This window comes from Agrobacterium sp. CG160-95 (genome assembly GCF_053521725.1).
This window is the reverse complement of record NZ_JBNWDU010000003.1, coordinates 1-115,343: the sequence shown is the minus strand read 5'-3', so window position 1 is coordinate 115,343 and position 115,343 is coordinate 1. Positions and strand designations below refer to the sequence as shown.

104 protein-coding genes and 4 pseudogenes (1 of these 108 running past the window's edge) are annotated in these 115,343 nt (G+C 58.1%); 50 read left to right on the top strand and 58 right to left on the bottom strand.

Annotated elements, in window-relative coordinates:
* The 3 genes in view from ACQZ63_RS11985 to ACQZ63_RS11975 are tightly spaced (each overlapping or abutting the next) and all read left to right on the top strand, a layout consistent with a single transcriptional unit that may run on beyond the window.
* A protein-coding gene (locus ACQZ63_RS11985; RefSeq protein WP_448799188.1) for an amidohydrolase family protein crosses the window boundary here: on the top strand, positions 1-753 show its 3' portion. The gene continues 741 nt to the left of window position 1, outside the view; the window shows 753 of its 1,494 coding nt (coding positions 742-1,494); the start codon falls outside the window, past its left edge; the stop codon is at positions 751-753.
* Positions 746-1,729 (top strand): ABC transporter ATP-binding protein, encoded by a 984-nt coding sequence (locus ACQZ63_RS11980; protein ID WP_448799187.1) that lies wholly within the window; start codon positions 746-748, stop codon positions 1,727-1,729. The genes ACQZ63_RS11985 and ACQZ63_RS11980 overlap by 8 nt, the downstream gene beginning before the upstream one ends.
* Positions 1,726-2,736 (top strand): ABC transporter ATP-binding protein, encoded by a 1,011-nt coding sequence (locus ACQZ63_RS11975; protein WP_448799186.1) that lies wholly within the window; start codon positions 1,726-1,728, stop codon positions 2,734-2,736. Before ACQZ63_RS11980 ends, ACQZ63_RS11975 begins: the two co-directional genes overlap by 4 nt.
* An 8-nt stretch (positions 2,737-2,744) precedes the next feature.
* Here ACQZ63_RS11975 and ACQZ63_RS11970 read toward each other — a convergent pair whose 3' ends face one another.
* Entirely contained in the window at positions 2,745-3,422 is a 678-nt protein-coding gene (locus tag ACQZ63_RS11970) for a GntR family transcriptional regulator (protein ID WP_004431355.1), read from the bottom strand.
* 129 nt (positions 3,423-3,551) lie between these two features.
* On the opposite strand from ACQZ63_RS11970, the gene ACQZ63_RS11965 reads away from it, so the two are divergent.
* The 8 genes from ACQZ63_RS11965 (at position 3,552) to ACQZ63_RS11930 (ending at position 13,197) form a co-directional block, all read left to right on the top strand.
* Positions 3,552-4,181 carry a flavin reductase family protein gene (locus ACQZ63_RS11965; protein ID WP_004431356.1) on the top strand — a complete coding sequence of 210 codons (630 nt, stop codon included), beginning with the start codon at positions 3,552-3,554 and terminating at the stop codon, positions 4,179-4,181.
* 22 nt (positions 4,182-4,203) lie between these two features.
* Positions 4,204-4,920 carry an aspartate/glutamate racemase family protein gene (locus ACQZ63_RS11960; protein WP_448799185.1) on the top strand — a complete coding sequence of 239 codons (717 nt, stop codon included), beginning with the start codon at positions 4,204-4,206 and terminating at the stop codon, positions 4,918-4,920.
* A gap of 115 nt (positions 4,921-5,035) precedes the next feature.
* Positions 5,036-5,971 carry a LysR family transcriptional regulator gene (locus ACQZ63_RS11955; RefSeq protein ID WP_004431358.1) on the top strand — a complete coding sequence of 312 codons (936 nt, stop codon included), beginning with the start codon at positions 5,036-5,038 and terminating at the stop codon, positions 5,969-5,971.
* A gap of 112 nt (positions 5,972-6,083) precedes the next feature.
* Positions 6,084-6,563, top strand: a complete 480-nt coding sequence (locus ACQZ63_RS11950) for a formate dehydrogenase subunit gamma (RefSeq protein WP_004431359.1) — start codon at positions 6,084-6,086, stop codon at positions 6,561-6,563.
* The gene (locus tag ACQZ63_RS11945; RefSeq protein WP_111801908.1) at positions 6,560-8,116 is read left to right on the top strand and encodes a formate dehydrogenase beta subunit; all 1,557 of its coding nucleotides are present in this window, start codon (positions 6,560-6,562) and stop codon (positions 8,114-8,116) included. The genes ACQZ63_RS11950 and ACQZ63_RS11945 overlap by 4 nt, the downstream gene beginning before the upstream one ends.
* Positions 8,117-8,120: 4 nt before the next feature.
* Positions 8,121-11,003, top strand: coding sequence for a formate dehydrogenase subunit alpha (gene fdhF, locus ACQZ63_RS11940; protein WP_448799184.1), 2,883 nt, complete (start codon positions 8,121-8,123; stop codon positions 11,001-11,003).
* Positions 11,004-11,073: 70 nt separating this feature from the next.
* Positions 11,074-11,412, top strand: coding sequence for a formate dehydrogenase subunit delta (locus tag ACQZ63_RS11935; protein ID WP_448799183.1), 339 nt, complete (start codon positions 11,074-11,076; stop codon positions 11,410-11,412).
* A 132-nt stretch (positions 11,413-11,544) separates the two neighbouring features.
* A complete protein-coding gene (locus ACQZ63_RS11930) occupies positions 11,545-13,197 on the top strand; it encodes an OFA family MFS transporter (protein ID WP_004431363.1) in 1,653 nt (550 codons plus the stop codon).
* A 53-nt stretch (positions 13,198-13,250) separates the two neighbouring features.
* Here the strand turns inward: ACQZ63_RS11930 and ACQZ63_RS11925 are convergent, their stop codons facing one another.
* From ACQZ63_RS11925 to ACQZ63_RS11915, 3 genes are all read right to left on the bottom strand, one after another.
* Entirely contained in the window at positions 13,251-13,703 is a 453-nt protein-coding gene (locus tag ACQZ63_RS11925) for a GNAT family N-acetyltransferase (protein WP_065661923.1), read from the bottom strand.
* Between the two features lie 170 nt (positions 13,704-13,873).
* Positions 13,874-15,232, bottom strand: a complete 1,359-nt coding sequence (locus ACQZ63_RS11920; protein ID WP_448799182.1) for a sensor histidine kinase — start codon at positions 15,230-15,232, stop codon at positions 13,874-13,876.
* Positions 15,229-15,891 (bottom strand): response regulator transcription factor, encoded by a 663-nt coding sequence (locus ACQZ63_RS11915; protein WP_065688589.1) that lies wholly within the window; start codon positions 15,889-15,891, stop codon positions 15,229-15,231. Before ACQZ63_RS11915 ends, ACQZ63_RS11920 begins: the two co-directional genes overlap by 4 nt.
* 135 nt (positions 15,892-16,026) lie before the next feature.
* Between ACQZ63_RS11915 and ACQZ63_RS11910 the strand changes: the two genes are divergently transcribed.
* Positions 16,027-16,575 (top strand): hypothetical protein, encoded by a 549-nt coding sequence (locus tag ACQZ63_RS11910; protein ID WP_035200427.1) that lies wholly within the window; start codon positions 16,027-16,029, stop codon positions 16,573-16,575.
* Positions 16,576-16,657: 82 nt separating this feature from the next.
* On the opposite strand, the gene ACQZ63_RS11905 is transcribed toward ACQZ63_RS11910, so the two are convergent.
* From ACQZ63_RS11905 to ACQZ63_RS11890, 4 genes are all read right to left on the bottom strand, one after another.
* Positions 16,658-17,164, bottom strand: coding sequence for a DUF992 domain-containing protein (locus ACQZ63_RS11905; RefSeq protein WP_013761056.1), 507 nt, complete (start codon positions 17,162-17,164; stop codon positions 16,658-16,660).
* A complete protein-coding gene (locus ACQZ63_RS11900; protein WP_019566731.1) occupies positions 17,161-17,508 on the bottom strand; it encodes a BON domain-containing protein in 348 nt (115 codons plus the stop codon). Before ACQZ63_RS11900 ends, ACQZ63_RS11905 begins: the two co-directional genes overlap by 4 nt.
* A gap of 7 nt (positions 17,509-17,515) precedes the next feature.
* Complete coding sequence (locus ACQZ63_RS11895; protein ID WP_004431371.1) at positions 17,516-17,695, bottom strand: CsbD family protein; 180 nt, start codon at positions 17,693-17,695, stop codon at positions 17,516-17,518.
* Between the two features lie 140 nt (positions 17,696-17,835).
* Positions 17,836-19,314 (bottom strand): PAS domain S-box protein, encoded by a 1,479-nt coding sequence (locus ACQZ63_RS11890; protein ID WP_448799181.1) that lies wholly within the window; start codon positions 19,312-19,314, stop codon positions 17,836-17,838.
* Between the two features lie 176 nt (positions 19,315-19,490).
* On the opposite strand from ACQZ63_RS11890, the gene ACQZ63_RS11885 reads away from it, so the two are divergent.
* The 5 genes from ACQZ63_RS11885 (at position 19,491) to ACQZ63_RS11865 (ending at position 25,915) form a co-directional block, all read left to right on the top strand.
* On the top strand, positions 19,491-20,480 hold the full coding sequence (locus ACQZ63_RS11885) for a Bug family tripartite tricarboxylate transporter substrate binding protein (RefSeq protein ID WP_025594897.1): 990 nt from the start codon (positions 19,491-19,493) through the stop codon (positions 20,478-20,480).
* Between the two features lie 447 nt (positions 20,481-20,927).
* Positions 20,928-22,718 carry an ABC transporter ATP-binding protein gene (locus ACQZ63_RS11880; RefSeq protein WP_448799180.1) on the top strand — a complete coding sequence of 597 codons (1,791 nt, stop codon included), beginning with the start codon at positions 20,928-20,930 and terminating at the stop codon, positions 22,716-22,718.
* Positions 22,719-22,849: 131 nt separating this feature from the next.
* Positions 22,850-23,191, top strand: coding sequence for an ArsR/SmtB family transcription factor (locus tag ACQZ63_RS11875; RefSeq protein WP_065705679.1), 342 nt, complete (start codon positions 22,850-22,852; stop codon positions 23,189-23,191).
* Positions 23,188-24,111 carry an SRPBCC family protein gene (locus ACQZ63_RS11870; protein ID WP_448799179.1) on the top strand — a complete coding sequence of 308 codons (924 nt, stop codon included), beginning with the start codon at positions 23,188-23,190 and terminating at the stop codon, positions 24,109-24,111. The genes ACQZ63_RS11875 and ACQZ63_RS11870 overlap by 4 nt, the downstream gene beginning before the upstream one ends.
* A gap of 208 nt (positions 24,112-24,319) precedes the next feature.
* The gene (locus tag ACQZ63_RS11865) at positions 24,320-25,915 is read left to right on the top strand and encodes an EAL domain-containing protein (protein WP_448799178.1); all 1,596 of its coding nucleotides are present in this window, start codon (positions 24,320-24,322) and stop codon (positions 25,913-25,915) included.
* Between the two features lie 37 nt (positions 25,916-25,952).
* Here ACQZ63_RS11865 and ACQZ63_RS11860 read toward each other — a convergent pair whose 3' ends face one another.
* The 3 genes and pseudogenes from ACQZ63_RS11860 to ACQZ63_RS11850 all read right to left on the bottom strand — a co-directional run.
* Positions 25,953-26,762: a transglutaminase-like domain-containing protein gene (locus tag ACQZ63_RS11860; RefSeq protein WP_448799177.1), complete on the bottom strand. Its 810-nt coding sequence runs from the start codon at positions 26,760-26,762 to the stop codon at positions 25,953-25,955.
* 117 nt (positions 26,763-26,879) lie between these two features.
* The gene (gene katE, locus ACQZ63_RS11855) at positions 26,880-29,024 is read right to left on the bottom strand and encodes a catalase (RefSeq protein WP_448799176.1); all 2,145 of its coding nucleotides are present in this window, start codon (positions 29,022-29,024) and stop codon (positions 26,880-26,882) included.
* An 84-nt stretch (positions 29,025-29,108) separates the two neighbouring features.
* Positions 29,109-29,210, bottom strand: a pseudogene (locus ACQZ63_RS11850) (DUF892 family protein); the annotation flags it as partial.
* Between the two features lie 288 nt (positions 29,211-29,498).
* On the opposite strand from ACQZ63_RS11850, the gene ACQZ63_RS11845 reads away from it, so the two are divergent.
* From ACQZ63_RS11845 to ACQZ63_RS11835, 3 genes are all read left to right on the top strand, one after another.
* Complete coding sequence (locus ACQZ63_RS11845) at positions 29,499-29,816, top strand: PepSY domain-containing protein (RefSeq protein WP_448799175.1); 318 nt, start codon at positions 29,499-29,501, stop codon at positions 29,814-29,816.
* 21 nt (positions 29,817-29,837) lie between these two features.
* The gene (locus ACQZ63_RS11840; protein ID WP_019566741.1) at positions 29,838-30,431 is read left to right on the top strand and encodes a general stress protein; all 594 of its coding nucleotides are present in this window, start codon (positions 29,838-29,840) and stop codon (positions 30,429-30,431) included.
* A gap of 65 nt (positions 30,432-30,496) precedes the next feature.
* The gene (locus ACQZ63_RS11835; RefSeq protein ID WP_174041326.1) at positions 30,497-31,213 is read left to right on the top strand and encodes a DUF72 domain-containing protein; all 717 of its coding nucleotides are present in this window, start codon (positions 30,497-30,499) and stop codon (positions 31,211-31,213) included.
* A 45-nt stretch (positions 31,214-31,258) separates the two neighbouring features.
* On the opposite strand, the gene ACQZ63_RS11830 is transcribed toward ACQZ63_RS11835, so the two are convergent.
* From ACQZ63_RS11830 to ACQZ63_RS11800, 7 genes are all read right to left on the bottom strand, one after another.
* Positions 31,259-31,972 carry an anti-sigma factor gene (locus ACQZ63_RS11830; protein ID WP_004431391.1) on the bottom strand — a complete coding sequence of 238 codons (714 nt, stop codon included), beginning with the start codon at positions 31,970-31,972 and terminating at the stop codon, positions 31,259-31,261.
* A complete protein-coding gene (locus ACQZ63_RS11825) occupies positions 31,969-32,511 on the bottom strand; it encodes a sigma-70 family RNA polymerase sigma factor (protein WP_004431393.1) in 543 nt (180 codons plus the stop codon). Before ACQZ63_RS11825 ends, ACQZ63_RS11830 begins: the two co-directional genes overlap by 4 nt.
* A gap of 131 nt (positions 32,512-32,642) precedes the next feature.
* On the bottom strand, positions 32,643-33,074 hold the full coding sequence (locus tag ACQZ63_RS11820) for a DUF2177 family protein (protein WP_004431395.1): 432 nt from the start codon (positions 33,072-33,074) through the stop codon (positions 32,643-32,645).
* A 20-nt stretch (positions 33,075-33,094) separates the two neighbouring features.
* Complete coding sequence (locus ACQZ63_RS11815; protein WP_019566744.1) at positions 33,095-33,472, bottom strand: DUF2147 domain-containing protein; 378 nt, start codon at positions 33,470-33,472, stop codon at positions 33,095-33,097.
* Between the two features lie 30 nt (positions 33,473-33,502).
* A complete protein-coding gene (locus ACQZ63_RS11810) occupies positions 33,503-34,735 on the bottom strand; it encodes an SAM-dependent methyltransferase (protein ID WP_004431399.1) in 1,233 nt (410 codons plus the stop codon).
* The gene (locus tag ACQZ63_RS11805) at positions 34,722-35,540 is read right to left on the bottom strand and encodes a DUF1365 domain-containing protein (RefSeq protein WP_448799174.1); all 819 of its coding nucleotides are present in this window, start codon (positions 35,538-35,540) and stop codon (positions 34,722-34,724) included. Before ACQZ63_RS11805 ends, ACQZ63_RS11810 begins: the two co-directional genes overlap by 14 nt.
* Positions 35,537-36,910, bottom strand: coding sequence for an NAD(P)/FAD-dependent oxidoreductase (locus ACQZ63_RS11800; RefSeq protein WP_448799173.1), 1,374 nt, complete (start codon positions 36,908-36,910; stop codon positions 35,537-35,539). The genes ACQZ63_RS11805 and ACQZ63_RS11800 overlap by 4 nt, the downstream gene beginning before the upstream one ends.
* A gap of 192 nt (positions 36,911-37,102) precedes the next feature.
* Between ACQZ63_RS11800 and ACQZ63_RS11795 the strand changes: the two genes are divergently transcribed.
* The 4 genes from ACQZ63_RS11795 to ACQZ63_RS11780 all read left to right on the top strand — a co-directional run bounded on the left by ACQZ63_RS11795 (position 37,103) and on the right by ACQZ63_RS11780 (position 41,672).
* Positions 37,103-37,891: a DUF1295 domain-containing protein gene (locus tag ACQZ63_RS11795; RefSeq protein ID WP_448799172.1), complete on the top strand. Its 789-nt coding sequence runs from the start codon at positions 37,103-37,105 to the stop codon at positions 37,889-37,891.
* Positions 37,888-38,913: an SAM-dependent methyltransferase gene (locus tag ACQZ63_RS11790; RefSeq protein WP_112291654.1), complete on the top strand. Its 1,026-nt coding sequence runs from the start codon at positions 37,888-37,890 to the stop codon at positions 38,911-38,913. The genes ACQZ63_RS11795 and ACQZ63_RS11790 overlap by 4 nt, the downstream gene beginning before the upstream one ends.
* Positions 38,914-39,422: 509 nt before the next feature.
* Positions 39,423-40,526, top strand: a complete 1,104-nt coding sequence (locus ACQZ63_RS11785) for a putative bifunctional diguanylate cyclase/phosphodiesterase (protein ID WP_236772244.1) — start codon at positions 39,423-39,425, stop codon at positions 40,524-40,526.
* A gap of 150 nt (positions 40,527-40,676) precedes the next feature.
* Positions 40,677-41,672, top strand: coding sequence for a hypothetical protein (locus ACQZ63_RS11780; protein WP_448799297.1), 996 nt, complete (start codon positions 40,677-40,679; stop codon positions 41,670-41,672).
* 12 nt (positions 41,673-41,684) lie between these two features.
* Here ACQZ63_RS11780 and ACQZ63_RS11775 read toward each other — a convergent pair.
* The 4 genes and pseudogenes from ACQZ63_RS11775 to ACQZ63_RS11760 all read right to left on the bottom strand — a co-directional run.
* Positions 41,685-42,457, bottom strand: a pseudogene (locus ACQZ63_RS11775) (IS3-like element IS426 family transposase); the annotation flags it as partial.
* Positions 42,458-42,952: 495 nt separating this feature from the next.
* The gene (locus ACQZ63_RS11770) at positions 42,953-43,174 is read right to left on the bottom strand and encodes a hypothetical protein (RefSeq protein WP_111789990.1); all 222 of its coding nucleotides are present in this window, start codon (positions 43,172-43,174) and stop codon (positions 42,953-42,955) included.
* Positions 43,167-43,853, bottom strand: coding sequence for an acyl-homoserine-lactone synthase (locus tag ACQZ63_RS11765; RefSeq protein WP_111789991.1), 687 nt, complete (start codon positions 43,851-43,853; stop codon positions 43,167-43,169). Before ACQZ63_RS11765 ends, ACQZ63_RS11770 begins: the two co-directional genes overlap by 8 nt.
* A gap of 75 nt (positions 43,854-43,928) precedes the next feature.
* The gene (locus ACQZ63_RS11760; RefSeq protein ID WP_448799171.1) at positions 43,929-44,468 is read right to left on the bottom strand and encodes a LuxR C-terminal-related transcriptional regulator; all 540 of its coding nucleotides are present in this window, start codon (positions 44,466-44,468) and stop codon (positions 43,929-43,931) included.
* A gap of 245 nt (positions 44,469-44,713) precedes the next feature.
* Here ACQZ63_RS11760 and ACQZ63_RS11755 point away from each other — a divergent pair, with 245 nt between their 5' ends.
* The 3 genes from ACQZ63_RS11755 to ACQZ63_RS11745 are packed head-to-tail and all read left to right on the top strand — an operon-like array spanning position 44,714 to position 46,560.
* Positions 44,714-45,277, top strand: a complete 564-nt coding sequence (locus ACQZ63_RS11755) for a hypothetical protein (protein WP_076845953.1) — start codon at positions 44,714-44,716, stop codon at positions 45,275-45,277.
* Between the two features lie 31 nt (positions 45,278-45,308).
* Positions 45,309-45,839 carry a lipocalin family protein gene (locus tag ACQZ63_RS11750; RefSeq protein ID WP_448799170.1) on the top strand — a complete coding sequence of 177 codons (531 nt, stop codon included), beginning with the start codon at positions 45,309-45,311 and terminating at the stop codon, positions 45,837-45,839.
* Positions 45,840-45,858: 19 nt separating this feature from the next.
* Entirely contained in the window at positions 45,859-46,560 is a 702-nt protein-coding gene (locus ACQZ63_RS11745) for an SDR family oxidoreductase (RefSeq protein ID WP_162690595.1), read from the top strand.
* A gap of 56 nt (positions 46,561-46,616) precedes the next feature.
* Here ACQZ63_RS11745 and ACQZ63_RS11740 read toward each other — a convergent pair whose 3' ends face one another.
* Both ACQZ63_RS11740 and ACQZ63_RS11735 read right to left on the bottom strand, forming a co-directional pair.
* The gene (locus tag ACQZ63_RS11740) at positions 46,617-51,104 is read right to left on the bottom strand and encodes a putative Ig domain-containing protein (RefSeq protein ID WP_448799169.1); all 4,488 of its coding nucleotides are present in this window, start codon (positions 51,102-51,104) and stop codon (positions 46,617-46,619) included.
* A 433-nt stretch (positions 51,105-51,537) separates the two neighbouring features.
* Positions 51,538-52,326 (bottom strand): DUF4394 domain-containing protein, encoded by a 789-nt coding sequence (locus tag ACQZ63_RS11735; RefSeq protein ID WP_065688601.1) that lies wholly within the window; start codon positions 52,324-52,326, stop codon positions 51,538-51,540.
* A 204-nt stretch (positions 52,327-52,530) separates the two neighbouring features.
* Here ACQZ63_RS11735 and ACQZ63_RS11730 point away from each other — a divergent pair, with 204 nt between their 5' ends.
* Complete coding sequence (locus ACQZ63_RS11730; RefSeq protein ID WP_025594844.1) at positions 52,531-53,076, top strand: sigma-70 family RNA polymerase sigma factor; 546 nt, start codon at positions 52,531-52,533, stop codon at positions 53,074-53,076.
* A complete protein-coding gene (locus ACQZ63_RS11725) occupies positions 53,073-53,777 on the top strand; it encodes an anti-sigma factor (protein WP_025594842.1) in 705 nt (234 codons plus the stop codon). Before ACQZ63_RS11730 ends, ACQZ63_RS11725 begins: the two co-directional genes overlap by 4 nt.
* A 127-nt stretch (positions 53,778-53,904) precedes the next feature.
* On the opposite strand, the gene bdcA is transcribed toward ACQZ63_RS11725, so the two are convergent.
* On the bottom strand, positions 53,905-54,612 hold the full coding sequence (gene bdcA, locus ACQZ63_RS11720) for an SDR family oxidoreductase (RefSeq protein WP_448799168.1): 708 nt from the start codon (positions 54,610-54,612) through the stop codon (positions 53,905-53,907).
* 81 nt (positions 54,613-54,693) lie between these two features.
* Here bdcA and ACQZ63_RS11715 point away from each other — a divergent pair, with 81 nt between their 5' ends.
* Positions 54,694-55,290, top strand: coding sequence for a TetR/AcrR family transcriptional regulator (locus ACQZ63_RS11715; RefSeq protein WP_112401799.1), 597 nt, complete (start codon positions 54,694-54,696; stop codon positions 55,288-55,290).
* Positions 55,291-55,359: 69 nt separating this feature from the next.
* Here ACQZ63_RS11715 and ACQZ63_RS11710 read toward each other — a convergent pair whose 3' ends face one another.
* The 14 genes from ACQZ63_RS11710 to ACQZ63_RS11645 all read right to left on the bottom strand — a co-directional run bounded on the left by ACQZ63_RS11710 (position 55,360) and on the right by ACQZ63_RS11645 (position 68,861).
* Positions 55,360-55,845, bottom strand: coding sequence for a cupin (locus ACQZ63_RS11710; protein ID WP_113049259.1), 486 nt, complete (start codon positions 55,843-55,845; stop codon positions 55,360-55,362).
* 389 nt (positions 55,846-56,234) lie between these two features.
* On the bottom strand, positions 56,235-56,606 hold the full coding sequence (locus ACQZ63_RS11705; RefSeq protein ID WP_448799167.1) for an HVO_A0114 family putative DNA-binding protein: 372 nt from the start codon (positions 56,604-56,606) through the stop codon (positions 56,235-56,237).
* Positions 56,603-56,737, bottom strand: a complete 135-nt coding sequence (locus tag ACQZ63_RS11700) for a toxin-antitoxin system TumE family protein (RefSeq protein ID WP_448799166.1) — start codon at positions 56,735-56,737, stop codon at positions 56,603-56,605. The genes ACQZ63_RS11705 and ACQZ63_RS11700 overlap by 4 nt, the downstream gene beginning before the upstream one ends.
* 210 nt (positions 56,738-56,947) lie before the next feature.
* Positions 56,948-57,727: an ectoine/hydroxyectoine ABC transporter ATP-binding protein EhuA gene (ehuA, locus tag ACQZ63_RS11695; protein WP_448799165.1), complete on the bottom strand. Its 780-nt coding sequence runs from the start codon at positions 57,725-57,727 to the stop codon at positions 56,948-56,950.
* On the bottom strand, positions 57,724-58,416 hold the full coding sequence (gene ehuD / locus ACQZ63_RS11690; protein ID WP_448799164.1) for an ectoine/hydroxyectoine ABC transporter permease subunit EhuD: 693 nt from the start codon (positions 58,414-58,416) through the stop codon (positions 57,724-57,726). Before ehuD ends, ehuA begins: the two co-directional genes overlap by 4 nt.
* A gap of 12 nt (positions 58,417-58,428) precedes the next feature.
* On the bottom strand, positions 58,429-59,094 hold the full coding sequence (gene ehuC, locus ACQZ63_RS11685) for an ectoine/hydroxyectoine ABC transporter permease subunit EhuC (protein ID WP_019566767.1): 666 nt from the start codon (positions 59,092-59,094) through the stop codon (positions 58,429-58,431).
* A 60-nt stretch (positions 59,095-59,154) separates the two neighbouring features.
* Positions 59,155-60,006, bottom strand: coding sequence for an ectoine/hydroxyectoine ABC transporter substrate-binding protein EhuB (gene ehuB, locus ACQZ63_RS11680; protein WP_004431450.1), 852 nt, complete (start codon positions 60,004-60,006; stop codon positions 59,155-59,157).
* A gap of 60 nt (positions 60,007-60,066) precedes the next feature.
* Positions 60,067-61,080: a N(2)-acetyl-L-2,4-diaminobutanoate deacetylase DoeB gene (gene doeB, locus ACQZ63_RS11675; protein ID WP_013761011.1), complete on the bottom strand. Its 1,014-nt coding sequence runs from the start codon at positions 61,078-61,080 to the stop codon at positions 60,067-60,069.
* 3 nt (positions 61,081-61,083) lie between these two features.
* On the bottom strand, positions 61,084-62,262 hold the full coding sequence (gene doeA / locus ACQZ63_RS11670; RefSeq protein WP_013761010.1) for an ectoine hydrolase DoeA: 1,179 nt from the start codon (positions 62,260-62,262) through the stop codon (positions 61,084-61,086).
* On the bottom strand, positions 62,259-63,272 hold the full coding sequence (gene eutC, locus ACQZ63_RS11665) for an ectoine utilization protein EutC (protein ID WP_013761009.1): 1,014 nt from the start codon (positions 63,270-63,272) through the stop codon (positions 62,259-62,261). The genes doeA and eutC overlap by 4 nt, the downstream gene beginning before the upstream one ends.
* On the bottom strand, positions 63,269-64,288 hold the full coding sequence (eutB, locus tag ACQZ63_RS11660; RefSeq protein ID WP_060642586.1) for a hydroxyectoine utilization dehydratase EutB: 1,020 nt from the start codon (positions 64,286-64,288) through the stop codon (positions 63,269-63,271). Before eutB ends, eutC begins: the two co-directional genes overlap by 4 nt.
* 68 nt (positions 64,289-64,356) lie before the next feature.
* Positions 64,357-65,805 carry a MocR-like ectoine utilization transcription factor EhuR gene (gene ehuR / locus ACQZ63_RS11655; RefSeq protein WP_060642585.1) on the bottom strand — a complete coding sequence of 483 codons (1,449 nt, stop codon included), beginning with the start codon at positions 65,803-65,805 and terminating at the stop codon, positions 64,357-64,359.
* Between the two features lie 159 nt (positions 65,806-65,964).
* Positions 65,965-67,368: an aspartate aminotransferase family protein gene (locus ACQZ63_RS11650; protein WP_013761006.1), complete on the bottom strand. Its 1,404-nt coding sequence runs from the start codon at positions 67,366-67,368 to the stop codon at positions 65,965-65,967.
* A gap of 14 nt (positions 67,369-67,382) precedes the next feature.
* Complete coding sequence (locus ACQZ63_RS11645; protein ID WP_448799163.1) at positions 67,383-68,861, bottom strand: NAD-dependent succinate-semialdehyde dehydrogenase; 1,479 nt, start codon at positions 68,859-68,861, stop codon at positions 67,383-67,385.
* A 120-nt stretch (positions 68,862-68,981) separates the two neighbouring features.
* On the opposite strand from ACQZ63_RS11645, the gene ACQZ63_RS11640 reads away from it, so the two are divergent.
* From ACQZ63_RS11640 to ACQZ63_RS11630, 3 genes and pseudogenes are all read left to right on the top strand, one after another.
* Positions 68,982-69,449 carry an Lrp/AsnC family transcriptional regulator gene (locus ACQZ63_RS11640; RefSeq protein WP_019566776.1) on the top strand — a complete coding sequence of 156 codons (468 nt, stop codon included), beginning with the start codon at positions 68,982-68,984 and terminating at the stop codon, positions 69,447-69,449.
* Positions 69,450-69,754: 305 nt separating this feature from the next.
* Positions 69,755-70,328, top strand: a pseudogene (locus ACQZ63_RS11635) (SRPBCC domain-containing protein); the annotation flags it as partial.
* A gap of 572 nt (positions 70,329-70,900) precedes the next feature.
* Entirely contained in the window at positions 70,901-72,037 is a 1,137-nt protein-coding gene (locus ACQZ63_RS11630) for a polysaccharide biosynthesis/export family protein (protein ID WP_013761001.1), read from the top strand.
* Between the two features lie 11 nt (positions 72,038-72,048).
* Here ACQZ63_RS11630 and ACQZ63_RS11625 read toward each other — a convergent pair whose 3' ends face one another.
* The 14 genes from ACQZ63_RS11625 to tssA form a co-directional block, all read right to left on the bottom strand.
* The gene (locus ACQZ63_RS11625; protein WP_174026766.1) at positions 72,049-72,936 is read right to left on the bottom strand and encodes a protein kinase domain-containing protein; all 888 of its coding nucleotides are present in this window, start codon (positions 72,934-72,936) and stop codon (positions 72,049-72,051) included.
* Positions 72,926-74,338, bottom strand: coding sequence for a type VI secretion system-associated protein TagF (gene tagF, locus ACQZ63_RS11620; RefSeq protein WP_448799162.1), 1,413 nt, complete (start codon positions 74,336-74,338; stop codon positions 72,926-72,928). Before tagF ends, ACQZ63_RS11625 begins: the two co-directional genes overlap by 11 nt.
* A gap of 81 nt (positions 74,339-74,419) precedes the next feature.
* Positions 74,420-77,899, bottom strand: coding sequence for a type VI secretion system membrane subunit TssM (tssM, locus tag ACQZ63_RS11615; protein ID WP_448799161.1), 3,480 nt, complete (start codon positions 77,897-77,899; stop codon positions 74,420-74,422).
* Complete coding sequence (tssL, locus tag ACQZ63_RS11610) at positions 77,896-79,407, bottom strand: type VI secretion system protein TssL, long form (protein WP_013760997.1); 1,512 nt, start codon at positions 79,405-79,407, stop codon at positions 77,896-77,898. Before tssL ends, tssM begins: the two co-directional genes overlap by 4 nt.
* Positions 79,404-80,744: a type VI secretion system baseplate subunit TssK gene (gene tssK / locus ACQZ63_RS11605; RefSeq protein WP_111796504.1), complete on the bottom strand. Its 1,341-nt coding sequence runs from the start codon at positions 80,742-80,744 to the stop codon at positions 79,404-79,406. The genes tssL and tssK overlap by 4 nt, the downstream gene beginning before the upstream one ends.
* The gene (locus tag ACQZ63_RS11600) at positions 80,734-81,939 is read right to left on the bottom strand and encodes a type VI secretion system-associated FHA domain protein (RefSeq protein ID WP_162694925.1); all 1,206 of its coding nucleotides are present in this window, start codon (positions 81,937-81,939) and stop codon (positions 80,734-80,736) included. Before ACQZ63_RS11600 ends, tssK begins: the two co-directional genes overlap by 11 nt.
* Positions 81,940-81,943: 4 nt before the next feature.
* Positions 81,944-82,948, bottom strand: coding sequence for a type VI secretion system baseplate subunit TssG (gene tssG, locus ACQZ63_RS11595; protein WP_448799160.1), 1,005 nt, complete (start codon positions 82,946-82,948; stop codon positions 81,944-81,946).
* 9 nt (positions 82,949-82,957) lie between these two features.
* Complete coding sequence (gene tssF / locus ACQZ63_RS11590; RefSeq protein WP_112524540.1) at positions 82,958-84,739, bottom strand: type VI secretion system baseplate subunit TssF; 1,782 nt, start codon at positions 84,737-84,739, stop codon at positions 82,958-82,960.
* Positions 84,732-85,241 carry a type VI secretion system baseplate subunit TssE gene (gene tssE, locus ACQZ63_RS11585; RefSeq protein WP_013760992.1) on the bottom strand — a complete coding sequence of 170 codons (510 nt, stop codon included), beginning with the start codon at positions 85,239-85,241 and terminating at the stop codon, positions 84,732-84,734. Before tssE ends, tssF begins: the two co-directional genes overlap by 8 nt.
* Positions 85,234-86,055, bottom strand: coding sequence for a type VI secretion system accessory protein TagJ (locus ACQZ63_RS11580; protein ID WP_111796484.1), 822 nt, complete (start codon positions 86,053-86,055; stop codon positions 85,234-85,236). The genes tssE and ACQZ63_RS11580 overlap by 8 nt, the downstream gene beginning before the upstream one ends.
* A complete protein-coding gene (tssC, locus tag ACQZ63_RS11575) occupies positions 86,052-87,446 on the bottom strand; it encodes a type VI secretion system contractile sheath large subunit (RefSeq protein ID WP_448799159.1) in 1,395 nt (464 codons plus the stop codon). The genes ACQZ63_RS11580 and tssC (ACQZ63_RS11575) overlap by 4 nt, the downstream gene beginning before the upstream one ends.
* Before the next feature lie 55 nt (positions 87,447-87,501).
* The gene (gene tssC, locus ACQZ63_RS11570) at positions 87,502-88,983 is read right to left on the bottom strand and encodes a type VI secretion system contractile sheath large subunit (protein WP_004431481.1); all 1,482 of its coding nucleotides are present in this window, start codon (positions 88,981-88,983) and stop codon (positions 87,502-87,504) included.
* A gap of 96 nt (positions 88,984-89,079) precedes the next feature.
* On the bottom strand, positions 89,080-89,589 hold the full coding sequence (tssB, locus tag ACQZ63_RS11565) for a type VI secretion system contractile sheath small subunit (RefSeq protein WP_013760989.1): 510 nt from the start codon (positions 89,587-89,589) through the stop codon (positions 89,080-89,082).
* A gap of 65 nt (positions 89,590-89,654) precedes the next feature.
* Complete coding sequence (gene tssA, locus ACQZ63_RS11560) at positions 89,655-90,710, bottom strand: type VI secretion system protein TssA (RefSeq protein WP_448799158.1); 1,056 nt, start codon at positions 90,708-90,710, stop codon at positions 89,655-89,657.
* Between the two features lie 220 nt (positions 90,711-90,930).
* On the opposite strand from tssA, the gene tssH reads away from it, so the two are divergent.
* The 12 genes from tssH to ACQZ63_RS11500 all read left to right on the top strand — a co-directional run bounded on the left by tssH (position 90,931) and on the right by ACQZ63_RS11500 (position 101,895).
* Complete coding sequence (tssH, locus tag ACQZ63_RS11555; RefSeq protein ID WP_448799157.1) at positions 90,931-93,600, top strand: type VI secretion system ATPase TssH; 2,670 nt, start codon at positions 90,931-90,933, stop codon at positions 93,598-93,600.
* A 57-nt stretch (positions 93,601-93,657) separates the two neighbouring features.
* Positions 93,658-94,134 carry an Hcp family type VI secretion system effector gene (locus ACQZ63_RS11550; protein ID WP_004431488.1) on the top strand — a complete coding sequence of 159 codons (477 nt, stop codon included), beginning with the start codon at positions 93,658-93,660 and terminating at the stop codon, positions 94,132-94,134.
* 107 nt (positions 94,135-94,241) lie between these two features.
* Positions 94,242-94,631 carry a Rap1a/Tai family immunity protein gene (locus ACQZ63_RS11545; RefSeq protein ID WP_448799156.1) on the top strand — a complete coding sequence of 130 codons (390 nt, stop codon included), beginning with the start codon at positions 94,242-94,244 and terminating at the stop codon, positions 94,629-94,631.
* A gap of 11 nt (positions 94,632-94,642) precedes the next feature.
* Complete coding sequence (locus ACQZ63_RS11540; RefSeq protein ID WP_038495594.1) at positions 94,643-95,143, top strand: type VI secretion system amidase effector protein Tae4; 501 nt, start codon at positions 94,643-94,645, stop codon at positions 95,141-95,143.
* A gap of 13 nt (positions 95,144-95,156) precedes the next feature.
* Entirely contained in the window at positions 95,157-97,310 is a 2,154-nt protein-coding gene (gene tssI / locus ACQZ63_RS11535; protein ID WP_013760984.1) for a type VI secretion system tip protein TssI/VgrG, read from the top strand.
* A gap of 8 nt (positions 97,311-97,318) precedes the next feature.
* Complete coding sequence (locus ACQZ63_RS11530) at positions 97,319-97,783, top strand: hypothetical protein (RefSeq protein WP_448799155.1); 465 nt, start codon at positions 97,319-97,321, stop codon at positions 97,781-97,783.
* Entirely contained in the window at positions 97,780-98,745 is a 966-nt protein-coding gene (locus tag ACQZ63_RS11525) for a hypothetical protein (protein ID WP_019566792.1), read from the top strand. The genes ACQZ63_RS11530 and ACQZ63_RS11525 overlap by 4 nt, the downstream gene beginning before the upstream one ends.
* A gap of 6 nt (positions 98,746-98,751) precedes the next feature.
* Positions 98,752-99,285 (top strand): hypothetical protein, encoded by a 534-nt coding sequence (locus ACQZ63_RS11520; RefSeq protein WP_448799154.1) that lies wholly within the window; start codon positions 98,752-98,754, stop codon positions 99,283-99,285.
* Between the two features lie 16 nt (positions 99,286-99,301).
* On the top strand, positions 99,302-99,679 hold the full coding sequence (locus tag ACQZ63_RS11515; protein WP_013760980.1) for a PAAR domain-containing protein: 378 nt from the start codon (positions 99,302-99,304) through the stop codon (positions 99,677-99,679).
* On the top strand, positions 99,561-100,898 hold the full coding sequence (locus tag ACQZ63_RS11510; RefSeq protein WP_236759696.1) for a hypothetical protein: 1,338 nt from the start codon (positions 99,561-99,563) through the stop codon (positions 100,896-100,898). Before ACQZ63_RS11515 ends, ACQZ63_RS11510 begins: the two co-directional genes overlap by 119 nt.
* Positions 100,895-101,443 carry a hypothetical protein gene (locus tag ACQZ63_RS11505; RefSeq protein ID WP_013760978.1) on the top strand — a complete coding sequence of 183 codons (549 nt, stop codon included), beginning with the start codon at positions 100,895-100,897 and terminating at the stop codon, positions 101,441-101,443. Before ACQZ63_RS11510 ends, ACQZ63_RS11505 begins: the two co-directional genes overlap by 4 nt.
* Before the next feature lie 2 nt (positions 101,444-101,445).
* Complete coding sequence (locus ACQZ63_RS11500) at positions 101,446-101,895, top strand: hypothetical protein (RefSeq protein ID WP_013760977.1); 450 nt, start codon at positions 101,446-101,448, stop codon at positions 101,893-101,895.
* A 429-nt stretch (positions 101,896-102,324) separates the two neighbouring features.
* Here ACQZ63_RS11500 and ACQZ63_RS11495 read toward each other — a convergent pair whose 3' ends face one another.
* On the bottom strand, positions 102,325-102,603 hold the full coding sequence (locus ACQZ63_RS11495) for a hypothetical protein (RefSeq protein WP_013760976.1): 279 nt from the start codon (positions 102,601-102,603) through the stop codon (positions 102,325-102,327).
* A gap of 397 nt (positions 102,604-103,000) precedes the next feature.
* Here ACQZ63_RS11495 and ACQZ63_RS11490 point away from each other — a divergent pair, with 397 nt between their 5' ends.
* Complete coding sequence (locus tag ACQZ63_RS11490; RefSeq protein ID WP_448799153.1) at positions 103,001-103,801, top strand: hypothetical protein; 801 nt, start codon at positions 103,001-103,003, stop codon at positions 103,799-103,801.
* A gap of 40 nt (positions 103,802-103,841) precedes the next feature.
* Here ACQZ63_RS11490 and ACQZ63_RS11485 read toward each other — a convergent pair whose 3' ends face one another.
* The 4 genes from ACQZ63_RS11485 to traA form a co-directional block, all read right to left on the bottom strand.
* Positions 103,842-105,827, bottom strand: coding sequence for a DKNYY domain-containing protein (locus ACQZ63_RS11485; protein ID WP_046205630.1), 1,986 nt, complete (start codon positions 105,825-105,827; stop codon positions 103,842-103,844).
* A 142-nt stretch (positions 105,828-105,969) separates the two neighbouring features.
* A complete protein-coding gene (locus ACQZ63_RS11480; RefSeq protein ID WP_448799152.1) occupies positions 105,970-107,067 on the bottom strand; it encodes a hypothetical protein in 1,098 nt (365 codons plus the stop codon).
* 313 nt (positions 107,068-107,380) lie between these two features.
* Positions 107,381-107,911: an MgtC/SapB family protein gene (locus tag ACQZ63_RS11475; protein WP_448799296.1), complete on the bottom strand. Its 531-nt coding sequence runs from the start codon at positions 107,909-107,911 to the stop codon at positions 107,381-107,383.
* Positions 107,912-108,161: 250 nt separating this feature from the next.
* Positions 108,162-111,911, bottom strand: a complete 3,750-nt coding sequence (gene traA, locus ACQZ63_RS11470; protein WP_448799151.1) for a Ti-type conjugative transfer relaxase TraA — start codon at positions 111,909-111,911, stop codon at positions 108,162-108,164.
* 403 nt (positions 111,912-112,314) lie between these two features.
* Here traA and ACQZ63_RS11465 point away from each other — a divergent pair, with 403 nt between their 5' ends.
* From ACQZ63_RS11465 to ACQZ63_RS11450, 4 genes and pseudogenes are all read left to right on the top strand, one after another.
* On the top strand, positions 112,315-113,238 hold the full coding sequence (locus tag ACQZ63_RS11465) for a nucleotidyltransferase and HEPN domain-containing protein (RefSeq protein WP_448799150.1): 924 nt from the start codon (positions 112,315-112,317) through the stop codon (positions 113,236-113,238).
* Between the two features lie 185 nt (positions 113,239-113,423).
* Positions 113,424-113,732, top strand: coding sequence for an anti-sigma factor antagonist (locus ACQZ63_RS11460; RefSeq protein WP_065659386.1), 309 nt, complete (start codon positions 113,424-113,426; stop codon positions 113,730-113,732).
* Between the two features lie 54 nt (positions 113,733-113,786).
* Positions 113,787-113,915 (top strand): annotated as a pseudogene (locus ACQZ63_RS11455) (type IV secretory system conjugative DNA transfer family protein); the annotation flags it as partial.
* Between the two features lie 846 nt (positions 113,916-114,761).
* A complete protein-coding gene (locus ACQZ63_RS11450) occupies positions 114,762-115,064 on the top strand; it encodes a hypothetical protein (RefSeq protein ID WP_448799303.1) in 303 nt (100 codons plus the stop codon).
* Positions 115,065-115,343 lie beyond the last annotated feature (279 nt).

Below are 115,343 nucleotides of genomic sequence, written 5' to 3'. Positions count from 1 at the left end.
CTCGGCTGCAAATTCCGGCTGCATATGGCGCAGGGCACCATGGAAGTTGACACGGTTCGCAAGCTGCATGGCTCGACTGCACCGGTATGGCTCGCAAAAGCAGGCCTGCTGAGCGACCGCCTTATCGCGCCGCATGCCACCAATGCGACGCAGGAAGATCTGGCGCTCTATGCGGAAAACGGCGTGTCGATCGTCCACTGTCCGCTGGTGTCGGCCAGAAGCGGCAGTACGCTGTCGTCCTTCTCCGCGTGCCGGCAGCTTGGAATAAACATTGCGATGGGCACCGATACGGCGCCCGCCGACATGCTGATGAACCTGCTTGTCGGTCTCATAACCTGCCGCATCAATGACGGTGCTCCCGATAAGGTCCGCTCAGCCGATCTGTTCGACGCCGCCACACTCGGCGGCGCTCGGGCGCTGGGTCGCTCCGATCTCGGGCATCTTTCCAAGGGTGCGCGCGCCGATATCGCGGTCTTCGATCTGGATGACACGGTCATGGCGCCGAGCCTCGATCCGATCACAACAATTGTCACCGGCGGTTCAGGCAAAATCACGCGTGCCGTGTTTGTCGATGGTCGTCTCTCCATGCGGGAAAGACAGGTCGCGAACATCGACATGGCGAGCGCCCGCATTCAGGCGCAGGCACAGTTCGATGGGCTGATCGCGAAATATCCCGAGCGAAGCTGGGCCAATCCGCCCGTTTCGGAAATCTTCCCCCCGAGCTACCCGGTGAAGGTGAATACCAATGGATGACATGAACCAGTCGGTTATCGATGTCCGCAATTTGAAAGTCGAGTTCCCTGGCCGCCGGGGAACGGTGACGGCACTTTCGGATATCAGCCTTTCCATCCGCCCCGGCGAAATCCTCGGTGTGGTCGGGGAGTCCGGTGCCGGAAAATCCATGACCGGCCTTGCGATACAGGGCCTGCTCGAAAAACCGGGCCGCATCGCGGATGGCGAAATATGGCTTGGGTCGCGTCGTATCGATCAACTCGATGACAGGGCGATGGAAAGCATCCGTGGCCGGGAAATCGGCGCGATCTTTCAGGATCCGCTCACCTCACTCAATCCGCTATTCACGGTTGGCGCGCAGCTTGTGGAGACGATCCGCCAGCATCTGCCGCTTTCGAAAAGGGATGCAAAGGCACGCGCAGTCCAGCTTTTGCGTGATGTCGGTATTCCATCTCCGGAAGAGCGCGTCGATCACCATCCGCATCAATTCTCCGGTGGTATGCGCCAGCGCGTCGTCATAGCGCTCGCACTTGCGGCGTCGCCGAAACTGATCATCGCCGATGAACCGACGACGGCGCTTGACGTGTCGATCCAGGCGCAGATCATCTCGCTGCTGCGCAAGCTCTGCAAGGAAAAGCAGACGGCTGTCATGCTGGTCACCCATGATATGGGCGTCATCGCCGAAGCGGCCGATCGCGTTGCCGTGCTTTATGCCGGCAGGTTGATAGAGGTGGGGCCGGTCGAACAGGTTCTCCATGCGCCGAGGCACCCCTATACGCAGGGCCTGATGGCCTCGATTCCTTCGCTCGGCGCGCGAGTGGAACGGCTCAACCAGATCGACGGTGCCATGCCGCGTCTCGACGCCATCCCGCCCGGATGCGCCTTCAATCCGCGCTGCGGGTTCTCCGGACCGCGCTGTCTTCGCGAGCGGCCGGAACTGGAAGCGATGGGTGATGGCGCCAGCGCTTGCTGGATGAATGCAGGAGGTACAGCATGAACACGCCCGTTCAAAGAACACCCGCATTGACGGTCAAAAGCCTCACCAAGACCTTCGATGTCTCTGCCCCATGGCTCAACCGGATCATTGAGCGCAAGCCCCGGCAATTCGTCCAGGCCGTAAACGACATCGATTTTACGGTTCCGGCGGGCGGCTGTCTCAGCATCGTAGGGGAAAGCGGCTGCGGCAAGTCCACGGTTGCCCGTCTGGTGACCGGGCTGTTCCGGCCAAGCGCGGGTGATTTCCACTTCGCCAAGGGTCGCAAGGATACACCGCTTTCGGCGCAGATGATCTTTCAGGATCCCTATGCCTCGCTCAATCCGCGCTGGCGGGTGAAGAATATCATTGCCGAGCCCATCCGCGAACTGAAACTTCGTGCGACCCGTGCCGAGACCATGGAACGGGTGGAGGAACTGTTGCTGACGGTTGGTCTGTCTGCTTCGGACGGCGAAAAGTTTCCGCATGAATTTTCAGGCGGCCAGCGTCAGCGCATCTCCATTGCCCGCGCTTTGGCAAGTGAGCCCGAGTTTCTGGTCTGTGACGAGCCGACATCGGCACTCGATGTATCGGTGCAGGCGCAGGTGCTGAACCTGATGCGACGCCTTCAGGACGAGTTGGGGCTGACCTATCTGTTCATCAGCCATGACATGAGCGTGGTTCGCCACATGTCGGATCGCATCGCGGTCATGTATCTTGGCCGCATTGTGGAGGAGGGCGACACGGAGGAGCTGTTCGCCCGACCGCGTCACCCCTATACCCAGCTTCTGCTGCAGACCATTCCCAATATCGATGCGCCGCGCCGTGATCGGGAACTGGTTGCCGGCGAAGTTCCAAGCCCGCTCAAACCGCCATCGGGATGCACGTTTCATCCGCGTTGCCCGCTTGCGACGGCGCGCTGTTCGGCGGAGGTGCCAAAGGTGCGCACGCTTGCCGGCGGCACACGTGTCGCCTGCCATCTGGTGGCGGACGAAGAAGAGCGGGTTGTGAAGGAGAGAGAACTCGTCTGACCGTCGGGTCAGGCGAGTGCGGCGCGCAGATCGTGGGAAAGGTCGCGGATTTCACTGAGATCGAGTTCCGCTTCCACATGTTCCAGATGGTGGGTCATCAGATGCGTGGCTTTCGCCGGGTCGTTATTGGCAATCGCATCGACGATTTCCGCATGCTCGTCCGGTCCGCAATTGAAGCGGTCGGTGTTGCGGTAAACGGCGGTGATGAGGGAGGAACGCGAAATGAGGTCGCGCATGGTGGTGAAGAGGAAATCGGAACCGGCCGTTTCCGCAAGCAGCAGATGGAACCCGCCGGAGAGCTTGATGATATCGGTGGTGATGTTGTGAGCATTGGCCACGCGCTCCTTGGCAACATGGTCGCGAAGCCGTTTCAGATCGGCCTTGGTGGCCGATTTGCACAGACGTTCAACGACACATTGCTCCACGGTGCGACGCACGAAAAACACGTCTCTGGCTTCTTCGACCGATGGTTTCGAAACGAAGGCGCCGCGATTGGGAACGATGGTGACGAGACCGTCGCGCTCCAGAACGGAAAGGGCCTGACGGATACGTGCACGGCTGACACTGAAAATTGTCGCCAGTTGTTCTTCCTTCAGCTGCACGCCGGGACGCAGCCGCCGCTCAGCGATGGACAGCCAGACTTTCTCGACAATTTGCTGTGTGGACTGGCCGTTCTGCTCGGTCATTTTGTTCGCTCTCCATTAGGGTTAGAAAAGCGTGATGCCGCCGAAAAAGTCAACTGTTTCAACAGGGTTTTGGTTGCATAATTGTCAACAATATGAAACAATATTGTATACTATAAACGGGACAACGTCATGGAATTCGACTTCACCACGCTTGAGCCACAGAGCCGCTATCGGTTGCTGACGAATTTTATTGGTCCACGGCCGATAGCGCTTGTCACGACCCGCTCGGAAGCGGGCCACAACAATGCAGCGCCGATGAGCTTTTTCAACGTCTTCTCCCATGATCCGCCCATCGTTGTTCTCGGAATCCAGCCGCGTCTGAATGGCGAGGAGAAGGACACGATGGCCAATATTCGCCGCACCGGCGAGTTTGTCGTCAACATGGTCGATATGACTATATCCGAACATATGCTTGTCTGCGGCCTCGGTTTCGACAGCGAGGTCGATGAACTTTCCATGGCGCAGCTGACGCCGACGCCCTGCAACAAGATCGATGCAAGCTTTGCAGCGGAATCGCCCTGCGCCTTCGAGTGCCGGGTGGAGCGTCTGATCGATTATCCGCGCCGGACGCTGGTGCTGGGGGAGGTCGTGCACATGCATGTCCACAGGGACTGCCTCGACAAGGAGGGGCATTATGTCGATCCGGACCGATACCAGCCGATCGCACGCCTCCATGCCGACAATTACATTACCTCGGATCGCCAGTTCGTCTTGAAGGCGCCCCCCATTACCGACTTCATCAAGCCAGATGGCAAGTGACAGTCCCGAAAGGCTGACCTGAATGCATATTCGTCTGATCAACCCGAACTCAACCGCCTCGATGACGGCGCAGGCGCTCGAGAGCGCCTTGCGCGTCAGGCAGGCGGATACGAAGATTTCCGCTGCAAACCCTATCGATACGCCGGTCAGTATCGAAGGCGGGGCCGATGAGGCGCTGGCTGTTCCCGGCATGCTGGAGGAAATCCGCAAGGGCGAGCGGCTGGGCGTCGATGCCTATGTCATTGCCTGCTTTGATGATCCGGGCCTGCATGCGGCGCGCGAAGTCGCGCGTGGTCCCGTGATTGGCATCTGCCAGGCCGGCATTCAGGTGGCGATGACGATCAGCCGCCGCTTTTCCATCATCACAACGCTGCCGCGCTCCATCCCCATTATCGAAGATCTCGTCGATAGCTACGGTGCACAGCGGCATTGCCGCAGGGTTCGTGCCATCAATCTGCCGGTGCTGGGTCTTGAAGAGGATCCGCTTGCAGCCGAGGCGATGTTGATCCGCGAAATCGAAGCGGCCAAGAAAGAAGATGCGGCAGAAGCCATCATCCTCGGTTGCGCCGGCATGTCCGCACTGTGCGACAGGCTGCGCGAGGCAACCGGCGTCCCTGTCATCGATGGTGTCACGGCCGCCGTCAAGCTGGCCGAAGCCCTGGTGGGCGCGGGTTACGTGACATCCAAGGTCAATGCCTATGATTATCCGCGGGTGAAGGAAACCAAGCTCGTCGCCTGACCGGGAAACGCGGGTGCGGCAAAGCGCCTCCACGGCGTTTGCGACAAAGCTCGCCTCGCTCTAGTGTCTGCTTTCGCGCCGGTCCGCAGAATGGCCGCGCGGGATGGGAGGCAGGATGATCGACAAGCTGGAGTTTTTCATTGCACTTGCGCGCGCGGAGCATTTCGGGCGGGCCGCGGAGGAGTGCGGCATATCGCAGCCGACGCTGTCTGCGGCCATCCGGCAACTGGAAGATCAGCTCGGTGTCGTGCTCGTCGTGCGTGCGGCGCGATATCAGGGCCTGACGCCGGAGGGGCAGCGGGTTCTCGAATGGGCAAGGCGTATCGTTGCCGATACACGCACGATGCGGGAGGAAATGCGCGCTGCGCGTAAAGGTCTCGCCGGCCATATCCGGCTGGCCGTCATCCCCACCGCTCTTGCCATGGTGCCCAGGCTCACCGAACCCTTTCAGGCGCGTCACCCGGCAGTCACGTTTTCCGTCACCTCCCGCACGTCGTTGCAGGTTCTCAGCCAGATCGAAAATCTCGAAATCGACGCGGGAATCACCTATCTCGACAACGAACCTCTGGGCCGGGTAACGACGGTTCCGCTTTACTCGGAGCGATATCACCTGATTGCGGCCGCAGGCACGCCTCTTGCCGATCAAGAGAGCGTGACCTGGAAGCAGGTTTCTGGTCTTCGGCTTTGCCTATTGACTTCCGACATGCAAAACCGCCGCATTATCAACAAGCACATGGCCGAAGCGGGTGTTGAAGCGAAACCCACGCTCGAATCCAATTCGATGATTGTACTGTTTTCCCATATCCGAACCGGACAATGGGCTTCAATTATGCCGCGTAACATCGCGGAATCGTTTGGTTTTCCAAAACAGATTCGAATGATCCCGATTGTCGAGCCCGATGCCGAGCATCTTGTCGGCCTCATCGCCACCTATCGTGAACCCCATACGCCACTCGTTTCCGCACTGCTGCATGAGGCCCGATTGCGCGTCGCGGCCTCCGCTTTTGATAGAAATTTCCTATCGACTGACGGAAAGACGATATTGACCTGATCTTGCTCCGCTCGCCATTCTTTCGCCATCAGGCAGCGCGGCGCGCCGGATAAGGATGTGGAGGTCCTCCGGTTCAAACGCCCACCACCTGTCGGTTTGGGAGGACTGGCTCATGAATATTCGTGCTGTCGCCGCAGATGAGGCGACGCGTGTGCAGGCTATCATTGACGACTGTCTGCATATGGAAGGGCCAATGCTGCCCATCCTGCACAGGGTGCAGGAAGAATTCGGCTATGTGCCTGATAGCGTCAAACAGGTGATCGCCCTGGCCCTCAACGTATCGCGTGCCGAAGTGCATGGTGTTGTGAGCTTCTATCCCGATTTTCGCGACCATCCCGGCGGGCGCCATGTGCTGAAGCTCTGTCGGGCCGAGGCTTGCCAGTCGATGGGCTGCGAGTCTCTTGCCGACACCATCAAGGGGAAACTTGGTCTCGACTGGCACCAGACGGCAAAGGATGGCTCGGTCACACTCGAGCCGGTCTTCTGTCTCGGGCTCTGCGCCCAGGCACCCGCGCTGATGCTGGATGGCGAGGTTCATGCCAGAGTGGATGAGCACTGTCTTGGCGACATTCTGGCGGAGGTGCGTCGATGAGCGTGACCGTTTTCGTACCTTGCGATTCCGCAGCACTCGCCGTTGGTGCCGACCGCGTTGCCGAAGCAATCCAGGGTGAGGCCGCGGCCCGCAATCTTGATATTCGCCTTGTCCGCAACGGTTCGCGCGGCCTGCTGTGGCTTGAAGTGCTGGTAGAGGTCGACACCCATCATGGCCGCGTTGCTTATGGTCCGGTCAAAGCTTCTGATGTTTCCGGGCTGTTCGATGCGGATTTTCTTGATGGCGGCGATCATGCGCTCTGTCTTGGGCTGACCGAAGAAATCCCTTTCCTGAAGAATCAGACGCGCCTGACGTTTGCGCGCTGCGGCGTGACCGATCCGCTTTCGCTGGAAGACTACCGTGCCAACCAGGGCATGAAGGGGCTGGAGAGAGCCGTTGCACTCACCCCCGCGGAGATCGTCAAACAGGTCACCGATAGCGGCCTTCGCGGACGGGGTGGCGCCGGTTTTCCGACCGGTATCAAGTGGAAAACCGTGGCGGATGCCACCGCCGATCAGAAATACATTATCTGCAATGCGGATGAGGGCGACAGCGGCACCTTTGCCGACCGCATGATCATGGAAGGCGATCCCTTTGTCCTTATCGAGGGCATGGCCATTGCCGGCCTCGCGGTTGGTGCAACGAAGGGCTACATCTACACCCGCTCCGAATATCCCCATGCCGTTAGGACGATGGAAAAAGCCATCGACATTGCTCGGCGAGAAGGGGTGATCGGCGCGTCTGTGCTGGGTTCGGGTCGCGCGTTCGATCTCGAGGTGCGTATGGGCGCCGGAGCCTATGTATGCGGTGAGGAAACCTCGCTGCTCAACAGTCTCGAAGGCAAGCGCGGCACGGTGCGCGCCAAGCCGCCGCTTCCCGCCCTGCAGGGGCTGTTCGGCAAGCCGACGGTAGTCAACAATGTCATTTCTCTCGCTTCGATCCCTGTGATCATGGATCGCGGCGCGGCGTTCTACCGGGATTTCGGCATTGGTCGTTCGCACGGCACGATCCCGATCCAGCTTGCCGGAAACATAAGACATGGCGGGCTGTACGAGACCGCTTTCGGTCTGCCGCTCGGGCAATTGGTCAACGAAATCGGTGGCGGCACCATTACTGGCCGGCCGGTCAAAGCGGTTCAGGTCGGCGGCCCATTGGGCGCTTATTTCCCGGTGTCGCTGTTTGATACGCTGTTCGACTACGAAGCATTTACCGCTGCAGGCGGCCTGATCGGTCATGCCGGCATCGTCGTCTTTGACGACACCGCCGATATGCTGCGCCAGGCGCGTTTTGCCCTTGAATTCTGTGCCGTCGAAAGTTGCGGAAAGTGTACGCCATGCCGGATCGGTTCGACACGCGGTGTCGAGACGGTCGACAAGATTTCCCTTGGAATAGAAGCAGAGCGAAATACGGCGCTGCTTGAGGATCTCTGCGAAACCATGAAGTTCGGTTCGCTCTGCGCGCTAGGCGGTTTCACGCCTTATCCCGTGATGAGCGCGCTCAGGCACTTCCCGCAGGATTTTGCACCCATCCCACGTGTCGAAGCGGCGGAGTAAGACCATGGCCCTTATATCTGAAATCGACTACGGAACACCAAAATCCACCTCGACAGAGATGGTCACGCTAACGATAGACGGCCGCGAGATCACCGTGCCGGCGGGAACGTCCATCATGCGTGCTTCGAGAGAAGCGGGCATCGATGTTCCCAAACTCTGCGCCACCGATATGGTCGATGCCTTCGGTTCCTGTCGCCTCTGTCTCATCGAGGTGGAGGGCCGCAATGGCACCCCCGCCTCCTGCACCACGCCAGTGGCGGCCGGTCTTGTCGTCCACACCCAGACGGAACGCCTGAAGCAGATCCGCAAGGGTGTGATGGAGCTTTATATCTCCGACCACCCGCTCGACTGTCTCACCTGCGCCGCAAATGGCGACTGTGAATTGCAGGATATGGCTGGCGCCGTCGGCCTGCGTGACGTGCGTTACGGCTATGATGGTGACAACCATGTGAAGGCCCGTGCCGGCGATGGCGACCTCAACGCCAACTGGATGCCCAAGGACGAGAGCAACCCGTATTTCACCTACGATCCGTCAAAGTGCATCGTCTGTTCACGCTGCGTGCGCGCCTGTGAGGAAGTGCAGGGAACGTTCGCGTTGACGATCGAAGGGCGCGGCTTCGAAAGCCGCGTTTCGCCCGGCGCGCACGAGGCATTTCTTGATTCCGAATGCGTTTCCTGCGGCGCCTGCGTGCAGGCCTGTCCGACGGCGACGCTGACTGAAAAATCGGTGATCGACATCGGCCAGCCCGAACATTCGCTGGTCACCACCTGCGCTTATTGCGGTGTCGGCTGTTCGTTCAAGGCGGAAATGCGCGGCGAGGAGTTGGTTCGCATGGTGCCGTGGAAGGACGGTCAGGCAAACCGTGGCCATTCCTGCGTCAAGGGTCGCTTTGCTTATGGTTATGCCAGCCACCGCGACCGTATTCTCAACCCGATGGTCCGTGAAAAGATCAGCGACCCGTGGCGCGAAGTGACGTGGGACGAGGCACTTGCCCATGTCGCCTCCGAATTCCAGCGCATTCAGGGAACCTATGGCCGCGAATCCATCGGCGGCATCACCTCGTCCCGCTGCACCAATGAAGAGACCTTTCTGGTCCAGAAGCTCATCCGCGCCGGTTTCGGCAACAACAATGTCGATACCTGCGCCCGCGTCTGTCATTCGCCGACGGGGTACGGGTTGGGGCAGGCGTTCGGCACCTCTGCCGGAACGCAGAATTTCGATTCCGTCGAACATTCGGATGTTGTCCTCGTCATCGGCGCCAACCCGACGGACGGGCACCCAGTGTTCGGCTCACGCCTGAAGAAGCGGCTGCGCCAGGGCGCCAAGCTGATCGTCATCGATCCGCGCCGCATCGATCTCGTTCGCACGCCGCATGTGGAGGCGTCGTTCCATTTGCCGCTGAAGCCTGGAACGAACGTCGCCGTGCTGACAGCCCTTGCCCATGTCATCGTCACCGAAGGATTGTTCGACGAGGCCTTCATCCGCGAGCGTTGCGACTGGTCGGAATTTGAGGACTGGGCCGCGTTCGTGGCCGAACCGCAGCATGGCCCGGAGGAAACCGAAGTCTTTACCGGCGTTCCCGCCGATGAGCTGCGCGGTGCCGCCAGGCTCTTTGCCGAGGGCGGCAATGGCGCAATCTATTACGGACTTGGCGTTACCGAACACAGCCAGGGCTCCACGACCGTCATGGCGATTGCCAATCTTGCCATGGCGACCGGAAACATTGGTCGCCCCGGTGTCGGCGTCAATCCGCTGCGTGGCCAGAACAATGTGCAGGGTTCCTGCGACATGGGTTCCTTCCCGCATGAGCTCCCCGGCTATCGCCATATATCCGACGATGCCACCCGGGAAATATTCGAAAAGCTCTGGGGCGTTACCCTCAACAACGAGCCGGGGCTGCGCATCCCCAACATGCTGGATGCAGCCGTCGATGGCAGTTTCAAGGGCATCTACATTCAGGGCGAAGACATCCTCCAGTCGGACCCGGACACCAAGCATGTTTCAGCCGGTGTTGCCGCGATGGAATGTGTTGTCGTGCACGACCTGTTCCTGAACGAGACGGCGAACTACGCGCATGTCTTTCTGCCGGGTTCCACCTTCCTCGAAAAGGATGGCACGTTCACTAATGCCGAACGCCGCATCAATCGTGTGCGCAAGGTCATGTCGCCGAAAAACGGCTATTCGGATTGGGAGGTCACCCAGAAGCTGGCCCAGGCCATGGGGCTGAACTGGAACTATACGCACCCGTCGCAGATCATGGATGAAATCGCCGCGACGACACCGAGCTTTGCCGGCGTTTCCTATGACTATCTGGAGAGCAGAGGCTCGGTGCAGTGGCCGTGTAACGAAAAATTCCCGGAAGGCTCGCCGATCATGCATGTGGACGGGTTCGTGCGCGGCAAGGGCAAGTTCATCCGCACCGAATATGTGGCGACGGACGAGCGTACCGGCCCGCGCTTTCCGCTGCTGCTCACCACCGGCCGCATTCTGTCGCAGTACAATGTCGGCGCGCAGACACGGCGCACCGAAAACGTCGTCTGGCATGAGGAGGATCGTCTTGAAATCCATCCGCATGATGCCGAACAGCGTGGCGTCAAGGATGGTGACTGGATCAAGCTTGCCAGCCGTTCGGGCGATACGACGCTACGGGCGCTAATCACCGATCGCGTTGCGCCGGGGGTGGTCTATACCACCTTCCACCATCCGGGCACGCAGGCAAACGTCATTACCACCGACTACTCCGACTGGGCGACGAACTGTCCGGAATACAAGGTCACTGCGGTTCAGGTCTCGCCCTCGAACGGGCCGACCGAATGGCAGGAAGGATATGACGCGCTCAGCCGCCGTTCGCGGCGGATCGCAGGCAAGCTCGAGGCGGCCGAATAATCGGGGCCGGGGTAATCCCGGCCTTTTGAAAACGTGAATGTCGTCCGTCAGGCGGCGCGGGGAAACAGCCATGTTGCTTAATCACACCGACGAAAAACTGGTGAGAATGGCGAACCAGATCGCGACTTTTTTCCTTTCCCAGCCCGAGGATATCCGCGTTGAGGGTGTCGCCACCCACATTAACAAATTCTGGGAACCCCGTATGCGCAAACGGTTTTTCGAGATGGTTGATGCCGGTGCCGGGGAGTTTTTGCCGCTGGTGCTCGCAGCAGCGCTCAAGATCAAGAGGCCCGGGGTGCCCGCCGCCGATGCGGTCGGGCTTGGCAAGGATGCCACGGGAACGCCGGAGGGCAAGGGCGATGCTGCGGGCGAGTCCTTGTCCGAACCGAGCATTCCCGAAACCACGTAAAGCCAGGCGGTAACACGCCGCAAACAGGTATTGCCGGATGGGGGACATCCGGCGATCTCGGTAACGCCCGGTCGATGCGGCCAATGCGGGCGTATCATGGTTGTCCAGACATTCACGAGGGAGGTAGTGTCGATGGCAGTAGCAGGCGTATCTGCGGGAGGGCCGGCGCAAGCCGGGGTTTTAGACCGCGAACGGATCATAGCAAAACCCGGCTTCAACCGCTGGCTGGTACCGCCGGCGGCTTTGGCCATTCACTTGTGTATCGGCATGGCCTACGGCTTCAGCGTCTTCTGGCTGCCGCTGTCGAAGGCATTGCCGGCAACGGACCCCAGTTGCTCCAGCCTTACCCTTGTCGGGGCACTGTTCACCACGGAGTGCAACTGGCGTGTGGCCGATCTTGGCTGGATCTATACGCTCTTCTTCGTCTTGCTCGGATGCTCGGCGGCGATCTGGGGCGGTTGGTTGGAAAGGGTCGGGCCGCGCAAGGCCGGCTTCGTTTCCGCCTGCTGCTGGTGCGGCGGCATTCTGGTTGCAGCGCTTGGCGTGATGACGCACCAGCTCTGGCTGATGTGGGTCGGGGCAGGTGTCATCGGCGGCGTTGGTCTTGGTCTCGGTTACATCTCGCCGGTCTCGACATTGATCAAATGGTTTCCGGACCGGCGCGGCATGGCAACCGGCATGGCCATCATGGGCTTCGGCGGCGGTGCTATGATCGGCGCACCGCTTGCCAATCTGCTCATGAATACCTTCAAGACGGATACTTCAGTCGGTGTCTGGCAAACGTTCGTCGTCATGGCATTGATCTATTTCGTCTTCATGATGGCGGGTGCCTTCGGTTACCGCATTCCACCGGCGGGCTGGCGTCCGGAAGGCTGGACGGCCCCGGCGGCCAAAAGTGCCATGATCACCAATCGTCACGTTCATCTGCGTGATGCGCACAAGACGAAGCAGTTCTGGCTCATCTGGGCGGTTCTGTGCCTCAACGTGTCGGCGGGTATCGGCGTGATCGGCATGGCATCGCCAATGTTGCAGGAGATTTTTGCGGGTTCGTTGATCGGTCTGCCCGGCGTTGGCTTTGCTGACCTCAATATCGAGCAGAAAGCATCGATCGCCGCCATCGCGGCCGGGTTCACCGGCCTGCTGTCGCTGTTTAACATCGGCGGCCGCTTCTTCTGGGCTTCCATGTCCGACAAGATCGGCCGCAAGAACACTTACTTCTGCTTCTTCGTGCTTGGCATCATTCTTTATGCGCTGGCCCCGACGCTGGCAACGATGGGTTCCAAGGCGTTCTTCGTTCTTGCCCTCGGCATCATCCTGTCGATGTATGGCGGCGGCTTTGCAACCATTCCCGCCTATCTTGCCGACATCTTCGGCACGCAGTTTGTCGGCGCGATCCATGGCCGTCTGCTGACGGCATGGGCAACGGCGGGTATCGCCGGGCCTGTTGTCGTGAATTACATCCGCGAGGCACAGATTGCGGCCGGTGTCGCGCCGGGTCCCGCACTCTATACCAGCACCATGTACATCCTGGCGGGGATGCTCGCGATCGGCCTCGTCGCCAACGCGTTTGTCCGGCCGCTGCCGGAGAAATGGTTCATGTCGGATGCGGAGGTTGCGACACTTCAGGCCAAGACTGCAGCTGCCAATGCAGGGCCCACCGGTTCCTTCGGTATCGGCAGGGGTGGTTTGGACGCCAAGGCCGCACTGGCCTGGGCAGCCGTCGGCATACCACTTCTCTGGGGCGTGTGGGTCACGGTCAAAAGCAGCCTTGTGCTGTTTGGCTGATTGCGACAAGCATCAGATCGTCCGGGCAGCCCTGTGGCTGCCCGGATTTGTTTTCAGGCCTTGAGTGACAGGCGGGCATTCTCGAAGGGCAGGCCGTCATCGTCAGTCGACCTGCGCGAGACTTCAAGGAAGCCGAGCGAACGGTAAAACCGCATCGCCTGCTCATTGGCGGTATAGACCTCAAGCGACAATTCACCCTTGAGATCAAGCGCGTGGGCAATGAGCCTGCGCCCGATACCCTTGCCCTGTTGTGCCGGTGCGACGAACAGGCCTCCAATGAAACTGTCGAGCAGGCTGATGAAGCCGACAGGGTCACCGGCCTGCGCTGCGACGAAAGTCTCCGATAGCGGCAGATAGGTATCTTCGATCAGTCTTTGCTGCTCGCGCAAACGCTGCGTGCCGATAAAGGGATGTGCCAGCAGCGAGGCATCGAGCCAGATGCGTGACAGGATTTGCGTATCCGCTGCCGCGTCAAACGGCCGGATGTCGATAGATTTGATATTCATGGAAATTCCGCAGAATTAGACATGCCAAAGGGTCAGCTCCGTTTTCAGAGCCGGCTGAAACCGCGATGGGCGGTCAGATTTTCAACCTCTGTGCATAAATCTCCCTGCTTCGAAACCTGTATTTACCGCTGCTGCGCAGCAGGGTCAACAAAGGGAAAGGCGGGCTTTCCTCAAGATCCTGCCGGCAGGGTCAGCGAACAGGTAAGTCCGCCATTTTCGCCGCGCTCCAGCCTGATGCTGCCGCCATGAAGCTCGACAAGTTCCTTGACGATGGTAAGACCGAAGCCGTCACCCGGAACGGTCTCGTCCATGCGTCTGCCCGGCTGGAAAGCCTCGGAAATGCGGGCATCCTCGATGCCAGGTCCATTGTCCGAGATCACGATCCAGACGTCGCGTCCGGTCTTTTTCGCGGAAATACGAACCGCGCTTTTTGCCCATTTGAATGCGTTGTCGATGATATTGCCAACGATCTCGTCCAGATCCTCAGGTGTGATCTGCAATAGCAACTCGGGGTCCACATCGACCGTTGCGACAATCCCCCGGTCGGCATGAATACGCGACATGATATCAACGATATCGTTGATCCTCGGTTTGAGCGCGGTCACCGTGGCCGTGCCGCCTGCTGCGGTCTTGCGGGCTCTTGCCAGATGGTGGCGGATGCGCTGGTCGATCCTGTCCACAAGCGCACGCATTTCGCGATCCGGGTCGTTGGTTTCGTTGAGGGCAAGGTAGAGGCTTGTCACCGGGGTTTTTAGACCATGGGCGAGATTTGCAAAGTGCAGACGTGTTTCCGCAAGCCTCTCGCTATTCTGCTCCACGAGACGGTTGATTTCGCCCGAGGCTGGACGCAGTTCCTCGACATCCGCCTCCGGCAACCTGTCGAGTGTGCCTGCCGAAATCGAGGAAATATCGGCGGTGAGTTGCCGCAGTGGTCGCAGACCATATCTGACCTGCAGGAAAATACCGCCGACGAGGCTAGCGCCCAAGAGAGTCATGGCAGGTATCAACCACAGAAGCGCGCTGCGGGCGGGTGCAACCAGCGCGAATTGCGGCGCAGTGACAGTGATTTCGACGAGGCGCTGTCCAACCATGGTTTGAATGGATCTGAGATAGAGCTCCTCGCCGTGAAAATCGGCATTCGCGCCGGGACGAGGGCCGTGGCCCATCATTTTGCGCCATTCGAACGGGGAGGGCGGGTTGGTTATGGTTTGCCCCGCGAGCGACCGAGAGACGATCGCTACACCCTCGCCGGTGATCTGCCAGTACCAGCCGGAGCCGCGCCTGTCGAATGGCGGGCCGTCCAGCGCGGCGTTGAGTTTCACGCCGCCGCTTGCACTGCCGGAGAGCGCGCTCCGCAATCCCTCTATCTGCGTGTCGAGCCGTTGGTCGATCTGTTCACGCACCACGCCGGCAACGATGAGATAGAGTATGATCGAGGCGACGATCACGGTCGCGGTGACGAAAACCACGGAAAAAACCGTGAGGCGGCGCGAGATCGACGAACCCGGAATGGCCGAAAACTCCCTCATGGCTCTGCCTTCAGCATGTAACCGCGCCCGCGAACGGTCTCTATATGCCCGGCGCCGATCTTGCGCCGCAGGCGGGCAATGATCACTTCGATGGAATTGGAATCCACTTCCGCATCGCCCTCATAGACCCGTTCGATGAGTTCGCGACGGTCGACCACAACTTCCTTGCGCAGGATGAGGCAGGAGAGGACCCGCCACTCCAGCGCGGTCAGCTTCAGCGGCAAGCCGTCCTGTTCGAAGGTTCCGAGCTGCGCATCGAAGATGAGCGAACCGCAGGTAATGGCGGAGGCGGCGTGGCCGGTGGCGCGGCGAACGAGTGCACGCAGCCGCAGTACCAGTTCTTCTACCTTGAACGGCTTGGTGAGAAAATCGTCTGCTCCAGCTTTGAAACTCGCCACCTTGTCCGGCCATCCGTCACGCGCGGTCAAAACGAGCACGGGCAGGTTCCGCTGCGCCGACCTCCATGATTTCAGAACCGATACGCCATCGATTTTCGGTAATCCCAGATCGAGAACGGCCACGTCGTAAAGTTCGGTAAGCCCGGCATGTTCGGCATCCTCGCCATTCTGCGCGATGTCGACGACAAAATTTTCCGCCCGCAGGCTGGTCGCGATGCGCCGGGAAAGATCGGTATCGTCTTCAACGAGAAGTATGCGCATGGTCCTGCCGTTTCGGTTTCGTGGGCGGTGTTTTAACTAGGCCCGGAAGGCTTAACTCAACCTGAACCACAAGGTTCAGGCTGCTGATGGTGCCTGGCAGGTAAAAAGGCCCTGTCAATCAAACAGGAGACCACCATGTCCCACTCTGAAGAGAATAACGAAATCGCAGCACCGAAGGCCACTTCTGACACTCCCGTGCCGCCGCACCGGAAACATCGCCGTAAAACCGCCGCGTTCGCCTTTGCGGCCGTTGCCATGCTGGCCGTTGGGGCCGCTGCCGGAGCCGGTGCGGTGAAGCTGACGCGGCCGACGCCCGAGATGGCGCCGATGACGCCCGTTGCCATTTCCACCGTCAAGGAAGGAAATCTCGTGACCCTGAAGGGCAAGGTCGCCGAGATTTTCGGCAACAAGTTCATCGTTCAGGATGATAGCGGCCGCGCACTCATCGATACCGGCCCCGAGGGCGACAATGGGAAGGTCGTGACTGTCGATGAAGCGGTCAGCGTTCAGGGCCGTTTCGACAGGGGTGTCCTGCGGGCAAGCTATGTCGTCCGTCAGGATGGTAGTATCGAGGCACTTGGACCGGCAGGCCGTCCGCCGCATCATGGTCCTAAAGAGGATATGATGCGCGGACCAAAAGGCGACGGCCCGATGGGCGAGATGATGCCTCACCCCAAACCCTGATATCGGGGCCTGATCTGCGCCAGACGGCGCGGGCTCGAAGACGATAACCGTCCCGAGCCCGCGCCGCCGGTTTTTTTAAGGTTTAGCCCGCACGCTTCAACTGCAGACGCGAGACACCCGCAGCGATGTTAACGCCGGTGCCGACTTCGGCGCTGAGCGGCTGAAGCGCGAAGTTCTTGGCATTGCCGCCGATCAGTGCATTGGCGCCCAAGCCCACGCCGACCGATGCGGCAGCGGAGGCACCAACATAGTTGCCGCTCAACGCACCGTCACCCACGCGGCTGGCTGCGGTGTTCAGCACGATCCAGCTCATATAGGTCTTGCCGGTTACGCCGATATCGAGACCGAGCTTGCCGATCGTGCCGGTATAACGCTCGGTCTTGCCGGAGCGCTGGCGAAACTCGCAGGCCACGCTCTTGCTGGAGCCGACCACAAGGCCGATGCCGCCGGCAATTTCGCACGACAGGGTGCCGACGCGTTCCTTCTGCGCGGTTTCCATGGGGCGCTTTGCATTGTGCTTCGTTTCGGCTGAAGCAATCGGGGCAAGGGCCAGGGTTGCAATCGCGGTTGCGAGAACGAATGTCTTCATTGTTTTTCACTCCTGTTGTTATTCGCTAGATGGATGCGCCGGGACGGCGTCTCCAGATAGGTGCAAGGCCGCTGCCGTATCGCCAGATCGGCGATGATGGGCCGCGACGCGAAACATTCTGCGATGATGACCGCATGTTCGAAGGCAGAGAGTGTTTCCACCTCTCCGGAGAGCACGATACGGCCCTCCACGGAGGTGACGGAGATCGAGCTTTTTTCCTGCCCGTCCGCATAGGCGATCACGGCTTGCAACGCGGCGCACAGGCTGATCTCCTGGGGATCGCAGCTTGATACCTGGTTTGCATCGCACGAGAGCATCATCGTGAAACCTCCTGCCTTGAACATAGATGGTTCACTTGAGAACTTTGTTGACGGCGTCCTTTGCCTGTCCGAGCTTCTCCTGCGCCTGGCCAGCCAGTTTCTCGGCCTTGCCTTCTGCCTGAAGCTTGTCGTTGCCGGTGATCTTGCCGGCTGCTTCCTTGATGGTGCCCTTGGCTTGACGGGCGATACCTTCGATACGGTTATTGTCCATGACGAACTCCTTCCATCGTTAGAGGGTGCCGCTGTTGGTAGCGGCATGATGGTAAGGTAGTTCGGGAAAATCACAGTTTGCAGAGCAATAGCTACTAGTTGGACTGGTACAAACTGACCTATTTTTGCGTTCGGCTGCGGTTATTTTTCCCTATGGCCGGTAAAACCGCGCTCGCGTGCCCAGATCACGGCGGCGGTGCGGCGGTTGACGCCGATCTTGCCGTAAAGTGAGGCGATATGGTTGCGGATCGTATGCTTGGACAGGTTCAGCCTGTCGCTCATTTCCTTGTCGCTGCATCCATCGCAGATCAGTGACAGGATTTGCTCCTCGCGCTCGGTGAGATCCTTGAGGGAGGCGGAAGAGGTTGTGCCGCGGGAGTTCTGACGCAGTCCCGCCAGCCGCTCGACAACCGTCCGGCTGAACCAGGATGTATCGGTCATGACGCTTTCGATCGCTTCAATCAGTTCGTTCTCGGTTCTGCGCCGCTCAGTCACGTCCTGTATCGCCCAGATGACACAGAGCTGATCGTTGATCTCGGCGCGTTCGGCGGAAACGATGCATTCGGCCAAACCGCCACCGGAAAGATTCATGCGCATGTTCTCATCGCGGATGGGGATGTTGTCCTTCAGCCGCTTTTCGAGATCGCGGCGCGCGCCCGCGTCCTCCCACAGCCGCAATTCGCTGGCCGTCTTGCCCACGACTTCGGCCTCGTTGCGTCCGCACAGCACCAGAAACGCGTCATTGACTTCCATCAGCACGAAGTCGTCCAGCCTCGAAATCGCTGCCGGGACAGGCGACAGGCGAAAGGATTTGAAGAAGCGCTCCTCGCTCTGTCGCAGAGCGTTCTGGGCTTTGCGGCGGCCGTCCAGATCGGCGAAGGTGAACAGCATGCAGGGTTCTTCGGCAACGGCGATCGTTTCGCCGGCCACGATGACCAGCCTGTCGCCGCCGGGGATGGGAATGAGCGCCTCGCGCTGACGGATGAGCCGGCCATCCTCCAGCTTTTTCAGGGCGTCCTCGCCTGTATCGCACTCGGAAAACAGTCCGAGTTCCTCGACACTGATGCCGATGATCTCTTCACGGCTGAACCCGGTCATCTCAAGGAAACCCTGATTGACGCGGATGAAACGCTTGTCTTCCAGCCGGCATATCAGCCCCGGCGCCGGATTGGCATTGAAGGCGCTCTCGAAGCGCGCCTCCGCCTCAAAACGCGGCGTTTCGTCCCGGATGATCAGGACCAGAACATCCGGTTTTGCGCCAGCATCTTCAAGAACGAGGCCGCGCACCGTGTGGACCCAGCATTCCGCTTCATCGTCGCTTGGCGATATCTCTACCGTCACATCTTCGAAGGTCTCGCCCGCCAGAAGCCGTTCAAGCGGATATTGTCCCTCGTCGAGCAGGTGGTTGTTGCGGTATCGAAGCGTGAAATTTCGCCGATAGGCAGCGGCATCCTCCCCAAGCTCAGGCATCGCTTCTATACGGTGCATCTGAAGGGCGGCCTTGTTGGCCCAGGCTATCGTTCCGTCGTTTTCGAGCAGGATCAACCCGTCGCTGAGGCCAGCTATGAGGTTTTGCAACACGAGCCGGTTGATCTTGGGAATGTTTACGCTGTCGTCCATGTTGCCCCCGGTATTTCAATGCTTTGTGCCCGCTATAACGCGCGGTTCCGCCAAGCGTTGCAGGGCAGGCGTGTCGCATGGCCTTCGCGGATGGTTTGCGATGCCGGTTGCTTGCTCTCAAGTCCATTTGAGCTACTATGCGCTGATGGCGGGGAGGCCATTCTACAGGAGGGTTCATGAATTACCGGTCTTTGAAACGGCGTATGGTGTTGAAACTTGCGGCTACGGCTGCTTCTTTTTGCATGATGGGACTGACGGCGAGCGCGCAGGGTTTTCCTGATCGAACGATTACGCTGGTCGTTCCCTTCGCGGCAGGTGGCTCAACCGACGTGGTTGCGCGCGTCATCGCACAGAAAATGGGTGATGAGCTTGGTCACCAGATCGTCGTTGAAAATGTTGCCGGTGCTGGCGGCAATCTCGGTGCCGACCGTGTCGCACGCGCAGAGCCTGACGGTTACACGATCCTGATGGGCACCGTTGCGACCCATGCCTTGAACCCGCTCATTCTCAAGACAAAGCCTTACGACCCGCAAAAGGATTTCGCCCCGGTCTCGCTTCTGGTCGTGGTTCCCAATGTGCTTGTTGTCAATCCGAAGCTGAACGTCAACAGCGTCGCGGAATTGATCGCGCTTCTGAAAGCCGAACCGGACAAATATGCCTATGCCTCGTCCGGCAATGGCACGCCGCTACATCTTTCAGGGGAATTGTTCAAGAGCATGACCGGTGTGAGCATGCAGCACGTTCCCTATAAAGGTGCCGGCCCCGCGCTCAACGATCTTCTCGGCAACCAGATTTCGATCATGTTCGACAATCTGCCGTCGTCGTCCGGCCACATAAAATCCGGCACATTGCGGGCGCTTGGCGTAACGACTGCCGAGCGGGCGTCATCATTCCCGGATCTGCCGACCATTGCCGAAACCGTACCCGGTTATGAAACCTACACGTGGAACGCGCTGTTTGCGCCTGCCGGCACACCGGCCGATGTGGTGGACACACTGAATGCGGCGGCCAAGAAAGCGCTTGCCGATCCGGGTGTGGCGGCCCGCATGGCCGAATTCAGCGCCAAGATCGTCGGCTCTTCGCCCGATGAGCTGAAAAGCCACGTTGCAGCCGAAATCGCCAAATGGGAACCGGTCGTCAAGAACGCAAACGTCCAGATGGATTGACCAGATATGTTCTCGCCGCGCACCGGAGCCTGGGTGCGGCGGGAAGCGCCACCACGCAAAAACCGTGGCCGAAGCTTTCATCGGCATCGGCCACGTTCGTTGCCGTCACACCAGCTAATGTGTCGTTTTCGCATCACTTGCCATAAGGTTGCAATTACCCGGTTGGCAACGGCGAACAGCTCAGGTACAAATTTCTCACCGCGTCAGATCGAACATAGGGAGGCGTTGCATGACATCATCATTCATCAAGTTCCTCCCGCGTGGAATGAACCGACACTAGGTCATTTCCATTCGTGGCCCGCCCAGAGCGCGCCCCACATGCGGTTTTGTTTTCCTTCATAGCCCGATTGATCTGACGGGATCATTTTTGTTTTCCGCCCGGGCTGTGCCATCCAACTTCCGTTTTTGAGGACCGGTTGCCGAACGCATGGCGCCGTGCTGGTTAAAATGTCTCGCAAGAAGCTCGATTTCCGCGCCGATGCCTATCGCCATGTGCTCGGCTTTGTTTTCCACCATTGGACCCACCGGCGGGCATTGGTGGGCTTTATTGTTGTGCTGGTGATTGCCAGCACGCTGGCCGAAGTCATGGTGCCGGTTTTCTCCGGCCAGATCGTCGATGCCATTGCCGGCGGCAACGGGGCTGACCGGGCGCTGCGCGCTTTTGTCGTCGTCGTGGCGCTGGGCTTGACCAGCGTGGTCCTGCGCTGGTTCGTGTTTAACGGCATCATCAGGCTGACGCTGAAAACCATGGCGGATGTGGCGAATAACGGTTTCTACCGGGTGCAGCGGTTCTCAACCGACTGGCACGCCAACAGCTTTGCCGGTTCAACGGTTCGCAAGATCACGCGTGGCATGTGGGCGCTTGATTCACTCAATGACGTGCTTCTTATCGCCCTGTTGCCCTCCATCGTCATGCTGGTGGGCGCCACCGTCGTGCTGGGTAGTTACTGGCCGATCATGGGCTTGATCGTGGGCACGGGGTCGCTGATCTATGTCGGCGTCACCGTGTTGCTCTCCATGGGCTTCGTATCGCCGGCGGCAAGACTTGCAAACGCCTGGGATACCAAGCTTGGTGGCGCGCTGGCAGATGCCGTCAGCTGCAATTCGGTGGTCAAGGCTTTTGGCGCCGAGACTCGCGAAGAGGCGCGGTTGCGCCATGTGCTGGCCAAATGGGACAACCGTACGCGAAGGACATGGAAACGCGGCACGCTGAACGGCACGATCCAGGGCTTCATGATGGTGTCCATGCAGGCCGGTATTCTGGGAACAGGCCTTGTCATGTGGCAGCAGGGACTGGCGACGCCGGGCGACATCACCTTCGTGCTGGCGATGTTCTTCGTCCTGCAGGGCTATCTGCGTGATGTCGGTCAACACATTCGTAACCTGCAACGTGCCGTCAACGACATGGAAGAGTTGGTGTTGCTCGACAAGATGCCTTTGGGTGTCGAAGACAGGCCGGATGCCAGGCCGATCAGGATAGAGAAGGGCGAAATCGTTTTTGACAACGTCACTTTTCAATATGGCGCGCATCCCAGCCCGCTCTATGAGGACTTTTCAGTCACCATCAGGTCGGGTGAGCGTGTGGGGCTGGTCGGGCATTCGGGGTCGGGAAAGTCGACATTCGTCAAGCTTATCCAGCGGCTTTACGATGTGAATTCCGGCTCGATCCGCATTGACGGCCAGGACATCGCCAAGGCCAGGCAGGCAAACCTGCGCAGCCAGATCGCCATCGTGCAGCAGGAACCCATCCTGTTCCACCGCACGCTGGCGGAGAACATCGCCTATGGCCGGCCGAGCGCCTCGCGGCGTGAGATCGAGCAGGCGGCGAGGCAGGCAAGCGCCCATGACTTCATCATGTCCCTTCCCAAGGGCTATGAGACGATGGTGGGTGAGCGCGGCGTTAAATTGTCTGGCGGGGAGCGGCAGCGTGTCGCCATTGCCCGTGCCTTCCTCGCGGATGCACCGGTGCTGATTCTGGACGAGGCGACATCGAGCCTCGACAGCGAAAGCGAAGTGCAAATCCAGGAGGCCATGGAACGTCTGATGGATGGCCGCACCACGCTGGTCATTGCGCACCGGCTTTCCACCGTGCGGGCGCTTGACCGTCTGCTGGTGTTCGACAAGGGCAAGATTGTCGAAGAGGGCGACCACCAGGCGCTGATCCGTCTGAACGACGGCATCTATCGCCGGCTGTTCGAGCGGCAGGCGCTGGAACTGACCAAGGGTCTGGTGGCTTAAAAAATGAAACGCCGGGGCAATGCTCCGGCGTTTTTCTTTGCGCGGCGGCCAACAAATGCTCACGGTCGAACACTTAGCTAATCGACGAAGTTTTCCTTGCGTTAGAGCCGTGCTGCATGATAGTTAGCATTATGACTAAGCATTCGCCCGAACTATCGCTGATCTTTCAGGCTCTGGCCGATCCGACACGCCGGTCTATTCTAACGAAGCTCGCGCAAGGGCCTGCCCGGGTCATGGAATTATCCGCTCCCACGGGGCTGCGCTTGCCGACCGTGATGCGGCATCTGTCGGTACTGGAGGAGGCGGGGCTTATCCGCAGCTCCAAGGATGGGCGGGTGCGCACCTGCGCTATCGTGCCCGAGGCTCTGGAGCCGGTGCGGACATGGCTTGATGAACAGCGGGCCATTTGGGAGAGCCGGCTCGACCGGTTGGAGGCATTTGCAATGCAGGCTGCGAAGGAGCGCACGGAATGATGTCGAAACTAAATCAGGACGGCACCCTTGCTGAACCCCATCTTGGCGATGGCCGCTTTGCAACACTGAGCTTCGAAAGGGTGGTCGCTGTTCCATTGTCGGTCCTCTGGCAAGTGTGGACGTCGCCTGCCGCGCGGGCTGTCTGGGCAGCGCCCACGCCCGCCGTGACCGTGGAGTTTCTGGAAGCCGATACTAGAGTTGGCGGATGCGAAGTTTCGCTCTGCAAGGTCGATGGGCAGCCTGATATTCGCTGCGAATGCGGGTGGCTGGAATTGCAGCCAGCCTTGCGCAGCGTCAATTACGAGGTGGTGTCGTCCGGTGACGTGACGCAGTCTGCGGCGCTGGTGACCGCTGATTTTTCGGCGACGGAGCAGGGCAGTCGCGTTGTCGTAACCGTGCAGCTTTCCTCCTTGGCTGCGGATATGCAGACGGGTTACCGGCAGGGCTTCGGTGCTGGTCTTAACAATCTGACCGAGGTGGCCAAACGGACAATGGTGCTGGAGCGAACGATAAGGGCGCCGCGCAACATCGTCTGGAAGGCCTGGATGAATTCCGAGACGCTGCCGCAATGGTGGGGACCGGAAGGGTTTTCGTGTCGCACGAAGAGGATCGATCTGCGAACCGGCGGCGAGTGGGTGTTCGACATGATCGGACCTGACGGCACTGTCTTCCCGAACCATCATCGATATATCGAGGTCAGGCCTGAAGAGAGGATCGACTACACGCTGCTCTGGGGCGAAAATGGGCCGAAACATGCCGACGCCTGGGCTTCGTTCGAGGATCAGGACGGCGCGACGAAGGTCGTGCTCGGCATGGTGTTCAGCACGGAAGCCGAGTTCCAGGACGCAAAGGGTTTTGGGGCTATCGAACTGGGTCAGCAGACGCTCGGCAAACTGGAACGCTTTGTTTTCGCATCGTAATCGTACCGGGACTGAACTTCAACAGGGGCGTGATGCCCTCTCGGGGTGACTGGATTATCTGCCCCGCGTTCCTGCCGTCACGGTGATTTTCAGATTGCGTTGACGGCAGAAATCATAATTTGCATCACCCGGTTTTCACCGTTCCGCACACAGCAAAAATTAAGGAGATTGCGACACTGATGTCTCGACTACCTTTTGGAGAGTGATGATGCAGTCACGACGTTGGCGTGTGATAGCCGTGGGGATATTTCTGGCCATAGTTGGCGCCGCGCTGCCCATTGCCGCCATGGCCTGGACGTCCTGGCGTGTCGCCATTCAAAAAGAACTCTTCATTCTCGACCTCGTCGCCGAAAGATCGCTTGTTCGTGCCGGAAATACATTCAGGCAAGCGCAAGGGGCATTGGAAGCAATTGAAACGGCGCACCCTCCCGCATGTTCGGATCAGCATATTGCACAAATGCGGATGGTGACGATCAATGTCCCCTCAATCGAGGAGATTGGCTATTTCGAAAACGGCTTCATCAAATGCACCTCCTGGGGCCGCGCCGCTGGCGACGTAGCCAAATCCCATGTCGACTACGTCACACCGGACGGTCTTGAAGTGACGTTGCGTATCCAACCCGGCATCAGCCACGCCGACCAGATGACGAGCCTGCATCTCGGCCACCACAACGCGCTCGTCGCACCTTCGAGATTTGCTGATATTGTGCTGCGGGACGGGATGTCTCTCGCGATCCTCAACGATAAAGCTGCGGTCATCAGCACGCAGAACCTTCCCGATACAGGGGCTCTGGCCACGTTGCCGACAAAAGAGGGGCAGGGCACGACGGACGCATGGCTTTATTCGGTGGTAAAGGAGAACGCGCTGACGGCGGTGGTTCTCGAGCCAAGGGCGGCGTTGCGAACGAGGCTGGTACGGGAGTTGACTATCCTTTTGCCCATCGGCGCATTCATTGCGCTCTTTATCGTCGGCATCGTCATCTGGATGTCGCGCAAGCGGTTGTCGCCGGAAACGGAACTGGAAATCGCAGTCCAGAACCGTGAATTCATCGTCCACTATCAACCAATCATCGAACTCAAGACCAATATATGCGTGGGCGCCGAAGCGCTTGTCCGCTGGCGGCGGCCTGACGGCACGCTGGTGAGGCCAGACCTCTTCATTCCGCTAGCGGAAGAAACAGGCCTGATAGAGCCCATCACCGATCAGGTCGTTGAAGCCATTATTGCAGATCTTGGTACCATGCTCGTTGGGGATCGCAGCGCACATATCGCCATCAATCTCTGCGCCGAAGATGTAAAATCAGGCCGGATACTAGACTTCATCGATCAACGCCTTGTCCGCGCGGATATACGCAAGGAGCAGATATGGCTTGAAGCGACCGAGCGCGGTTTCATCGACATTGAAGCGGCGCGCGTGACGCTGGACAGAGTTCGCAAGGCCGGGCATTCCGTGGCAATTGACGATTTCGGAACCGGCTATTCCAGCCTTCAGTATTTGCAGGGACTGCCATTGGACGCCCTGAAAATCGACAAGTCCTTCGTTGATACGATCGGCAGGAACACGGCAACCAGCACCGTGACACTCCATATTATCGAGATGGCGCGTGAGCTTGGACTGTTTTCGGTTGCGGAAGGTATCGAGAGGCCGGAGCAGGCGGCCTATCTGCGGGAACATGGTGTGGATTTTGGTCAGGGCTGGCTGTTTTCCAAGCCGCTTCCAGCCGAGGAATTCATCGCCTTTCACCGTCGGAACAAGTCGACATACGGCTCCGCTCCCGAGGTCATTCAGGTCGCGTCGGTCTAGGTCGAGCGAGACCTGAGCGTCTTGATGCTACCCGTCGCTATCCGGCCAGTTCTTCCGTAATGACTTCGAACCGCTTCAGGATAGCCGGACCGAAGGCGGTGGACAGGGCGACGTCCGTCGCATCTCGTCCTGTCGCCATCAAGATGCGTCCGATGCGGGGCCTGTTGTGACGGGCATCGACCGTATACCAGCGGCCGCTGAGATAGACCTCGAACCAGGCGCTGAAATCCATCGGGTTGGGGTCTTTCGGCACGCGGATATCACCGAGATAGCCGGTGCAATAGCGAGCGGGGATATTCATGCAACGGCAGAGGGTGATCGCAAGATGTGCGAAATCGCGGCAAACCCCGGTCCGGTCGATGAAGCCGCCATATGCCGTCCTGAGCGGATCGGCTTTCTCGTAGTTGAAGACAATATGGGAATGCACAAAATCGAGGATCGCCTGCACACGGGGCCAGCCGAGCGGTGTTGCCGAGAAGTTTTTCCAGGCGAAGTCCGCCAGGCGGTCGGTATCGCAGTAACGGCTGCCTAGCAGAAATACTAGAACATCGTCTGGTAAATCCTTGATATCGTGCTGGAAAGCGTTTTCAGGAACCGGATCTGGCAGGCCGCCGTCATATATGTCGAACCGCGTCGAGATCGTCGTCACGCCTGGCGGTGCGGTTATGCGGCTGCAGGCGTTCCCGAAGATATCCATATAACCCCAGGCCTCGATCGGCCTGTCGAAGGTCAGCACCTGTTCGGTGAGCAGATCTGCGCGCCGGCTGGGGTGGAGATTGAGAACAAGCAGCATTGCCGTCTCATTCTCGCATTCATAAGCAATATCGAACCCGGCGCGAATCTTCATTCAGTACATCCTTTATGAGCCATCTTGATGTTGTTCACGCTGAAACGCTTTCACGCCCTCGGGCGGGCGATCATGCATCATCAAGGCGCGGCATTGTAGCCGCGCCCGCCTGTGATTTCACTTTACTGGCGGTGAAGCCTTGCCGAGTTTTACGGAAGGTTCCCGTCCCCAGACACGCAGCTTGCCAAGGTTCGACACGAAGCCAGCGAGGCCTTCCTCACCTGGGAGGATAATCGTGCCCTCGTCAAGATCGCCCGCGATACCGGCCTTTTCCAGCAATGGCAGCGCCGACTGGTCGTAACCGATGAACTTGCAGTGCTGGAAAGCATCGGCCACGAAGTCACGCGCCGTCGCCTCGTTGACCAGATCGTCTATCCCCTCGGCAGAAGTCAACAGTGCAACTGCATCGAAGAGAACCGATGGCCCGCCGTCGATCATGTGATGGGCCGCAATCCAGCTCCCGTCTGAGGCGGTGACGCCACCGACCTTCGGGGCTATCAATTCGCAGACGGCTTTTTCCTTGGTGATCGCCGACATCAGGCCGTTCAGCAATTTGGCGTCGACACCATCGGTGACGAGTATACCAAGCTTGCGGCCTTCGAAGCGTTTCGGACCACGCTCGACGATGCTGAGCGCCGGCGAGGGTTCCAGATCCTGACGTGTCGGCATGGCCGCATCCGCCGGCTTCGGCATGGACTTGAAACCCAGCTTCTGCGCGACGGTGTTTGCCAGCGTCTCGTCGATGTTCATGAGATGCGACACCATGCGTTCGCGGATCACGGCTGTTTCCACCTTGCTCAGTTCGAATGTCAGGGCTGCCGCGATATGACGCTGTTCTGGCGGGGTCTGGCTGATATAGAACTGTCTTGCCTGGCTGTAGTGGTCGGCAAAGCTCTCGGGGCGCAGCCGCGCCTTGATCCCCTGTTCTTCTGCCGGAAAATGGCGATAGCCACGGCTCGGCGACTCGCGCGGGCCTTCACCGAACGAGTTCGGCTGGTAATTCACCCTGCCAACAGGATTGCGCATGGCCATGTGGCCATCCTGCTGGAAATGCGCGAAGGGACATTTCGGTGCATTGATCGGCAGATGGGTGAAGTTTGGCCCGCCAAGGCGTTTCAGCTGGGTGTCGAGATAGGAAAAGTTGCGGCCCTGCAATAGCGGATCATTGCTGAAGTCGATACCCGGCGGCACGTTCTGCGTCATGAACGCAACCTGCTCGGTTTCGGCAAAGAAGTTGTCGGGCATGCGGTCGAGCACCAGTCGTCCGACCGGCTGCGGCTTCAGGATTTCCTCGGGGATGATCTTTGTCGGATCGAGCACGTCGAAATCGAAGCTGTCGGCAAACTCCTGATCAAAGAGCTGCACCTGCAATTCCCATTCCGGGAAGTTGCCGGACTGGATCGCCTGCCACAGATCGCGGCGATGGAAATCGGGATCGGCGCCATTGATCTTGACCGCCTCGTTCCAGGCGACCGATTGAAGCCCGAGCTTCGGCTTCCAGTGGAACTTGACGAAGGTCAATTCATCCTTGGCGTTGACCAGGCGGAAGGTATGAACGCCAAAACCCTCCATGAAGCGGAAAGATCGCGGTATTGTACGATCCGACATGGCCCACATGACCATGTGCATGCTTTCCGGCGTCAGGCTGATGAAGTCCCAGAAATTATCATGGGCCGTCTGCGCCTGCGGAAAAGCCCGGTCAGGTTCCTGCTTGGCGGCGTGGATCAGGTCGGGAAACTTGATGGCGTCCTGAATAAAGAAGACAGGAATATTATTGCCGACGAGATCCCAGTTGCCTTCCTGTGTATAGAGCTTCACTGCGAAACCGCGCACGTCGCGCGCAAGGTCAGCTGAGCCCTTGTTGCCCGCAACCGTCGAGAAACGGACGAAGGCTGGTGTCTTTTCGCCGGCGCGCTGCAGGAAATCCGCCTTTGTGTATGCGGAGAAGGACTCGTAGGTCTCGAAGAAGCCATGCGCGCCGTAACCGCGAGCATGCACGACGCGCTCGGGAATGCGCTCATGGTCGAAATGGAAGATCTTTTCGCGGAAATGGAAATCATCAACGACGAGCGGACCACGCGGCCCGACCCTTAGAGAATTCTGGTCGTCCGCGACCGGCCCCCCTTGAGCGGTCGTCAGCACCGGCGCGTCGTTTTCGGCTGTCTGATGCAGCTCGCCGCCAGCACCGCGCTCCAGCTTCTGGTCATGGATCGTCACGGTTTCGGTCTTGTCGCTTGGTGATGTGGAGGTGGTCTTGGCCATGGTGTGGCTCCTGATTGGAAGGGGCCTATCCGACCCGGAAATGAAAAAGCCGCCCTAAAAGGCGGCCTAAGCTTGGAAGGGTCCCCGCACGGTCCTCGGCAGAGCCTTCAGCACTTGTTGTTCGGCGAGACAGATGTCCTTGAGCGTATCGAGGAACAGGTCATGCAATGTAGTTTCCGCAGGCATGTGGAATCCGATCAACTTTGAATGATGTAACTGGACAACCCCTGAGTGGAGACGATGTTCCTGCTCCCGGAAAAGAATTCACACTCCGGTCTGCGGTGGCATCGCAGCGATGCCAGTAACCGGTTGAATAGGCGGACGTTCCTCATCCGGCAGAGATAGTTCTGTGGCGTTTTGACGATGATGGAACTGCAAGGTCTGCAAATTCTATTTTCAGATTGGCGGAACCATGAGGCCCGACATGTTGTTTCCCTGTCGAGCCTGCACTGAAGGCTACAACGAGGAAAAATCATGAAAAAGCTTCTTTTAGCCGCCGCGCTTCTCGGCGCGTCGACCCTTGGCGCCTTCGCTCAGACGTCCACCGCTCCAGCCACCGATGGCAGCAATCCTGCCGTCGCTACGCCAGACACCAAGAATGCGACTGCGCCTGTGGAAGGCGCAAACAGCTTTACCGAGGAACAGGCGAATAAACGCCTTATGGACGCCGGATATGCCGAAGTGACCGGTCTTACGCTCAACGACAAGGGCGTGTGGCAGGCCAAGGCCTCGAAGGACGGCAAGTCTGTAAACGTGGCGCTCGACTATCAGGGCAATATTGTCGCTAACTAATTCAATCTTTGGGAGAATCCTATGAAGACCGTTACCGGACTTTTCGACGACTACTCCGATGCCAGCGCCGCCGTTACTGCACTGGAACAACGCGGCGTCCCGTCTAAAGATATCAGCATTGTTTCCAACAATGCAGACGAACGCCATGGCAATGATTCAAAAGCTGCTGAAGGCGCAGGCACGGGTGCCGGCATCGGCGCTGCTGTCGGTGGTGTTGGCGGCCTGTTGACAGGCCTTGGCATCATGGCAATTCCCGGCGTCGGACCGGTGGTTGCGGCAGGCTGGCTTGCCGCGACGGCGGCAGGCGCTGTTGCCGGTGCCGTCGCAGGCGGCGCCGCCGGCGGCCTTATCGGCGCGCTGACGGACGCCGGCGTTTCCGAAGACCATGCCCATGTTTACGCAGAAGGCGTTCGCCGGGGTGGCACGCTCGTGACCGCGAAGGTCGAGGACAGCCTTTACACGGACGCCGAAGAAGTCCTGCGCCAGTCCAACTGGGTTGATCCGGACAAGCGGCGCGCGGCCTATGCCGAAGACGGTTGGTCACGGTTTGACGACACGCTCGATCCTTATGAGCCCACTGAAATCGAACAGGAACGTCTGCGTTACAGACGCTAAGCGTTAGAAACAGGGAAGGTCGGCATGTGCCGGCCTTCTCTTTGATAGCCTCGGGGCAGGTGAAAGTGCCGGTCATTGCAACAGCTGGATGGTCGATCCCCAAGACTGTGGCGCACCGTTTTCCCGAAACGGGAAGTGGGCTTAGCCGATATGCTGCCGTATTCAACGGCGTCGAGATCAACTCCACCTTTTATCGCCACCACCGGCCAACGACGTTCGAGCGTTGGGCAAATTCGGTGCCCGATGACTTCCGCTTCGCCGTGAAGCTGCCGCGCGAGATCACGCATGAGCGCCGGTTGCGGGAAATCGGACAAGTCTTCAAGGCATTTGTTGGGGAACTTGCGGCGCTGGATGGCAAGCTTGGACCCTTATTGTGCCAGTTGCCACCCAATCTCACATTTGATGTCTCCGACGCGGAGGCCGCGTTAGACGCTATGCGTCAGACCTTTTCCGGCATGCTCGTACTCGAACCGCGTCACACAAGTTGGGCTACGCATTCAGCGCAAGAGGTTCTGCAACGCTATGCCATTGATCGTGTGCTGGCCGATCCTGCACCGGTCTGGCCGGCGAGTGATTTTTCCGAGCCGCCCAAATATGTCCGGCTCCACGGCGCTCGCCGGATTTATTATTCCGACTACAGCGCCGCCGAAATCCTCTCGTTTAGAAAACGCCTTTCCGCCGAATCCTGGTGCGTTTTCGACAATACCGCCTCCGGTGCCGCAATAAAGAACGCGCTTGCAATGCTCGATGATTGCGCAAACACTAAACGGTGCGCAGACTGAAATCATGTTTCAGCAGTTGGCAAAAGCGCATGAAGGCGTGACGCCTTAAAGCTGCCTTCTTGCGGTACCGATTGCGATAACAGGGCCGGTTGCCTGACCAGTTGGTGATCCACCGAAGGGTTCCACGCTGATCGCGAAGGTCGTGCCTTCCGAAATGTTGTTACGCATATCCGCCGGGATAATGAGATCGCCATTCGTTCCGGGCTGGAAGACACCGAGCGAGCGGGTCTTGCCGCCATCCATCACAAGCCACAGTTCCAGTGATTTCTCATCGGCCTTGCCGGTCGCAACCGGTATAATGTGCATCCTGCCGGTCTCTGCATCATAGGATGCAAGCAGGTTGACCTGACTGTCCGTTGTCGAAAGTTCGGCTACCAGCGGAGCTGTGCCCTGCCATTTTTCGGGAAATGCGGCGTAAACGATTGCTGCCACGGCAGCCGCGCTCGTGGCGACCGATATCCATCGCCAGAAGGATGCGGAACTCCACAGGCTGCCATTGGCGTTGCTGGTCTTGCTGCCGAACAGGCGTTCTTCAATGCGGGCGAGAATGGCCGCACTCGGCGCCTGTTCTTCGTAATCCACGTTGAAGTCTGAAAATTCGCTTTCCCAACGGTGGACCAGTTGCGCGAAGACCCTGTCGTCCTGCATTCGCCGCTCGACCTCACGACGCTTTTCAAACGGCAGCACGCCGAGCACATATTCGCCAGCGAGGATTTCGTCGCGCGAATGCATGCCCTCGCTGTTTTCGCTCGTTGTCATCGCTGCATGCACTCTCTGAGTTTGAGAAGGCTTCGCCGCAGCCAGGTTCTGACCGTGTTGAGTGGCACCCGCAATTCCTTGGCGAGTTCGATATAGCTCAGCCCTTCGATATAGGCACGACGCACCGCCTGCGCATGAACGGTTTCAAGTTCCTGCATGCAATTGTCGATCCTGCGACCCTCATCGGCCAGAACGACCTGCTGCTCCGGATTGCGGATGCTGTCATCGGCAAGGTCATAGGCTTCGTCAATGTCGTCGCCCACGGGTTTGCGGGCCCTGATCGTATCGATTGCATGGTTTCGGGCGATTGCGGCGAGCCACGTCGACGGTGTGCCGGCGCTTGCTGCAAATGTGAGGGCTCGTTGCCAGATCTTGATATAGACTTCCTGAAGCGCTTCTTCGGCTTCGGTCCTGTCACGCAGGATTTTCAGGCAGATGGCATAAAGCTTCGGGCTGGTGGCTTGATAGAGGGAAACGAATGCCGAGCGATCGCCCATGCCGACGCGGTTTATGAGCGTTGCTATCTCTGTACCCTGCATTCGAACATCCCTTCTTGCGCCTCCTATATAGGGTTGTCCTTTGTGGGAAGGCAAGGCATGCGCGAAATGAAGTTCACGTCTTCCCGGCCAAAAATTGGCCGGGTGGAAGCAGCTGGCAGGGATGGTCGCTGTCATAACACACCTGCCGGATTTTGCAGTGGACCGACCAGCCGTACGGTGACGAGGTAACCGATGATGGCAGCGGCTGCGGACACGAAGGTGCCCCACAGAAGATCAGCGATGGTCAACGTCGTGGACCAGCTTTTCAACGTTGCCTGATTGGTGAGATCATATGTGGCATAGGCCATGAAGCCGACGGCTGCACCATAAAGCAACGCGGTCGTCCACTGGCCTGATATGAGGGCCGGACGAACCGCAAGAAAGGTCAGTCCGGCCGCGTAGATGAGATAAAAGATGATCGCCGGGGCCAGCCGGAAGTTCTCAGCCAGAAGATCGCCGATCGCCGGGCGATAAAGCCGCGACGCCATGGTGCTTAGCCAGATGAAGTCAATCACCAGAAAGGCGATGAGGGTGAAGAAGTAGGCTGAGATATAGGTCTTCATCGGTTTGTCCTTTCCAGAGTCTAGTTGATGCGGGCCCAGGTAATGCCTTTGCACAGGAGACCAGCGACAATGCAGCCCTTGGTAGTCATGCTGTTGCCATCAACCGTCACGGTTATCTTGTAGGATTTGTCGCGTTGCGGATCGAAGGCGGTGCCCGAATAGACGCCTGTTTCATCTGGCTTTATGGTCATGATCAGCCGGTCACCGGTCTTTTCCTCGGGCGTGCCCGGCTTGATCCAGGTATTGGTGGCGCAAATATTGTCGCCGCAGGGCGCGATCAGCACTTTGGCGTTGCCGTCGCCGCGCGCCCAGTTTCCGTCGATGTCGGCTGCTCCGGCACCAGAGGCCGCAAGCATCGGACCCAGGACGGATGCGATTATCAAGGGATTGATTTTCATCGTCTTTCTCCGCAGTTGTTGCCCCGCCTCTTATTTGTGCTCGATCGTGTAGAAGCCAACATTGATGGTGCCCTCGGTAAAGCCGGCTTCGCAGTAGCAGAGGTAATAATCCCAGAGCCGCCTGAAGCGGTCATCGAAACCCAGCAGCGAGATTGTCTGCCAGCGCGCATGGAAACGCTGCCGCCATTCCGCCAGCGTGCGGGCATAGGACTGGCCGAAAAGCTCGGTATCGGTGAGGCTCAGACCCGCCCTGCCGATTGCTCTTTCAAGGGCTTCGTCAGATGGCAGGAAGCCGCCGGGAAAGATGTATTTCTGGATGAAGTCCGCGTTTCGCCGGTAATTATCGAACCGGGCAGGTTCAATGGAGATGATTTGCAGCACCGCGCGCCCGCCAGGTTTCAGGCAGCGTTTCAGTGTTTCGAAATAGCTCGGCCAATAGGCCTCACCAACCGCTTCGAACATCTCGACGGAAACGATGCGGTCGAACTTGCCTTCGACATCGCGGTAGTCCTCGAGCCTGAGATCGATATGCTCAGCCTTGTCGGTTTTCTCCGCTGCCGCCTTTGCCCAATTCAACTGAGATGGCGAAAGGGTGAGGCCGGTAACGTTGGCATCCGCCTGGGTCGCGAGGTGGATTGCAAGCGCGCCCCAGCCGCAGCCAATCTCCAATACGCTCTCACCGCCGCTCAATTGCAGCTTGTCGACGATGCGGTTGAGTTTTTTGAGTTGGGCCGCCTCAAGCGTTGGCGTCGTATCGTCGAAAATCGCCGACGAATAGAGCATCGAGGAATCGAGCCATTGCCGGTAGAATTCGTTGCCGAGATCGTAATGGGCCTCGATGTTACGGCGGCTGCCGCGCTTTGTATTGGCGTTCAGCCGGTGGCCAAGACGATTGATGAGGCGCATGGGCAGGCTACCGCGCGTCGATCCCCCGAAAGCGTCGTTGTTCTGTGCCGCAAAACGGATCAGGGCTGTCAGATCCGGTGTGGACCAGTCGTCTTCGATGTAACCCTCGGCAAAACCGATGTCGCCATTGAGGATAAGCCGCCGTAGCGCGCGCCAGCGATGGAGAACAAGCGTCGCCTCTGTGCCCTCATGTTCCCCGGATTTCTCAATCACGCCGCCACCGGGCAGCATGACGCGCAGTCTGCCCTTGGAGACGTTGTTCAAGAGCTTGGCCATGAGCCAGCCTTCGGGACCGGTGCGTTGCCGCATCTGCGTGTTTTCCAGCGATAGTTCGTTGAGATTGTCAAACGGGGTCATGAAGTTTGGCCTCGATTTGCGATGGTGATGGGTGAATGAAGGAGACAGGGGCAGACGGTGGACGCGGTCGTTTTCTTAACCGCACACCCTTGAGCCATATTTTAAGTGCTTCCCAATGGATGCCGGCAACAACCTTGAGGGTAAGAAAGGGGATGGTGACAAAAGCCTTCAGCAGCGCGCCATCGGTCAGCTCGACACGCCGCGCCAGATGCCTTGCAGTCAGGACTGGCCCCTCGTCGTCAAATGTATCGATAACGATCTTCAGCTTGTCGCCGGGTGGAATGACACGGAATACATAACGGAGATCCATGTCCATGAAAGGCGAGACATAGAAGGCCTTGTCGCAGCGCTGGACGATCTCGGCCGCACCTTCGGTCTCCACCGGGATAAGGTAGGAATGCCGCTCGCCGAACGTGTTGTCGACTTCCCAGAGAATGGCTTTGAGAGACCCGTTCCGGCCGTGGCAGAAAAACACGCTGAGTGGATTGAAGGCCCAGCCAAGGATGCGCGGCATGGTGAGCAGAAGGATCGGACCACCATCGACGGTCATGCCTGCGGCCGTCATGGCGTTTTCGATCTGGTTGCGCAATTCCATCTTGCTCCCGTCGCCGCGGTCCCGGCGGTGAAAGGAAAACAGGTTGAAACGATCGACGGAGAACAGCCGCAGCTTACGGTCAAGCGCGTCGAGTTCATCAAGGTCGAGAAGCAGCGAGTAAATGCGATAGGCGAGCCGGTGCGCTTTCGGCTTGAAGCGCGCATGCATGACATGTCCGGGAAAAAGGGCGGAGGAGAAATGAGGCGTCATGGGATCGCCTCAACGAGTTTGATCGTTCTTTTCCGCGAAGCCAAATTCAGACGGACGATCCGGCCGCTATCATCGGTAACCTTCCAGGGCCTCGACAGGCCGCCCAGATCCTCGGCGACGGCAAGCCCCGCCTGAATGCCGTCTTCATGAAAACCCGAGCCAAAATAGGCGCCGCAGAACCAGGTGTTTCGCAAACCCTGCAACGCCCACAGTTCCTGCCTCATTTGCTCGGTGCCGGCATCGAAAACAGGATGGTGGTAGGTTTCCTCGGTGATGATTTTTCCCTTTTCCGGTTCGCGCGTCGGGTTCAGCGTTACGAAGGTGTCAGGGATTTCACCCAGAGGCTGAAGCTTGTTCATCCAGTAGGTGATGCTCGGCTGCCCCGTTTCAATGCGTGTATCGGCCACATAGTTCCAGCTTGACCAGGCGGCGCGCCTGCGGGGCATGAAACTGCTGTCCGTGTGCAGTACCGCCCTGTTTTTCGTATAGCCAAACGCGCCGAGAATGCGCCGTTCGGCTTGCGTCGCGTCCGTCAGCATCTCCAGCGCCTGATCTGCGTGTGTGGCAATCACCACATCGTCGAACCGTTCGAATTCGCCGTTAGTGTTGGCGATCTCGACCCCGTCCGCCAGGCGGTGGATGCGTGTGACGGGTGTCGAGAGCCGAATGCGATCGGCGAATGGCGCAGTGAGTCGTTTCACATATTCCCGGCTCCCGCCGACAACGGTGCGCCAGACGGGCCGGTTGCGGAGCAACAGCAGGCCGTGATTGCTGCAGAACTTCACGAAATGTGCTGCCGGGTAACGGCCGACTTCCATGGCCGGGGTAGACCATATGGCTGCGGCCATCGGGTAAAGATGATCGTTGCGAAAGGCGTCGCCATAGTTGTTTTGCGAAAGATACTCATCGAGCGACATGCCGCCCATCATCGGCAGATCGCGCGGGGCATTGCGATAAAAGCGCAAGAGGTCGGCAAGCATTGCCCAGAAGCGCGGTCTGACGGCATTTCTCTTTTGCGCCAAAAGGCCAAAGCCAGAGCCGCCGGAATATTCGAAACCGCCATCATCCAGCGAAACGGCAAAGGACATGTCGGAGGCTGCGGTCGTCACTCCCAGCGTTTTGAAAAGTGCCGTCAGATTGGGATACGTCACCTCATTATAGACGATGAAACCCGTATCGACAGACACTGCCCCCTGTTCAGTTTTGAACGTCACGGTGTTGCTGTGGCCGCCGACGCGGTCCGCAGCCTCGAAAACCGTGACATCATGCCGTTTCGACAAAAGCCAGGCCGCAGACAGACCGGAAATGCCTGTTCCGATCACGGCGATGTTTCGCCGGCTGTCTTTTCTTTTGGCTTCGGTATCGAACATGGTTCCTCGCTATTGCATTCACAATTCAGTTTTACGGCCTGCGACAGATACGAAGGAGCGGATCGATAAGTTTCAGCGGCGCGCAAATTTTTCAGAATTTTGTCAGGCGCCTGAAACTCTTTTGCCGTCTCGCCCGTAGTTGCCACTGGAAACTTGGTCTGAAGGCCTTCGAATACAGTGAGCGGAATGGTGATGATGTCTGTTGTGGTGGCCCTTGCCGTGCTGATGTCGCTTCTGATGGCGGCAGCCTGGGCGTTGCAGCGTTACACAGGATCGAGTGGCTGGATCGACACCGTCTGGTCTGCGAGTGTCGGGCTCGGCGGCGTGGTTGCCGTCTTGTTTTCCGATGGAGATAGCTGGCGCCGGGGAGCGGTTCTCTTTCTTGTACTGGTGTGGTCGCTGCGGCTCGCGGGACACATCGGCATGCGGACGAGGGGAGGTGGCGAAGATCCACGTTACGCGAAGCTTATAGAAGAATGGGGCAGCAATGCCTCATTGCGGCTTTTCGCTTTTCTCCAGATCCAGGCCGTTGCCGCCTTTGTGCTGGTTCTCGCCGTCTATCTTGCCGCCAGCAATCCTTTGCCATTTCCAAGCATTATCGATGTGATAGCGTTTATCGTCGCGGCTGGTGCGCTTGTCGGCGAAGCGACCTCCGATGCACAGCTTTCACAGTTCAGAAAAACCCCGGAGGCCAAAACCGGCGTCTGCGAGACTGGTCTGTGGCGTTATTCGCGTCATCCCAACTACTTTTTCGAGTGGCTTTTCTGGTGCGGCTTTCCGTTGTTGGCCATCCATGCGCAGCCGTTGTCATGGCTGTCGCTTGCTGCTCCAGCCATGATGTACTGGCTGCTCGTCCACGTCTCCGGCATTCCCCCGCTCGAAGAACACATGCTGAAATCACGCGGAGAGAAATTCCGCGCCCTGCAAAACCGCGTCAACGCCTTCTTTCCGGGGCCACGCAAGAATGAGGACACGCCATGAACATGCTCGCATTCGCCATCAATGCTGCCGAACGCGCACCGCTGAGTGACAATATGACGCTTGCCGGCATCGACATGCTCTGCGCGCGCACCAAACGGCGACTTGCCGGCGTTCCGGCGGCGGAAGAAAACGCTTTTGTGTCTGATATGGCGAAATTTCCCGTCGCCACACACACCGACGAGGCGAACAGGCAGCACTACGAGGTGCCGGCTGAATTCTTTGCAATCGTCCTTGGCGCGCAAAGAAAATATTCCTGCTGCTTTTATCCCAATGCTCAGACAACGCTGGATGAGGCTGAAACATTGGCGCTGGAGGAGACTGTTTCGCATGCCCGATTGCAGGACGGGATGAATATTCTCGAACTCGGCTGTGGCTGGGGTTCGCTCTCCCTTTATATGGCCGGTCGGTTTCCCAATGCGCGGATTACGTCCGTTTCAAATTCGGCTTCGCAGCGCGAATATATAATCGAACGTGCAAATGAGCGTGGGCTGTCGAACATCTCGGTGATGACCGCCGATATGAATGATTTCACAACTGACGAGCGTTTCGACCGTGTCGTATCGGTAGAAATGTTCGAGCACATGTCGAACTGGCAGGCATTGTTCGAGCGCGTCCGCTCCTGGCTGACGCCCGAGGGCAAGTTCTTCCTTCACGTCTTCAATCACCGGGATCGATCCTATCGTTTCGACCATGGCAACCGGGCAGACTGGATCGCGCAGCATTTCTTCACCGGCGGCATTATGCCTGCCTTCGATCTTCCTCACCGTTTCCCGGCGCAGTTCACCGTGGAACAGGAGTGGCGCTGGTCGGGATCACATTATCGCCGGACGGCCCTCGACTGGCTTGGAAATTTCGACCGGGAGATCGACCGTATCCGACCGATCCTGCAGAGGGTCTATGGCAACGATGCGCGCTTGTGGGAACGTCGTTGGAGACTGTTCTTCCTCGCGACGGCAGGTCTTTTCGGGCACGAAGACGGTAAGGTCTGGGGCGTTGGGCACTACCTCATGGCGCGCGTCTAGATCGCTGCAAACACGCGCATGTGAACCAATCCGGCGCCGCTTCGCCCTTGGGTGAGATGCGGCGAAGGTGTCTCCTCGGTTGGCGCAGGCCGCTGAGGCCGGCGAAGCGGGAAAAATGGATATGCGATTGATTGTGCATGATTTGATCGTGCAAAATTTGTGTATTTCATTCCTGTTTGCTTAACCCCGTTTTTTGAAATCTGCGAAGTTCGGCGACCTCGTCTAGCTTCCGTTCGGCTTTTGCATCAAGGAGCGGGCTCGCCCCGTAGTCCAAGCCAAGGGTCAGCATGCCTTTTCAGAAAACAAAAGACCGAGAGGAATATTCGCAGCATCTTCTTCTCCTGTGTCGAGTTGCAGCCTGGATGGGCGTGGCGCTGGCGGCTGGCTGGTTCTTGTTTTTCATTCTCACGGAAAGATGGGGCATTGCGCTCAGCCTCCTCATTCTGGGGGTTGCAATCGTTCCGTGCTGGCTAACTTGTCTGATAGGCCACTTTTCCCTCGGACTCATCTTGGCTCAGAGCGCCTGCATCCTGTTCGTCTGCTGGTACTCCGTCGCTATCGATGTCTCCGACGATACCGTACCGAGGACGACGCATCTCTACCTGCTCGTCATAATCTTCGTCGGCTACATGAATTTTCAACGCCAGCGTTCCGCCGCCCAGTTTCTGGTCATCGCGGCAAGTCTCGTGGCCTTTGTTTATTTCTGCGCGTCCGCCGCGCGGTTTTCGTTCAGTACTCCCATGCCGCAGGATGTGCGCAGCATCAGCGCCTGGTTCAACAGTGTTTTCGCAGCGTTGATGCTGTGTGGCGGTGTCGCCGCCATGCAGGCGCAGTTTCGCAGTCATACAAAAAAAGCCCTGGAACTGCGCTCCGCGCTTTCGAATGGCCAGTTTGAACTTTTCTACCAGGCGCAGGTTCGCGCGGATGGCACGCTGCTTGGCGCAGAGGCGCTGTTGCGGTGGAACCACCCGAAACGGGGATACATCCCGCCAGCCGATTTCATCGCGCTTGCGCAGCAAACCGGTTTCATGCCGACAATCGGCGCTTGGGTCATTGCGGAAGCCTGCAAGACACTTGCGAGATGGCAAGAGAACCCGGCAACCCAGAATCTCACCTTGTCGATCAACATCACTGCCGATCATTTCGTCGACGCGGGATTTTCCGGGCAGCTTCTTGATGCCGCCTCGTCTCAGGGCATCAAGCCACAGCTTCTAAAGCTGGAGCTGACCGAGAGCGTTTTCCTATTCGACATAGAGGCAGCGATCGCGAAAATGAAGCTCCTTGATCGTTCCGGCTTTACGATTTCACTCGACGATTTCGGCACTGGCTACTCCTCACTAAGCTACCTGCGGCAATTGCCGCTCAAACAGATCAAGATTGATCGCAGCTTCGTGACGGGAGTGACCGAAAGCGGGCGTATGGCGACAATCACGCGAAATATCGTCCAGATGGGGCACGATCTTTCGCTGGAAGTTCTGGCCGAAGGCGTGGAGACCGAGGCGGAGCTGCGGATGATGCTGTCCTACGGCTGCCGATTGTTTCAGGGCTATCTTTTTGCGAGGCCGACGAGCCTTGTCGAGTTCGAGCAATATGCTGCCCGTCCATCGTCCTGACCGGACGTTTTGCGACAGGCTGAGGCAGCCGGATCGAATTCAGTGGCGTGCCGGCCGGCAGATCAGGCCGTTGAACAATGCACCATTCGTCGGGTAGAGCTATCTTGCCTGTCAGGATCGCTACCGATCCGCATCATTTCGTTGGTTCGCATGATCCCAGTTGCACTACCCTCCGTCGAAACGCTGCTTTTGCTTGCCTTCCTTCTTGCCACGACACTGGTCTGGGGTATCTGGACAGTGGTGTTGGTTGCACGATACGCAGGAGGCCGCTGGGCGCGCCCGATGATGCTGCCCTATGGCCTGGCGACCGCCATTGCGATTTTTACACTTTGGCAGTTCGCTAATTTCTGTCTCCAGATGCGTGCCTATGACAGGGAAATGGCGTCTAGCTATCGCCCGGAGCTTGGGGAGCCGGTGCGCCTTGGCCAGATCGACATGCCCAAAGGCACGAAACTTGAACTGGCCGTGGCCGACACCAGGGAATCCTTCAACCGCGCGGTCTTCCCCCATCCCGTGCGGGTCGCGAATGTCGATGCCGTCGAGATCGCCCGCTATATCGCGATAAAAACCAACGGAAATTATGAGACCGTCGGCTTTGTTCCGGAGACGATGCGGGTGACGGGCAACGGCGTGACCCTGCAGAGCGGCTGGCGCTGCGATGCGGCACAACTGGTGGAGTTCGACCTGAAGGCTGACGGGGATGTATCCGCTTTCAGCCGATGTGTCCTTGCCGAAGGGAATATCGTCGACGGCATTGTCTTGCCGAAGGGCACGTTCCTGCGTGCCTCCTCCGGCAATGTCTATACTGACGGTTTCATCGATTCCGACAGGTGGGTAATCGACACGCCCACGGGCCAAGCTATTCGCATTGATGATTTCGCTCTTGACGATGTCACGCTCGCCCTCGATGGAGAAAAAAAACTCTATGAAATCCGAAGCGCCGTTTTGTCGAAGGAAGCAACGGCGGGCGCGCTCCACTTCGCAGCCGGCAGTGGAATTTGCCTCAATTCCCGGCACATCCGGACTGATTATCCCGGTGCATGGTTGATAACACCATCTCCTGCGTCCACCGGTTCTGAACCGGTGTCGCCTCGGTCAAGTGTGCTGAACAGAGGCGGGGAGCTTCTGACCACCCTTTCCGACTAGCGCACTGGTGGTCCGAATGACCTCGCCATTCCAGCAGGCGAACTCCAGGCCGTCCGAGCACCAGCGCAGGTTGGAACGCATGACCATGACCTTGCCATCGTGGAGGCGGCCCTTGCGAACGGCTGTGTGCTTCTCCAGTAGCATGGCGTGGTTACCCATGATGCGATGGACCCGTTTGGCGTTGACGACAGGCTGATCGGCGGCTCGCCTTTCGCGATTGAGGAGCGCGGCGATCCGCCGATAGCCATAGGTTGGCCTTTGATCCACCAGCCTGCGGATGGCGGGCAGAAGCTCTGCATCCTCGGCCTTGTTGTATGGCCCACGCGGCTTTGATCTGCCTTTCAGCCGCTCGATGAGGTTGGAACGGGAGACGCCCAGCGTGTCTGCGACGGCCTTCATCGCGAACCGTCCTTCGGCAACAAGATCGGCCGCGATATCCGTTTTTTTGAGTCCGCTTTGGAAAGGACTTCGCGGAGGATTTCGACCTCCATCGTCTTGCGACCGAGCATGCGCTCCAACTCCCGGACGCGATCCTCCAGTTTCTTCACTTCCGAATTTCCGACAACCGGCTCGTCAGAATCCACGGCTGCAGCACCTCCCTCGCTCAAGAGCCTGCGCCACCGATAAAGCAAATTGGGCGCGACGCCATGACGGCGAGCGGTCGAAGATACCGTCTCGCCGGGTTCGAAACTCTGCTCAATGATTGTCAGCTTTTGCTCGGTTGTCCACCGCCTGCGACGAACATCACCCGTCAGCAATTCAACGTGTCGATAGTCGTTAGACATAAGCCTATACCCAAGCCTGTGCTTGAGCCTTTCTGCTTATGCCGACTGTCCGGTCGAAATGGGGCGCAGTTCATTGTGCGACTATCTGGTCCAGTGCATTCTTGAGTACTGGCATGGGTAACCCTAGGGAGATCGGATGGAGTTGCCGGCGACCTCCCCTTGTCGTATGTCTTATGGCGCTGGGTATCTCGCAACATTCCATAAGTTCGGGCGATAATAGTTGAAAAACCCCTAGACTACCCGTAACGGACCTACGCGTTAAAGAGTGGCGTAGGTGGTAGTAAAGGCTAGGCTGGAAGCGGATACTCAGCGCCTCTCACTCTTTTGCTCGCTATTGGTTATGGACTGGCCGAAGAAAAAAAGCCGGAACGTTTTTCCACCCCTCATACTGAGTCAAAAAAAGCGGGAGCCGGGATTTTTTAGCCCCATAGACTGACGCAAAAAAAGCCGGAAGGCAGGTAATCCACTCAGTCTCTTCAAACGTTCACTCTAAGATCAATCGTCAGCAGGTGCCTCGGTTCTAGAATACACAAGCATCGGCTTTCGTTTCGGCGCCTCTTCATAAATTTGTTTTGCTTCTGAACGGACCATATCCAACAGGTAGGTGAGGAAATGTAGTCGATCGCTCGGTTGGCAAAAATTGACTAAGGTGATCAACTCGTCCGTCTGTTCAGCAATGTATTGCGCGACGGCATGCTCGGTCAGCGGATTATGCATAGGTCACCTCTCCAGTCAGGCCAGTATGCGCGTGGCGAACAAACGTGGTCAGGGTTTGCCCAGTCACTGGATTTGAGGCGTCAGCGGCCACTTCTAAAACGCTGCCGTTGATGCCAGCGCCGCGGTGATGAGACGCCAGCGCGGCGGGAGAAGGAACAGCATGAATCGGCACTACAAGCGCACCATCGTATACCATCGGCGCCGCTAGGGGCGTCACATCCCAGAGATTTGAAACCAGCAGATTGACCAGCTTCGGATGTGTCTCAACTATGAGAGCTTCAATGCCGGCACTTAGGCAGAATTCGGCAACGCCGGTAAGCAGCATGTGCGAGGCTTCTACACCAAATAATCTTGCGCCTGGCTCCGCAACGCATCGCGTCCATTCATAAACACTCTTTTGGCGCGGATAGTCGATGCCTCCCATGATTTCTGGGTAGACGTCGGAGAGCAGATGCGGAGCGTTTGTGGTGAGAAGTCGAGAATAGCCTAGGATGATACCTTCATCTTCTAGGACGAGATGAACGGCCTCGTCTGTATCGAAGATATCCATTTCCCGGCAATCTGGTTTACGAAGCGCCCCCCATCCGAATCGTTCGACAAAATGCCTGTGCCTGAATTGCCAAACTCGCTCTGCAAAACCAGAAGCTTGGAGCGATGAACCCTTAAAATATCGAAGCATTAAAACCCCCACAGACTTACGGGGGGTAGGGATAATGCAGCGCGCTTTTGGGTAAATAGGCCGTTCTGCCTATTGTCAGCGAATGATGCCTATGCGGATGGCTTCGGCTACGAGCTGCGCACGGTTGACGCAGTTCATCTTCCGCTGGGCATTGTGAAGCTCATGCTGGACGGTTTTCTCAGAGCGCCCGAGAATTTGCCCAATCTCCCAATTGGTCTTGCCTTCCGCACACCAGCGAATTACGTCGCGTTCGTGCTGGGTTATATAGGGCGCGTTTTTCCTACCAGCGCCGCTTTGTTGCTCAAGAAGCGCCCTGAGGCGATTGTGGGCATAAATTGCAACGATGTGCAGAATACCTTTTGCTTCGGTAGATAGGTCGATTTTTTCAGCGCCGAATGTGACGATAGCCTGAAGCGCACCCGGCATGTGTAGCGGCACGCTATAGCCGCCGTTCTGGTAGGTGCGGATCCGGTTGCCATAACCTTCCTGTGCACCACCGGCAGAGTTCGACCACCCATATTGTTCGATGCGCACATCGTTGGCCATGGCGGGAGCCGTGGCGGTGAAGCCAACGAGAGCGGAGAGTGCAATTGCAACGAAAGACGTACGGATCATGACTGTCTCCTCAGGCGGATAAGACCGCGGTTGAACGTCTTTGTTGTAGACGGTCCCGTTGGAACGGAAGCTGAAGAGATTATTCAGTCGTGGTTCATTGGCGGGGTATGGTCCCAGCGTCGCAACAATGGTGACGAACAGGATGACTAAAGTTTTCTTGGCAGGATGAAACCAAATTGGCTCGCCTTTCGTACATGGCTTGCGCCTTCAATGTTCAGGCGAAAAGGGAGACGAATCTGGGTCCGATGGAGATTCAAAGCCGCGCTAGCCAGCCCGCAAATGCAGGGTCTGCTGCAAGAGATGATCTGACGCGAGCAACCATAACCGTTGCCTGGGTCATCATCCTCAACAAGCCATTTTATCCGCTTTACGTGTGGTATCTGGTCGATGACGGAGCTGCGGCATCGCTTGTCACCCTATTGTCGGTGCCATTCTTTCTCGCGATACCATTCCTGGCGAAAAAATCCCCGTTGGCCGCGCGCCTCGCTCTCCCTTTGGTGGGAACAATCGACACGCTGTTTGAAACCAAACTATTCGGCCAGGCTTCTGGCACCGAATTTTTCTTCGCAGCCTGCATCATGCTTGCAGCCATGTCGTTCCGCGCAGACGAGAAGCTCTGGCAATATGCGATGGCAATCCTCGTCTTCATCGCTTTCTTTTTCTCGCGGACGTTTCTGGGCGCGCCGCTGCAATCCTGGTCGGCAGACGATCTTGCAACGCTTCTCAATCTGAATGCGTTCTCTGCCGCCAGCCTCATGGTCTTTATCGCCCTTAGATATGCCGGCATTTCACGGCGATCCGAAATCTGAACAAGAGCCGTGCCATCGACAGGAGGAGTTTATGCTTAGACATTGTAACCGCGTGATTGGTGCCATGACATTTTCGCTGTTTCTGTTTGCCGGTTTTGCGGTTTCCGCAGCCCCCAAACCAGTTGCCGTCGGTCTCGATCATTACCGCGGTACCTGGCTTGAAATCGGCCGTACACCCATGTTGCTGACAGACGGATGTGTTGCAGGATATTCCACCTATCGGCAGGGAGCATCGGCGGATGAAGTGCTGATAGAAGATGGCTGTCGAGCAGGAAATCCGAATGGTCGCCTCAAGACGGTCAACGGCGTCGGCAAGATCGAGGATTTCGGATCAACCAATGCGAAGATGCGCGTTCGCTACCCTCTTTTCATCACATTCAATTATTGGGTTTTCTACAAATCGCCTGATAAGTCCTGGTTCATCAGCGCCAACCCGTCGACCGGCGATGTGTGGATCTACGCCCGCAACATCCCGTCCATAACGAAGCTGAATAAAATGATCATGAAAGCACGTGAGCTTGGCTACGACGTCAGCAAGCTCGAGTTTCCGGTCCAGAAATAACAGCTGATGGAGCGCATGGATGATGCAGTCGCTTGAAAATGGCTACAGGGCGATCGTCTTGGGCGCATCCGGCGGCATTGGTGGAGCCCTGTTGTCGTACTTCGAGGCCGACCCTCGTTGCGCGTTCGCCTTGCCGCTCTCGCGAAGCGTCGATGGTCTCGACATAACGAACGAAACCAGAGTGCGCGAAGTTGCCGCCCGTCTGGAGGCTCAGCGCGGCTCCTTCGACCTGATATTCAATGCAACCGGTGCCTTGACGGTCGATGGTGCCGGTCCTGAAAAATCGATAAGGGCGATCGACGAAGTTCACATGGCGAGGCAGTTTGCGGTCAATGCCATAGGCCCTGCTTTGCTCTTGAAGTATTTCACCCCGCTTCTGCGCAGAGACAGGCGAACCATTTTTGCCTCCCTGTCCGCTCGCGTTGGCTCGATTGGCGACAACAGATTGGGCGGATGGATCTCCTACAGAGCATCCAAGGCCGCTCAAAATCAGATCATCCGAACCGCAGCCATCGAAATCGCCCGCACAAACCCACAGGCCATCATCGTGGCACTTCATCCCGGAACAGTCGAAACAGAGCTGTCCCAGCAATTTTCGAAGGGCAAAGACTTGTTCACCCCGCAGCAGTCTGCCGCGCGCCTGATGGAAACAATCGATGGTCTCACACCGGCACAAACAGGGCAGTTTTTTGCCTATGACGGTTCAAGGATCGAATGGTGAGTGCCATCGTCTGCAAGGGGTTATCCGACGATTGTGATGGTGACGACGCCTCTGGTCTAAAACTTTTTGCTGACACCCACTCTTGCACCAGCCGAGGTTTCCCCATCGCCTTCAATGTTAAAAAGGAGGCCGGCGTCAATGGACCAGTTTTCCGCAGTCTCAAATGTTACTCCCGTGCTGAGGGAGCCAAAGGCGCCTTCTCCATCCAGCCCCGAAATGCCAACTGTTCCGCCGAATTTCGGTGTCATGATGGAACCGTTTTCAAGGGAAATCTGGCGCGCAATCTCGGCGCCGAGGCTGACACGCAGTTGCTCTTCCTTGAAACCGCGCAGCTCGATCAGGTCACCAACGTCATTGCCGACTGTATAGTTTTCGATAGTCTCGGATAGATAAACACCTCGAAATCTGGGCGTGAAGGTCGTGACGTCATTGATTTCCCAGCGTCCCGAGATCGACGTGTCGAAAAGCCAACGGCTGGTATCGAAGGAACCGTCCCAGAAGGGTGTATCGATGTCGTTCGCAGAGCCGCCATACAGCAGGCTGGTGTCCCAGAAAACGCCTCTGGCGATTTCAAACGAGGCATAGGGGCCAAGGAGCCAGCCGTTACCGGTCAACTCGTTGTCACCGTTCGTCGGATCCGTCATGCGGTCGAAATGGAAGGAAAAACCAAGCAGTGCCTTGTCGGAAAGCAAATAGTCCACACCTGCTGAAACCATGGCGAAGCTGCCCCATTTGCTTCCCGATTCATCCCGGTTGTGGACAAGGAACGAGCCGTCAAGCCAGATGTTGAAAAGCGGCATTTCCGTTCTCGTCACGCCATCGGCGTTGTTTCGGGCAGCTTCGATCTGCGCAAGGCTGGTGGCGAAACTCAGAACCATGCCCTCTCCGGAAGGCATTGCACGTGAAGTGACGGCACTGGTGGCGTTGACCATCTGTCGCCGTTCAAGAAGGCCCGGCACCTTGATCGTTGACGCGATGATGTTCTGTCTGGCGCGGACAAATCCATGCACGAGATCATTTATCTCGTCTGCCACCTGTGCAGCATCGTAACCGAGATTATAGGTGACGGTCCCCTGGTTGGAGGCACCCAGTGCACTGACGAGACGAAAACCCACCCGGGCTTGACCCGAGAATGCGGGATTGGGGATGAATTTGAGGTACCATCCCGTCGCCTGCGTACCGCCGGCCTGAGCGAATTCGCCGTTCACGATGCTTGCCCGACCGGCGTTGGCAGGACTGACAAAGGTGAGATCGGCGCCGGTGAAGGGACCGCCCGTGGCGCCTGTGGCGAGATTGATATTCGGCGGTGTTGCGCCCGGCGCTACGCTGATCTCCCGGTTGGCGACGTTGATTTCGCGGGACTTCACTTTCAGCGTATAGGCTGCTGCAGCGGTTGCCCCTCGAGCGTCCCGCACCTGAACGGTAAAGCTATAGTCACCCTCGGTTTCGGTCTCCAGCGGACCTGTGAGTTCGCCGGTTGAAAGATTGAGGATCATACCTTTTGGCAATGTACCGCCGGCAAGGCTGTAGAGCAGCGGGTTGGTGCCGCCGGAAGCCGTGATGGACTGGCTGTAAGCTTCTCCTGCCATCGCTTCCGTCAAAGCTCCGCCTGCGGGTGAAAGGGCGAGGGCGCCCGCTGGCGGTGTAACTGTGATCGTGACCGTGGCGGTCGAATTGCCCGAAGAGTTGCTCGCCGAATAGGTAAAGCTGTCGGTGCCGGAATAGCCGCTGTTCGGCGTGTAGGTAACACTGGTGCCGATCACGCTGACAGTTCCGTGTGATGGGCCGGTGATAACAGCGATTGTGTCCAGCCTGCCTCCCGATATGCCGAGAGGTACGGGATTGCCGGTACTATCTGCGACGACGGTTACTGTGCTGTCGCTTGCGACAGGCGCGGCAACCAGGACAGCTATGGTGTAGGCAGCAGAAACGGTAACGCCGTTGGTGTCGCGTGCGGTGATATTGAAGCTCGCATTTCCTTCCGTCGTCGGATTGCCCGTGATCTCTCCGGTGGCGGAATTCAGGTTGAGGCCATCGGGCAGCGCGCCGCTGCTCGTATATTGATAGGGTGCATTGCCGCCTGATACTGTGACGGTCTGGCTATAGGGCATATCGACGAATGCATCCGTCAGCCGTCCTGCGGAGGGAGAGAAGACGAGTGTCGTCGCCGTGACCAGAACTGTGACGGTTGCAGGCGCAGACACACCGCTGACATTCGTTGCCGTATAGGTGAAACTGTCCTGACCCGTATATGCCGATCTTGGCGTATAGGTGATCATGGTTCCGGTTGCTGTCGCGTTGCCATTGGACGGAGCCGTGGCGATGGCGACGCTGGCCGGGTCTCCACCCGTCACATTGAGAGCGATGACGTTGTCGGACGAATCAGGTGCGACACTGACCGAGACCGCGTTGGCGACAGGTGCCTGTGGATTGACGGTGAACGAGCGCGTGATCTGGCCCGCAGGAAGATAATCGCTGTCGCCGGGCTGATCCGCATTGATCGTACATGTGCCTGTAGAAACAAAGGTCAGAAGGCCACTGCTTGTAATTGTGCAGGTGCCAGTCGTGACGGAAGTAAAAATCGGAGTCAAACCGGAATCGCTGCTAGCCGTCAGCGTGGGCGTCGTTCCAAACGTCTGCGGCCCCGGATTGTTGAACGTGAGCGTCTGTGACGCTTTCGGAGTAACGCTGTTTGATTGAACGGAGGCGACACTCTGACCGGCAGCATTTTCGGCGGTAACCGCGAACGTGTAGCTTTGGCCGTTGGTTAGACCTGTGACAACGATGGGGCTGTTCACCCCTGCTACCGGCGCCACATCTGCGGGGGTCGCAGTCACGATATAACCCGTGATCGCCACACCACCATTGCGTGGCGGCGGCTGGAAGGACACGGCCGCTTGGGTGTCACCAGCGGTTGCCATCAGACCCACCGGCGCATCGGGCAGAGTGAATGCGACACTGATGGAATAAGCGCGGCTGCCCTTCTGGCCATTTACATCGGATGCGGTGACTGTGAAGTTATACGTGCCCGACAAGATCGGCGTGCCGGAAAGCTCGCCTGAGCCAGCCAATGAAAGGCCCGGCGGCAGCGAGCCCGTGCTCACTGAGAAGCTGTGTGGTGACGCACCGCCCGAGGCTGTTAGGGTCTGGTTGTAGGCTATGTCATACGTCGCATTGGGGATGGAAGTGGGACTTATATCTATCACGGGTGCCGCAATGGAAACGGAATAGGATTGTTGTCCTGTCGCCCCGCCAGAGTCGGTTGCCGTCACGGTAAAACTGAAATTGCCGGTCTGAGTTGGAGTGCCGGTCAACTCACCGTTGCTGGAAAGAGAAAGCCCGCCCGGCAGCGTGCCTGCTGAGACCGCAAAGCTGTAGGGCGCACTACCGCCGCTCGCGGTCAGGCCCACCGGACCATAGACCTGTTGATAGGCTGGATTGGCAATCGCGACCGGGGCGATTTTGACCGGGTCGTATGAGACCGAATTGTCCGAACTCGTCGACGCCTCGTTTGCGAGGCCGGCCGGTGTCGTGACACTTCCGGCTGGAATCGTTGCAACAACGGTTCCGGCCCGGTTCATGCCCGACACCGCCACCTGATAGGTTGGACCGGAACCAGAAATCGTGGCCGTGGTGGCGCCGGCCGTGCCGGACAGCTGCACATCGGCGCCGGAAAAACCAACAATGGGTTTGTCGAAAGCGACGTCGAACAGGATCGGCGACCGGGACGTCGGGTCCGCTTGCGCTGTTGCCTGATTGATCGTCACAGTCGGTTTGGTTTCGACCGTGTGATTGGAGCCGCTTGCGGAAGATGTGCTGCAGCCACTGCCTCCTGTGTAGGAAGCGCTTACTGGATATGTTCCGGATGACAGGCTCGTCGTCCGGAAGGTGGCGGAAGATGCCGGGCTCACCGGCCCGGTCGGCGCCAGACCGAGATTGGCCGATTGGGAACCGATGGAAATGCTGACGCTCCCCGGAGGCGACTGGCCGGCATTGCAGCCCATGGAGGAGACGGTTGCCGTGACTTCCACCTCTTGGCCGGGCAAGGATGGGTTGGGCGAAGACGTTACCGACAGGACGACAGGCCCGCCTGCTACGGCGCGTACGACGAGCGTATTGCTGGTAAAGCTGAAAGAATGTCCGCCCACCCGGGTGCCGGAGAAACTGGCGAAATCCGAAAACTGCCCGGCCATGACATCCAATTCGTCGACGCGGTAAGCCGCAGTACATGTCAGCTTGTTGGGCCATTCAAGGCCGCTGCCCACGCTGGGACAGGATACGACTGCACCCTTGATGGACGTGGTTGTGGGATTGATGCTGGTGATGGTGTAGGAGCCGGGATCAATGACGTAATCGAAACGGATGTTATCGCCAAGGCCATTGAACGTCGCAGGGACGGCCGAAACCGTGACTGACTGGGCAAGCGCCTGTGTCACTATCACAAGGAGAAGCGAAAGAGCGATGGCGCCCGTTCTGGATATCGTATGAAGACAGGACACCGCACGACCTGCAGCGTCTTTCCACGAGCTCAACCTGCCACCCATCATGCCCCCCCAGCATTAGAATATGCGCATAAACTTTTAGTAGCAGGTATTTAAATAGATCACATGGAGTCAACCATTAGGTGAAAAATATCTCGAGTTAGACACGCATTTCGAACAGGGTGTTCCGTATTTGTGTTTGCCTATGGAAAGATAGCGAAGACGATGTGGTGCGCGATACGGCAAGACTGAGGGAACTGGTAAGGTGTCGCGGGGACTTATCGGTTCTTTGACGGCGGTGGGTGTATGTGTCAGTGTTATCAATATTTTCGTTGGCTTACGCTCGATCGTTAATGGACGACTGTCATACACCCCAACAAAAAGATCTGTTTCCGAATATCTGATCGTCAACATTACCGATTAAATAAAAGAGGCCGGCCCGCACAACCGGACCAGCCCTTTCTGACAACTAAAATCCCCAGTCTACGACCCCCAATCACATCGCGGGAAGAATAGTGATGTCGCGCAAGCCGTTGTCTGCGCCTGTGATCCCGCCGATTTCGGTGGCAGCGCCGGTTTCGAGGTTGACGGTGTAGAGCGTGTTGCCGGCGGCCAGGTATGCGGTGTTCTTGCCGCCTTCCTCGCCGTGGATATCGAATGCGTAGGTTGCCGGCATGTCCTTGAGGCCGAGCTTGCCGATTGCCTTCAGTGTGCCATCATTCGGCTTCGTCTGCTGAACCAGGGCGCCGATGGTCGCGTCGATATTGTACATCGCCGTCTTTTCCGGCTTGCCGATAGAGTTGGTATAGGCGGCGGCAACGATGTTTGGCGCTTCTCCCTTGTGCATGTCGCCATCTTCAAAAGCCAGTGTTCCATCAACCGTCACCGCACCGGTATCGGGATGCACGCGGTGATTGGTCGTGCCGGTCATGAAACGAAGACGATCCGCTGCTGGGTTGAAATCGACCACAACAGGCGCTTCGGTCATGGTCAGCATCTTGTCCATCTTGGCCACATCGGTTGCAGCACCTGTCTCAAGGTTGATGGAGACGATGCGGTGGTCCGGCGTTACACCGATGACAGTCTTGTTCCCGGGGCGAAAATCGATGCCAATGAGCTTGTCGACGCCGGTGACATCCATTGTCTTTGTGACGGCAGGCTTGTTGGTGTCGAACATGACGAGCGTCTTGTCGCCGGTTAGCCCGAGGACCGGTGCTGAAACCGCGATGCTTGCCGATGCAGCGAAAGCGGCGGAGGCGATCAGAGTGGAGCGGATGATATTCATGGTGTTTCTCCCGTGCGTTGAACCGTTCGGAAGGCGTCCAGCGGTTGGTTTTCGACGCTTCCACAGTTCAAGACACCGGGCAGGGTGCATTTGGATGCAGACAGCGAAAAAATATTTGCGAGATGCATCCATATGCCGCCACGATGGGTATTATGCCTAAGCCGACCATGCTGGCGATCAGACGTTGAAAGGTTTCAAATGCAGATGGGCTCCGTGCCGGACGATCTCCACAGGGCGCTTACTGCCTGCGCAAAAGGGGACAAAAACGCATTGCGTGCGATTTTCGATCGCGAGGCAGGCCGGCTGATTGCAGTGGCAGAGCGCATCGTCAAGCGCAGGGAACTGGCGGAAGAGGTGGTACAGGAGAGCTTCGTGCGCATCTGGACCCATGCGCACCAGTATCGGGCAGACCAGGGGTCGGCGCGCGGCTGGATTTACGCGATCGTCAGAAACCGGGCGCTTAATCTTCTGCGCGACAGCAGGCGTGAACTCCCCGTGGAGGATGTTGAAACGCTCCGCGATGGCGCGCAGGCAGATGAAGTAATGGCCGCATGGCAGAAGCTTGATCGGAATTCACGCCTTTATGAATGTCTCGGCGGTCTTGAGGAGACAAAGAGACAGGGCATCCTGATGGCCTACGTGGCCGGATATTCCCACGGCGAAATCGCTGGCCGGTTGCGCATTCCGCTTGGAACGACGAAGTCCTGGATCAGGCGCGGCCTTTCGGCGCTTCGGGAGTGCATGGCATGATGATGGAGCGCAAAGATATTCCCGCCATCGCCGATGACTATGTATTGGGCTTGCTGGAGACCTCCGAAGCCAAGGCTGTTGAAGCAGCAATGGAATCAGATGGCGAATTGCGGGCGGCAATCGCGGCCAGCCGTGAGCGTTTTCTGCCGCTCGATACCACCGTTGAGCCGGCAGCCATCAAGGGCGAATTGTGGAGCAACATCGAATCCCGCCTGCCGCTCCAGTCGAAATCCGCATCCCTCAAGCCCACCCACACGGCAAATGACAACAGCACAAACCGCTGGCGCGCCGTTGCCGTGTCCGCCATTGCCGCAACCTTTGTGCTCGCCGCCGGCCTTACGTTTAGCCTGACACGGACAACGGAGCCGCTGGTGATCGCAGTCCTCGTCAACGAGACGGGTGAGGTTCAGGCCGTTGTTGAGGATTTCGGCAACGAAAGAGCAACCGTGCGGATGCTGGCCGATTTTGCAGTGCCTGGAGACAAGACGATCCAGGTATGGACATTGCCGTCCAAGGATGTTGGCCCGGTCTCGCTCGGCCTGATCGATGGCGTTCGTTCAGCGCGTCTCGATGGACCGGCTTTACCGACCCCGAGAAGCGACCAGCTCTACGAGATCACGCTTGAGCAGGCAGGCGGATCACCAACAGGCAGGCCAACCGGCCCAATCTTGGCAAAGGGCTTCGCCCGAATGCCGCGATAGATCACCCAAAGGCAAAACCGATAAGATCGCGGCGAAATTTCCTTCGCCGCATTCTATTCGCCGGTTTCGGGAGCAACACCATCGTGCTGTCCCGAAACCGGCCGCAAACAATCAGGCAATCTGCTTATCAGGCGCCAAATGCGCCATCGATCGTGTGCATCGCGCCCGTCACAAAACCGGCTTCAGGCCCGGAAAGCCAGGCCACCATGCCGGCCACTTCCTCCGGCCGTCCATGGCGCTTGAGTGCCATGAAGCTGTGCATCAGGTCTTTCATCGGCCCGTTTTCCGGATTCGCGTCGGTGTCGATCGGGCCGGGCTGCACAACGTTGATGGTGATGCCGCGTGGCCCGAAGTCGCGTGCCAAACCGCGCGCCAGCCCCTGCAAGGCCGATTTGGAAACGGCATAAGAGGCCATGCCCGGCACCGGCATCCGGTCTCCATTGACCGAGCCGATAACGATGATCCTGCCACCGTCAGGCATCCGCCGCGCCGCCTCCACAGAGGCGTGATAGGGCGTCTGGATGTTGATCTGAAACAGACGGTCGATGGCATCAGGGTCCTGCTCGAGAGCATCGCCAAAAATGGCAATCCCGGAGTTCACGATCAATATGTCCAGAGGACCACTGTCACGCACTACGCGGATGACTTCGTCGCGGCTAGCACTGTCCGCCCGTATGGCAGTGCTGCCCGTCTCCTTCGCCAGGTGTTCCGCCGCACCTTGGGATGCGCCATAGGTGAACGTTACCTTTGCACCTTCGTCTGCAAACCGCCGCACGATGGCTGCGCCTATGCCTCGGCTGCCGCCGAGAACCAGAACGGATTTTCCTTGAAACACGAGCACTCTCCATGACCTTGAAAATTAATTTAATGATCGATACATAAATATGTAACAGCTCACTCGTCAAGATATTATGTAATGATCGATACAAAAAACATTCGCTCCCGCGGCCGTCCGCGCCGTTTTGATCCTGATCAGGCTGTGGCCACGGCCAAGCAGCTTTTCCACGCGCGTGGCTTTGATGCTGTCGGCGTCGCGGAGATCACCTCGGTATTGGGTATCAACCCGCCGAGCTTCTATGCCGCCTTTGGTAGCAAGATGGGCCTCTACAAGCGGGTTCTTGATCTCTACGCCGGCACGGAAGCAATTCCTCTTGCCGATATCCTGCGGCCGGATCGTCCGGTTGGGGAATGCCTTGCGGCGTTGCTGGAAGATGCGGCAAGGCGTTATGCCGCTCATTCCGCAGCCCCTGGCTGCCTCGTTCTGGAAGGTACGCGCTGCGATGATGAAGAGGCGCGTGCCGCAGCCAGCGTTTTTCACACGACGGCAGAGGGCGTGATCCGCTCCTATATTGCCGCGCGCCATCCGGAAGAGGCTGAGCGTCTGGCGGATTTCGTGAGTTCGACCATGGTCGGTCTCTCCGCCATGGCGCGGATTGGCCGCGACGTGGAGCGGCTCCTGAGTATTGCGCGCGTTGCGGGGGGGGCGGTGAAGCAGGAGCTTTCCGAGGCTTGAATCACGGAGCAATCTCAATACTTCTTACTAGTGAAGGAAGCTGGCAGGTTTCGAAAACCCGGCTCATTCTCACCAGAGATCGATCAGGCCACCCGATGCTCCGTACACGGGGTCGGTTGTCGGCTTTGGCAAAGACTTTATCTGTGCAAGCATCGCACTGGTTGGTGCAGACGTCTGAACATCGGCCTCCTGGCCGGGTGGATAAGCGCCGACAACCTGAAAATGCGCAGAGGATTTCAGCTTCATGTGGCCTGTGCCGGCTGGCAAGACCAGACAGTCACCTTGCGTAACGTGCAAGGTTTGCCCATCCGGCCCGCCAATCTGCAACGTCGCTTCACCGCCCCCCACGCCCAGAACTTCATGCGCTCCGCTGTGGTAATGGTGATAGGCAAACACACCATTGCGCCAGATGCCGCGCCATCCGTTTCGTGCGAACAGTGCCTCGAAAGCAGCGGAATCGAATGGCGAGCCGACTTGTCGATAGATGATGACAGGGAAGGTCTGGTTGTTGGGAATCTGATCGCCTGGATTTAAAGTGATTTTTTCAACTTTCATGTGAATGCTCCTCGCCATCTGGTCGGACCTGCCAAACCGTGTCTGGTTTGCTGCGCAGCCAGTGCTGGCGACCAGCCGATGTTCGTCCGCACTTCGGCGGAACTGGAGTGGCACCGGCAGATTTCCGCCACCGACACTCCTTCATCACCCTGCTTCAGAATGAACGCCTTCTGTGCGTCCGAAAACTGCGATGCTTTCATCGTCTTCCGTTCCTTTCCCAGTCAGGAAAATGCACCGGAACTCTCTAACCAAAAACGGTCCAGTTTGAAGGGTTCAGATCAACAGGGTGCCGTGTCCGTATCGAGGGGACCGGGAGGGGAAGGGCCGAAGGCGGTTCCTCTCGCCATAATCGACGCTAATCGCGCTACACGTCAGCGCCCTCTCTTCTATCACGCCACCTGTCTTGCTGACACCATCATCATATCGATATGAATATGCTCGAACGGGCAACTTAATGCACCGCGCTCGTCCTTCTCAATCAGTCCCAACTCGACTAGCGCCGCAGCATCTTCATGGACGCGCTTGACGTCCCGGTTCAGTCTGCGCGCAAGCTCTCGCACGCCAACCGTTCCACTTCCCAGAAGGACGTTCAGTAGCTCCCAACGGCGCTCGGTGAGACGCGAAAAGAATGCGTCGGGTGTCTCAAAGTTTAGCGTTTCACCCTGATACTCACCGCTTTCGAGGCCAATAGCAGCGCGCTTACCTGCTACGCGTAATGCCGGTTTCCAGTCGGCATTTGTCGTGATGGTCAAAGTTCTCATGACTGCCTCCGTTTTTCGACCTCAGACAAAAAGTCCTCAATCAGTTGTTGGATTGTTGTGAATCGGTAAGGAAACTCATGGCCGTCCAGATGTATGTGATCGCCTTTACCCCGCTCATTGTCGAAGCCCACAACCCTAATGCCTCGCCAACACTTGATTAATGAGCAAATCCCGCGGCAGCGGCGAGACGTTGCGGCGGGCGACGGCTATTTTGCTCAGCCGCCTCGGGGAACTGCTTCAGGTCGCCTTCGGTCTGACCACCCTATTCAGCATCATCGAGCACATCTGCCACCTCGTCGTCGCTGTGGTCATGGCTGTTTCCTGGTCTTGTGAGAGTGCGGTTACCGCAGAACGGATGACAGGAACTCGCGGGTCCGATCTTCCTTTGGTGCGCCGAAGATTTCTTCTGGCGTTCCTTGCTCACAAATACGCCCTTTGTCGAAGAAGCAGACCCGGTCCGACACTTCCCGAGCGAAACGCATCTCGTGGGTAACAAGTAACATGGTCAAATCGTGCTCGTGGGCCAGGCCACGGATGACGGAAAGCACTTCGCCGACCAGCTGGGGGTCTAGGGCGGAGGTTGGTTCGTCAAAAAGCAGGACACGCGGGCGCATGGCAAGAGAGCGGGCAATGGCGACACGCTGCTGCTGGCCGCCAGAAAGCTGCACTGGATAGTGATCCTTCTTATCAGCCAGGCCGACCATCTTCAGGAGTTCGATTGCCCGTGTTTCTGCCTCCGGCCGGGCAATGCCCAGTACACGCACCGGCGCCTCCACGATGTTGCGCAGCACCGTCATATGAGGGAAAAGGTTGAAGCTCTGAAAAACCATGCCGACGTGGTTACGGATCTGGCGCAGGTGTTTTTCCGAGGCTTGGAAGTGGCCTTTGCCGCCGGCCTGATGGTAGGAAATGTCCGCCAGCGTCAGCTTTCCCTCCTGGAACGGTTCCAGCGTCATGAGAATGCGCAGAACCGTCGACTTACCGGAGCCGGAAGGACCGATGAGAGTGACTTTTTCGCCTTTTGCCACGGTGAAATTGAACTGGTCGAGGACCGTCAAAATGCCGAACCGCTTTGTGACATCGGAAAATTCGATCAGCGGCTGATTGGTGTTGTTTGTCATCGCAAGGGTATTCCTGCTTTTGGAAGCGCCCTTTGCAGGCGGCTGAGGCCTGCTGAGCAGATTATGGTCAGAAGAAGGAAGATCAGGCCGACAAGCGTCAGCGGCACCAGATATTCGAAGGTGCGCTCGCCGATCATGTTTGCCAGCCCCATCATCTCTAGAACCGTGACGACGGAAAGCACCGGCGTTTCCTTGATCATGGCGACAAGATAGTTGCCCATGGCCGGAACTATGCGCGGGATGGCCTGCGGGATGATGATATCCCGATACGTCTGCATGCGCGTCAGATTAAGCGCAGTCGCGGCTTCCCACTGGCCATGATGCACCGCCTCCATGCCGCCGCGATAGACCTCAGACGTATAGGCGGCATATCGAAGGCCCAGCGCCAGCGCGCCGGTGAGAAACGCCGGCAGAACGATGCCGAATTCCGGAAGAACGTAGTAGAGGAAGAAAAGCTGCACCAGAAGCGGAGTGTCGCGAAGGAATTCGACAACAACTGCGGTCGGCCAGGAAATCAATTTCACCCGACTGCGGCGCAGCAGCGCAAAAACCAGCCCCAGAATAAGCGCGATGGCAAAGCCGGCGGCGGCTGCTTTCAGCGTTACCGTCAGGCCGATCAAAATGATGGGCAGGATCGAGGTCGTGTAGGTGATCCAGGTGGTCGTGTCCCATTCGTAACCATACATCATGACTGAATATCCTTACGAATGGCGAGTGCGCGGAAACACATTGCCGCGCCGCACGACATGTTCGATCACCCGGATGATGGCCATCAGGATCAGCGACATCGCGAAATAACAGAGGAGTGTGATCGAATAGATGCTGGTGCTATCCAGCGTCAGGTTGCGGATCGACTGTGCCGCGAAGGTGAGGTCGGCAATCGAGATCAGCGATACGAGTGAGGAAAGCTTCAGCGTTTCGATGGCCAGATTGCCGAAGGACGGCATCATCTCGACGATCGCCTGCGGCAAGGAAATGCGAAACAGCGTCTGCATCCGTGTGAAGTTCAGCGCTCGTGCGGCTTCCAGCTGCTGCACCGAAACGGAAGATAACGCGCCGCGAACGATCTCGGCGCCATACCCACCCGCATGGGCGGCGAGCACCATGACGCCGGTGGTGACCGGATCGAAACTCAGACCGACGAGCGGCAGCGCGTAATAGAACCAGAAAAGCTGGACCAGCAGCGAGGTGCCGCGAAACACCTCCGTGTAGCACAATGCGACTGTCGATAGGATTGGTCCACCCTCGACGCGAAGAATGCCGAAGAAAAAGGCGAGTACCGTGCCGACAACAAGTGCTGCGAGCGTAATCGTCATGGTGACGACGGCGCCTTGCCACAACATCGGCAGGTAGGCGGTCATGTCCATCTGGAGTGTTCCCGAGTTCATGGCAATCGGCGCCCGGTAACGCCCGGGCGCCGGCTGGCGTCATTTTCCGGCGCAGAGATCGGCGACCTTCTTTTCGGCCGCGGCCGCGATACTCTGTTCGGAGAGGCCGTATTTTGCGAGGATTTTCTTGTAGTCGTCGGTCTTGCGGAATTCGACGAGCGCGGCGTTGAAGGCGTCACGCAATTCTTTGTCCTCCGGCCGGAAAGCGAAACCGCCGTAGTTGCGCACAGGCGCATCCTTCACGACAGGATCAACGAAGGGCTTCACCTGCTCGACATTGGCTTGGCCCTTGGCCAGTTCTGACACTGTCAGTTCCGTGGCGGCATAGGCATCGGCGCGGCTCTGGACAGTGGGGATGGCATCTGCATTGGCAGGGATGAAGACGATCTGATCTTCCTTGACGCCGACGGCGCGCAGGAAGTCTACATTGTTGGCGCCAGATACGACGGCGACCTTCAATGCAGGATCCTTGGCAATATCGGCATAGGTGGTCAGCTTTTTAGGATTGCCTTTCTTCACCAGCAGGCCTTCGCCATAGGACGAGTTCGGTTCGGTGAAGGCCACCTGCTTGCAGCGCTCGGGCGAAATGTTCTGTTCGGCGGCTGCGAAATCGAAGCGACGCGCCTTCAGCCCGGGGATCAGCGTGCCGAATGGGGTCACCGTCCAGTTGACCTCCTCGATGCCCATCGATTTCAGAACTGCATTCGCGACATCGGGGCCGATGCCGGCAGAGGTGCCGTCGGGCTGCATGTATGAATAGGGCACTTCATTGGCAGTCGCTGCGCGAATGTAGCCTTGCTTCTTCACCTCCTCGAGGGTGAGTGCGCTGACCGCTGTCACGCTGATGGAAAGAGCAAGGGCGGAAAGCCCGGCGAGTTTTGTCATATTCATGTTCTAACTCCTCTGGTTGGGTTGCGTGGTCCGTTTTCGGATCTCACTTCATTCTTCGGACTAGGTATTCTCCGTGACCGTGGCGATGACGGAAAGGCAGTCGCCGGCCTTGATGAGGCCGGGAACGTGGCGCGCTGCGAGCACGCCACTGATAGAGGCGCGGTATTCGACCGGCGCAAGACCGGTTTTTCCAACAGGGTAGACCCTGGCGATGGTTTCACCTGCCTTGACCGTGTCGCCGAGATCGCGGACGAAGACGACGAGCCCGTCATCTTCGGCAAAGGTGAAGCAGTCGCTGGAGGGCATATCCAGCCAGCGGCTCGGCGCCGGCACCGCGGCGCCGGTCAGGATGCCTGCATGGCGCAGCAGGTTGATGGTGCCTTTGCGGGCGATGTCGATCGATTTTGCGCTGGCCGTGCCCGCGCCGCCAAGCTCGGTGGTGACAAAGACCCTTCCCAGTTCCTCGGCCGTTGTGTCCAGCATGCCGACGGCGTCAATCTCCAGCATCTTCATCGAATAGGGGGCAGCAAAAGCTGCCACCGCCTCAAAGCACCGGGCTTCCTGTATCTTGTCGGGTAATTCGTGAGCGGCAGCGTAAGGCAGGAAATCAAGCGTCCTGCCGCCTGAATGAAAATCAAGAACGATATCCGCAAGCGGTAACAGATGGCGTGTCACGTAATCGGCGATCTTCTCCGTCACGGAACCGTCCGGACGACCGGGAAAGCTGCGATTGAGGTTCCCGCGGTCGATCGGCGAGGTGCGTGTTCCCGCGCGAAAGGCCGGATAGTTGAGTGCTGGCACGATGATGATACGCCCGCTGACGTCATCTGGATCGAGTGTGTGGGCAAGTTCGAAAAGTGCGGCCGGCCCCTCATATTCGTCGCCGTGATTGGCGCCGGTCAAAAGGGCTGTCGGCCCCTCGCCGTTGGCGATCACGCAGATCGGGATCATTACCGACCCCCATGCACTGTCATCGCGGCTGTATGGTAGCCGCAGATGACCGTGCTGCACGCCTTTCCTGTCAAAATCGACCGACGACGTGATAGGTGAGGGGCGTAGCGCGGTGCTTAACATCTCTCAGCCTTTCACGAACAGTTGCCGCGGCACATTGGAGAGGCATTCGACACCCGTTTCGGTAATGGCGATACTCTCGGTGATTTCGAGCCCCATGTCGTCCAGCCACAAACCGGTCATGAAATGGAACGTCATACCGGGCTTCAGCTCCGTGCGGTCGCCGGGGCGCAGGCTCATGGTGCGCTCGCCCCAGTCCGGCGGATAAGAGAGGCCGATGGGATAACCGGTTCGGTTGTCCTTGATGATGCCGTATTTTTTCAGCACCGCGAAAAACCCATTGGCGATATCTTCGCAGGTATTGCCGGGTTTGGCAGCCGCAAGACCGGCCTCCATGCCCTCAAGCGTGGCCTTCTCCGCATCAAGGAACGCCTTCGTCGGCTTGCCGAGAAAGACAGTGCGAGAGAGCGGGCAATGATAACGGCGATAAGCGCCGGCGATTTCAAAGAAAGTGCCTTCGCCCAAGCGCATCGGCTTGTCGTCCCATGTCAGATGCGGCGCAGAAGCATCGGCACCCGACGGGAGCAACGGTACGATCGCGGGATAATCCCCGCCGAATTCCGCAGTGCCACGAATGCCGGCATCGTAGATCTCGGCGACGAGATCGCATTTGCGCATGCCCGGCTCGACTACGTCAACGATACGTTTGTGCATCAGCTCGACGATCTTGCCGGCCTTGCGCATATAGTCGAGTTCGGTCGGGCTTTTGACCGCGCGCTGCCAGTTTACAAGACCGGCGGCATCCTTGAAGCGGGCGTTCGGCAGATGTTTCCGCAAGGATGCAAAGGCAGCAGCCGAGAAATAGTAATTGTCCATCTCGACGCCGATCGACAGGCCTGACCAGCCCCGGTCATCGAAGATCTTCGACAACAGATCCATCGGATGCCGTTCGGTCGATTGAACGTAGTGGTCAGGATAACCGATGATGTTGTCCTGGGCGAGGTAGGCGGTGCGCTTGGCGCCATTGGCATCCTGCTTGCGGCCATACCAGATCGGCTCGCCTTGCGGCGGCACCAGCACGCATTGGTGGACATAGAAGGACCAGCCGTCATAGCCCGTCAGCCAATGCATGTTGGATGGGTCGGTGACGACAAGCAGGTCGATGCCTGCCTTTTCCATGGCGTCGCGGGTTTTGGACAGGCGCGCGGCATATTCCTCGCGCGTAAAGTTCAGCGTTACGCTCACGCTGCGTCTCCCATTTTCACACTGTTTTCGATGATTTGGCCGCTGCCGCCGTCTTTTGCGCGGGTAAACGCGAGATTGGCGATGGCGGTGTCCTGCACTCCGGTGCCGGTCAGATCGGCAAAGGTGATGTCGCCCCTCGATACGCGACCGCGTGCCTTGCCAGCGATGACAGCACCGAGCTCGGCGAATTCTTGATCCAGCGTGACAGGCCCCGCGGCGATAGCGTGGTGCAATTCACCGAGGATTCGGGTCTGCGAAAGCCGGTCTGCGATATAGCGCGCCCTGGAAAATACGGCCGGATCGATCTCGTTCTTGTGTTCGGCGTCCGATCCCATGGCCGTCAGATGCTGGCCTTCTTCAAGCCAGCCGGCAAACAGTATCGGCTTTTCGGCTGGCGTCGTGGTCACGACGATGTCGGCGCCCCGGACAGCGGTCTGCGGATCGGCCGCGGCGATGACCTCTATTCCGTGTTCGCGTGCCAGATCGCCTGCGAGCACCTCGGCCTTTTGATGGTCACGAGCCCAGATGCGTGCGGATTGAATGGGTCGCACCAGTTTCAGCGCATCGAACTGCAGACGGGCTTGCATGCCCGCTCCGAAAATTGCTGCGACGGAAGCGTCTTCGCGGGCGAGATGCCGTGCTGCGACCGCCCCGGCTGCGGCGGTACGCACATCTGTGAGATAGCCGTTATCGAGAAGAAGGGCCTCCACCAGTCCGGTCCTTGCGCTGAAGAGGATCATCAGCCCGTTGAGGCTCGGCAGACCGAGTTTGGGATTGTCGAAAAAGCCGGGGCTGACCTTGATGGCGAAACCGTCAAAACCCGGCACATAAGCCGTCTTTACATCCACCTCGCCACGAAACTCTGGTATATCGAGCCGCAAGATCGGCGGCATGGCGACCGCTTCGGTTGCGAGCGCTGCAAAGGCCTGCTCCACGCACTCGACTGCCGACAGGTCGAGCTTCACGACAGCGCGCAGATCTTTTTCGGTTAGGATGGTGATTTGGCTCATGCGGCAGGCCCTTCGATGATCGTCTTGTGAACCGCCGGATCGATATTTCCACCCGACACGATGATCGCGGTTGGGCCGGTGATGTCCACCTTGCCGAAGAGGATCGCCGCGAAACCGACTGCGCCGGCACCCTCGACCGTCAGACCTTCTTCATGCGTCGCATGGCGGATGCCGGCTGCGATCTCTTCCTCGGATACCAGCACGATCTCGTCGAGAAGAGATTGGCAGAGCGCAAATGTGATCCGGTTTTTCAATCCAATCCCCCCTCCCAGCGAATCCGCCAGCGTTTCTTCTTCCTGGATGGTGACGGGCCGCCCGGCAGTGACTGACGCATGCATGGCCGCGCCCCGCTGCATGGAAACGCCGATGACACGTGCCTCCGGCTTCAGCGCCTTCACCGCAACGGCGATACCGCCCGCAAGGCCACCGCCCGATAGAGGAACGAGAATTGTCTCCAGTTCAGGCATGTTTTCGACGACCTCGAGGCCGATAGTGCCCTGGCCAGCCACGACGTCGGCGTGATCGAAAGGCGGGATAGCGGTCAAGCCTCTGCTTTTGGTCAGGCGCTCCACTTCCTCCTGCGCATCATCCTGTGATCTGCCGACAATCCGGATTTCCGCGCCGAGCGCGCGGATCGCCTCCACCTTGTTTGCCGGCACCAGCGCCGACATGCAGATTGTGGCGGGGATGCCGAGTTTGTCTGCGGCATAGGCCACCGCCCGGCCATGATTGCCCGTCGAGGCGGTGACGAGGCCACGCTGGCGCGTCGTATCGTCCAGCGAGAGAATGGCGTTCATCGCGCCGCGCAGTTTGAAGGCGCCGATGGGCTGAAGGGTTTCAAGTTTGAGATGAACGGGATGACCACAGCGCTCAGAGAGAAAGTCCGAGCGAACCAGCGGTGTGCGCTCCACCTGTCCCGCAAGCCGCGCCGCTGCTCGCTTTATCGCGGCCAGTGAGACTGGAAGCAAGTTGTCGGCGGCGGATATGGACAGGTTTTCGCTCTTCATGATTGTCATGTTGAGAGCGAAATAAAATCATGTCAATTATTATATTGTAATGATTCAATGATTTTCGGCTGGCAACCTCAGCCGATTGACCCGATATCGTAGACCGGCGGCAGTTGCTCGAATGTCTGCCGCACAGTGGTCAAAGCCCTGGCGAGGCTTGCATGATTGAGGCGGCCGCCGAGGCATATGCGAATGCCGCCGCCATGGCTAGGACCGGCAATAAATGGTTCTGACGGAGTTACCGCGACGTTCTGGTTCGTGAGCGCGCGCACCAGGCCGTCCTCCGTCCAGCGCTGGGGAACCTTCAGCCAAGCGCAGAGGGAGAGGGGGTGGGTCGACCCTATATGGTGGCCCAGTATGTCCATGGCGATTTTCTGCCGCGCACGGGCCTCGGTGCGCTGGACATCCAGCAGCAGCCGTGCCGTTCCGTTTTCGACCCAACGGGTAGCGATCTCGGCCGTGAGATATGTCCCGCTCCAGCTCGACACACGCAGGATGGAGGCGGCGCGGATGGAATAGGCGGGTGGCACGACGAGATAACCGACGCGCAGCCCTGTCAACACTGTCTTGGTGAAGCTGGTGACGAAGAAGCCGAGATCAGGCAGCATTTCGGTGATGGATGGCAGATCATCCTCAATCATCGGACGGTAGACCTCGTCCTCGATGACAAAAATGCCGTACCGCTCGGCAATTGCGGCGATGGCCTGCCTTCGCGCTGCGCCCGACACATGCCCGGTCGGGTTGTTAAGCGTGGGAATGAGCACCAGAGCGCGGACACCTCCGGCTGCGCAGGCGGCCTCCAGCGCTTCGGGCAAAATGCCTTCTTCGTCGGTGGGTAAGCCCTTTAGGCTGAAGCCGAGGATATTAGACAGGCCGATAATGCCGTGGTCGGTCAGGTTTTCACAGAGCACCACGTCATTAGAGCGGATAATGCAGCTCAGAGCGAGAAAAATGCCGTGCGCCGCGCCATTGGTGACAAGAATGCGTTCCGGACCGGCGGTCACGCCCATCATGCCAAGCCATGTTCTGGCCGTTTCGCGATGGCTCTCGAGCCCCGCGACCGGCCGGCAGGGGCGCATGAAGCCAGAATTGTCACCATCGGCCATCTCGCGAAGAATGGCGCGCGAGGCATTTTCATGGTCATCGAGATAAACGCCGCGGATGATGGATAGATCGAGCACCTCGGTTGGGCTGTGATCAAGCATCATGCGACCTGCCCGCTCCGTCACCCGCGTCTTCACGAAGGTTCCACGGCCAATTTCGCCGCTGAGATAACCAAGCCGCTCCGCCTCCTTGTAGGAAAGGCTGACCGTCTGGACAGAAAGGCCGAGTTCGCGGGCCAGATCGCGGTGTGTCGGCATGCGGTCCATCGGCTTCAGAACGCCGGCGTCGATATCAGCAATGATGCGTTCCGTCAGTGCGGAATGTTTCGTTTCGCCTTTCTGCTTGGCTAGCGTCGGTCGCCATGCCACCGGTCTCGTTGGGGAAACTGGATCTGGGCTGGGTGAATTGGCTTGACGACGCATGAAATTGTCTCGTTTTCGACGAAGGTAATTTCATGACATTATGCATGCTTCTATGAAAAGATGAAGCCTTATGCAGCGCAGACAGCAACTGCGCTGCAAAGAGGCGCAGTTGCCGTCGAAATGAGCAGCATTTGCGACGTTGAAAACTGAAGCTGCCGATCAGATTTTCTCGCCGGCCTGGACCAGATCATCCATGACACTGCGGACAGCGGCTTCAGCAATGGCGATGATCTCGTCGACTTCCTCCCGGGTCGTAACGAGCGGCGGTGCAAAGCCCAGAATATCGCCATGCGGCATGGCGCGTGCTATGAGACCGCCGTTGCGCGCTGCCTTGGAAACGCGTGCACCCACCGTGAGTTGAGGGGCAAAACGCGTCTTTTTTTCCCGGTCCGCCACGAATTCGATAGCGCCCATCAGTCCCACGCCGCGCACCTCGCCGACGATCGGAAGCTGGGCGAACTTCGCCTTCAGTTGTTCCTGGAAATAGCTGCCAACGGCTCGTGCATTGCCTGGCAGGTCTTCCTTTTCGACGATGTCGAGCACGGCGTTTGCAGCCGCCGCTCCGATAGGATGGCCGGAATAGGTGTAGCCGTGGGAGAAGGCGCCGACGCGATCCGCGCCTTCTTCCATCACCTTGTAGACTTTCTCCCCGACGATAGCGCCGGAAAGCGGGAAATAGGCCGAGGTCAGGCCTTTAGCGACGGTGATCAGATCCGGCTCAATGCCATAATGCTGTGAACCAAACATCGAACCCGTGCGGCCGAAGCCGGTAATAACCTCATCGGCAATCAACAGGATATCGTATTTTTTGAGAACCTCCTGAATGGCCGGCCAATAACCTTCCGGCGGCGGTGTGATACCGCCCGTTCCGAGCACCGGCTCGGCGATGAATGCACCAATCGTGTCCGGTCCTTCGCGCAGAATAAGCGCGTCCAGCTCTTCCGCGCGCCGCCTCGAAAATTCCAGCTCCGTCTCACCGGCTTCTGCGCCCCAATAGTGATGCGGAACGCCTGTATGCAGGATGCCGGCCCGTGGAAGGTCCATATGGTCGTGATAAAAACTCATGCCGGTCATTGAGCCGGAAACCACGGTGCAGCCGTGATATCCCCGTTCGCGGGAGATGATTTTCTTCTTTTGCGGCTTGCCGCGCAGATTGTTGTAATACCAAACGAGCTTGGCCTGTGTCTCGTTGGCGTCTGACCCTGACATGCCGTAGAAGACCTTGCTCATTTTGCCTGGTGCCATTCTGACGAGGCGATCGGAAAGGATGGCCAGCTCATCCGTCGTGTGGGCGGCATAGGAATGATAATAGGCAAGGCGGTAGGCCTGGCGTGAAATCGCCTCAGCCACCTCGGTACGTCCATAACCGACATTAACGCAATAAAGACCGGCGAAACCGTCGATCAACTGCTTGCCGTGCGCGTCCTGAATGCGGATGCCCTTGCCGGTTTCGACAATGGTGGGCTCGCCGAGTTTGCCGCTGGCAAAATCCTTGAGCTGCGTGAAAGGGTGCAAAACGGCGTTTCGATCCATTTCCGCAATATTCTTGACGTCGATTGTCATAGGCGAGTTCCTTTTCACGCAGCTAAGTTGCCGAAGCAGACATATTTGGGTTCGAGATATTCTATGAGACCATGACGCGAGCCCTCACGACCAAGGCCGGACTGTTTCCAGCCGCCGAAGGGAACGGGCGCGCCGGTAAATTTCGGCGTGTTGACGGCTACCATGCCATATTCCAGTTGATGCGTCAGACGCATCGCCCGGCCGAGATCGTTGGTGTAGAGATAGGCCGCAAGCCCCATCTCCGTCGAGTTGGCGCGTCGCACGACCTCCCGCTCGTCATCGAATGGCAAGATCGCGGCCACCGGACCGAAGGTCTCCTCCCGCGCGATCAGCATGTCGTCTGTGACATCGGCCAGCACGGTCGGGGTGACAAAATTGCCGCCGAGCGGACTGTCCTGCCCGCCGCAGATGAGTTGTGCACCGGCAGAGAGGGCCTGCGCGATTTGCTTGCGGCACTTTTCAGCGACGGAGGGGCGTGTCATCGGCCCTATATCGATGCCAGCCTCGAAACCGTGGCCGACCTTGAGTTCGGCACTTGCCTTGCCGAACTGACTGACGAAGCGGTCATAAATACCTCGCTGGACGTAAATCCGGTTGGCAGCGAGGCAGTCCTGCCCCGATGTTGCGAATTTCGCCCCGATGCAACCTTTTACGGCTTTGGAGACATCGGCGTCGTCGAACAGGATGAAGGGCGCGTGACCTCCAAGTTCCAGCGAGGCCCTCTTGATGGTCGCCGCCGATTGCGCCAGCAAAATACGACCGATTTCAGTCGAGCCGGTAAAGGAAAATGCGCGCACATCGGTGTGTTGCAACAGACGATGCGCAAGTGGTGCGGCGTGACCAGTGATGACCTGGAATACGCCGGCGGGCATTTCAGCTTCCTCAGCGAGCTTTGCCAAAGCGAGCGCCGAGAGGGGTGTTTCAGGCGCCGGTTTGACGATCATTGTGCAGCCAGCGGCAAGCGCTGCGCCCGCTTTGCGGGTGATCATAGCAGAGGGAAAGTTCCACGGGGTGATGGCTACGGTGACGCCTAGCGGCTGCATCTGGACCGAGACACGGCTGTCGGGCAAATGGCTCGGTATCGTCTCGCCGTAGGCGCGCTCGCCTTCGCCGGCAAACCAATCAAGGAAATTGGCAGCGTAAGCAATTTCACCAAGCGATTCCGAGAGTGGTTTGCCCTGTTCGGCCGTCATTATGACGGCGAGATCATGCGCGTTGTTGCGCATCAACTTGCCCCATTCACGCAAGATCTGCCCCCGTTCGGTTGGAAGCTTGTCGCGCCAATCTGGAAAGGCATTTTTCGCGGTACTGACGGCATCATCCGCATCCTCAAGCGAACATGCCGCCACACCGATGAGATCTTCTCCGGTCGCCGGATCAATGACACTGAGCGTTTCATCGCGAGCAGCCCAACTGCCATGGAGAAAAGCGCGTCGCTCGATCAAATCGGGCCGCCGCAGGTTTTTTAATGCAGTGCTTGCAATACTTCTCATATGGAGCTCCCGGTAGATTTACAGGGAGACTAATCAAGCGCATTGAGCGGTTGACTGCGTTAATTATATCGTTCAAGCCGGAATTTCGCTTATTTTAGGTTCCGTACGCAGGATTTGTGCATGAATACTCTCGATAGAGCGGACAAGGCGTTGCTTGAGGCCGTTCAAAAAAACAATCGCCTTACGTCGGAAGAGCTGGCGCAACTCGTCAATCTTTCACCGACCGCATGCCAGCGGCGCCTCAAACGTCTGCGCGAAGATGGCGTCATCGAAGCGGATGTCGCCATCGTGTCGCCGAAGGCCGTTGGGCGCGGCATTACCATGATCGTGCTCGTTTCACTGGAGCGCGAACGCGCCGATATTGTCGATCGCTTCAAGGCGGCCATCCGCGCGACCCGGGAAGTGATGATCGGATATTATGTGACGGGAGATGCCGACTTCATTCTGGTCATCACCGCCAAGGACATGGAGGACTATGAGGCCTTTACCCGGCGGTTCTTTTACGAAAACCACGATATCAAGGGCTTCAAGACCATGGTCGTCATGGACCGGGTAAAGGCCGGATTTTCCTTTCCGATCGAGGTTTGACGACTTGCGGTTCACAGATCTCGCCACTAGACGTCCGGGGTGGTTGAAAAGGCTGATGAATGTTTCCTGAGACCTCTCTACCCATCCAGACCTCGCAGTTAACCCTTCGCCGTTTTGAACCTACGGATTTCGACGCCTATGCCACGTATCACAGGCGCGGCGACGTCTATCGTTTCCTGTACGCCTCGCGGAAAAATTGACCCTGGTTGGGGCAGGTTAACACGCTGATCAATTTGCCGTTTCTTCGGCGTGGCGGGGGTCAGCCTCTCGCGCCATGGAGTGGTCAAATCCCACGCTGAAACACATTTCAGGCTGTTAAAGAGCGTAGCCGCTTGACCGTAACGGAGCGGCTTTCCTCGCTGGCGGAGGATATGCGCGATGGCTATCAACAAGGTTTCAGTGCCGGTCTCAACAATCTGGCCAGCGTGGCCGGGCGAACCATGGTGCTGGAGCGAACGATGAAGGTGCCGCGAAACATCGTCTGGAAAGCCTGGATGAACAAAGAGGCGCTGCCACAATGGCGGGGTCCTGACGGCTTTTCCCGCCGCATGAAGAGCATTGACCGGCGGACCGGCGGCGCATGGGTCTTTGACATGATCGGCCCTGGCGGAACAGTCTTTCCGAACCATCATCGTTATGTCGAGGTCCGGTCCGAAGAGAGGATCGCCTATACGCTGCTATGGGGCGAAAACGGGCCAAAACATGCCGATGCGTGGGCCTGAAGATTAGGATGGCACGACGAAAGTTGTGCTGGGCATGGTGTTCAGCACGGAAGCCGAGTTCCAGCGAGCGAAGGGTTTCGGTGCCGTGGAACTGGGTCAGCAAACGCTGGCCAGGCTGGAGCACTTTGACTCCTCTGCAGCGATCCTATCGCCTTGAAAAAGTTGTTCTGCGCTGTACACAGCAACTGGACCCGTTTGAGCCGCGCCAGGGAAGCTCGATAAAATCATCAGAACCAGTGCGGGGTGGCGGAGATCGTGGGAAAGCCACACGAACGCCAAAACAAGCGGCTGCAATTAGAGGCGAGTTCCTTGATAAGGAAACGGCTTCCATCGGCTCAACGGGTTTTTGTCAACTGTGTATATGGGAGCAAGTTTGCTGCGGCAGACAGTCTTTTTCTGTCGGTGATGGCATTCGAACGATGTAAACAGGAAACAAGTGCTCGGGATCGTTTTGAGGGCGGGCTGATTTCGGCGCTGCGGTATTGTTGAAAGCCTTGGCTCCTGCATCCGGTTTGGAGAAGCCAATCGCCGCCACCGGAGTCGTTGTCCTGCTTATTTCTCATCGGTGCATTCTAGGAGTTTGCTTCGGCCGGATCCAAAAAGGTTGCGGAATGGTCACACCCTTTCTTTCGACAGAAGGATTTCCATAAATTGCAACCGCTAAAGTTGTTGCGATGACGTGTCGGGATGTTATCTCTGCGTCAGGTTGAATCATTGAGGGGACGAGGGATGAAAAAGTTGGGGGCGATTTTGCTGATGGCTCTTTTGAGCGCATGTGCAAAGCCATCTGACGGACCGACCGCAGGCAATATCCGGTCTGCGACTTTACCGCGAACCAACGAGAAAATCCCCGTCATCGAGCTGGCTAACGCATCGGCAGCCACGGTTTCCGCCGCAAGCACACAGAACGCCTCCGGGCCCGGCCTTACCGCGCTTCGCAACACCGGTTACAACTCCCAGAGATTGCGGCGCGGCGACGTTATCGACATTACCGTGCTGGATACGGGAGAAGACGGACTTTTCTCCCCGACACAGAGCAAGACGCTTAATCTCGGCCGCTTTACAGTGGATCAGAGCGGCTCGGTGAATATTCCCTTTGTTGGCAAACAGAGGGTTGTTGATTCCACACCGGAAGGGCTGCAATCGCAGGTCGTTGCCGGCCTCAAGGGGTCGGCCGTGAATCCGCAGGCCGTCGTTACTGTCGTTGATAAGCCGACGAGCGCCGTCATGCTCAGCGGCGCGGTGAAAAATCCCGGAAAGATCGTGCTCACCGCCCGGCAGGAGCGGGTGCTCGATGCGCTCAATCAAGCAGGTGGCCCTACTGTCGCTGCGGGAGCGGCCACGGTCACTGTCGTTCGCGGCTCGCAAAGGGCCAGCGTGCCTCTTGACCGCGTCATGCGGGAAGACCGTCAGAACATCCGCCTGTCACCGGATGATCAGATCATGATCGATGGCGACGCGGCGAGCTACACCGCACTCGGTGCCTTCAAGAGTGCCGGTGAATTCCAGTTTGAAGCCGGAAAGCTGACCCTTGCGCAGGCCGTCGGCCGCGCCGGTGGCTTGCTGGATGACCGCGCAGACGCGCGCAATGTCTATGTCTTCCGCAATGAGATTGTTCAGGTTCCAGCCGCAAGGATACCGGGCGCGAAAGGCCCGGTCGCTACGGCCACGACCATGCGGCCTGTGATATATCACGTCAACATGCGCGACGCTTCCAGCATCGCACTCATGCAGCTCTTCCAGATGCAGAAGGGCGATGTGCTCTATGCCAGCAACGCGCCGCTGGTGGATTCGGCCAAGCTGCTGACCGTGTTCCAGAAGAGTGTGCCGACTGCGGCGGCGCCGCTTCCCGGCGGCGGCAACTGACCAATGAGGCGTTACAGAAGCTGTAAAGCTTCCATTGCCGATTGTGGGCGCAAAGCGGGATCATAATGGCAACAGGCGTCCGCAAGATCTGCGAGGCATTGCGGTGATTGTGCCTTATCCGTCTCGATTAGCCGCCTGGCGAGCCGTCCCACGGCATATATATCCTGATCCGGCTTTGCAGGTGCGCCTTGCATCTGTTCCGGCGGCGAAAATTCAGTTGAGGCAGCAAAGCGCAGGCCCTGTCCGGCGTGTTTACGACCAATCTGCAGGGCGATGCCGAAGTCGCCCAGTCTTGCCGTTTCGAACTTACCATCAGACAGCAGAATATTGGCGGGCGTGACGTCGCAGTGCACATATCCAAATGCATGCACTGCACTCAGCGCTTGCAGCACGCGGCGAAGGATCACGATCGCCTCCGAGGCGGCAATCGGTTGCGCAGATATGATTGATGCCAGTGAGTGCGCAAACCACGGCTGCAACAGACCCGGCCGACCATCGGGTAACCGCAAAAGGGCGGACGTTTCCACAAGGCAGGGATGGCGCAGCGCGAGCCCGATCTCGGCCTCGTCCCATAAACGGTGCAGCAAAACGGTGTCGTCCCTGCGGGCAGGCGGCACGGTTTTAAGCGCGTGCAGCGAGCCGAGATCGCGGTGGCGCAATTGGAGCAAAAGTGTCGTCTCGCTCTGGTAAGCTGTGAAATTCACGGCAAAGCTGTCCGCAATCCAGTCCGGTTTTTCGCCAGAAATATCTGGTAATTTTCGATCCAGCGCATTTCGGATCTGGTCGATCAGGTCTTGCTGCTCCTGATAGCTTCTTTGCCGCGTGCCCTCATGGCGGATGCTTCGCCAAAGGTCGGAAAAGCGTGCGGCTACCTCCGGATAGGCAAGTTCATTGTTCACGCCGGTTTCCAATCACAATAGCGCTTATATTCTCGCGGGCGTTTTCGATGAGAGCTTCTTGGACCAGGGCATTGGCGCAATCCTTGACCGGGGTGTTGAAGACGATCTCGGCGATGGCGCGGTCCCGGAGGATCTGCACCAGCGGGTAACTGCACAGCAGGACCCTGTCCTGCAAACCCCACTCCTCGAAAACGATGTCCGGCCGGAACTGCTGGGAAAGCCCGACACATTGCGAGAGTTGCTTTTTCATGCCGACAACGACGTGATCGCGCGAAAGCTGGTGCATGGTGCCGTTTTTCAGGAGATAGGCGCGCGCATCACCAGACCACAGGACGCTCAGCCTGCGCGAGATGATCGAAGCTATGACGACGCTGGCCATCGGCCTGACATCGGCACCGGTCGTCTGGCGGGAGAGGAGCAGGCTGTTGATTGTGCCAAGCCTTCCCCTGATCTGTTGCGCCATCATCTCCGGGTTTTCGGCATCTGGCGTTTCCGCAAGAATATTCGTGGCGAGACGGGCGGCCTCTGCAGCGCTGTGCGAATCACCTTGTCCATCCGCTATGGCGAAGAGGGAAGGTGTCTGGGAAACGAAAAGAGCGTCCGCATTCAGGGAAAGCCGCGTTCCAGGGTGTGTGGCATAGCTGTAGGTTACAGATGACGGCTGTTTCGCTGCCGGCCCACTCGCTGGCGCCACGGGCGGCATTTGCTGTTTTGTTTCTTCCTGCGCCGTTGCTGGAATTGGCGCTGGCGTTGAACGGTCCTCGCCGCCTTTGCCCGGCATGTCGCTAAAGAGACGCAGGAAATCGGAGGCTTTGGGTTTGCCGTCAAATTTGAGGCCGCGGGCACGACGGCTGATGGGATCGATATACCACCAGAGGCTCGTCGGCATACGGCCGCGCACCATTTCCGGCACATCCTCCTCTTCCCGCGATTTTGGCAGACGTAGTTTTTTGATCGAAGTAATAAACCGGGAGATGTCGAAATCGCGGGTCATCGATGTCTCCGCCAGCGCCTCCGCGGCCATGAACCAGGTGTCGTCGAGATAGAGGCTTCGTGGATGTTCGCGGAAGCCATTGAGCTGCGCGATGATGGCGAGCGGATATTTGCGTCCCACCCGGTCCGCACTCGGCACCAGTACACCGACATAGGCGCAGTTTCCCCATATGCCGCGCTCAATGATGAAGCGTATGGGTGGCGACGAAGAGAATATTTCGGGCCATCGGCCCGTAAACATATCCGCACCGGCGTGCATGCCGGATCGCATCCAGCCGTCAAAGGTACCGACCAATTCCCGCTCGAGCCCATCGGAGATGAAATCGCCATGACTTGGGACCTTGCCGAAGAAACCGATGCGATCGCTTTCCGTCGCCGTTTGCGTGGACCTTGATGCCTGATCGGCCATCAGTTGCGATGACCCGCTGTCTTTATCGTGCCTGCCTTCATTCTAATCCCCTCCTTTGAAACTCACCATTCCGTTCCGTCCCTAGAACTGCGCGGGGCAGGCGAAGCTGGCAATTGCATCCAGCTTGAACGGATTGAGAACCGAGCCGAACTGAATATCGAATTCGGCAGCCTGTCCGCCATTCTCAAACCGCACCCGCAGCAGATCACCCGACTGGTTCTCGATATCGGCACCGTCGAACAGGCGGAAGGGCGACCAGTCGCCATTTTCGGTTTTGGCCTGCTGCCAGCCGCCGGGCTGGAAGGCGATGCGTGACAGGCTTGCCGCGTTTTCGCGCGAAGGCCAGGTGATCGATTTCGCCTGGATCGGACCATGATAATAAACGACCCGCTCGCCCTCGATCTCCAGCATCACCGCGCTGGAGGCATTGGTGAGGGAGACGGGTTTGACATTGATCGAAACCGCCGGCGTCTCGCTACCATTCGGGAAAAAGGCGCGCGAAATCTTGTCGGCATTTTCGAACTGGGCGACGGCGCTGCTGGGAAGGCCGGCCGCGCCAAAGGTACCCTTCCAGCTCCATGGGGTCGTCGTCTTGTCGACAAACGGTTCCATGCGCTGTTTGAAGAAAGTCTGGAAAACCCCTGCCGGCCCGAAGAGACGCGTGAAATCCGCAATGGCGACATCGCGCGCGGAGGTCCGGTCGAAGGGATAACGACCGGTGACGATTGAAGAGCACAGGGAGGCTGAATCTGATGTCCAGAGTTCGGCGATGCGGCTGCGAGCGGACTTCACTGCGAGCGAGCCGACATCCGCCGCCACGCCTGCCACCCAGACGTCGAGCGGTGCCGGCAATTCGCGGGCCTGCTGCAGCAGGTCCTGATTGGCCTTGGTGAGCTGGCTGTCCACGTCGAACACCTTGGCGACTTCATCGGAGGTTGTTGCCGAGCGGGCAAGCTGTTCGTTCAGCAGCTTGAAATGCGCGAGCAACTGTTCCGACGGCGAACCGCCGGTCTTGTCGCCATTGGCCTGCTCGCCCGTTGTGGCTGCGCCTTTTGTCGCCAGCATGTCGCGCAGTCTCGCATAGGGATCGGACGCATTCACCGAGGCCACCATAACGGCTGTGGTTGCGTCGCCTTCCGCAGTGGAGGCGAGGGTGGCGGGGTTTGCTCCGGGGCGGAGATCGGTCGCCTCCGAGATCGATCTGGCGGCCTCCATCACTATATTGCGCTCATTGGCGAGCGCACGAGTGGTTTCCACTGCGTCGCCGAGGGTCTGGGACGGTTTGACCCGAAGGTCGGCCAGCATATCAGCCCATTTTTTCTCAAACCGGTCGAAATAGATTTGCAGCGCGGCCTGCGCCACCTGCTCCACGGTCGCGCCCTTGATGGCATCATCAGAACCGCGCACCCAGCCTTCGGAAAGCGCGATGCGGGCGGCATGAGCGACTTGCGGAATGACGACACGGTGATATCCATCCGCAGCGAAGAGGCCCTCTATGCCCTCCGCCATAGGCGCTTTGCTGCGACGCTCGAAAGCCCGCTCCCCCAGAGGACCGAAAGCCGCCGCGGGTGTCCATTCCATCAATTCGCGCACCTGCGGAAGACCGGCGAGAATATCGTAGGCGCGTGTGCTAATCGCTTGATCGCGGATCGTTTCGCGGGCGGTAGCGATGAGCCGCGCATCGAGCTCGATCGGTGCAAGCACGCCGTTGGCCAGCGCCTTTGCGTGCTGGTCCAGCGCTTCTCGCACCGCAGCCCTTCCATCACCAGGGTAAAGCGATGCGAACATCTGATGCGTCTGCACGGTCAGGAAATCGCGGTCCAGTGCACCCATCCCGCCCAGCATTCCATAGAGTTTCAGCGAATTGAACGTGCGGGTGACATCCTTCTCGTCCTTAAGCTGCTTTTGCAGCTGCACGATCATGCGCGGCAGCAGCAGGGCGTTGAGCGCGCGCTGATAGGCATCACGCTGGCGCCCGGCAATCTTTTCTTCCTGATCGAGACCGAAGCTGACATTCCACATGCGTTCGCGGGCAAAGCCGGAATTGGCATCGCGCAGATTGTCGAGCGCGGGGAGGATGCGCAGGAAATCCGCATCTGCGACGTCTCGTACGGGAATTCCCTGAACGAGCTGCTCATAAGCGCCAAGTTTGCGATCCGCTTCGGCGAGCGCCTGTGTATTGGCGAAATAGGTGAAAATCCAGCCAGTGAAGACAATGGCGACCGCCGCGGCGGATGCGCCATAGCCAATGCGGCGCACCAGCAATTGCCGCCCGGAAAGGCGTTTGTCGCGCATCACCAATGCGGCTTCGGGAAAGATGACATCCTTGAACAGCCGCGAGAGGAAGTAGCTCCGGCGGGTTTTGGGGGCTGCGGGAGATCTTTCCGTTTCCGGCTGCGTTCCCGACGCTAAATAAACGCCGCGCAGAAGCGGGGGCTCAATGAGAGGCGAACTTGCGCAAAGCTCGGCAAGCGCTTCATGCAGGCGGTCCTTCAGACGCGCCAGCTCGGCCGGAAAACGGAAGATACGTCCGCGTATCTCCGCATTCTGTTCCTGCTGCAGGCGTTCGATCAGCATGGCATCGACCCGCTGCTGCAGAAGTTCGAATTCTTCCGTCAGGCGCTGCGGCAGGTTCTCGGCGGAGTAGCTCTCATCCAGCTTAAAGGTTGTGCCCCAAACCTGCTGACGGTCGGTCTTGTTGAAACCGTCGAAAAACTCCACGAAACCATGCAGCAGGTCGGCCTTCGTCAGAACGATATAGACCGGGACCCGAGCGCGCAGATATTCGTCGAGTTCCGAAAGCCGCTGACGGATGGAGCGCAGTTCCTGCCGCTGTTCTTCGGGATCACGGTTGAGCAGATCGGGGATGGATAGGGTAACCAATGCGCCGTTGATCGGCTGCGAACGGCGATATCGCCTCAGGAGGCTGAGAAAACCTTCCCAGCCGGCCTTTGAGGATCCGTCGAGATCGTCCTGCGTGGTATAGCGGCCGGCGGTGTCTATCAGGATCGCCTCATCGGCGAACCACCAGTTGCAGTTGCGCGTGCCGCCAATGCCCTTCACCGCATTTTCGCCGAGCGCATCGCCAAGCGGAAATTGCAGGCCGGAATTGGTGAGTGCCGTCGTCTTGCCGGAACCGGGGGCGCCGAAGATCACATACCAGGGCAGGTCGTAAATATAACCGAAGCGCTTTTTCGTGACGCGTCGCAAGAGAGCGAGCGCTTCCTTCAGGCGTGTCTGGATTTCGCCGATTTCCGCCTGCCGATTGGCCAGCGCCTCGCGCTCGATACTGTCGACGAGTTCCTTGTCCTGCTTGCGTCCGCGGTAGATCGTGACGACGATGTAGACCAGCCAGATGGCGACGATGATGCCGATGGCGATGAGCCGGGCCTGCACCGTTCCAAGCGGCTTGAAATCGCCGAGCGCAATCAGATAGCCGTAGAACCAGATGACGACGCAGAGCGCTATCACCCATAAAAGCGACAGGAAACGTCGTCCGACGAGGGCCGCATAGCTCTCGACATAGGAGCGGATCGTATAAAAATAGCTCAATGGATTCATGGCTGGGTCTCTCCCGGCTGCTGTCCCGGACTGTTCTGTATGGGCGGCGAGAGAATGCCGGCATCGCTCAGTTTTTCATCGGGATTGGTCAGGACCATGATTTCTGTTCTGCGGTTTATCTGACGGCCTTCTTCCGTCTTGTTGTCGGCGATCGGGTCGCTGTCGGCCCGGCCTTCGGTCAGGATTGCCTCAGGACCGGTGAATTGGGAAAGAATGTCTCCAACGGCCTTGGCGCGCGCCTCGGAAAGGTGCCAGTTCGATGGAAACTCCACCGTCTTGATCGGCACGGTGTCGGTATAACCGATGACCACCGCACGAAATTTCTCAGCCGCAAGCGCGCCGCCGATACGCTGGATGAGATCGCGGAACTGCGGGCTGACATCGGCGCTGCCTGTCGTGAACAGGCCCGAATTGTTGATGCGAACCCGCAGCCGCCCGTTCACATCCGCAAGGGTCACGAGCTTCCTGTCGACTTCTGGCTGCAGGAAGGCCATCAGCTTTTCAAGCCGGGAGGGTTGTCTCGGCTCCACGATTTTGGGTGGATCAACGACGCGGGGAGTTTCCACTCTAGTTGGCGGCGGCGTTGGTGCAGGAGGGCTTGCGATCAACACGCTTGGTGTTTCGTTCGGCGGCAGATGAGCAAGTCTTTCGAAGGTGACGTCGGATGCGCTGTTGAGCGACAGCGTGAAGAAGAGATAACCGAGCGCGAAGGCGAGCGCCATCAGCGACAGCATGGTCCAGAGCGCCGCCATCGCGCGCAATGGCGTATGTCGGGCATCGACGCCTTTCCAATGCGGAGAAAGCTCCCGTTCGAAGGCGCCATATTGGCCGATCAGCGTTTTGTAGAGGCTGTCGCGGATGCGTGAAAGCTCGAGCGCTCCTTTCGGTGAAACGCGGGTTCGTCCTTCGAAAGCCAGCGACAAGCACAGATAGATCAGAAGCAGCAGATCCTTGTTGGTGCCGGGCGACTGGTGGAAATGGTCGAGAATGTCGAAAACCCGGTCGCCGCCAGTGACGTCATTGTGGAACGTGGAAACGAGCCCGGAGCGCGCCCAGCCTGCCCGCACACCCCAAGGCTTGCTGAGAACGACGTCATCGACCGTCGCGCAGACGACATAATGCGCAGCCCTTGCCCGCTCGGGGCTAATGCGGGCGGAGGCGAGGTCGCGTTCATAGCGTGTAATTGCTTCAACGCAGGCGCGGCGAAGCTGGTCGGGATCCGGCTCGGCATCGCTGAAGCGCAGCAGATGTGCGAGGTTGAGAAGGGGAGCTGCCGATTGCACAAGTGTCGGAACCTCCTCGCCGCCGAAGTGGAAACCGGTCAGCAGCTGTTCGACCGGCATGGCAGTCGCCTTTGCCCTGCTGGGGCCTGCCGGCTCGTCGGTCTCGACGATGTCCTCCAGGATTGCCGCCATGTTGCGGGCGTTCTGGTTGCGCCGGCGACTTTCCTCGGTGATCTCGACCACCGTTGGCAAGTCTTGCCAGGAAGAGGGGTTTTCCGTGCTCATTCGCGTAATGCCCACATTTCCATTTCAAGCCCGGGAAATTCTCCCGCCAGATGCAGGGCAATCGCCCCTGAACTATCGAGCTGTTTCCAGAGCGGTGACTGCGTGTCGATCTCGAAATAAACGGTGCCGGATCGATAGGGTAGTTGCCGCGGCAGAACCGGCAGGGACCGCACGGGAATACCCGGCAGTGCCACATTAACCAGTTCGGAAATCCGTTCCACCGGACCGACCTTGATCTGTGCCGGCAGGCGGCGGCGAATATCCTCGGCAGCCATATCCGCCCGCACGGCAAGCACGAAGCCGGCGTCGCGCAGAAGCGTGCGGTCGTGGATAGTGCCGACGCGGACGCCATGACGGCGTTCCACCAGTTCGATTGCGACGGCCGCCTGTTCCAGAACCGCAGACAGCGAGGTGCGCAGATCATCAAACACAGCGCCGAAGGTGGCTTTCAGATCGTCGTGTCGATAGGGCGGGAAATCTGTCGCCCGCTTTCTATCCGTGGTGAAGGTGGCGAGCTCGCCGGCAAGCTGGATGCAGTCTTCGTAAAAGCGGATGGGATGAAAACGCGTAGCGTTGGCACAGCGATGCGCCAGTAGCGGATCGGCCCGGTTCAGGATCTGCAGCAGGAAATAATCGCCCACTTCCGCCGTTCCACGGATCGTCGGGTCACCGATGCGTTCGGCGATCGCCTGGGCGCGGTGGCGCACAATCCCCAGAAGCTCCGTCAGCAATTCGTTGAGACGGGGCGCAGCCGCGCAGCTGAGGCTTGGCGGGATGAAATCAGGATCAAGAATGACCGCACGGTCGGAGCGGACTTCGATCACCCGCGCCAGCCCGATGAGGTCATAACCTGAAAGATCGTCACCGGTCTTGAGGAACTTCAGGCTCAGGCGGCCGACATCAATCGGGGCCACGAAATCCGTCTCTATATTGGTATCGGAGACTTCATAGGTGGATGCGGTGAAACGCACATTGTTGGTGTCATTGTGGCCGCTGGCGGACATGTCGGCCTTGCCCGGTTGCCGAGCCGGCAGGGCAAGATAAATGATGGCATTCTTGACGCTTTCATCGAGATCGAGCGGCGGCGGCAGGTCGGAATCTTCAGGCGCCTCGAAGGGCGTTCCATCTGGAAGAATGCCGCGCAGGTTCGACAGAGCGAATTGCCCTATCGACAAGGCGCTGCGATCGACCCCGATCTCGGCGACGCCCCACGGATAGGGCGAAAGGTTGCGTGTGGTGTTGCGCACCAGGCGTTCGGTCCAACGGTCGGACTGCTGAAAATGCTGGACGCGAAGAAACATGCCCTCGCTCCAGGCTACACGGTTCTCATGTCTCATCGTGGTCATTTACCCCCTTGGCATCGGCTGTGGCCGCGTCAGTCTGCCGTACCGGCGCGGCTTCACCACGCGCTGCGCGCTGCAGGAACTGCCTGACCGGCAATGGACGGCCGTTTTCTTCGAATTGCTTTTTGTAGGCGGACCAATAGTCTGTTTTGGTGATTAGCCCCTGCCAGTCCCGGCGGCCGATCTTTGCCCGGAAATCGCTGCCGGCGTCGACAGACGCCTCGATAAGCCTCGGCTCGAGCCTTTGCGTGCAACCATGGATCAGGGTTTCAAGCGCGTAGGCAAGTTGCCGCTGCTGGCGGATGAGCCTTTCCATCCGCTCGCTCAAGGAGGCTGACGAACCTTGGCCAGCGCGCTCGCTCTCGAGTTCGAGAACGGCCAGACAATCGGCGCTTTCCTGCTCCAGCGTAGTCAGAAGATCGCCAATCTCCTGCGCGGTAGAAACGCCTGCAGCCGGTGCGTTCTCCGCTCGTAAGTCTTCTTCCGTCTCCGGGAAAACATTGTCGAAATCTTCGCTGCGGGCGGTCGAAACGGGACGAGAGATCATGACGGGCGTGTTTAGCGCGTCGGTATGTTCGTGCTCGCTGCTTGCAACCGGCTCCTCATCCCAGTTATCAGGAAGAATGGCACTTATTCCATGAGCCGCGGGCGGTTCGCTCCAGCCGATCTCGACATTTCGCGAAATGGATTTCGCCTTCCGTTTGGCGCCCTCGCGCCATGTTTCGGACCAGTCGTCGACAGAGGCAGTGTTGCCCATCATGCCGCCGGCCGAACGGCCGTTCGGGGCGATGTCCGCAAGGATCGCCGAAATGGTCAGCGGCTCGTCGCTCATTCGCAGGGATGCGTCGGGGTCGGAAAAATCCAGTTCGGCATCGCCGCTGATGGCGACCTGAAAAACCTGCCCGCCAATGTTGATTTGCGAACCGTCGCGGAGACGTGCGCTTTCGCCTTCGAGCAGAAGGCGGCCATCGACCAGCGTGCCATTGGCGCTCTGGTCCATTATCGTGAAGCCTTCGCCATCGCGGTTGAGTGTACAGTGCAGCTTGGAAACGCGCCGTTCATTGTCGTCGATCTGCCAGTCGCATTCCCGCGAACGGCCAATGACGCGGCGGCCGCGCTCGAAGGTCCACTGACTGGCTCTTGCTGCTCCGATATTGCGTGTGTCCTTGAGTGCAAGCTTCATATCCATGCCCTCACGCGGAAATTGCCGAGCCTTCCCGCTCGGTCACCACAGCGTCAGCGCTGTCTTGTTGGGCGGGTGCCACGCGAGCCCAGCTGTTCCAGCCGAGACGGGCGGGAGCATCTAACTGGCCGAGGCGGCAAAAGGGAATGTCCTCCTTTTTCAGGATCACCTGCACATCGAAGTGCAATGCGCTTCCGACGAACAGGCGTGTCAGAGAAAATATTTCCGCAAGCCGTTTCGAACCGGGCGTGAGGGCCAGGTAATCCGCATAGGCGACAGGACCGATCACGACCCGGAAGCCGCCGCTCATATCTTCGACAGCGCTTCCCGCTGTGGTGTTCTGTCCGAGCCTCAGTCCTGATGCCTGCCCCAGCTGGCTTTGTTCGTGAAGCGGCAAAGCCACCCAACGCCGGCGAAACTGTTCGATATGGACCGGAAGTCCCGTGAATTCGCAAAGCATTGATGTCAGGGCCGAAACATTGCGGTTGCGGCCGGCCAGAAGACCGCTGAAACGCAGGAGCGCGTCTTCGCTCACGCCTGCTTTCTCGACCAGACCGGCAGTGCGGAACCCGATGAGGGCGAGCAGTGTTTTGCGGAAACCGTTGTCCCTCTGATCGGCCGACCAGCGCAAACCCCTTGCAAGACGGTATTTTTCCGTCGCGGATACAAACAGTTCGCTGAACCTTGCCGCAAAAAGGTTGAAGAAGCTCGCCAGCGCGCCCGAACGATTGCGTTCTTCCCGTTGCAGCAGTTCGCCGTAGGTCGGCGGTAGCGAACCAAGCGGGCCGACGATGGGCGCGAAAGCTGATTTCAGTTCGGCATGACCGCGCTTTCGGCTGAAACCGCTGACTGCAAGCGGTGTCGGCTGTATTCCGCCATGAGCACCGATGACGACCGCGTCATCCGGCGAAACGAACTGGGCGACGCGAAACGCGGTTGCAGGGTCAAAGCGGCCGGGATCGTCGCTGAGAAGCGCCGCCTGTCGGTCTTTGATGGTTGGCGTCTGCTGTAACATACCCGTCTCCTAAAGCAGCGGCCGGTCGGCCGCGCGGGCTGGCCAGCGGGCAATCGGTTTGGATTGGCCGCGCATCGTCGCCGTCAGTCGCGTGAAACTGTTGATCGAGGTGTAGAGCCCGAAGAAATGGTTGAGGACGCCGGCGAAAACAAATGCGGCAGGTCGCGCGATCAGTGCCGGGTCAAACTCCACCGTGATATCTGTTCCCGGTACCATTGCCGAGCCAATCCGGGCATGAGAATTCTGCGCCTCGACATTGCTGATCGCCTCCACGATCTGTCGGGTTTCCGGGCTGTCCCTGAAGGAATAAAGCGAGAGAATGTCCTTCAGCGGCGCGCCGCCGTTGTCGGTGAGCGAGAGATGGTTGAGGAGAAGATGTGAGATCAGCCGCCACTCGCGTGCCGAACGCTCGTTGACGCGGATCGCCTCCGTCGGCGGCATCAGGGCATGGATGGATTTCACCGCCTCGTTGCCGGTAGAAAGCTGCAGGAATGGGTGCCCGCCGCCAAAGGGAAGCTGGCTTGGCAGTTCGCGGTTGAGGCAAAGTGTATCGATGCTTGCCACCATGTCGAGCGGCCCAAGCGGGCCGCGCTTCTGATCCACGAAGGCGATGTCCGTATCGGAAGAGCCGTCATCATCGAACCGGCGCTGTATCTGCCAGTAAACGTTTGCGCCATTATTGCGCTGTGTGCGACCAAAAAACGGAGACGTCTTCTCGGTCTGTCCGGAACGGCTGGTCAGTTGAACGTTTTCAACGGCATAGATCTCGCGCGTCCGCTGCCGCCGTGCATCCGGCAGCAGCCTGTATTCCGTCCGCGTACCATCAAGACTGAGCGGTTCGCAGCTTTGTTTGAACAGGTTGATCACCGGTGAGGCGTTCAACACAAAATCTCTGACCGACACCATGCGCTCAAGCCGCGTGTCGGCCGCATCCAGATAAATGTATAGCTCGCAGTCGCCGCCGCCCCATTTCTGCAGGCCGTCAATGTCGAGAAACAGAAATTTCTGCGGCAGCGCGAAGAATTCGGTGAGAAGCCGGTATCCATCAAAACTGTTGGCTGGATATGGCAGCATGGCTTTATCGCGAGAGTACCCGGACGGCGTAAGATTTCCGGCGGGCAGGAAAACGGCTTCCTTGTCCTCGGCGTGACGCGCAAGCGCCATGCCGACGCAATGGTTGGTCAAAAGCTCGTAAAGCGCTGTCGCCTGCTGCCATGCGGCGGACAGGAAAATCTGGAGTTTCGTCAGTCCCATTTCCGGGAAAGTACCGCTGCGCGGGGCCGTGCTGCGTAGCGAAAGCCTCAAACAGCTGGCCGTGCCGGCAAAGGACGCCGAAAAAGGGGCATCGATCGGCTGACCGGTGAGTGTGGCAGCTGCGATCTCCAGTGGAAGGATCTCGACGTCCTGCGTGGTGCGGAAACGGCAGCTTTCGCCGCCAACCGGTTCGGCGAGAATTTCGCTGTGGCGGGGAAGCGTCTGCACGGTTGCCAGCGCCGGGCTCGGAGCGAATTGCACGACGCTCATCGAAGGGATCGGGGCAAGATAATGCGGATAGAGCGTTTCCAGCAGACTGTCCGACAGTTCGGGGAATTCGTCATCCAGCTTCTGGCGCACCCGGGCGGCGGAATAGGCGAAACTCTGGATCAGACGCTCGACATGCGGATCGTCGGCAACGTCGCCCGTCATCCGCAGCCTGCCGGCGATCTTTGGAAACGCCGCCGCGAAACGAGATGCGCGCTTTCGCAGCGCAAAAAGCTCGTCATTGTACTTTTCGAGGAAGCCTTCAGCCATTCGTCGCCTCCACCAGGAATTGCTGCGTGGAAGGATCGATCCGGGATTCAAAGCTGATCGGCGGCATGCCTTCCTGTAGGCGGAAGCTTGCCTGTATGCGCATGCGAAGCGCCCGGTCACCATCCGTGCGGTTTTTCAGGATCGTCACATGCACGTCGGCAAGGCGTGTTTCGAACAGGGAAATCCGCCGCTCGATGCTGCGAGCGAGTCGCGCCTTGGAGGCATCCGTCACCAGATTGGCCGAAAGAATGCCGTCCACGCCGTAGCTTACGAGGGCATCGGACAGTTCCTTCAACGCAGCCGGCGGGCCGGCCGGGTTGCGGCGAGTATTGAGCAATGCCTCGAGGTCGCGGCGGATCACCTCGCGCATCTCGCGGGCCTGATCCTTCAGGCTGACGAGCATATCCGTTTCCGCATCCGGCGCGTCATCGAGCAGCCGGTCCAGAACCGAGCGCGACAGCGTCCTTTGCCGTGCGCGATATTGCTCCAGCGGATCAACCACGGGCGATCTGCCTTTCTTCGTCGGACAGGGCGGAAAGCGCGCCGATTTCGTGGAACGGCACAACATCGTCGCCAATCAGCAGGCAGCGTTGGCCGAGACCCGTTATCAGTGGTTCACCCTCACTCCAGTGCGTTTCTCGACCGAGAAGGAGGCCGACATCGTCACCCGCACCGTGATAGATCGCAGGAAGCAGCACGGATGCGACTGCCCCGTCGCGCAACGTCAGTTCGGCGCCGCGAAAGGCGAGGTCGCGCGGGCGGCTCATGGGGTCGATGCTGAGGCTCTCGATGCGTCCGTAATCGATCCAGAGATAACGTCCGCCGTTGGTCAGGACTTCCAGCGCATGCGGAACCCGATCGTCCAGATCGCGGATGTCGCCGGCGCTCTTGCCGTCGTGGCCGATTGGCACATTGCCGCGTTTTTCGTCGAGTTCATTCAACGCGTCTTTCGCGCCCTCGACATCGCCGCTCCGCGCGGCAATGTTCGCCCGGATGGCCAATTGGTCAAGTTCGGAGGGGCCGCCGGGAAAATCCGGTACGGCGCCGCTTTCAAACCACGCATTGCGTGCGGCCATGGCGCGCAGCTGGTGGCGGAAGAGGGAAAAACCGACGCTGTCCTGCGGTGAGAATGTTGCGGCCAGATTGCATTGCGCATCGGCCTTTTCATAGTCGCCGGCGAGGACCAGCAGATCGATGTAGAAATGGCGGCCATCCTTGTCGGTCGGCCTGGTTTTCACATGGTCCCGCGCGAGCCCGATTGCGTCTTGCAGCTGGTTGTCGTCCAGGAGGCGGGAAATTTCGTCGCGCAGCGTCATGCGGATATCCTTTGCGGCTCGGCCGAAGGCCGGGATGCGGCGGTGGCCGGCATCATGGTTTCGGCAATGAGGTGGAAGCTCGTGGAGACGTCATCGAGCTGGAAATGCGGCTGAAGGCGGACGGTACATGAGAATGTTCCGGGCTTGCCGGGAACCTCGAAGACATTGATCCCTGCAGAGCGCAGCGGATAGCGCGTGCGCAACGCCGCCTCCGCATCGTCGTTGCCGAGCGTATAGGAGGAAAGCCAGCTTTCCAGTTTACGCTCGATGGTCGTGGCATCGCTGAGCTGGCCGATGTCATCGCGCATGATGACCTTGAGGTAATGCGAGAACCGGGAGGCACACAGCACATATTGCAGCATGGCAGCGAGGCGGGCGTTCTGCCTCGCCGCTTCGGTGGAGTAATGGCCGGGTGCATGCAGGGATTGGTTGGCGTTGAAGATCGCCATGCCGGAAAGATAGGTTGTGGAGACTGGTACGATGCCCAGATCGGAAAATTGCTGTTCCTGCCCAGTCGTCAGTTGCACTTCCACGGGCGGCTGGGCGGACAGGCCGTTACTCTCGATGCCGAGATCAAGCGGTGGCAATTGTCGGGCAGAGAGCATGCCGCCATCCACGGCGTCCTGTGTCACACCGCGCAGATCCGCAAACCAGCCGGAATCGACGAAATTGCGCACCACAACCGTTGCGAAGGCAAAGGCGGCGTTGCCCCACAGCAGGGTCTCGCCGCTTTCCGCCACATGCTCGCGGAATGGAAATCCGTCATCCCGCCCGCGCGCATAGGGCCTGTAGGGAGAACGTAGCAAAACGCGCGGTGCGACAAGGCCTACGAAGCGTGAATCGTCGCGTGCGCGAAGCGCATTCCACCGCAGCCGCGATTTCTCCTGTTTCAGCCAGGAAAAGTCATGGACCCGGCTGAGCTCCGAAAAGTCCTGCAGCCCAACGGTGGAGGGCGAAGCCGCCGCTACGAAAGGGCAGAAGGCGGCCGCAGCCACCATGCCGATCTGTGACAGCGTTGTGATGGAATCGGCACCATCAAGATCATCAGGGGAAAAGGCGTAGTCACCGATCAGAAGGCCGACCGGTTCGCCGCCCGGCATGCCAAATTCGCGATTATAGACGACCTCGAAAAGATGGCTCTGGTCGAAGTCGGTGGCGCGTTCCGTGTTGCGGGCAAGGTCGCGCCAGCTGGCGTTCAGCAGTTTCACCTTCACGTCGGTGCTGCGGCCCGCCTCGCGCACGACCATGGCAAGCCCGCGCCATCTCGCCTCCATCCCCTGAAAATCGGGATGGTGGAGAATAGCGTTCACCTGGCCGGTCAGCGCATCGTCGATGAGGGCGATGAGCTGGTCGGCGAAAATACGGGCGTCCGTGAAGGACTGATGCGCCATGAGTGTGCTCCGGATGATGAACGGGGCCGGGGTGGCTGAGCACCCCGCACCAGGCTCAGTTCTTCGACGGAATGCGGGCGACCATGCGCAGCGAGGTCGTCAGTTCTTCCATCTGCAACCAGGGCCGCATCCATGCGACCGCATTGTAGGCGCCGGGTTTGCCGGGCACTTCCTGCACGGTCACCTTGGCATCGCGCAGCGGATATTTGGCGCGGCTTTCCTCACCCGCCTCGTCATTGGCGTTGACGTAGTTGGCGATCCAGCGATTGAGCCAGACTTCGCAATCGGACGCTTCCATGAAGGAGCCGATCTTGTCGCGCCCCATGACCTTGAGATAATGCGCGAAACGCGACGTGGCCATGATGTAGGGCAGACGTGCCGAAACGGCAGCGTTGGCCGTTGCTTCCGGCTTGTCGTAGAGCTTCGGCTTGTGCGCGGTCTGGGCGCCGAAGAACACCGCATAGTCCGTGTTCTTGTAGTGGCAGAGCGGCAGAAAGCCGAGTTTGCCGAGTTCGGCGTCGCGGCGGTCGGTAATGCCGACTTCGGTCGGGCATTTCAGATCCAGGTCGCCGTCATCGCTGGAGAAGACATGCATGGGCAGGTTTTCCACCTTGCCGCCGTTTTCAGCCCCTCGGATAGCCGTACACCAGCCGCTTTTTGCGAAGGCATCGGTCAGCTTGGTGCCCATCACGTATGCGGCGTTCATCCAGCAATATTCGTCATGCTCAAGGTCACCATTCACCGCACCCTTGGTTTCGTCATAGGCGAAGTCATCGATCGGGTTGGTTTTCGGGCCGTAGGGCATACGCGCCAGCACACGCGGAAGAGCAAGCGTGACGAAACGGGAATCGTCACTTTCGCGGAAGCTGCGCCACTTGGCATATTCGACCGTGTCGAAAATCTTTTCCAGATCGCGCGGACGGGCGAGATCGCGATAGTCCTCGAAACCGAACATGTGCGGGCTGGCAGCAGAGATGAATGGCGCGAAGGCTGCCGCCGCGATCGATGAGACGCCTTGCAGCAGCTGGACGTCATCGAAGGAATTGTCGAATTCGTAATCGCCGATAATGGCGCCGAGCGGTTCGCCGCCGGGGGTGCCGAATTCGTCTTCATAGATCGCCTTGAAGAGGCGGGACTGATCGAATTCGACGGCTTTTTCGAGATCGCGCGCCAGTTCACGCTTGCCGGCATTCATGACGCGGATCTTGAGGTTGACGCTCGTTTCGGAGTTCTTGACGAGATAGTTCAACCCGCGCCAGGTGCCCTCAAGCTTGGCGAATTCGGGCGCCTGCATGATAGCGGCGAGCTGTTCGGAAATCGTGCGGTCCAGCTCCGCGATCGCGTGGTTAAGGGTGACGGTGAGGTTGCGATCATATTTTACCGTCCCCTTCAGTGCTTGATCGGTCAGCGTACGCAGGAGGTTCTGCGCGCGGTCCGGTTCGGTTTGACGGGTAGCGGCAACCACCTTGGACAGCAGTCCCTGATCTTCGGCGGTCGTTGCCTGTGCTTCATTTTTCAGCAGGCTCTCAGCGCTCATGTTTCAGTCCTTCCACATGCGGCTTTGAAAATGCCGCTTGAACAGTTAGAAGCCCCAAGCGGGGCCGTTCGAGGAGATTTTCCTCCACACAGGCGATTATTCGTTCGCGCCGTTCTTTTCCTTGAGTTCGGAAACCAGCGTTGCGAGGTCGGTCTTGTTTTGCAGAATATCCTCCAGCATCCGCTCCAGATCTTCCGAACGGTCGGCCTTGGAAAGAAGGTCGCGCAGTTCGTTGCGGGCATCCAAAAGCGCCTTGAGCGCCGGAACCTGCTGCACGACAGCGCCGGGTTCGAAATCATCCATACTTTCGAACTTCAGGTTGACCTGCATGTCCGTGCCATCCTTTTGCAGCGTATTGGCAACGGAAATATTGAGGCCGGGCGTCATGCGCCGCATGACTTCGTCGAAATTGTCGCGGTCGATCTGAACGAATTTACGCTCCCCGAACGGCTTGAGCGGCTGGGTGGGATTGCCGGAGAAATCACCGAGCACGCCGACCACGAAAGGCAGTTCCTTGACTACCATCGCGCCTTCGGTTTCGACTTCGTATTTGATGTGAACGCGTGGTTTGCGAACACGCTCCAGCTTCTCATGTACACTTGCCATTTCAACCTCCTTGGTGCCCCTTGGCACAGACGACTGTTACGGAGCGGCGTCGCGCTCCGCGCTTTCTATTTTCCGTTGCTCTCTCCGCTTGGCTTGATGCCGGCGGCGGTTAAGACTGCGTTGCGAACCTGGGCTTCCGGCAAAAGCTCGGCCAGCAGTTCCGAAAAATCCATGCGTCCCCTGCGCACCAGTGTCTCTATGGCAAGGGAGATCGGTGAATGCGGCTCGGTACGGCGGAAGTAACGCGCAACCGAGAGAAGAGTTTCAAATGCTTCGTCGCGCGATAATATGCCTTCCGGTGCGGTCACGGCGGGCCGCGCGGCCGCCGGCCCGCTCTCGTCTGAACCGCTGATGCCCACAGGTTCCTGTTCGACGGATGCCGGCTCCTGGTCACGCCCGCCGAGCGAGCGAATTGCAGACGCTGCTTCGACCAGCGTGTTGCGGATATGGGAACTCGGTGGTGCGGATTGCCCGCAGCGCTCGGCAAGGATGGCCATGATGGCATCAAACGCGGAGAGGCACGCAGTCACCTCTGCCAACTGGGATGACATGGCGGCAACGCCAGTTTCAGACGCAAGCCGATATAGCTCTTCGCGACGTTTGCTCTCATTTGGGCGCTGCGCGAGTTGAAAGTCCCATAGGCTGTGTTCGCCAAATTTGCCGCCTGGGATCAATGAGGCGAGGCGCAAAGGCTGAACAAGCGTTCCTTCGCTGCCGACACCGTTCAATCCCGCTAAAGGTGCAAATTTTTCTTCGTCATTATCGTCGCTGATTGACCGCAGCGAGTCCCAGTGGTTGTAAAACAGCTCTTTGCCGAGGTCGTAGATTTCGCGCAGACCATGAAAGCCGCGCAGGCGCAGCGATGCTTCCGCAAGCCACGCCAATATTTCAACATCCTTGCTTTCGGAATATATAATATGCAATCCAAGATTGCTGACATTATCCCAGCTACTGGATATTTTCAGGTTATCCTGCGGAGAAGCGGCGCGCTCTTCTGTACGAGCTTGGTTTCTTTCATCCTTAATTCTATAGTATATTTCACGCGTTCTTGCGTTGACCCGGATATTTTCTCCGCAGTCATTCAGAAATTCTACATCTGTTTTAACGTTCGGCGCTTCCAACTGCAGTCTATCTCCGAGAAATAGTAATGGATTTTTTGTAGTTACTTCCCTTACGTAAGGCTATTCATAAGACAGACTTATTCTAAATGTGTCTAAATTGTGGCGTCTAGTGGATAATCTCATCTGACAAAAAATCAACTTCGGGGTGGACAAGTTGGTTTCATCATCATATTTACTCCACGTCACGTTGTGGAATGAACCCGGGCAGGAGGCTCATTGCATGTCGCATATCGATCTCAACCGCCTTGTTGGAGCGCTTGAGCCAGACCTGCGTGTTACCCTTGAAGCTGCGGCTTCTGTTGCGGTGCGCATGGGGCACAGATACGTGGATATCCCGCATTGGCTGCTTGCGGTTGTGGACTCCGGCATCTATGCGAAAACATTCGAGGAATTAAAAATTCCACTTCCGGTATTGCAGGCTGAAATCAGCCGCAGTCTGGAGGAGTCCATCATCGGCGACGGAGAGGCATTGTCGCTCTCCCAGAACATCCTCACGGCAGCCCGGGAGGCATGGATTCTCGCATCGCTGGAGGCTGGCCGCGACCGTGTTACGCTTTGCGATCTTCTGTTGGCGATGGATGAGGAAACCTCACTTCGCTCTTTCGTCCGCTCGGCATTTCCTTCTCTCAAGGCGATGGATCGCACCGCGCTTGAGCGTCTTCGCAACTCGACTGAAAATGGCGCAGGCGTGGATGTTCCTTCCGCGCTGGCAGGCTCAGGGCAGGCAGGGACAGGACAGTCTGCAGGCCAGAATGATTTCTTGCGCCTTTACACCCAGGACATGACCGCAGATGCCCGCAATGGCAAGGTTGATCCTGTTATCGGCCGCGATGATGAGTTACGCCAGCTTGTTGATATTCTAACGCGCCGCCGACAGAACAATCCCATCCTGGTAGGTGAGGCGGGGGTTGGCAAAACGGCGGTTGCCGAGGCGCTGGCGCTGGAAATCGCGTCTGGCAACGTTCCGGAAAAGTTGCGCAATGTCCGCCTGCTGAACCTCGATATTTCGCTACTTCAGGCCGGTGCCGGCGTTAAGGGTGAGTTTGAGCGCCGCCTTCATGGCGTAATCGATGCGGTCAAACGTTCTACCGAACCGGTCATCCTGTTTATCGATGAGGCCCACGGTCTCGTTGGTGCGGGTGGTGCGGCCGGGCAGGGCGATGCGGCCAATATTCTCAAGCCCGCTCTGGCGCGGGGTGAAGTGCGCACCGTCGCGGCGACGACCTGGAGCGAATACAAGAAGTATTTCGAAAAGGATGCGGCGCTGACCCGTCGTTTCCAGCCTGTACATGTGCGCGAGCCGGATGAGACGACCGCCATACGTATGTTGCGCGGTGTCGCTGACAGCTTCGTCAGCCATCACAACGTTGTCGTTCGTGACGAGGCGGTCGTGGCCGCGGTGCAATTATCCGCACGCTACATGCCCGCGCGGCAGTTGCCGGACAAGGCTGTTAGCCTTCTCGATACGGCCGCGGCTGCCGTCTCACTGGCACGGCAGACCCAGCCGGAGCGGCTGCGCGCTATGGAAAGCGAGCGGCGCCTTCTCACCGATGAGTTGAACTGGCTTCTGCGTGAACCGCAGGATGGCGAGATTGACAGCCGTATCCAGTCGATACGGGGCGAAGTCGAAAAGCTTGAGAGTGGGATCGATGATCTGCGCAGCCGTTACGACGCGGAGATGGCTGAGCTAAGCGAAGAGCAGCCGGTTGAAGGCGATGTTTCCAATGTCTCTCCCCTGCGGCCTGCGGTTGAGGCAAAACCGGCAAATGCCGAGAGACTTGTCCCGACGGTCGTTGATCGTGAGGCGATCGCCGCCGTCGTTTCGCGATGGACCGGAATTCCACTTGGCAAACTTCTGGCGGACCAGATCGAAAGTGCCCGGACACTCGATGCGCGTATGCGGCAGCGGGTGGTGGGGCAGGATGCTGCAATTGCACGGATTGCCGATGCCATGCGCACTGCGCGGGCCGGATTATCCGATCCGCGCCGCCCGCCGGCCGTTTTTTTCCTTGTTGGCATGTCCGGAACAGGAAAGACCGAAACCGCGCTGTCGCTCGCCGATATGCTCTACGGCGGCAACAGCCATCTGACGACGATCAACATGTCGGAGTTCAAGGAAGAGCATAAGGTTTCGCTGCTTCTCGGTTCGCCGCCCGGCTATGTCGGTTTCGGCGAAGGCGGCGTGTTGACGGAAGCGGTGCGCCGTCGGCCGTTCGGCGTTCTGCTCTTGGATGAGATCGACAAGGCTCACGCCGGCGTCCAGGACATTTTCTATCAGGTGTTTGACAAGGGCGTGTTGCGTGATGGCGAAGGCCGCGACGTGGATTTCAAGAACACCACTATCTTCATGACGGCCAATACAGGCTCGGAGTTGCTCTCGGCGCTGTCGGCCGATCCCGACACGATGCCGGAAGGCGAAGCGCTGGAAGCGCTTCTGATGCCGGAGCTTAACAAACAGTTCAAGCCCGCGTTCCTCGGGCGCACGATCATTCTTCCCTTCATGCCGCTTGGTACGGAGGCGCTTGCAAGGATCGTGGATATGCAGATTGGCAAGATCAGGGAACGTGTGCTCGCAACATATGGCACCGGCCTGACCCTGTCCAATGTGGCGCGAGATGCCCTGGTGGCGCGCGCCGGTGCAAGTGAGATTGGCGCACGCGCCATTGAAATCATGATCGGCAAGGACCTCCTGCCGCCTCTTTCCAGCTTTTTCCTCGAAAAGGTAATCGCGGGAGAGCGTGTCGGGAACATTGTTGTCGATTTTGGTGAAAACGGGTTCGGCATTCGTGCCGAAGAGGCTGGGGAAGCAGATGAATTCGCCGTAACCGAAGAGGTTGGGGTGGATAAAGTTGCCGCGTCGGATGGGGCTACCCGACGCATGCGGCATTAAACGAAGGGTAACTCGGCCTCGGAGCAAGAGGTCATTTTAGCTACAGGAGCTTACAGCATGCCAATTTATCTGCAGATTGACGGTATCCAGGGCGACGCCACCCATGAAGAACATCGCAAGTGGATGGATATTGAAGCCATTCACTGGAACGTGGCCCGCAACATGAACACCTCTGCTGGTTCTGCTGCAAACCGCGAGGCATCCGAACCGACCATTTCGGAAGTCATTCTGACCAAGGTTAGCGATTCTTCTTCCACCAAGCTTTTCCAGGAAGCCTGCGCCGGCCGGACCGGCAAGCTCGCAACCATTCATCTGGTGACCACGGGTAATCCGGGTAACACCTATATCGAGTATCTGCTGACAAACACGCTTATCGCCAGCTACTCGGTGGATTCCAGCGGTGACCGTCCGGTGGAAACCGTCAAGCTCAACTTCACGAAGATGGAAGTGAAGTACACGCCGTTCGACGACAACAACTCGCCGCAGTCTCCGATGATCGCCTCCTACGATCTGGCAACGACGAAGGCTGCCTGATCGTGACGTGACCCGGTGCCGGCGTTGCTGGCACCGGAACGTTTCATTGCAGTTTTGTAGCTCACGTCGTGATGTTTCACGTCGAGTTTGGTCTAGGTGGTTTTTTGATGCGCTCCCTATATGCGTTTTTTGTTTCCGTGCCGGTTGTTCTGGCATCTTCCGGTCTTTCGCCGGTCGGTGCGGCGGAGCGGACATGGATATTCTCTGGTGCCGAACTCAAGCAGGCCATCGAGGGTAAGCTTGCCCCGGAGGTGTCCGATCCAGAAATGCGGCGGCTGGTTTCCGTTGCAAAATCAAGCGCCTATATCGCTGGCGTGGCCGATCTGACGAGCGGATCGGACTGGTGTGGTGCAGGCGCCGTGGCGCCCCATGAGTTCAACGACCGGATCTACACCTATCTCGGCGATCTTCCTGCGGAAAAACTGGATGAACAGGCAGCCACTCTCGTGCGGGAGGCGCTCAAGGTCTCCTTTCCCTGTGAGCAGAAAAGTAACTAGTGGGACGAACCATGCGCGTTAACTTTGACACTCTTTATAAGAATTATCCGAGCAGCGACCCGTCGCACCCGAACTATGTCAGCCAGCGTGATCTTTTCACGGAAATAGGCTGGGATGATTTTATCGGTAACCCGAACTATCACAATACCTGTGCCATCCGCGTTAGCGTCGCTTTCGTTAAATCGGGGATCAACATCGTGCCAGCCTCGCATCGCATTCAGAAAGGTCCATATGCGGGCAAGGGCATTGAGGTGAACATGCGCCGCCTCGCAAATCTGGTGAAACGGACGAGCTATCTAGGCGAGCCCGAACCGTTTACCCCCGCGACAGCGCGTAATGGCATCGGTGCCCGTAACGGTGTTGTGGCGTTCAACAATATCCCTGGTTACACCGGAGGCGGCCATATCGATCTTGTGCGGGGTGGCTCAGAGGCCACCCAATGCGCGTCGGCCTGCTACTACAATTCGGAAACGATCTGGTTCTGGCCACTTCAGTCCAGCCGCGGGTCCTGATTAGGAGTGTTCCATGAACGACCAGTCGTCACTTTCTGATTTCGTTCAGGCAAGCCGCGTCCTCAAGGTCAAGTCGCCTTTGGGAGAGGATCAGCTTTTGCCGGAGCGTCTGACGGTCGAGGAAGGCGTATCGCAGCTCTTTGATATTCGCCTGACGGTGCGTGCCAAGAAGGAGGCGGTTAAGCCCGAGGAACTGATCGGGCGGCTGGTCGATGTTTCGCTCGAGATCAGCCAGGGCGAGGGTGAGGGCGGCGGTGTTCGCCGTCCCTTTAACGGCCTTGTAACAGAGCTCCATGAAGGTCCTCCGATCACGCGTGGATTGCGCTCTTACTCGATGACCATCCGGCCACAGATGTGGTTGCTTTCGCGGCGTTCCGATTGCCGCATCTGGATGGACAAGACGGCGGTCGATATCGTTGAGACGCTGTTTTCCGAACACGGAATTCCTGCTCCCGATACGTCAGGCATCATCTCGCCGCCGCCTGCACAGCACTACAGCGTGCAGTTTAACGAGACCGATCTGGATTATCTCACCCGCCGTTTCGAAGAGGATGGCCTGTTCTACTGGTTCAGCCACGAGGACGGTTCCCATAAGCTGCATGTTGCCGATAGCGCCAGCGGCTGGCTCGGGCCGTCTCCGGCTGCCCAGGGGGAGGGAACGGTGCGGCTGGCGCAGGGCTCGTCGGACCGCAACCACATCAATGACTGGGCACGGCGGTTCTCCTATGTCTCCGGCCAGCGGGCGGGCGCGGACTGGAATTTCGAGACGCCGGGCATGGTGCCTGGCACGATGACGCCGTCTCTGGTGCAAATGCCGGACGCGACGAAGCGCGAGCTCTACGAATATCCGGCCCGCATCAAGACGGTGGAAGAAGCGGAACGGGCGCAGAAACTGCGCACCCAGGCGATCGAGGCCGATCACGACCGGGTATTCGGATCGTCCACCTCACGCATTCTCGAACCCGGCCGTCGCTTTACGCCTTACGAGGTCGCCCATCCCGAACATGCCTATGAAGAGCATGTGATCATCAGGGCAAGCCACAGCATCGTTGATCTCTCCTATGAGACAAACAGCAACGAACCGGAATATCGCAATCACTTCGAGGCAATTCCGGCCCGCGTGCCGCTGACGCCCCATCGGTCAACAAAACGCCCGCGCATCGAAGGCACCCAGGTGGCGATCGTCGCTGGCCCGGAGGGTGAGGAAATCCACCCGGATCAGTATGGCCGCATCAAGCTGTGGTTCCCTTGGGATCGCAAGGCAAAGAAGGATGGTACGGATACGTGCTGGGTGCGGGTTGCGCAGAACTGGGCGGGCTCCACTTGGGGCGGCCAGATCATCCCGCGCATCGGCATGGAAGTGATGGTTGCATTTGTGGATGGCGATCCGGACCGGCCCCTGGTCACCGGCGTGGTGCCGAATGCGCGTCAGACAGTGCCTTATGAGCTGCCTGCCAACAAAACCAAGAGCACGTTCCGGACTAACACGCACAAAGGTTCGGGCTTCAACGAACTGACTTTCGAAGACGAGAATGGCCGCGAGGAAATTTACATTCACGCCCAGAAAGACCGCAACGAAAAAATCCGAAACAATCACAGCGAACGGATTGATAATAACTGGGTCCAGTCGGTTGGCCACAATAAGTCGATAGAGGTGCGCAACAACCACCACGAGGTTGTTGGTGGCAATATGATGGTTACAGTTGGGCCGAGCGGGATAGGAAGGGTCGTGAATTCGGTGCTGAATTCGCTTGTGAGCGGGATTGGCGACGTTGCAAAGAACCTCGGTTTTCCAGGGCTTCTCAATCCTGGCGAGGGCAATATGTCCGTCATCGTCGAGAAGAACAATACTGAGAGCGTGGGTGTGTTCAAAGCCGTCAACGTGGGGGCCGGAATGGCTACCAATGTCGGTATGTCCTACAGCGTCAACGCAGGAACACGTGTCAATCTCATGAGCAACGACACGATGTCGCTGTCTGCGCAAAACAGCGCGACCGTACATAGCGGGGGCGAATTGCACCTGACTTGCGGAAAGGCCAATGTTTTGATGCATGAGGATGGAACTGTCACGCTGAGCGGTACGAAGCTCTTTCTCGACTTTGAAGAGATCGAGATCAATGGCGAACAGCGTGTTGTCGTCAATGGCGGAAGGATAGATTTGAATTGAGAAGCAATATGACGACAATCCTGGCCCCGGCATGTGTGATCCTTATGGCCTCCAGCTCTTTTTCCTTCGCAATTGAATGCGAAACCGATCCGGCCAAATTCGCCTTCACATCGGATACGCCATCCACCTTCAACATCGGAGAGAAGCAGGATGTTGACCGAGCCTATGCAGGGCTTGCGGCCGTTCTTGGGCCGTTAGACAGCTATACGAAAACGCGCATTTTCTATTCTAAAGGTTATGAGGACATCAGGGACTACGACTGTAGGGAAGAAAAGTGCCGAGCGATGGAGGTTCTCGAGGGGCTCCAGCAATGTGGCGCGGGCGGCATGGCCAAGAAGGACGCGTGTTATCCACTGGCGGTCGTTTACAAACAGAAGCTCTATTGCCTTCTTTATCCGGGACAGCAGAACTTCGATCCGTCGAAACCATTCGTACCCTATGTGCCATTCAAATACGGTCAGGCGGAGCAATGAGCGACAGCGCATTTCCCTATGGCAACGACCTGAAAACTCCCGACTCCTGGGCTGGATTGGCACATACCAAATCCCAGTCATGGCTGATTGGTTATGACAGTGGCGCATCTCTGATTCTTGGTGCGCACACCTTTCTGTTGTTCGGCCGGGAGAACTTGTGCGCCTGTGTCGCCTCGTTCTACGGGGCCGGCCTGTCAGCAGGTTACGGCATGTCCAATGCCGCCAAGCGCGTTGAACGCGGCGGCGGGCAGTCGATGAGGATCGGTCAGGGCGGCGGGGCTTCCGAACAACTCAAGACGATAGAGGATATGAAAACCGCAAAGGACATATCGGACATCCCGACAGCGGGAGACCAGTATGATTCCGCTGAAAAAATTTACCGTTTTCTTGCTGCGCAACAGAACGGAATGAGCGCTCTCAAACCGTTTTGTATCAACGATCTGGATTACACCATGGGGTGGGTCTCAGGGGCTTCTGTTGATGCGGCAATAGGGGTCGGGACATATTATCTTGCCGACGCCCGCAATCTTTTCAAAGGGGCGACGGCCCTCAATGTCAAGACCGAAGCCACCCTGGTTGGCGCGTCCCTGGGTTCCATGATTGGCTTTTGGCGAGTTAAAAAATGGTACTCGCTCTGGAACGAGTTGTCCCGGTCAAAACGCGAGGAATACCCATTCCAAGCCTACAACGTTCATCCATATTTCCGTGAATGGAAGTCGGAAGAATATACCTATCAAAAGCAGCTTGATCGTATCGCGGAACAGGACCGTATCATCAACTCGATCACTAGGGACATGCAGGTCAATCCCGCTAAATACGGTTTCCCTGATTCCGGCTATGCACTGCAGAGGTCGGTAGAAATGACCGAGAAATTCTATTCGGGTGCGCGTTCCCCTGACAGTAACCCGTTCATGCCTTGGGTGCCTATGGACAAGCAACATATATTCTATGAGGGGAGGTGAGGCCGGATGTTATCAAAGCCAGTGAAATTTGACGACGGATCTACGCCGGCGGGAATTTGGCTAGAGCTCCATTCCACCGAGCGCCAGTGGAAAAATACCTATGTACGCATGCTCAATGCGGGTGGCTCAAGCCGTGACATCGCGCTGAAAGCGATAAGAACCCAACATGAGCTGTTGACAAATCTATCACAATTCTCGGCCGACAGATGGAGAATGCTGTGCGATGGCCAAGGCTGGACACCGCTGGGCTGCTCCGCTCTGTCCTGGTGTCAGGGGGATGTGACCTTTTCCGAGGTCGCAGGACGCGGCAAAAGTTTGCATTGGAAGATCGACCCTGAAATCGGCAGCGATTTTGCTGCGCTTATGCTCAATCCCGCTATTGTTCCTGTAGATCTGAGTGCGCTTCTGGGCACCGAGGATGACGATTTTGCCGTTGCTCTTGCCTTAGCCTCGAAGCCCGAATGGCTCCCTGGATCGTTTGTCCCGCCGCAGGGAGCACGGCTTGGGTTACTGACACGCGCCATGCTTCAGGCGCGCTGAAAAGGGGATATAGCCGATGCCCAAAGCTCATCGCCGTGCCGATATAGGTTCATCCCATTCCTGCCATTTTCCACCCACACCGGCGACCGGGGGTAGTAATAATGTCTATGTGAATGGTCGGCCGCTGATGCGCGTCGGGGATGCCTATTTGCCGCATGGCTGCCCGTCCTGCCCGAAGCCCTCACATCCGCGGGCTCTGGCGGCTGGAGCATCCACCGTCTTCATCAACGGCAAGCGGGCCGGTCGAGTAGGCGATGCGATTGACTGTGGCGGCAATGCGCAAACCGGTTCGACCGACGTCTACATCGGCGACCGTGAGCCAAAGGGCGGCAGTGATGCAACCTCCTGCCAGGCAAGCATGGCCGCGCGGTCCGTTCCAACGGTTCGAGGATAAGATGCAGAGCCAGCTTAACGGCGGAGCGGAGGTGCCAGCGGTCGGTCAGGTTTATCTGAAACGCCTCTCCCGGATTGCGGACAGTTGCGACAGGCGAATCTATGCGGTGCTGGACGGAGCTCTCTTCGGTAACCTAACAGCGGATCTTTCGGCGGCTGGTTTGTGCCACAGGCCGCTCTATCGGTCGGCGGGTTCCAATTCGGCAATTGTGCTCGGCGGGCCGTGGCTCGTTTCACTTAGTCTTTCGCCGCCGGCCTCAAGTGCGCCGGATAGCTTGGTCGAGACGGCGGAGCCAAGCGACGAGGAACTGCAGGCGCTGGCAGCGAAACTGTCGAATGACATGGCGAAAGCAGTCGCCAATGGTGATGAAAGTGGCGGCGGCTTGATGCCAGCCGACGAGATCGATTTGCCTGGGCGGGTAAAGAGCAGAATAGAGGCCCTGCTCAAGCTTATCGCAGACAGGCCGGCTGTGGTATTCTGGGTCGGTGATCGCGGCCTTTCTGAAGAAACAATCTACAGGCATCTTCGTGGTATTAACCGCATCTTTCTGCCGCTTGAGCGAGACGCGCTCGCGGGATTGAGCGGTTCGGTTTCTGGAGAAGCCGGTGATATCTCCTTGGCGGCCGGCGATGCGCAAGAAGGGGCATCGTTCGCCCTTGATCTTGAAGAGGCGCGGGGTCGTAGCGAAATTGTTGTTTTCCGCCATGCCGACCCGAATGTCATGATGCAGGTGTTGCCGGCGCTTTCGCCGGAACAGGTGGTGCGCCTTATGGGCCCGGCCGAAGAAATCTACTTCGCTCCGGCCGAGGCATGGGGTGGGAACATCAAGCGCGCTCATCGACCGGTTGATGTCGTCGCGCAGGGCGGCATGTTGCGCCTGACTCCTGAGAATATCGAGGTCATCAGTGCATCGCGAATGCTCGCCGCGCGTCGCCGCCGAGTGACGGCCTTTCAAAGGTCCGCGCCGCACTTGCTACAAGGCATGGACGAGCGCGAAGCGCTCATATTCATGGAACGATATGAAACACAGGCACGAATTTACGGGTTGAAAACCGAGCGCGGATTCTTTCAGTGGACCTACCTTATGAGCGCAAGCAACGGGCGCTTCATCGAAGCACCTGATATTCGCCAGAACCTCAGAGGCCGCAATCCTGACGCTCGGCTGGATGAAATGATGCGGCTGATGGCGAATGCGGCGAAAGAACGGGGGGGTGCATGACTGCCGTGGCTGCTGCTGGCGGGGAGGTTCTGCTTGGCCGTGCGGCTGCAGGCGTGGCAACGAGGCTCGGTGCCCGCGCCGCGCTCGGTTTTCTTGGGCCAGTTGGTGCAGCAATCGGCCTCGCCATGCTGGCCTATGAAGGTTACGAACTCTACAAAATGTACAATGAGAGCCATTCTGAACCCGCCGATGGCGAGGCGGGAAGCTGCACTGGGAACTGCGATTCGGCAAAGGCGGAAGAACAGAAGAAGCGGCAAGAGGAACTGGAGGATGAAGCGGGCGTCAGTCAACAGACAAAGGGTAAGACAAAACACGGCGAAAAGGATGGCGGTATGGCGGAAGCTGAACGCGACTTCGATTCCTTGAAACCGGGCAAGGAGAAAGGTATCGAAACACAATACGGGCCGGGCCGCACGGGGGAACTGGAAGACGGCAGCAAGGTTACCGTCCGTCCGGGAAGCTCTGACGGTCGTCCGACGTTGCAAATACGTAGGCCAAACGGTCGTCAGACCGAGATACGCTATAATGACGGACCTGGGGTTTAATTATGGACTTCATTGGAAAAGACTGCACGCTGGATCATCAGGCCATTCGAAACAGAAATTTCGCGGCGAGGATTTACCCCGAATTTCCAAGCGAGGAGGAAATCGCTCTCGTCGCCGCGCGTATCGGTAGTAACGAGATTGATTTCGCTGCTTACGAGTTCGGTCAGCCTCCGCGCCATTTTGCACCGCAACCGGTCGGGTTGGTGCTTGATGCACTGTTTGAAAATTCGCCTTATGGCCTTCTGATCCATTTTTCAGCTCATGATCTCTGGATCTGGGCGCCGGAGGATCACGAATACCTCGTTGTCTTTGGTGATACCAATCTGGTCAAGGCGATAGAACGAAGTGACATATTCTCATTCAGCTTTGCTGATTATCTGGGCAGTGGTGTTTTGTCGCAAGCGACGGTCACACATCTTCGCGGCGTAGCATCGAACTATACGATCGGGTAATGGCGGACGACCCCACTGAGGACTGATCACGGGTGTGCGGGAAGGGTCTGGGAATGTATTCGCTGGCCGGCACCTAGGTCGTCTACACGAAGAGCGGAACGAATGCGATCGCGAAGGTCAACGATTTGGACCTCGAGTTCAGCGTTTGAGCGCATCTTGCGGATTTGCGCAGCCAGAAGAGGCATTTGTATCCGCTTAACGTCGAGGTGGCTTTGAACAGCCCGCATGGCCACACGCAATCGCAGCGCTATACGCAGGCACGTCAAATTTAAACCTCGGCCTAAACCGAATGACTAAGATCGCCATTGCCTCCGACCGCTTGCCGAACAAAATCGCATTGTCTTGGCACCGGTGAGGTGCTGCAGGGGGCTTGCCGAAACAGTCTGGTCGACGAGCAATGCCAAGGGCAACCTAAGCCTGGCGTTTCAGTTAAAGCAAAGAGACTACCATCATAGCCCAAACAAAGACGAGCATCGCGATGCAGGCTGGGCGGAACAGATAAAATCGCTGCCAGTTCGTGAGGCGGAGGTCGTTGTAGTGCATCGATCTGTCAAGTTTGACGTGATCCATGTTGCTGTCGACAGAAAAATCACCACCATTCTTCTTGTAGAAATTATACTCCCGAACCTGCGCGATAATCTGCTGCACAGCCAGAAGGCCAACCGCGATAAGAGCCGCAGAAAAAATGACGATCTCAAGTATCAGCAAGCGCTTCTCCTGTGCGATCGGTTGAAACGGCGACGTATCCGGGTTTGGATCAAATCGTGGGAGACGAAGTGTCAAATCGCTTCAATGGATGCAGTTGTTGTTTAAAACTACGCAATGTCGATTTTTTCGTCCAGTATCTGATAATGGTGTTGCGCGGTATTTCGGAGAGGTGAGAGATGGAAGTCCGCAAGCTCGATGCGGACACAGGGATAAACTGTCATGTGACGTCCTACATGACGGCATCAGATAGTGCCGGAAGAAAGTTGCTCAGGTGGCTGTAGAGAAAGGCAAGCAGACTGTAGATCCTTCTCGGAAGGCACTTGCACCGAGGCTGTATGCGATCCTGGCACGGTCAGCGAGAACAGGTGTCATATTTCGGCGCGGCCCGAGCCGGCTGGTGCAGCTCATTCGCTGGGACTTGCGCAACGACACTTTTGAACATGGTCAATGGTTGAAGGGACGGGTCTACGAGAGACGCTGCGATCTTTCTCCGTCCGGAGAACTTCTGGTCTACTTCGCGGCCACAAATCGCCCGCCCTACGCGAGCTGGACGGCCATATCGAAGCCGCCATTCTTCACCGCACTGACGCTTTGGCCAAAAGGAGACGCGTGGGGAGGAGGCGGTGTTTTCGAGGACGAGAACAAACTGCTTCTCAACCATCCGTTTGACGATAACCGCGTCTCGTTCGCTCCAGGTTTTCGATTGAAGCGAGGCATGCAAGTGGACCCGTGCGGTATATTGTCGGGACGTGGAGAGGACGAGCCCATCAGCGGCTACATACTTGCGCGTGACGGTTGGCGTGTGATCGACGCCGGTGAGGGGCAAACCAATGGCCTGAAGGCCTCGACCTTTTACAGCTTCAACAAGCCGCGTGTCCTGCAAAAACCGGGTGCAAACGGCCGGAGCCTTCAGATGGTTCTTCATTCGATCGGTCGCAGTCAAAAGGCGTGGTACGGACTGGACTACCGCGTGTTTGACCGGGACGGAACATTGCTTGTCGACCTTCCGGAAACGGATTGGGCAGACTGGGATGGCGGCGATCTGGTGTTTGCACGCGGCGGGTGCCTCTATAGGCTGGCAAAAAGCGACTTCCGATCCGGTAATGTCATGCCTATTGAGTCTTCCTCGCGCCTGCATGACTTCAACGGCGCAGGTTTCACCGCCCTGGCACCTCCGCACGCCGCTCGTCACTACTGACGCACCCAGCCTCGGGGGGAGCTTTGATATCAGGCATTACTCATCCACTTGTATCTTCGGGTCGTAACCGCCTTACGATGCCACCGGAAACGTGGAGCTGTGTGTCGCCCACCCGGACCGCGTAGAGGCCGGCTAGCTCGACTTCGCCCGGTTCAATATCCTCAATGAGCAGCAGTCCTGTATCGGTCATCGCGTAAACATGCCGTGCGTCAACTGCGAATACACGGTTGAGGAAATGCAAAATGGCTGGATCGATTCCAGGAATCTTTTTGCGATAACTGCCTCCGAACAGCATCTCGCCGTTCGCATCAATCAGAAGCTGATCGTTGACACCACGCGCTGTGGCGGGATTGACCTTGCCGGGCCGGCTGATGGGCTTCCCGCGATAAAGCAGGGTATCGCCCATCCGTGCAAAGGAAAAGCCGAGCGATTCCACCGCTGCGGGATTGTCGATGCCGCGCTTGCGCACACCTTCAACGATCAGCCCTTTTGCGTCACGAGCATAGGCGCCGCCCAAAACCTCGAAGCTCGCCATGTCGATTTTGACGACAGCAAGCTCTGGTAAAGGTGCTGTACTGTCGATGTAATAGGCCTGCTGCTTGTCTTTGAACCATGGGCCGTCGAGCTTTTCGAAGCTAGCGGGATCGGCTTTCTCAATGGGCTCCATCCCGTAATGTTCGAGGCCGGGCAAGAAGTAGCGCAGGCCGTGCCGATCCTGCCCGAACACATCAACGATGTGTCGGAAGCTGTCGTGGTCGAAATGATCGAGTGAGACCCATTCGGCTTCCTGCGGACGCTGTGGCCTAACCAGAATCCGGCGTCCATCGCTGTAATAGAGACCGCCGATCGGTACTGGCTCATTCCCCACAGACGCGCTTACCGCACGGCGTGCCTTCTCCCGGTGCCACCAGCTGTCGGCAATCTCGGGATGGTTCTCGAAATAGCCGCTCCAAGACTCAAATTCTGCCGAGACTGATTGAGGTTGCCCTGCATAGTACGGCCGCTCGCTGTCATAAGCGCGATACTGACCTGCTTCTGATGCGCAGACAAAACTCTCTCGGTCCGCGTCGGGAATCAGGCTCTTCTCCCAATAGACATGCTTCCTGTCAGCGAAATATCTGCCTTCGTCGCCGATGGAATGGAAACTGGCCGCATCCGCGCCTTCAATCGCGACCCCGTAAGCATAGACTTTGCGACTGTCCTTTGCGTAGTGACTCTCTTCGATACGGATGCCCGGTTTCTGGCCGCTGCCGTAATAATAGCTGACGATCCCGAATGTACCCGGCTCCTCGGTGGGAAGGCGCAAGTTGGTAATGTAATAACCGGCGGCCTTGTCGACACCATAACGTTGATTCAGAACGGTGAAGCTGTCTGGATCGGCGCCGCGCGCTGAGAACCAGAAAAGCTTCGTTGGTGTCTCGCCCTGGCCGTAGACATGTCTATCGTCGCAAAACCAGCGGTCACCAAGCTGTCGAAAGGTGAAGGGGTCTACCCCGGACAACGGGACGCCCTTGCGGTCGCGGATTGGTGCGCCGTCCACATAGACCTGATGGCCATTGTGGATATAGCGGATGGTCGGGAATCGTCTTTCTCCGATGTAATGCGCGACCCAGTCGACATTGGCGAAGGGGCCGATACGAGGATTAGCTTCGACTGCCCGCCGCAAAGCCGCAAGCTCTGTGCGCATGCTGAAGGGTTCTGTTACCGATAGGCCGATGCCGTCATTCCCCGTCAGACGCTGGAAAAGCGCCCGATCCTGCTCGGGTTCGGGAAGTCCGTCCCGCCTGAACGCGGCCGCAACCCAATTTGTATTGGCGTAATGAAGTTGGCTGTAGCGCTCTTGGAACCGTTGCCAGCGCGCGGGATCTATGTTGAGACGCTCGAATATCTGTGACGCAGCATATCCGGCCTCGGCAAAAAGAGTGGCCGCATACCAATGGGCATAGGGTAGTGGGAAAAGTTCAGTCAGCTTAGTTCCGCCCAAGTCCGCTCCGATCTGTGGTGTCAATGCCAGCCGTGGTTCCAAGCCAGTTTACCTGTCTATCTTGCGCCATTTTTTGCGGCTCAAAATACCAGAAGGAAACAGGCTTTTTTTACTTTAAGAAAATACCCTAGTTTGATGTTTTTTCTACATTTTGTGCGCTTTGGTTCTCTATCTGCGCCGGACCTTATTGCTGCGTTGTTACCATGGCTTGTCGCACGATATCGTAGACAGTAAGAGCTGGAAGACGGGAAAAGAAGTTGCTGTTATCGGCGGCGGAGGGCCACGCTGACCAAAGGGTGAGTACATGCAGGCGCCCATTCCGCCATATGACGGTCGCATCTATATCGCCGCTGTCCTGACCTTTTTTGTCTGTCACTGAAAACCGGAAGGTGCGTGCGGGGATTCCCTGTTTTGCAAGCAGACTGTCTTCCTCACTCGATATCAGTGCGGGTGGCCGGGCATCAGGTGTCTGCCTGACAAAGTAATCCCTCACGATCGTGGCTCCGGCCATTTCCAGGTCCGGTTTTTCCTTCATGTCCTGAACGAGCAGCCATATCAGGCCAACATCTCTTCCGCCCTTGCGCCTGATCATGTGCAACTCGGCCGGCAAAGCGCCATGAAAATCGTTGATCGGTATTTCCCACTGGTCCGGGATGCGGAGTGCGATCCGCTCGTTGGCTATCCGAACAGGAACCGATTGCAGCTCCTCCCCAAAGCTTGATTCTTCTCCATTTTCCCATGAGAGGCTGTCAATGAACGCAACGGCATACTTGTCAGCCCGAACTACCAGATCATAAGCCGCGTCAGCATCCGCCGCGTTGCTGACATCTGCAACGAAATTTATGCCCAGCGCCTGCTTCCCGCGAGAGAAGCAATAGCTGATAAGGGCGCTATGTGGTTCGCCGCTCTGATCCTTGGTGCCCAGAAGCATAGCTTCTGTCAGGTCCGATGCAACTTTTGAGACGCGCGTTGTGTATCCAGCAGTGTCTGCCTGGTAAGCGCAGATCCGGAACGCTGCCGATGGCGCCTGCAGATTGTACCCGATAAAGGTCGTCTCGATTTTCGGACTGGACGAATCTGAAGTTATTTTTCCGATGACTTTCACATTACCGATTGTGCCAGGCTCCGTCGGACTCATTGGTACGGTTTCGACCGTAGCATTTGGGGAAAGCGTCCCTTCAAGATTGAGGGCTGGCGCTGAGAAATCGAATTTTCTCATCACCGGTACGGCATTTTGAACGGCACTATCGTTATCCTGTGCAAAACCGGTTCCGGCGAACATCGTAACGGCGACCGAAGTTGCGACAAGCACACATGCAAAAGACCGGCATTTCTCTCCGTGTACCATCCGCTCCCCGGTCAACATCAAAAATTATAATTGTGCCTAACCGTGCAATGAAAAGTACAGCGACACAACCTCTGAGTTTAGACTGGTGAAGACTCTCATGGAAACGGCATTGGAAAAAGCGCCAGACGGCCGAAATCGTGACAGCTCTCAAAAATCTCCGAGAACAGATGTCAAGGGAATGTGATGTTCGTGTGCGCGAACATGGCGGCTATGGCGTTGTCGTTGAACCGGCCCTGGCGTCTCCAAACTACGTGAAGGTGCAGTAAAGAATGTTTGGCGACAAGCTAAGAGATTGCGCAAGAACGCTCATGACTTCGTCGTTAACGTCGTCACCTGAAATAGTGACATCAATGGTGATGGTCCTATCCAGTGAATTGACGCGCGGTGCGAGTGATGTGACTGCTAGTTGATGGTCACGCGTTTGGCTCATCAAACTCGACCGGACCTCGGTTTCGCTTTCCGTGGTCGTGCGGACCTCAACCCTACGACGTTGTGACTCGACTGGGTGTTGTGGAACAAAGCGCTCGATGAGCCGAACAACTCTGGGGGAGGTTATGTTGATCAGCAAGATCAGAAGCGTTGCCTCAGCAGCCTCGAAAATTTCTCCATAACCCGCAAGGACGCCGATCGCTCCCGTAGCCCATATTGTCGCCGACCTGCTCAACCCGCGAATGTTGAGGCCGGTGCGCATGATCAGTCCTGCGCCAAGGAAGCCTATCCCCGTCACCACCTGGCCGCCCATGCGGATTTCCTCGTTAACTTCGAGGATGGCGGGCAGGGCGCAGGCCGCTGGGCTACTTGGGCTTCGTGTGACTCAATTTCGTGGGGGCCCTCTGTAGGCAGGCTGGAGTGTACCCCGTTTCGCCGGACAGCTCGGCTTGTTTGATTCAGTCCTGATGAACTGCTGAGGGAAGCCGTCTCGAGCGCTGAACGGTGATAGGTGCATCGGGACGCCTAGGAAATCTGGAAGCGTGGCGCACTTTTGGGGGTGACCGATTAAAGGACGCCAATGTTGTCGTCGGCACGCACTATCGGCTCAATCCAAGCCCCTGAGACCGGTTCAGCTGCTGTCTCAACGCGTGGTCATGGCTAAGCTCGGCATGGCGTGTACGATTCACTATGCGGGCGATTGTGTTGATATGCTCGGCCTGCTTTGCGAGCTCCGGGCGTGGCTCGAGTTCTTCGGCGAACCTGCGAGGATCGGAACTACCAAGCCGCCGCGTGAGCGCTTCGGCCACCAGCTTGGCCTCATCGAGCGCGGCTCGGCCCTCAGGTGACGAGCGAAGCTCCGCGATAAACTGGCTCCGCTTCGCGACCGGCATCTTCTCCACCTTGGCAAGGATTTCGGCACTGCGCGGCGTGAGGTCGGGCACCTCGATGACATCACGCTTTTCGCGCTGCCATTGTTCGCTCGCGCGTTCTTCGCCAAGCCGGCGCTCCCATGCCTGGGAGACATAGCCAATATGGGCAGACAGAGATCTGGCATATTGCAGCGCCTCTTTCCGCTCCCTGTTGTTCCCGAACAGACCCGTCTTGCCGCGTAGCTCCCCGAAGCGCTCTGGTTGCTCGGCTATGGCCTTTGCCATGATCTTGCCGTTGCCTTCCTTCTCGGTCATCGCGGTACGCAGTCTCGCCGCGACCTCGACCGGGTCACGGAACACGTGCCGCACCAGAGATTCGACCGTATCGAATCTCTGCTCGATGACGGACATCGCTCTTTCCCGTGCTACCTGTTCGATGCTGCGGTCGTGACGCGTGATGGCTGGCACCAGCGGAGCTGGCTTACCGGTTTCGATCAGCGATTGTTGGACTACAGTTTCTGTGGGGGCAGGGACGGCGCCATCTTGCGACATGACCTCGGACCACCGGATGCGGCGATAGCCTTTGTTGTTCTCAGCCCTGGGCTGATCTTCGCGGTGAACAGGACCGGCCAGATCGCCGGCACGTTCCTCGTAAACCTGCTGACGCTCTGATGGCCGGTCCTGCTGCTCCCGTTGCAGATGGGCCGCACGGGACAAGACCTCTTGACGCTCATCCCGTCCGGACGCAAGTTCGATCTCGCTTCTGACACAAAACTCTTGCCCGATCCCTTGGCCGTTTACGATCCATCTATCGCTTGCGATCCCGCGCCGCTCGGCAAAGTCGCTGATGTAATCCAGCGTGGTTTCCTTCGCGCCGGAACGCGACAGGCGGCTTGTCAGCTGCTGGTACGCCAACGCGTCACCCTTGACGACACGCCATGCATTGCGCTCGGCCTGCGTGCCATCCGGAAGCGTGACAGGCGTGGCCCCTTCATGCTGCAGTCCGATCCTGTCCCCGATCTTTGGCGATGCATCTCGCATGGCCCGCTTGAGATCGACGCCCCACACGGTATGCCGCTCGCCCTTGTCATTCTCCAGCGTCACAAAATAGTTTTCTCGCGCCTGGCGATTATGCTCGTAGGGCGCGATGCCGTGATCAACCAGCCGGCCCGCATTGGTGAACTCCTTGATGTCCGCATAGAGCTGCACGCTGTCGCGGTGCCTTGTCATGGCAACATAGGTCAGATGCCGGTCCATGGTACTGGATGCCAGCACAAAGGCGCGATCGACTGTCGCCCCCTGATTTTTATGGATCGTCGTCGCATAGCCGTGGTCGATCGCCTGATAGCTGTCCGTGGGAACGCTGACGCTGTCGCCGCCTCGACCATCGAGCCGGGCGATGATCTTGCCCGGCTCCACATGCTCGACCGTGCCAAGCATGCCGTTTTTGACGCCGAGGTCGCGGTTGTTTTCGAGAAAGATGATCCGGTCACCGGGGCCGAAGGCGCGTTTGCCGTTATTGGTCTGGAAGGTGAGTTCGCGACCGGCCTCACCACCTACACGGTCCTCACCATTCCCACGCCCCGCACTGGCGCTCAACTCTTGGCCGCGTTCGAGCCTTTGTCTGTTTTGAAGTTCATAGCGGATGGCGGCATTGAGGGCTCGCACATCAGCGCGGCGATGCGCCATGGCGACCCGGGTGCCATCGGCACGCTTCGCACTGTCGGCAAGATAATCACGCACGATCTTTGCCATCGCCTTGTCGCGGCTGTCCGCAAAGTGGATGGCGCCGTGATCGCGATAGGCGGCCAGCCCCTCGGCCGTCTTGTGGGTCGCAAAGGCAACCGATGCTTGCCTCTGCCAATCCTGGCGCTGGCGGCGTATCCCGGAAAGTTCGACATGACCGATCTGCTCTGCAATCGCCCTGAAGGGTGCACCGGCCCCGATGGCCTGAAGCTGCTCATGGTCGCCGACAAGAACGATCTTTGCGCCGCGCTCTTCCGCTTCTCCGATGAACCGGGCAAGCTGCCGGCTCCCGACCATGCCGGCCTCGTCGATGATGAACACGTCACCGCGACCGATCATACCCCGGCCATGGTCCCAGCTGTAAGACCATGATGCCAGGGTGCGGCTCTCTATGCCGGAACTTTCCTCAAGGCCTTCGGCTGCCTTTCCGCTAAGCGCTGCACCATGGACCTGATAGCCTTGAGCCTCCCACGCCTCGCGAGCGGCTGCCAGCATGGTGGACTTTCCAGCACCCGCAAATCCGACCACAGCCGCGATGCGTTCTGGCCCGGTAATATGCGCGATCGCATGACGCTGTTCGTCCGACAATCCCGCTGACGGATCGCTCGCAGCCGACGGTCCGCTGGAGCTTTTGCGAATAGCGTTATCCTGCGTCTCCATCGCACGCTCGACATGGCGAGGATCGACACCATGGGAATGCGCCTGATGTAACCGCTCCGCCGATCGCGCCATGCCAAGTTCCAGATCGATCATGTCCCGCGTCGAATAGCGGGCATTGGACACTTCGCCTGTCTCGGCATCGGTGCGCTCAGGCTGAAGCGCCACGAGCGCTGGTGATGCCAAAACAGCCGCAAAGGCGTTCTGGAACGTTTGCGCGTCATCATTGATGTAGCGATGCAAGGTCTTGGCAATATCGTGTCGATCGAACACGCTCTTTTCATGGCTGATCAGCGTCAGAACCTGTTCAGGCTTTTGGCGGATTAGTTCGGCATTTTGCCGTGCTGCCTCGTCATCCAGTCGCCCGCGCTCGACGGCCATTCCTTGCTGGCGCATCTGCGACGCATGCACGCCCATATGTTCGGTCGGCGACAACTCAAGACCGCGCTCAATATGCGAGCGATGATCGATGCGAACATCCAGGCCTTCGCGTTGCAGCTGACGGTTGGCGATGGCTTCCCATGACTGCCGGATATCGCGAAGCTGCATGTCGGTCGTCGCCATGCCATTTGCCAGCAACCGTGCGTTCTTGTGCTCAAGACAGGTCTTCTCGCCAAGGCCGGCTTTGCCAACCTGTCGCGTCGTCATCAGCACATGCGCATGGTAGTTCCTGATATCACCATGCTCGCTTGGCGAATGGATTGCAAAATCCACGGCCGCGCCATAGCGGTTTGCCAGATCCTGGGCAAAGGCACGTGCAGCCTTCAGTCGTCCCTCTACCGAAAGCTCATGCGGAAGCGCGATTTCGAATTCGCGGGCGACGCGGGCATCTTTTCGCTTTTCTGCAAACTCGGCAGCGTTCCACAACGAAGAGCGATCCAAAGCCCAGTCGGCAGACACGCCTTGCGGCAGCACGATCTCTTTATGCTCGACACCCTCTTTGCGGGTGAAGTCATGCACAAGGCCATCGCGTTGATTGACGAGAAGAACCGCGCAACGGTAGGCGGCGGATGCGACAGCACTGCGGCCAGATGAGCGCGAGACAGGTTTGGTGCTGAGATGATAAATCGCCAAACGAAATCTCCGATACGCAAACGGGGAGACCAAACGCCCAAACGCGCCGCAAGTCGTAAGTGCGCCCTTGTCTGTTTACCGGTGGCGACGTTAGCAACAACGAACGGTGATTTCGACTACTAAAAGTAGTAGTCGCCAAGTGGCAATTGCTCGTGTTTGAATAGGGACACAAATGCATCAATCCGGGGAGGGGGATGCGCAGGCTGATCGCACGACGGATCAGGGAGAAGGGGGGGAGTGGAAGGAGATATTGCAGGCGCGGCTCGACAAACAGGAGAGGGCGCAGGTAACGCGCAGTGGATAGTCCCGTAAGACAGGCATTCGATTGGCGGCTACCAAAAATCGGAGTTTCAAACAAGTTTACAATGGACCATACAGGATACCGTCCAGAAACGGAGCAGACATGAAGACCAGCCTTGAACATTTGCCGGAACGAAAGCAACGCGAGCTTGCGCGCGTCGTCGGAATTATCCAGGAAGAGTTTGCTGATCTGGTGGAGCGCTCCAAGTCTGACGCCAAGAAAGACGGACGGATTTTCAAAATCATTCTGTTCGGTTCTTACGCGCGTGGCACCTGGGTGGATGAGCCGCATACGTCGAAAGGCTACCGCTCGGATTTCGACATTCTCGTCATCGTCAGCAACAAGGAACTGGCCGATCCCAAATACTGGGACAAGGCGACTGATCGGCTGATGTGGGACAAGGAGATCGAGACGCCCGTGGGCCTGATCGTGCACGGCGCTCGCGAGATCAGCAACTTTTTGAATGATGGCCAACCCTTCTTTGTTGATCTCGCCCGTGAAGGCATCGTGCTTTACGAATTCGACGATAGGCCGCTGGCTGAACCGAAACCGCTCAAACCTGCTGATGCACTCAGGGTGGCAGAGGAGCATTTTTACGAAGAAATGGCTGCCGCTCGCTCGTTTCTCGATACGTCGCTGTATCTGAAAGACAAGCGGATAAAGCATGCTGTCTTCGAACTCCATCAGGCAGTGGAGACTGCCTACAACTGCTACCTCCTGACACTGACAAACTATTCGCCTGCGTCGCACAATCTCAAATTCCTGCGTGGACTTTCCGAAGGTCGTGATCACCGTTTGATCGACATCTGGCCACGCGATCGTCAGCGATTTACCACATGGTACAACATCCTGAATGAGGCCTACGTCAAGGCACGCTATTCGAAGCGTTTCGAGGTTTCCGAAGAGGCGCTCACCTGGCTTCAGGAGCGGACTGCGGAACTTCATAAGCTGGTTGAGACGCTTTGCCGCGAGCACATCGAAAAGCTCGAACAGGCCGCGGGACAAGCCGCGAACGCCATCGACTGAGCTTCACCAGTGATACAACAATCCTGAGCTCAGGTAGCAGCCACCGCAGCGTCATGAACCCTATGGTCAAACCTGCTCTCACAATCGCTATGTCGACCTCCTCATAGAAACTGGTCTGTCTTCCAGGAACGAAGCCGCAGTCAACAGCGGCAGTTCCGGTGCGACCGCAATCGAAAGGAACAATCGTGGCAAGGAAAACAATCGAACAGCGCCTGGCTGAACTGGATGCGCAACGTTCCGCCCTCAAGGCCCGTCTCTCGAAAACCGAGCGCAACAACGATATGCGCCGCAAGGTCCTGATCGGCTCGCTCGTTCTGCATCACCTGGAGACCGCGAGTGATCAGGAGTTTAAGCAACAGCTCGATGACTGGTTGCGCCGCGAACTGCCGGGCTTTCTGACGCGTGACAATGACAAGGCGCTGTTTGCCGATCTGATCGGACAAGGACTGACGGGCACAGCAGAGAATGGCGACAGCGGGCAGGGCGCTCCATGAACCGGTTGCGACTTTCTCGGGACGCATTCAAGAACATGATGCGAGCCGCCGCGCCCTGATGAGGTGCGCAATCTGCCGGCGCACGGACAGTTGCTGTTCCTGGCCGGGCAACGACCAGTTTTCGCTGAAAAGCTTGCATACTTTGCCGATCCGGAATTCAGGGAGATGTTCGATCCAGTCTGACGGGAAGCGTGTCCAGAAGGCGGTTGGGCAACCCGTCACACCATTGTACGCGCGGCCCTCGTGCTATCTTGACCGTAGTGGGAAGTGGATATGGCTCGGCAAGCCCCGAGAACAGGCGTCCACTGCAACGGAATATGGTACGCGGTGATCCAGCCTGTCCTGACGCGAACGCGCTCCCCACAGTGCCGAAGTGAGCGGCAGGACGGGCGTGCGTCTTGCTGTGAAGGAATAATAGCGGGTTCTGGATCGATTGCGTATCTCATTTACTATGCCGTAAGCTCCCACATGAGCTGTGGGGCTCCTCACGCTTGTGACACCCCGGGCATGACACTTTTTGGGCTGATAATCTATCTGGGTATACCTCCAAACAGGTGTTTTGACGCTTAAAATCTGGATCGACCTCCGCTCTACGAGGCGATAGCGACCTGGGACCCAATCGGAAAGGAGCACCGAACGGCTGGCGCACTGTCGTTGACGCCATGGGCTGAGGCTTACAGATTAAGCATATCCATGAGAGCTAATTGACAAATTGAGTGAAAGTCTCGATTGATCTCCACGTTTCATGGGAACGAGCACCGTTTTTCTAGCTCAAATACTTTCCCGAATATTGGCTACTCGTATTCTATTTATTTCATCAAGCATGCCGCTTCCAGCTATCTGGAGCGGCTTTTGATAGAGGTGAGCCAATGCTCTCATTGGGAAAAATCTAATGTAGAGCAATTGGCGCGGATGTTCTCACATAGTTCGCCCGTTGTTCCGCGACAGTTATGAGGCTGATAATTCGCCGGGGAGGCGCTGCAACTGCTTGCCGCTCTCGTCGCCTTCAGCCAGCAACGCAATGCGGGCTTGAGCGACGGACAGCAGGGGGCACGCTCAGTGCCCTTTGGTCTCGCTATCTTTCTTCGCCTGATCGTGATGCCACTTGATCGCATAATACATGCCTATGCCGAGCACTATGATCTTGGCCGGGAAAAAGACGAGAGGAAACTAATCTACCCAAGAAGCATCGGACATTTCGAGCATTTCCATTCTGCTGTTTGGAATTGGCTATCCTCAAGGATAGCACTCACTCGAAATGTTTCGGCGATCAAGCTTGCACTCGTGGCGCAACCCAACCACCGCCGTATTAAGCTCTATTCGACAATTTGAGCAGGCGTAAGCCTCTGTATGGTGAAAGCGGACTACTAAAAATGCCATCGTAATTCTGGAAATAATTGTCCACACGACGTCCATTCCACCAAAGTGTTGATTATTTAGCGGAATTTTGGCGCCCGTTTTTTTTCCAAGGATTTTCTTTTTTGCCCATTGACGTAAGCGCAAGCTGCTCTCTATAAGTCCGCTCACTGAACGAGGGCGGCGGCGCTGCTGGCGACGAAGTCTTTCGTTCTAAAGAAATCATGTTGATGAGCTGACTGCTTGTTGTTTTCC

Coding starts and splice junctions, on each gene's coding strand:
- ACQZ63_RS11730 (WP_025594844.1), top strand. CDS start 52,531: ATGGGCTCCGTGCCGGACGATCTCCACAGGGCGCTTACTGCCTGCGCA.
- ACQZ63_RS11975 (WP_448799186.1), top strand. CDS start 1,726: ATGAACACGCCCGTTCAAAGAACACCCGCATTGACGGTCAAAAGCCTC.
- ACQZ63_RS11725 (WP_025594842.1), top strand. CDS start 53,073: ATGATGATGGAGCGCAAAGATATTCCCGCCATCGCCGATGACTATGTA.
- ACQZ63_RS11510 (WP_236759696.1), top strand. CDS start 99,561: ATGCGCAAACCGGTTCGACCGACGTCTACATCGGCGACCGTGAGCCAA.
- ACQZ63_RS11465 (WP_448799150.1), top strand. CDS start 112,315: ATGAAGACCAGCCTTGAACATTTGCCGGAACGAAAGCAACGCGAGCTT.
- ACQZ63_RS11885 (WP_025594897.1), top strand. CDS start 19,491: ATGAATTACCGGTCTTTGAAACGGCGTATGGTGTTGAAACTTGCGGCT.
- katE (WP_448799176.1), bottom strand. CDS start 29,024: ATGGCCAAGACCACCTCCACATCACCAAGCGACAAGACCGAAACCGTG.
- ACQZ63_RS11845 (WP_448799175.1), top strand. CDS start 29,499: ATGAAAAAGCTTCTTTTAGCCGCCGCGCTTCTCGGCGCGTCGACCCTT.
- ACQZ63_RS11750 (WP_448799170.1), top strand. CDS start 45,309: ATGCTTAGACATTGTAACCGCGTGATTGGTGCCATGACATTTTCGCTG.
- tssI (WP_013760984.1), top strand. CDS start 95,157: ATGAACGACCAGTCGTCACTTTCTGATTTCGTTCAGGCAAGCCGCGTC.
- ACQZ63_RS11970 (WP_004431355.1), bottom strand. CDS start 3,422: ATGACCGAGCAGAACGGCCAGTCCACACAGCAAATTGTCGAGAAAGTC.
- ACQZ63_RS11880 (WP_448799180.1), top strand. CDS start 20,928: ATGTCTCGCAAGAAGCTCGATTTCCGCGCCGATGCCTATCGCCATGTG.
- ACQZ63_RS11820 (WP_004431395.1), bottom strand. CDS start 33,074: ATGAAGACCTATATCTCAGCCTACTTCTTCACCCTCATCGCCTTTCTG.
- ACQZ63_RS11870 (WP_448799179.1), top strand. CDS start 23,188: ATGATGTCGAAACTAAATCAGGACGGCACCCTTGCTGAACCCCATCTT.
- tssC (WP_004431481.1), bottom strand. CDS start 88,983: ATGAGCGCTGAGAGCCTGCTGAAAAATGAAGCACAGGCAACGACCGCC.
- ACQZ63_RS11900 (WP_019566731.1), bottom strand. CDS start 17,508: ATGTTCAAGGCAGGAGGTTTCACGATGATGCTCTCGTGCGATGCAAAC.
- tssL (WP_013760997.1), bottom strand. CDS start 79,407: ATGAGCACGGAAAACCCCTCTTCCTGGCAAGACTTGCCAACGGTGGTC.
- ACQZ63_RS11800 (WP_448799173.1), bottom strand. CDS start 36,910: ATGTTCGATACCGAAGCCAAAAGAAAAGACAGCCGGCGAAACATCGCC.
- ACQZ63_RS11710 (WP_113049259.1), bottom strand. CDS start 55,845: ATGAAAGTTGAAAAAATCACTTTAAATCCAGGCGATCAGATTCCCAAC.
- ACQZ63_RS11745 (WP_162690595.1), top strand. CDS start 45,859: ATGATGCAGTCGCTTGAAAATGGCTACAGGGCGATCGTCTTGGGCGCA.
- tssG (WP_448799160.1), bottom strand. CDS start 82,948: ATGTTACAGCAGACGCCAACCATCAAAGACCGACAGGCGGCGCTTCTC.
- doeB (WP_013761011.1), bottom strand. CDS start 61,080: ATGTTAAGCACCGCGCTACGCCCCTCACCTATCACGTCGTCGGTCGAT.
- ACQZ63_RS11915 (WP_065688589.1), bottom strand. CDS start 15,891: ATGCGCATACTTCTCGTTGAAGACGATACCGATCTTTCCCGGCGCATC.
- ACQZ63_RS11890 (WP_448799181.1), bottom strand. CDS start 19,314: ATGGACGACAGCGTAAACATTCCCAAGATCAACCGGCTCGTGTTGCAA.
- ACQZ63_RS11925 (WP_065661923.1), bottom strand. CDS start 13,703: ATGAATATCAAATCTATCGACATCCGGCCGTTTGACGCGGCAGCGGAT.
- ACQZ63_RS11950 (WP_004431359.1), top strand. CDS start 6,084: ATGAATATTCGTGCTGTCGCCGCAGATGAGGCGACGCGTGTGCAGGCT.
- ACQZ63_RS11930 (WP_004431363.1), top strand. CDS start 11,545: ATGGCAGTAGCAGGCGTATCTGCGGGAGGGCCGGCGCAAGCCGGGGTT.
- ACQZ63_RS11760 (WP_448799171.1), bottom strand. CDS start 44,468: ATGATCCGTACGTCTTTCGTTGCAATTGCACTCTCCGCTCTCGTTGGC.
- ACQZ63_RS11580 (WP_111796484.1), bottom strand. CDS start 86,055: ATGACGCTGCGCGACGAAATTTCCCGCCTCCTGGACGACAACCAGCTG.
- tssF (WP_112524540.1), bottom strand. CDS start 84,739: ATGGCTGAAGGCTTCCTCGAAAAGTACAATGACGAGCTTTTTGCGCTG.
- ACQZ63_RS11705 (WP_448799167.1), bottom strand. CDS start 56,606: ATGAGAACTTTGACCATCACGACAAATGCCGACTGGAAACCGGCATTA.
- fdhF (WP_448799184.1), top strand. CDS start 8,121: ATGGCCCTTATATCTGAAATCGACTACGGAACACCAAAATCCACCTCG.
- ACQZ63_RS11910 (WP_035200427.1), top strand. CDS start 16,027: ATGTCCCACTCTGAAGAGAATAACGAAATCGCAGCACCGAAGGCCACT.
- ACQZ63_RS11810 (WP_004431399.1), bottom strand. CDS start 34,735: ATGACCCCGTTTGACAATCTCAACGAACTATCGCTGGAAAACACGCAG.
- ACQZ63_RS11945 (WP_111801908.1), top strand. CDS start 6,560: ATGAGCGTGACCGTTTTCGTACCTTGCGATTCCGCAGCACTCGCCGTT.
- ACQZ63_RS11795 (WP_448799172.1), top strand. CDS start 37,103: ATGATGTCTGTTGTGGTGGCCCTTGCCGTGCTGATGTCGCTTCTGATG.
- ehuC (WP_019566767.1), bottom strand. CDS start 59,094: ATGGACATGACCGCCTACCTGCCGATGTTGTGGCAAGGCGCCGTCGTC.
- ACQZ63_RS11815 (WP_019566744.1), bottom strand. CDS start 33,472: ATGAAAATCAATCCCTTGATAATCGCATCCGTCCTGGGTCCGATGCTT.
- ACQZ63_RS11515 (WP_013760980.1), top strand. CDS start 99,302: ATGCCCAAAGCTCATCGCCGTGCCGATATAGGTTCATCCCATTCCTGC.
- ACQZ63_RS11755 (WP_076845953.1), top strand. CDS start 44,714: ATGGAGATTCAAAGCCGCGCTAGCCAGCCCGCAAATGCAGGGTCTGCT.
- ACQZ63_RS11715 (WP_112401799.1), top strand. CDS start 54,694: ATGATCGATACAAAAAACATTCGCTCCCGCGGCCGTCCGCGCCGTTTT.
- ehuD (WP_448799164.1), bottom strand. CDS start 58,416: ATGATGTATGGTTACGAATGGGACACGACCACCTGGATCACCTACACG.
- ACQZ63_RS11830 (WP_004431391.1), bottom strand. CDS start 31,972: ATGACAACGAGCGAAAACAGCGAGGGCATGCATTCGCGCGACGAAATC.
- tssC (WP_448799159.1), bottom strand. CDS start 87,446: ATGGCGCATCAGTCCTTCACGGACGCCCGTATTTTCGCCGACCAGCTC.
- ACQZ63_RS11860 (WP_448799177.1), bottom strand. CDS start 26,762: ATGAAGATTCGCGCCGGGTTCGATATTGCTTATGAATGCGAGAATGAG.
- tagF (WP_448799162.1), bottom strand. CDS start 74,338: ATGGCCGATCAGGCATCAAGGTCCACGCAAACGGCGACGGAAAGCGAT.
- ACQZ63_RS11765 (WP_111789991.1), bottom strand. CDS start 43,853: ATGCTTCGATATTTTAAGGGTTCATCGCTCCAAGCTTCTGGTTTTGCA.
- ehuR (WP_060642585.1), bottom strand. CDS start 65,805: ATGCGTCGTCAAGCCAATTCACCCAGCCCAGATCCAGTTTCCCCAACG.
- ACQZ63_RS11500 (WP_013760977.1), top strand. CDS start 101,446: ATGGACTTCATTGGAAAAGACTGCACGCTGGATCATCAGGCCATTCGA.
- ACQZ63_RS11650 (WP_013761006.1), bottom strand. CDS start 67,368: ATGACAATCGACGTCAAGAATATTGCGGAAATGGATCGAAACGCCGTT.
- ACQZ63_RS11965 (WP_004431356.1), top strand. CDS start 3,552: ATGGAATTCGACTTCACCACGCTTGAGCCACAGAGCCGCTATCGGTTG.
- ACQZ63_RS11640 (WP_019566776.1), top strand. CDS start 68,982: ATGAATACTCTCGATAGAGCGGACAAGGCGTTGCTTGAGGCCGTTCAA.
- ACQZ63_RS11735 (WP_065688601.1), bottom strand. CDS start 52,326: ATGAATATCATCCGCTCCACTCTGATCGCCTCCGCCGCTTTCGCTGCA.
- ACQZ63_RS11865 (WP_448799178.1), top strand. CDS start 24,320: ATGCAGTCACGACGTTGGCGTGTGATAGCCGTGGGGATATTTCTGGCC.
- ACQZ63_RS11540 (WP_038495594.1), top strand. CDS start 94,643: ATGCGCGTTAACTTTGACACTCTTTATAAGAATTATCCGAGCAGCGAC.
- ACQZ63_RS11545 (WP_448799156.1), top strand. CDS start 94,242: ATGCGCTCCCTATATGCGTTTTTTGTTTCCGTGCCGGTTGTTCTGGCA.
- ACQZ63_RS11530 (WP_448799155.1), top strand. CDS start 97,319: ATGACGACAATCCTGGCCCCGGCATGTGTGATCCTTATGGCCTCCAGC.
- ACQZ63_RS11630 (WP_013761001.1), top strand. CDS start 70,901: ATGAAAAAGTTGGGGGCGATTTTGCTGATGGCTCTTTTGAGCGCATGT.
- ACQZ63_RS11550 (WP_004431488.1), top strand. CDS start 93,658: ATGCCAATTTATCTGCAGATTGACGGTATCCAGGGCGACGCCACCCAT.
- ACQZ63_RS11895 (WP_004431371.1), bottom strand. CDS start 17,695: ATGGACAATAACCGTATCGAAGGTATCGCCCGTCAAGCCAAGGGCACC.
- eutB (WP_060642586.1), bottom strand. CDS start 64,288: ATGACAATCATGAAGAGCGAAAACCTGTCCATATCCGCCGCCGACAAC.
- ACQZ63_RS11740 (WP_448799169.1), bottom strand. CDS start 51,104: ATGGGTGGCAGGTTGAGCTCGTGGAAAGACGCTGCAGGTCGTGCGGTG.
- eutC (WP_013761009.1), bottom strand. CDS start 63,272: ATGAGCCAAATCACCATCCTAACCGAAAAAGATCTGCGCGCTGTCGTG.
- ACQZ63_RS11770 (WP_111789990.1), bottom strand. CDS start 43,174: ATGCATAATCCGCTGACCGAGCATGCCGTCGCGCAATACATTGCTGAA.
- ACQZ63_RS11955 (WP_004431358.1), top strand. CDS start 5,036: ATGATCGACAAGCTGGAGTTTTTCATTGCACTTGCGCGCGCGGAGCAT.
- ACQZ63_RS11790 (WP_112291654.1), top strand. CDS start 37,888: ATGAACATGCTCGCATTCGCCATCAATGCTGCCGAACGCGCACCGCTG.
- ACQZ63_RS11935 (WP_448799183.1), top strand. CDS start 11,074: ATGTTGCTTAATCACACCGACGAAAAACTGGTGAGAATGGCGAACCAG.
- ACQZ63_RS11505 (WP_013760978.1), top strand. CDS start 100,895: ATGACTGCCGTGGCTGCTGCTGGCGGGGAGGTTCTGCTTGGCCGTGCG.
- ehuB (WP_004431450.1), bottom strand. CDS start 60,006: ATGAATATGACAAAACTCGCCGGGCTTTCCGCCCTTGCTCTTTCCATC.
- ACQZ63_RS11805 (WP_448799174.1), bottom strand. CDS start 35,540: ATGACGCCTCATTTCTCCTCCGCCCTTTTTCCCGGACATGTCATGCAT.
- ACQZ63_RS11645 (WP_448799163.1), bottom strand. CDS start 68,861: ATGAGAAGTATTGCAAGCACTGCATTAAAAAACCTGCGGCGGCCCGAT.
- ACQZ63_RS11980 (WP_448799187.1), top strand. CDS start 746: ATGGATGACATGAACCAGTCGGTTATCGATGTCCGCAATTTGAAAGTC.
- ACQZ63_RS11825 (WP_004431393.1), bottom strand. CDS start 32,511: ATGCAGGGTACAGAGATAGCAACGCTCATAAACCGCGTCGGCATGGGC.
- ACQZ63_RS11600 (WP_162694925.1), bottom strand. CDS start 81,939: ATGGATATGAAGCTTGCACTCAAGGACACACGCAATATCGGAGCAGCA.
- tssM (WP_448799161.1), bottom strand. CDS start 77,899: ATGAATCCATTGAGCTATTTTTATACGATCCGCTCCTATGTCGAGAGC.
- tssH (WP_448799157.1), top strand. CDS start 90,931: ATGTCGCATATCGATCTCAACCGCCTTGTTGGAGCGCTTGAGCCAGAC.
- ACQZ63_RS11875 (WP_065705679.1), top strand. CDS start 22,850: ATGACTAAGCATTCGCCCGAACTATCGCTGATCTTTCAGGCTCTGGCC.
- tssK (WP_111796504.1), bottom strand. CDS start 80,744: ATGAGACATGAGAACCGTGTAGCCTGGAGCGAGGGCATGTTTCTTCGC.
- ehuA (WP_448799165.1), bottom strand. CDS start 57,727: ATGACAAACAACACCAATCAGCCGCTGATCGAATTTTCCGATGTCACA.
- ACQZ63_RS11480 (WP_448799152.1), bottom strand. CDS start 107,067: ATGTTCGCCGGAACCGGTTTTGCACAGGATAACGATAGTGCCGTTCAA.
- tssB (WP_013760989.1), bottom strand. CDS start 89,589: ATGGCAAGTGTACATGAGAAGCTGGAGCGTGTTCGCAAACCACGCGTT.
- ACQZ63_RS11525 (WP_019566792.1), top strand. CDS start 97,780: ATGAGCGACAGCGCATTTCCCTATGGCAACGACCTGAAAACTCCCGAC.
- ACQZ63_RS11905 (WP_013761056.1), bottom strand. CDS start 17,164: ATGAAGACATTCGTTCTCGCAACCGCGATTGCAACCCTGGCCCTTGCC.
- ACQZ63_RS11780 (WP_448799297.1), top strand. CDS start 40,677: ATGATCCCAGTTGCACTACCCTCCGTCGAAACGCTGCTTTTGCTTGCC.
- ACQZ63_RS11520 (WP_448799154.1), top strand. CDS start 98,752: ATGTTATCAAAGCCAGTGAAATTTGACGACGGATCTACGCCGGCGGGA.
- ACQZ63_RS11960 (WP_448799185.1), top strand. CDS start 4,204: ATGCATATTCGTCTGATCAACCCGAACTCAACCGCCTCGATGACGGCG.
- ACQZ63_RS11920 (WP_448799182.1), bottom strand. CDS start 15,232: ATGAGGGAGTTTTCGGCCATTCCGGGTTCGTCGATCTCGCGCCGCCTC.
- ACQZ63_RS11840 (WP_019566741.1), top strand. CDS start 29,838: ATGAAGACCGTTACCGGACTTTTCGACGACTACTCCGATGCCAGCGCC.